This is a genomic window from Mesorhizobium sp. M0751 (genome assembly GCF_040320265.1).
In the GTDB taxonomy this organism is placed as follows: domain Bacteria; phylum Pseudomonadota; class Alphaproteobacteria; order Rhizobiales; family Rhizobiaceae; genus Mesorhizobium.
In genome coordinates, this window is the sequence record NZ_JAMYPH010000001.1 from 114150 (window position 1) to 229492 (window position 115343).

The window sequence follows — 115343 nt, forward strand, 5'->3', positions numbered from 1 at the left end:
CTCTCGACACGGTTTCTGTGTCGATCCGCGAGAACGAGTTCTTCACGCTGCTGGGGCCGTCGGGCTGCGGAAAGACGACGCTGCTGCGGCTGATCGCCGGCTTCGATTTCCCCAGCGGAGGCGAAATCCTGCTGCACGGCCAGGACATCGCGACGCTGCCGCCGTTCAAGCGGCCGGTCAACACCGTCTTCCAGTCCTATGCGCTGTTCCCGCACATGACGGTGGCCGAGAATATCGGCTTCGGCTTGGAGATGCTGGGCAAGCCGAAGAGCGAAATCAAGGCGCGCGTCGCCGAGATGCTGAAGCTGGTCAAGATGGAGGCGCTGAGTGCCCGCCGCACCAGCCAGATCTCCGGCGGCCAGCAGCAGCGCGTCGCACTGGCGCGCGCGCTGGCGCCGCAGCCGAAAGTGCTGTTGCTCGACGAGCCGCTGTCGGCGCTCGACTACAAGCTGCGCAAGGAGATGCAGATCGAACTGAAACGGCTGCAGCACCAGACCGGCATCACCTTCATCTTCGTCACCCATGACCAGGAGGAGGCGCTGACCATGTCCGACCGCATCGCCGTGATGTCGGCCGGCAAGATCCTGCAGGTCGGCACGCCCTGGGACATCTATGACAAGCCGGCCGAGCGCTTCGTCGCCGACTTCATCGGCGAAACCAATTTCCTGACCGCGGCCATCACCGGCATCGGCAATGGCAAGGCGCGCGCGACACTCAAATCCGGCGCGACGATCGACGCGACGGTGGCTGAGGGCTTCCAGCCGAAGGCGAATGCCACCCTGGTGGTCAGGCCGGAACACGCAAAGCTGACCGGCGGCAAGGGCGATCTTTCCGGAACCGTCGAAAACATCGTCTATTTCGGCACCGACACGCATATTCATGTCCAACTGGACAGCGGCGAAGCCTTCACCGTGCGCCAGCAGAACACGCGCAGCGCAGGCTGCGGTTTCGAGCGCGGCGACAAGGTCGGCGTCTCGATCGGCAACGACGCCGCGCAAGTGCTGAGGGATTGATGGCGAGCGCGGAAGAAGTCGCCAAGGCGGCCGAACGGCGCGACATCCGCGACCGCTGGCTGCTGTCGGCGCCGGCCCTGCTGATCATTTTCCTGGCTGCGACCGGCCCATTGCTGATCGTGCTGGTCTATTCGTTCTTGGCGCCCGGCGCTTACGGCGACGTGAAGTGGCAATTCTCGCCGGAGGCGTGGATTTCGGTGTTCATGGAACGCGACATCTTCGACGACACGCTTTCGCTCGCCGCGGCCCATGTCACCATTTTCTGGCGCTCGATCAAGCTGGCCATCGTGACCACGCTCGCCACCCTGGCGCTTGGTTTTCCGACCGCCTATTTCATGGCAACGCGCAGCGAGAAGACGCGCGACCTCTGGCTGTTCCTGATCACCATACCGTTCTGGACCAACCTGCTGATCCGCACCTTTGCCGTGCTGCAGATCATCCGCAACGAGGGTCTGATCAACACGGTCCTGCTCAAGCTCGGCATCATCTCCGCGCCGATCCAGATACTCTTCACCGACACGGCGATCCTTATCGGCATGGCCTATGTCTATCTGCCGCTAATGGTGCTGCCGATCTATGCCAGCATGGAGAAGCTCGATTTCCGGCTGGTCGAAGCCGGCTACGATCTTTATGCGACACGCTTTCAGGTGCTCCGGCGCATCATTTTCCCGCTGGTCAAGCCCGGCGTGATCGCTGGCTCGATCCTCGTCTTCATCCCAGCGCTCGGCGCCTATGTGACGCCCATCTTGCTCGGCGGCGGCAAGACCATGATGCTCTCAAACCTGATCGAGATGCAGTTCGGGCAAGGCCGCAACTGGCCGCTCGGCTCGGCGCTGTCGATCGCCGTCATGATCATCGTCATGGTGGCGCTGCTTGCCTATGTGCGCAATGCCGGTCGGTCGGAGGTGCGCCATGGCTAAAAGCTTCGCAATCAAGCATCAGCCAGGATTCACCGCGATCGCCGCGACCTGCTTCGTCGTGCTCTACCTGCCCATCGTCATACTCGTCGTCTATGCCTTCAATGCCGCGACTTCGACCTCCGAATGGGGCGGTTTCTCACTCAAATGGTTCCAGTCGGCATGGCAGAATACGCAGGTGATCGACGCCACGCTGCGTTCCTTCCAGATCGGCGCCATCGCGGCAACCCTTGCGACCATCGCGGCGACCATGGCAGCGCTCGCGACAACGCGCACGGCAGCCTATCCGGGCCTGACTTTCAAATATGCGGCGATCAACCAGCCGCTGATGGTGCCGGAGATCGTCACCGGCGTGGCGCTGCTGATCTTCTTTTCGCGCATAAAGATATTCACCGGCTATTCGGGCCTTGGCTATCTGATCGCCGCGCATACAGCGTTCTGCATTCCTTTTGCCTATCTGCCGATCCGGGCGCGGCTGGAGAATATGGACCTGACGCTGGAGCGCGCTGCCGCCGATCTCTACGCCACGCCGTGGCGGACGTTCAGGCGCATCACGTTGCCGCTGCTGTGGCCCGGCATCCTGGCCGGACTGATGCTGGCCTTCGTCATCTCGCTCGACGATGTCGTCATCACCGAGTTCGTCAAGTCGGGCGGCCAGGACACCTTGCCGACCTACATGCTCGGCCAGATACGCCGAGGCATAACGCCTGAAATCAACGCGATTTCGACCGTGTTCCTGCTCTTGTCGGTCGCCATCGTGACGTTGTTTTTCTTCATCAGCAGGAAACGGGACTAGGCATGAAAATGGGAGTTAGAACATGAACTGGAAGACAACAGGGACCGCCATCGGGTTTGCGTTGCTCGCCTCGACAAGCGGCGCTTTCGCCGAGGGCGTTTTGAACATTTACAATTGGGGTAATTACACCAGCCCCGACGTGATCAAGAAGTTCGAGCAAAAATACAACGTCAAGGTGACCATCACCGACTACGATTCGAATGATACCGCGCTCGCCAAAGTGCGCCAGGGCGGCACCGGCTTTGACATCGCGGTACCGTCACAAACCTTCGTGCCGATCTGGATCAAGGAAGGCCTCGTTCAGGAAACCGATCCGGGCAAGATGGAGAACTTCAAGAACGTGGCGTCGGAATGGGCCAATCCCGATTTCGATCCCGGCCGCAAATATTCGGTGCCATGGGCCTGGGGCACTGTAGGCATCGTGGTGAATACCGATGTCTACAATGGGCCGTCGGACAGTTGGGGCATCATCTTCAATACGCCCGACGAGCTGAAGGGCAAGGTCAACGTCGTGCCGGAAATGAACGACGTCATGTTCGCTGCGACCAAATATGTCGGCGGCGCGCAATGCGCCAGCGACAAGGAAACGCTGAAGAAGGTGCGTGACACGCTGGTTGCCGCGAAGCCAAACTGGATCGCGATGGAATACAACACCATCGAGAAAATGGGCGCCGGCGATTTCAAGGCGACGAGCGACTGGAACGGATCGGCCCTGCGTCAGCGGCTGGCGAACCCCAAGATCCACTATTTCTATCCCAAGGAAGGTTTTGGTCTCTGGAGCGACAATGTCATGGTCCTGAAGGAAGCCAAGAACGTCGAGAATGCCAAGCTGTTCCAGAACTTCATCATGGATCCGGAAAACGCCGCCGGCCTGTCTGCTTTCCACCGCTATGCCAACGGCATTGCCGGCTCGGACAAGTACATGCCGGCCGATATGAAGGACGCACCGGAGGTCATTATCCCGGAAGCCGTCAAAGCGCACGGCGAGCTGCAGACACTGTGTTCCCCGGAGGTGCAGGACATCTACAGCAAGATCTGGACCGAACTGCAGAAGTAAACCGGCCCAACCCGGCGGCATTGCCGCCGGGTTTTTCCGGCGATCGGCCGTGCACGCCATCGCCGCGGCGCTCGCCTAAAACATAAAAAGAATTTGGAAGGAAGCGCCATGGCCGGCAAGACCGCGTTCGAGACCCGATACGGCTTTGCCCGAAACCAGGTGCTGCTCGGCAATTGGCGGGAAAGCCCGTTCAGCCGGTGGTCGTTCCAGAATGCCGGCGAGCTGGTGCCGAGCGCTGCCGTGGCTGCAGAGCCGGGCAGCAGCGAGGCGCCGGCGCAGGATTTCGGCGGGCTACTTGGTGAAAAGGTTGCTCTTGCAGGCGGCGCGGAGACTGTCGCGGCTTTTCTCAGGCGCTCCGAAACCGACGCGCTGACGATCATTAAGGGCGGCAAATTCGTCGGCGACTGGTTCGCGCCGCATATGGAGTTCGGTTCGCGCCACATCGTCTTTTCGATCAGCAAGTCGCTGACTGCCATTGTTGCCGGCATATTGGAAGGCGAGGGGATCTTCGATCCGCAGGCTCCGGTGACCCGCTATCTGCCCGAAGCCGCCGGCTCGGCCTATGGCGATGCGCGTGTGCGGCACGTGCTCGACATGAGTGTGAGCCTCGATTTCGAAGAGGCCTATCTCGATCCGGAAAGCGCCTTCGCCCGCTATCGCCGTGCCATGCTGTGGAATCCAGGCGGGGGGACCGAGAGCCTGGCCACTTTCCTCACGACGCTGCAGGGCCTGGCCGAGCCGCATGGCCGGACGTTCCGCTACCGCTCGCCCAATTCCGACCTGCTCGGCATCCTGCTCGAACGCGCGTCGGGCCGGCGCTTCGCCGATCTGATGCGCGAAAAATTATGGGCGCCGCTCGGCGCCGTCAGCGATGCCTCGGTGACGGTCGACATGGAAGGCACGGCGCGCACCGCCGGCGGCATTTCGGTGACGCCGCGCGACCTCGCCCGGGTCGGCGAGATGATGCGGCAAGGCGGCACGGCCAATGGCCGCCGTGTCGTGCCGGAAGCCTGGGTGCGCGACACGACCGAAACTGGCGGTGACGCCGAGGCCTGGCAACGCGGCACGATGGCATTCCTGTTTCCGCGCGGCCGCTATCGCAACAAATGGTACCAGACGGGCGCGGCAAGCGGCGCCTTCTGCGGCATCGGCATCCACGGCCAGTGGCTTTACATCGATCCGAAAGCCGAAATGGTAATCGCAAAGATGTCGTCGCAGCCGGTACCGGTCGACGATCCGCTCGATCTGGATATGATTTCTTTCTTCGAGGCGCTGGGCCGGATGGTCTGATCCGATCCAGACAGCCGACCTTTCCTGTGGACCTCTCGCCGGGTTGAAAACGTCGCGGTTGGCGCATCGGTGCTCTGCGCCTATGGTCGCTGCTCGTTTCGACCAGCGACAGGTACGACATGGCATCCGACATCAAGCGCATCGCAACCATCATAGCCGCCGAGATCGGCGCGCGGCCCGAACAGGCTGCGGCGGCGATCGGCTTGCTGGACGACGGCGCGACAGTGCCGTTCGTGGCGCGCTACCGCAAGGAGGTCACCGGCGGCCTCGACGACACGCAGCTGCGCGACCTTGCCGAGCGGCTCGCCTATCTGCGCGAACTCGACGCGCGCCGCGACACCATCCTTGGTTCGATCCGCGAGCAGGGCAAGATGACCGAGGAGCTCGAGGCAAAGATCGCTGCGGCCGTCACCAAGGCCGAGCTCGAAGACATCTATCTGCCTTACAAGTCGAAGCGCCGGACCAAGGCCGAGATCGCGCGCGAGCGTGGGCTGGGCCCGCTGGGGGAAGCTATTCTCGCCGACCGTACGGCCATGCCCGCCGAGCTGGCCCTGGCCTACATCAGCGAAGACGTCGTCGATACCAAGGCGGCACTCGAGGGAGCGCGCGATATCCTGTCCGAACAGTTCGCCGAGAATGCCGACCTGGTCGGCAAGTTGCGGACCTACATGAAGGAACGCGCCTTCCTGCGCTCGCGCATCGTCGACGGCAAGCAGGAGGCCGGCGCAAAATTCTCCGACTATTTCGACCATGTCGAGCGCTGGGCCAACGTGCCCAGCCATCGCGCGCTGGCCATGCTGCGCGGCCGCAACGAGGAGGTGCTGTCGCTCGAGATCGAGGTCGATGCGGACGATGTGTCACCGGTGAAGCCGGTCGAGCGGATGATTGCAGACGCCTACGCTATCGGCCGCCAGTTGCCGGGAGACCGCTGGCTGATGGAGGTCGCCGGCTGGACCTGGCGCATAAAGCTGTCGCTGCACCTGACGCTCGATCTGATGCGCGATCTGCGCGAGCGGGCCGAGGAAGAAGCAATCCACGTCTTCGCCCGCAATCTCAAGGATTTGCTGCTTGCCGCGCCCGCCGGCTCACGGCCGACGATGGGCCTCGATCCGGGCATTCGCACCGGCGTCAAGGTGGCGGTGGTGGACGGCACCGGCAAGCTGCTGGCGACGACGACGGTCTATCCGTTCCCGCCGAAGAACGATGTCCGCGGCACGCAGGCCGAACTGGCCAAGCTCATCCGGCTGCACAAGGTCGAGCTGATTTCCATCGGCAATGGCACCGGCAGCCGCGAGACCGAAAGGCTGGTCGCCGACATGCTGGCTGACATGCCTGCCGGGTCCGGGCCGAAGCCGCTCAAGGTGATCGTCAGCGAAGCCGGCGCCTCGGTCTATTCCGCCTCGGCAACGGCTGCGGCGGAATTTCCCGGCCTCGACGTGTCGCTGCGCGGGGCGGTGTCGATCGCCCGGCGCCTGCAGGATCCGCTCGCCGAACTGGTCAAGATCGAGCCCAAGTCGATCGGCGTCGGCCAGTATCAGCACGACGTCGATCAGTACCGCCTTGGCCGCTCGCTGGAAGCGGTGGTCGAGGATGCGGTTAACGCCGTCGGCGTCGACCTCAACACGGCGTCGGCGCCGCTTCTGGCGCGGGTTTCGGGCCTCGGCGCATCGCTGGCCGAGGCGATCGTTGCGCATCGCGATGCCGCCGGCCCGTTCGCCAGCCGCCGCGAACTGTTGAAGGTCTCCCGCCTTGGGCCCCGGGCGTTCGAGCAATGCGCCGGCTTCCTGCGCATTCCAAACGGCAGCGAACCGCTCGATGCCTCCGCGGTGCATCCGGAAGCCTATGGCGTGGCCAAGAAGATCGTCGCCGCCTGCGGGCGCGACGTTCGCTCTCTGATGGGCGACAGCGCCGCACTCAAGGCGCTCGATCCGCGCGTCTTCGTCGATGAACGCTTCGGCCTGCCGACGGTGCGCGACATCCTGGCGGAGCTGGAAAAGCCCGGCCGCGATCCACGCCCCGGCTTCAAGACCGCGACCTTCGCCGACGGCATCGACGACATCAAGGATCTGAAGCCCGGTATGCTGCTGGAAGGCACCGTCACCAATGTCGCGGCCTTCGGCGCCTTCGTCGATATCGGCGTACACCAGGACGGATTGGTGCACGTCTCGCAACTGGCGGATCGGTTCATCAAGGACGCGCATGAGGTGGTCAAGGCCGGCGACGTGGTCAAGGTGCGTGTCGTCGACGTCGATATCAAGCGCAAGCGCATCGGCCTGTCGATGCGCAAGGACGGCGACGGTGGCGCACCGAAGCCACGCGACAATGGCAGCAGGCCGGTGCCGCGCGCGCCCGCGCCCCAACGCCAGCCGGAGCGGCCGGCGCAGCAGGGCGCGTTCGGCGCCGCGCTGGCGGATGCGCTGAAGCGGAAGTAATTTCGCGAGCCGGGCTGCGCCAGGTCAGACGGCGGCGCTCGACATTGATGATCCATCACCAATGCTCATGGATCGGCGAAGCTATTTCGTTTGATTTTTTCAGGACGGAAGCCGATAAGCCGCGCGTTTCAAGATTTCTGTTTCGATGCATGTCGTTATCTCCAAGCTGCCGAACACCCTCGGGTCAGGCCCGCGGGCAAGCTTTGGGCGACATGCATGAGTTTGGGAGACCGAGAGCCATGGCCGCCAACAAGAACGCATTCGTCTGGGATGATCCTTTCCTGATCGAGGACCAGCTTTCAGAGGATGAGCGCATGGTGCGCGATGGCGCCGCCGCATTCGCCGCCGACAAGCTCGCTCCGAAGATCGAGGAAGCCTATCTCGAGGAGAAGACCGACGCCGGGATCTTTCGCGAAATGGGCGAGGCCGGTCTGCTCGGCATCACCATCCCCGAGGAATATGGCGGGCTCGGCGCCAACTACGTCACCTACGGGCTGGTCGCGCGGGAAGTGGAGCGGATCGACTCGGGCTATCGCTCGATGATGAGCGTGCAGTCGTCGCTGGTGATGTATCCGATCCATGCCTATGGCTCGGAAGAGCAGCGCAAGAAATACCTGCCGAAGCTGGCGTCGGGCGAATGGATCGGCTGCTTCGGCCTGACCGAACCTGATGCCGGTTCCGACCCGGGCGGCATGAAGACGCGGGCCGAAAAGACGGCGAACGGCTACAGGATCTCCGGCTCGAAGATGTGGATTTCCAACGCGCCGATCGCCGACGTGTTCGTCGTCTGGGCAAAATCGGCCGCGCATGACAACGAGATTCGCGGCTTTGTGCTGGAAAAGGGCATGAACGGGCTGTCGGCGCCGAAGATCGGCGGCAAGCTGTCGCTGCGCGCCTCGATCACCGGCGAAGTGGTGATGGAAGGCGTCGAGGTCGGCGAGGACGCGCTGCTGCCCAATGTCTCGGGCCTCAAAGGACCGTTCGGCTGCCTCAACCGAGCGCGCTACGGAATCTCCTGGGGCGCGATGGGCGCGGCGGAGGATTGCTGGCACCGCGCCCGCCAGTATGGCCTCGACCGCAAGCAGTTCGGCAAGCCGCTGGCCGGCACGCAGCTTTTCCAGAAGAAGCTCGCCGACATGCAGACCGAGATCGCGCTGGGCCTGCAGGGCAGCCTGCGCGTCGGGCGGCTGATGGATGAAGGCAGGATGGCGCCGGAGATGATCTCGCTCGTCAAGCGCAACAATTGCGGCAAGGCGCTCGACATCGCCCGCCAGGCCCGCGACATGCATGGCGGCAATGGCATCCAGATCGGCTACCACGTCATGCGCCACGCCCAGAACCTGGAAACCGTCAACACCTATGAGGGCACGCATGACGTGCATGCGCTGATCCTCGGACGGGCGCAGACCGGGTTGCAGGCGTTCTTTTAGGGTTCAGGCTCCCGCTTCCAGGATGCCTGTGCCTGGTATCTCCGCTCGCAAAGCGGGAGATCGGCAACTTTCGTCGACCATGCCACATTTTGTTCTTGCTTTGTGCCGGCAGCTATGCTACTAATTTGGGTATGGCGCTAATTGGCTCCAACGACCCGCCCGCCGAGGCGGGTTTTTCTTTTCAGCTCTTTTCGACCAAGCATCGCGTGTGCTGCCGATCATCGATATCGGCGGGAAGCGCCCGGTGCTGACCCGCCGGACTTCGGCTCTGCAGCGTTGCAACGTCTTGCCGTCACACTGCGGAATCCCGGGGTCGGCACTCCGTTTCGTGAGCTATGAAGGCTGCTTAATTTAGGTGCAGCGCAACATCTCTGCTTGGAGAATGGTCAGCATTCGTGTCAGGGTTCAGCGAACTCCTTTTGAAACGCCGACTTCAGGGGCACCATGGCAATTCTGGCAGCCGTCTATCACCTGACCCATTACAAATACGACCGGCCGGTCGTCTTAGGCCCGCAAGTCATAAGGTTGCAGCCTGCGCCGCATTCCCGCACCAAGGTGCTCAGCCATTCGCTGAAGGTCGGGCCGGCAAATCACTTCGTCAATCTGCAGCAGGACCCCTACGGCAATTTCCTGGCCCGCTTCGTCTTTCCCGAACCGGTGACGGAACTGAAGATCGAGGTCGATCTTGTTGCCGACATGACGGTCTACAATCCGTTCGATTTCTTTGTCGAACCGTCGGCCGAGACGTTTCCGTTCGAATACCCCGAAGAGATCCGGGACGACCTGACCATCTACCGAACGCCGGAACCGGCGGGGCCGCTGTTGGAGGCATTCCTGAAAACCCTCGACCGCCACCCTACCAACACCGTCAATTTTGTCGTCGATCTCAATGCGCGGCTGCAGCGCGAGATCGCCTATATCGTGCGCATGGAAACCGGCGTCTTCTCGCCCGAGGAAACGCTGGCCGCCGGCAAGGGGTCGTGCCGGGATTCGAGCTGGCTCCTGGTGCAGATACTGAGGAACCTCGGCATCGCCGCGCGCTTCGTCTCCGGCTATCTGATCCAGCTCAAGCCCGACCTCGTCGCACTTGACGGGCCGCCCGGCACGGCGACCGATTTCACCGATCTTCATGCCTGGTGCGAGGTCTATCTGCCGGGCGCCGGCTGGATCGGCTTCGACCCGACCTCCGGCCTGCTCACCGGCGAAAGCCACGTGCCGCTCGCGGCAACGCCGCATTTCCGCAATGCCGCGCCGATCTCGGGCATGGCGAGCTTCGCCAATGTCGAGTTCGGCTTCGACATGCGGGTCGACCGCATCGCCGAACATCCGCGCATCACCAAGCCGTTCTCCGACGAGAGCTGGCAGGCGCTCGATGCGCTCGGCAACCAAGTCGATGCCGCGCTCCAGGCCGGCGACGTGCGGCTGACCATGGGCGGCGAGCCGACCTTCGTCTCGATCGACGATTTCGAGGCTGCAGAGTGGAACACCGCAGCCGTCGGGCCGACCAAACGGGAAAAGGCCGATGCGCTGATCCGCCGGCTGCGCGAACGTTTCGCACCCGGCGGCTTCCTGCATTACGGCCAAGGCAAATGGTACCCCGGCGAGAGCCTGCCGCGCTGGACCTTCTCGCTCTACTGGCGCACCGACGGCGAGCCGGTGTGGAGTGACCCGTCACTGATCGCGCATGAAAAGAGCGAGGCGGATGTCGGACCGAAGCAGGCCGAGAGCCTGCTGACCGCGATTGCCGACGAACTCGGCATCGACAAGACGATGGTCAGCGAAGCCTATGAGGATCCGGCCGAATGGCTGCTCAAGGAAGGCAAGCTGCCGGACAACGTCGATCCTTCCAATTCGAAGCTGGAGGACCCGGAGGAGCGCAGCCGCATGGCTCGGGTGTTCGAACGCGGGCTGACCAAGCCGTCGGGCTATGTGCTGCCTGTCCAGCGCTGGAACAGCCAGGCGTCCGGACCGCGCTGGCGCTCGGAGAAGTGGAAGACGCGGCGCGGCAGGCTGTTCCTGGTGCCGGGAGATTCACCGGTCGGCTACCGCCTGCCGCTCGGCACGCTGCCTTATGTGCCGCCGGCGCAGTTCCCCTATATCGTGCCGGTCGATCCATCGCTGCCGCGCGGACCATTGCCGGCGCATGAGGCGATCTTGCCCGGTTCTGCTTCTCCGCCCGCTCCGGCCGAACTGGAAGGCGCCGACGAGATGGCGCGACGCCAGCAGGCGGTATCCTTCACGGCCGTTACCGGCCAGCAAGACCGCGTCGAACAGGAGATCACCGAGATCGGCGGCGCCGTGCGCACCGCACTTTCGGTCGAGCCGCGCGACGGACGGCTTTGTGTGTTCATGCCGCCAGTCGAGGCGCTGGAGGACTATCTCGAACTGGTCGCGGCGGCGGAGAACGCGGCAAGGGCGATCGGACTGCCGGTGCACATCGAGGGCTACGGCCCGCCGCACGATCCACGCCTCAACGTCATTCGTGTCGCACCCGATCCCGGCGTCATCGAGGTCAATATCCACCCCGCCGCGAATTGGCAGGATTGCGTGGCGACGACCACGGCGATCTACGAAGAGGCGCGGCAGACGCGGCTTGGCGCCGACAAGTTCATGATCGACGGCCGCCACACCGGCACCGGCGGCGGCAACCATGTCGTCGTCGGCGGCGCCACGCCCAATGACAGTCCGTTCCTGCGCCGCCCCGACCTGTTGAAGAGCCTGGTGCTGCAATGGCAGCGGCATCCGTCGCTGTCCTATCTGTTCTCCGGCCTGTTCATCGGCCCGACCAGCCAGGCGCCGCGCTTCGACGAGGCACGCCATGATTCGCTCTACGAACTCGAAATCGCGATGGCGCAGGTGCCGCATCCCGACAAGGGCGCGGCGCCCCTGCCGTGGCTGGTCGACCGGCTGTTCCGCAACCTTCTGACCGACGTGACCGGCAATACGCATCGTTCGGAAATCTGCATCGACAAATTGTTTTCGCCGGATGGGCCGACCGGCCGGCTCGGGCTGGTCGAATTCCGCGGCTTCGAGATGCCGCCCAACGCGCGCATGAGCCTGGCACAGCAATTGCTGGTGCGCGCCATCATCGCCCGCGCCTGGAAGAACCCGCTCGACGGCCGCTTCGTGCGCTGGGGCACCTCGCTGCACGACCGTTTCATGCTGCCGCATTATGTCTGGGCGGATTTTCTCGATGTGCTGGACGACCTCAAGCTGAACGGCTTTGCGTTCCGTCCGGAATGGTTCGATGCCCAGCTCGAATTCCGCTTCCCGTTCTGCGGCGAGGTCCAGCATGCCGGCATCAAGCTGGAGCTCAGGCAGGCGCTCGAGCCGTGGCATGTGATGGGCGAGCAAGGCGCGATCGGCGGCACCGTGCGCTTTGTCGATTCCTCCGTCGAACGGCTGCAGGTGAAGACCGAGGGGCTCAACCCGGAGCGTCACGCCGTCGTCTGCAACGGCCGCGTCGTGCCGATGAAGGTGACCGACAACCGCGAGATCGCGGTGGCCGGCGTGCGCTTCAAGGCCTGGCAGCCGGCGTCTGGCCTGCATCCGGCGCTGCCGGTCAACACGCCGCTGGTCTTCGACGTCTATGACCGCTGGTCGGGCCGCGCGGTCGGCGGCTGCGTCTATCATGTCGCACATCCCGGCGGGCGCAGCTACGACACGTTCCCGGTCAATGGCAACGAAGCGGAGGCGCGGCGGCTCGCCCGCTTCGAGCCACGTGGCCATACGCCGTCCAGCTATGTGCTGCGCAACGAAGAAGCCTCTGAAGATTTCCCGATGACCCTTGACCTTCGGCGGCCGCAAAGACTCTGATCAGCCATGGCGAAGGGGAATCACAGAAAGCTGCGAAGCAAGCCGCAGACCCACAGTCTGCTGGAGCACTACCAGCCGATCGACGGCGTCGTCGACGAGATGGTCGATGCGTCGGGCAATCCGCGGCCAGCCTGGCGCCACTTCATCGAGGCGCTGGAGGACCTGGGTCCGGAAAAGCTTGCCCAGCGTTTTGCCCGCGCCGACCAGTACCTGCGCGATGCCGGCGTCTATTACCGCGTCTACGACAAGGCCGGCGCCAATGAGCGGGAATGGCCGCTGGCGCATGTGCCGCTGCTGATCGAGGAGCAGGAATGGGCTGCCATCAGCGCCGGCCTGGTCCAGCGCGCCGATCTGTTCGAGGAGACCATCGCCGACATTTACGGGCCGAACCGGCTGGTCGAGAAAGGCATTCTGCCGGCCGGATTGATCGCGGCCAGCCCCGAATATTTGCGGCCGGTCGTCGGCACCAGGCCGGCCAGCGGCCATTTCCTGCATTTCTGCGCCTTCGAGCTCGGTCGTGGCCCGGATGGCCGCTGGTGGGTGCTTGGCGACCGCACACAGGCGCCGTCGGGCGCCGGCTTCGCACTGGAAAACCGCGTCGCCACCACAAGGGCGCTGTCCGACATCTACGGCGAAATGCATGTGCACCGCCTGGCAGGCTTCTTCCGTCGCTTCCGCGATGCGCTGATCGGCATGGCCAAGCAGGCCGGTGGCCGTGTCGCCATCCTGACCCCGGGACCGCTGAACGAAACCTACTACGAACATGCCTATATCGCCCGCTATCTCGGCATCATGCTGCTCGAGGGCGAGGACCTGACCGTCTCGGGCGGCAGGCTGATGGTGCGCACGGTTTCGGGGCTGATGCCGGTGAGCGTCTTGTGGCGGCGGCTCGACGCCGCCTTCGCCGATCCGCTCGAATTGCGGCCGGACTCGCAGATCGGCACGCCGGGGCTAGTCGAAGCGGTTCGGCAAGGGGCGGTTTCGGCCGTCAATGCACTGGGCTCCGGCCTGATGGAGACACGCGCGCTGCTCGCCTTCCTGCCGAAGATTTCGCGCGCCCTGCGCAACGAGGAACTGCTGCTGCCGACCGTCGCGACATGGTGGTGCGGGCAGGAGGCGGAGCGCGAGCATGTGCTCGCCAATATCGACAGCATGGTGATCGGCCCCGCGCTGTCGACGCGGCTTGCCTTCGAGGACGACGGCTCGACCAAGCTCGGGTCGGCGCTGTCGGTCGAGGAACGGGCCGAACTGGTCGCCAGGATCGAACGGGACGGCGGCGACTTCGTCGGACAGGAAGCGGTGACGCTGTCGACAACGCCTGTCTATGTCGGCGGCTGGCTGGAGCCGCGGCCGGCAAGCCTGCGCGTCTATCTGGCGCGGACGCCGGAAGGCTGGACGGTGATGCCGGGCGGCTTTGCCCGTGTCGGCTTTTCGCTCGACCCGACGGCCATCGCCATGCAGCGCGGCGGCCAGGCGGCGGATGTGTGGGTGGTCAGCGACAGGCCGGTGGAGCGCGAGACGCTGCTGCCGCAGGAGCACGACAGCTTCACCCGAACCTTGCCGGGCAGCCTGCCCAGCCGCGCGGCTGAGAACCTGACATGGCTCGGCCGCTATATCGAGCGGTCGGAAGACACGGTGCGCATCCTGCGCGCCTACCATGTGCGGCTGGCCGAGACATCCGATCCCGAGATGCCGCTGCTCGCCGATATCAGCGACTATCTCGCGCCGTTCGGCATCGACGTCGAGACGGCAATCCCGTTAGGGCTCATCGGCACGCTGGACAGCGCCGTCTACAGCGCCGGGCAGATCCGCGACCGCTTCTCGCCCGATGGCTGGCTGGCATTGAAGGATCTGTCGAAGACCATCCATCAATTTGCCGCGACAGTGGCGCCGGGCGACGACGCGACAAGGGCGATGACGGTCATCCTGCGCAAGCTGGCCGGGTTTTCCGGCCTGCTGCACGAAAACATGTACCGCTTTGCCGGCTGGCGTTTCTTGGAAATCGGCCGCAGGCTCGAACGCGGCATCCAGATCGCCCGCACGCTCGCCCGGCTGACCAGAGCCGAGGCGCCGGAAGGTGCGCTCGACATGATGCTGGAGATCGGCGACAGCGTCATGACGCACCGTCGGCAATATCCGGTGCAGGCGGGACGGCGCACGGTGGTCGATCTTCTGGCACTCGATCCGCTCAACCCGCGCTCAATCCTTTTCCAGCTCGAACGGCTGAGGGCCGAAATCGCGCTGCTGCCCGCTGTCGGCGCTGAAGGCCATATGTCGCCGGCGGCCAAGGAGATTCTGCAACTCAACACGTCGATCGCCATCAAGGAGCCCTCGGACATGACGGCCAAGGCCCTCGGCGATCTCGCCAATGAAATCGGCGGGCTCTACAACAGCCTCGCCAAAGCCTATTTCGGATAGAGACGGCATGCTCTACGACATCAGGCTTCACCTGCGTTACGATTATGATGCGGCGGCTGGCGGCGGCCGCCATCAGGTGCGCGTGCTGCCGCCGACCATCCCTGGCGTACAACGCGTCATCGCCGCTTCACTGTCTTTTGTGCCGGCGCCCAGCGAACGTTCCGACTTTTCCGATTTTTTCGGCAACAGTGTCACCTCGATCGCCTTTCGTGACGCGCATGATGCGCTCGACATCAGGATGAGCGCGCGCGTGTCGGTATCTCGGCCGGAGCCCGGGCTCGACGTATCGCCGGACATACGCCGGCTGCGGGAAGAACTCGGCGCAGTGCACTCGCTGGCGCCGGCTTCGCCGCATCACTTTCTGGCCGCCAGCGATCATGCCGGCATCGACGCGGCAATCACCGCCTATGCGAAAGGCAGTGCCGGCAGTTCGACGGTCGGCACGGCCATGGCCCTGTGCAACCGCATTCACCGCGATTTCACCTATGACGGCGAGGCGACCACCGTGCAGACGCGGGCCAGCGACGCCTTCGGCCTGAAGCGCGGCGTCTGCCAGGATTTTTCCCACATCATGATCGCCGGCCTGCGCGGCCTCGGCATTCCCGCCGGTTATGTCAGCGGATTCCTGCGCACCATTCCGCCGCGCGGGAAGCCGCGGCTCGAAGGCGCCGACGCCATGCACGCCTGGGTCAAGGTGTGGTGCGGGCGCGATGCCGGCTGGCAGGAATTCGATCCAACCAATGGCATGCGGGCAAGCAACGACCATATCACGGTTGGCTATGGCCGCGACTACTCCGACGTGGCGCCGATCGTCGGCGTGCTGAAAACCACTGGTGGACAGGTCGGCGAGCAAGCGGTCGACGTCATTCCGGTCGTGATCGAAAAGGCGTGACGACGCACGTCTTCGTTGCACGGCGACGTCGATAGGCTGTTCTGGAACCAAGAGATCAAGAGGCGGTGGAACCCGCAGCCGGCAAGCGGCTTATCTACGGAAATTCCCGTGGAGAGGACATGCTGGACAAATCCGGGTCGTCGTCTGGCCAATCGGCTGTGAGGAAAGCTGCACCAAAGAACGGGGTGCCGCAGAACGGAGCGCTAGCCTCGGCCGTTCGGGCCTCGCTCAACTATGTCACCGACACTGAACCCGGTATTCGCCGGCTGCGTTCGGGCAAGGGGTTCTCGTACAAAGGACCCGACGGGCGGATTGTCGACGGGGAGGCGCTGGCACGCATCAAGGCGCTTGCCATTCCACCGGCCTGGAAGGATGTCTGGATCTCGCCGGATGCCGACGGTCACATCCAGGCGACCGGTCGGGACCAGCGCGGGCGCAAACAATACCGCTATCATCAGCACTGGGCGGAGGAGCGTGACGGTGTCAAATATTCTAGCCTGATCGCCTTCGCCGAAAGTCTGCCCGAACTGCGGCGGCAGATCGACGTCGATTTGCGCCGTCACGGACTGCCGCTGGAACGCGTCGTGGCGGCTATCGTCTGGCTGCTCGACAACACGATGATCCGCGTCGGCAATGCCGCCTACGCCCGCGATAACAAGAGTTTTGGGCTGACCACGCTGCGCGACCGCCATGTGGATATCAAGGGCTCGAGCCTGCGCTTCGCCTTCATCGGCAAATCCGGCAAGGAATGGAGATTGAAGCTTGTCGATCGCCGGATTGCCAAGGTCGTGCGTGGAGCGCAGGACCTGCCGGGCCAAAAACTGTTCCAGTATCTCGACGAGGATGGAAACAGGCGTCCGGTGCGCTCAGACGACGTCAACCGCTATATCAGGGAGAACGCCGGAGCGGAGTTCAGCTCCAAGCACTTCAGAACCTGGGGCGGCACCATCCATGCGGCGTCGCTGTTTGCCCAAACCGAACGTCCCGAAAGCAAGGCGCAGCAAAAGAGGGCAATGAACAGCATCATCGACAAGGTTGCCGAGCGGCTTGGCAACACACGCGCGGTTTGTCGCCAATGCTACATCCATCCAGAAGTGTTCCGTGCCTGGTCCGAAGGACGGCTGCTCGACGAAATGGCGGATGCCAACAAAGGCCAGCGCTCGATCGCCGGGCTCGACGACGAGGAGGCCCTGGTCTTGAGATGGCTGAAGGCGAGGGAATGACGCCGGACCGGAGGCGTATTTTTTTGTCGACGCCATGTCGGCATCGGTCCTAGTGTTTCGTCCTTTGATAAAGAAAAGGACGACCCATGCTCTACGCGATCCTCTGCTATGCCTCTGAAGACGTCGTCTGCTCCTGGAGCAAGGAGCAGGACGATGCAGTCATGGAAAAGCTTATCGGTGTGCAGGAAAAATATGCCCAGGCGGGCCGGCTTGGCCCGGTGGCGCGGCTCCTGCCGACGACCGCGGCGACGACGCTGAGGAAGGTCAAGGGCGAATCGATCGTCATCGACGGCCCGTTTGCCGAAACCAAGGAACAGTTCCTCGGCTTCTACACGCTCGAATGCGCCGACCTCGATGAGGCCGTCGACTTTGCGCGCGAGCTTTCCGAGGTCAACCCGAGCGGCGGCTCCTATGAAATCCGGCCGGTCTCGCTCTTCAATCCCGCCAAGGTTTCCGCATGACCGAACTCGCCTGGATCAGCACGGCAATCAGCACCGCTCGCCCGCAGGTGATGGGGGCATTGCTGCGCTACTTCCGCGACCTCGACGCGGCGGAGGAAGCATTCCAGGACGCCTGCCTGAGGGCACTGAACAACTGGCCGAAAAACGGTCCGCCGCGCGATCCGGCAGCCTGGCTGATCTTCGTCGGCCGCAACAGCGGCATCGATGCGGTGCGCAAGCGCGCCAAGCAGGCGCCGCTGCCGGAGGAAGACCAGATCTCCGATCTGGAAGATGCCGAGAGCGACGTCGCCGAGCGGCTGGACGGGGCGCATTACCGCGACGATATTTTGCGGCTGCTGTTTATCTGCTGCCATCCCGACCTGCCGGCCACACAGCAGATCGCGGTGGCGTTGCGCATCGTCTCCGGCCTGACGGTCAAGCAGATCGCCCGCGCCTTCCTCGTCGGTGAAAGCGCCATGGAGCAGCGTATCACGCGCGCCAAGGCGCGTATCGCCGACGCCGGGGTGCCATTCGAGACGCCGGGAGCGGTCGAGCGCTCCGAACGGCTCGCCGCCGTCGCCGCCATGGTCTACCTGATCTTCAACGAAGGCTATTCCAGCAACAGCGGCGAGGCTGCGGCGCGTGCGCCGCTTTGCGAAGAGGCGATCCGGCTGGCCCGCCTGCTGCTCAGGCTATTCCAGACCGAGCCGGAGATCATGGGGCTGACGGCGCTGTTGCTGCTGCAGCATGCACGCTCGCCTGCCCGCTTCGACGAGAACGGCGAGATCGTGCTGCTCGAAGACCAGGACCGCAGCCTGTGGAGCCGCAAGATGATCGATGAAGGCCTGGCGCTGGTCGACAAGGCGTTGCGCCATCGCAAGCCCGGTCCCTACCAGGTGCAAGCGGCGATCGCCGCACTGCATGCGCGGGCGGAAAAGCCCGAGGATACGGACTGGAACGAGATCGACCTGCTATACGGCCTGCTCGAGCAGATGCAGCCGTCGCCGGTGGTGACGCTCAACCGCGCCGTCGCGGTCTCCAAGGTGCGTGGACCGGAAGCCGCACTCGCCATGATCGAGCCGCTGGAGGGAAGGCTTTCCGGCTATTTCCATTTCTTCGGCCTCAAGGGCGGACTGCTGATGCAGCTTGGCCGCGGCGAGGAGGCGCGCGTCGCTTTCGACCGCGCCATCGCGCTTGCCAATACGGCCGCCGAGGCAGCCCATATCCGCATGCATATCGACCGGCTGATGAAAGACAGCGCCGTGCGGGAAACCGCCAAGACGGCACACTAAATTAGTCCTACCGCGTCATGATTTTGGCCGGACAGAACCAATTTTTACTGTTGGCGCTGCCCCTCACTGTCCTGCCGGACATCTCTCCCCGTATAGTGACGGGGAGAGAGTGGCTGGCCGCGACGCCGGCGTTCTTCCCCCAACGCCGATGATTGGCGAAATCGTCGATGAGAGTGTCCCTCTCCCCGTCACTATACGGGGAGAGGATGCCGGCAGGCAGGTGAGGGGCAGCGCCGAGGGGCGACAATTATGAATATTGGATATGACTCAGTAGGATTAATTCGCTCTATCTGGCTGGTTCAACAGTCGGACGCCGGCTTGGACCATGCCGGGGTGGCGATTTTTCCCTGAAACGCGTAATGCCACGCCATGACAGGGCCTGGTGTGCCAACCGGCAGGGAGCGAGTATGGCGAAAAGCTTGGACCGACGCCATATGAGCGACGGGATCTGAAAGGGATAAAAATGACGATTGCGAAGGAAACGGCCGGGCTTCTGGCGAAACTGGGCGTTGCCGAGGCCGCGCTTACGGGCGGCGACCTCATCGTGCGCAGCCCGGTGACCGGCGAGCAGATCGCCGCGCTGAAGACCATATCGCCGGCCGACGCGACGACGACCATCGACAATGCCCACAAGGCTTTCCTGGCCTGGCGGCAGGTGCCAGCTCCCAAGCGTGGAGAGCTGGTGCGGCTGCTCGGCGAGGAATTGCGCACGCACAAGGCCGAGCTTGGCCGGTTGGTATCGATCGAAGTCGGCAAGATCCCGTCCGAGGGTCTTGGCGAGGTGCAGGAGATGATCGACATCTGCGATTTCGCCGTCGGTCTTTCCCGGCAATTGTACGGCCTGACCATCGCTACCGAGCGTCCCGGCCATCGCATGATGGAAACCTGGCATCCGCTCGGCGTCATCGGCGTGATCTCGGCCTTCAACTTTCCGGTGGCGGTATGGTCGTGGAACGCAGCACTGGCGCTGGTCTGCGGCGACGCTGTGGTGTGGAAGCCGTCCGAGAAGACACCGCTGACGGCGCTCGCCTGCGAAGCGATCTTCAAGCGTGCAGCAGAACGTTTCGGCGATGCGCCGAAGGGGCTGGCGCCGGTGCTGATCGGCGATCGCGCCGTCGGCGAAATCCTGGTCGATCATCCCAAGGTGCCGCTGGTCTCGGCCACCGGCTCGACGCGCATGGGCAGGGACGTCGGCCCACGGCTGGCGAAGCGCTTTGCCCGTGCGGTGCTGGAGCTCGGCGGCAACAATGCCGGCATCGTCTGCCCGACGGCCGATCTCGACATGGCGCTCCGCGCCATCGCCTTCGGCGCCATGGGCACGGCCGGCCAGCGCTGCACGACGCTCAGGCGCCTATTCGTGCATGAGAGTGTCTACGATGCCTTGCTGCCGCGATTGAAGAAGGCTTATGAGAGCGTCTCGGTCGGCAATCCGCTGGAGACAAGCGCTCTGGTTGGCCCGCTGATCGACAAAGCTGCCTACGAGAACATGCAGAAGGCGCTGGAGGAGGCGGCTTCGCATGGCGGTAAGATAACCGGCGGAATGCGGGTCGAGAACGGTCACCCCGAAGCCTACTATGTGCGTCCGGCGCTGGTCGAAATGCCGCGGCAGGTTTCGCCGGTGACGGAGGAGACGTTTGCGCCCATCCTCTATGTGATGAAATATACGGACTTCGACGCCGTGCTAGAAGAACACAATGCGGTGGGAGCGGGGCTGTCATCCTCGATCTTTACCCGCGACCTCCAGGAATCCGAGCGCTTTCTTAGCGTCGACGGATCGGACTGCGGTATCGCCAACGTCAATATCGGCACGTCCGGGGCCGAGATCGGTGGCGCCTTCGGTGGCGAGAAGGAAACCGGCGGCGGCCGCGAGAGCGGCTCCGATGCCTGGAAGGCCTATATGCGGCGCGCCACCAATACGGTGAATTATTCCAAGGCGCTGCCGCTTGCGCAGGGCGTGTCCTTCGACATTGATTGAAATACCGGACCTTCGTCGCGGTGGCGCCAACACCGCGACGAAGGCGTTCGACTCGCTGTTCAGCTGGCTTCGGAAGTTACAACACAATCGTCGAAGGCTGCATCGATGATGGCGAGCTTGACCGCTTGGGCGGTCATGTATTCCTGATAGAACTCGCTCGACACCCACATGACCGAATGACCGCGCTGGCCCAGCCAGCCGATGCTGCCGAGTTCCTCGGCATCGCGCAATTTGCGCGACAGGTGAGTCCGGGAAAGCTTGAGCCAGTTCGCGAAATCCCCGATTGAGACGACACCGGTCGGAATTCGGTCCAGGTCGGCATGATCGGGATCGACGCCGGACATCAGCCAATCCATGACGATGCCGCCATTGTCGAGCCAGGTGAACAAGGAAAAAGTCTGTCTTGGCTCGCGCACGGCATGCGACGAAAGCAGGCCGTCGGCCACCAATGGCTGCAATTTGGCGAGCACGTCCGGTTGTGCGACGAATGCAGCCAGTCGAGATCCACCGTCCAGGCTGTCCAGCGTTTTCAGATGGGCCATGACCCAGCCGGCAACCGTCTCCAGAGTGCCCGCGGCCGGCTCAAACGGGCGGATGCGCCCGTATTTAATCGGCAGATGCCGGATGAAGCCGTAATGCAGCATCTCCTTCAGGAAGGCGTCGGCGGTGTTGCGGCTGGCCACCGAATGCCGGCAGATATCGTCCATGAACCGTGCGGACGTAAGTCCCTTGCGATGATCGTCCGGCTCTCGATCGAAATACAAGGCAAGGCCGATATGGGCCATCAGCCAGCGTTGTTGGGTGGCGAATACGGAGGCCAGGCGCGGGTTCGCTTCATAGGTCTGGAGCAGTGTCCGCGACTGAGCCTGGACGTGCCGACGCAATGCCGGATAGCTGGCAATGTCTTCAGAAACCAGCGCCATTCCCGCCGAGCCCAACCAAATTTGCAACTGGAAATACCGGTTACAATTTCAGCCTTCGCGGACCGTGTCCAGAGCCGGCGCATCAGGATACCAGCTGAATCCCGCCGGTTAGCAGCTGAATTCCGCGACTGGGTCGCCGAGGACCTGATCTCGCGAGGCGCTGATCTTGCCGCATGAGACTAGCCTGCTCGAACCTATAATGGTGGCTTCGCCTGGCCAGCCGGCGTTCCCCCACGGCGACGCGGAACCAACACCAGTTTTGCTCGTTGAAGAACGCTGATTGGACCGAGACAGTGAGGAACTACAGAATGGAGAATGGCCCTTTTGCCACGCCGCCCGCAGCTTTCCGGCAAACAGCGTCGGTCTGGCCGCGTGCGCTCAAGTGGCTGTTGCGCCGGGTGCGCAGCGCCTCCGACAGCTCGGGAACCATGTTGAAGCCAATCCTTTCGGAACCCGAGGATGATAGCGGGCCCACTCCGCCTCGACGCGCCTGAGGGTGACCGCGCTGCGATCTTGACGTCAAAAATGACCGCTCACATGTCTTTTTGGCGCTGCCGCCGCAGCCGACGGACATGAGCTCTTGGAAGGCCTGCCACGGCGGCGCGTCCACCTGATGCGGAAGGCAAGAGCGGCAGTGGCGCGCAACGGCGGAACCATCGGGCATGCTTGGCTATTAGATACAGGCGGCTGCTGGTCTGCCGGGCCAGGAGCCTTTGCTTATGATCATCAATCCCCCACCGGAAAGCGCTATCCCGGCATCTGTCCCGTCGGTCGATCCAAAGGCCGCCCCGACGCTTCGCAATGCCGAAGCGGAGGTCTTTTATATCGAAGCGATCCGCGAGCTGGTCGCGACCGGCATCCCCTTTCTCGTCGCCGGCACCTATGCCGTAAGCGCCTATACCGGGATCACCCGCCCGACCAAGGATCTCGACATTTTCTGCAAGGCCGGCGACTGCCCGCGCATCCTCGCCCATTTCAAGCGGATCGGTTACGTCGTCGTCGTCGAGGACGACCGGTGGCTTGGCAAAGTGTTCAAGGGGACGCATTTTTTCGACGTTATTTTCGCCTCGATGAACGGCACAATGCCGGTCGACGACCAGTGGCTGGAGCACGCCCGTCAGGGCGAATTGCTGGGCAGCCAGGTGCGGATCATCGGTCCCACCGAGCTTGTCTGGTCCAAATGTTTCATCCAGGACCGCGGCCGCCACGATGGCGCCGACGTTTCGCACACCATCCTCAAGACGCACGACCAGATCGACTGGCAAAGGCTGCTTTCCTACATGGAAGTTCATTGGGAAGTTCTGCTGATGCATCTCTTGAACTTCCGATGGATCTATCCGTCGGAGCGGGGCCGCGTACCCGCCTGGCTGCTCGACGAGCTGCTTGACCGGCTGGCCAAGCAGCGCGAATTGCCACCTTCCCGGATGAAAATCTGCCGTGGGCGCATGCTTTCACGAACCGACTATGAGATCGACGTCAAGGACTGGGGCTTTGCCGACGTCGGCGGTGAAGGAGAACATAGCAATGGCTGACGAGCTCGAAACTGCTTCGGCAAAGGCGGAAAATGGCGGCACGCTCAAGATCGCCGCCATCGGCGATCTGCATGTCGGCAAGGAGGACCAGGCCTCGTACCGCGATCTGTTCGGCGAAATGTCGCGTGAAGCCCAGGTTCTCGTGCTGACGGGCGACCTTACCAATCTCGGCAAGCCTCGGGAGGCCGAAATCCTTGCCGAGGAACTGCGTGCCTGCACGATCCCGGTCGTCGCCGTACTTGGCAACCACGACTATGAGTCAGGCGCCGTCGAGCAGGTCACCGACATCCTGCGCCAGGCGGGCGTTCACCTGCTCGACGGCGAGGCGACAGAGATTCACGAGGTCGGGTTCGTTGGGGTCAAGGGTTTCGTTGGCGGTTTTGGCTCGCGCATGCTCGGCTCCTTCGGCGAACCAGCGATCAAGTCAATGGTGGCGGAAAGCGTGAACGAAGCGATGCGGCTTGAAAACGCGATGCGGCAGGTCCGCGCCAAACGCACGCTTGTCGTTCTGCACTACGCGCCTGTCGTCGAGACGGTCGAAGGCGAGCCGCTGGAGATATTCCCGTTTCTCGGTTCGTCCCGCCTGGCCGAGACAATAGACCGGTTCCAGGTCAGCGCGGTGGTGCATGGTCATGCGCATCGCGGCGCCTATGAGGGCCGCACGCCGGGGGGGGCGCCGGTCTATAACGTTGCCATGCATGTCGCCAAGCCGACCGGCCGTCCCTACGCCATGCTCGAAATCTGACAGGCGGCGCCACTGGCACAAGCAATCGGCCGACACGCTGCAGAGCGATCAAGGTAACTGCCGGCTGAAAGACATTCGCTTCGGCGGAATATCGTTTTCATCCGGATTGGGAACGGGATCCTCGTCGGGAAGCCTGTCGGGGTCCGGCTCACGCACGGGCTTGGGATCGGGGATGGGAGGCGGTGGCACCGGGGTCGGTGTTGGCTCGGGTGTGGGAATAGTGGCCATCGTAGTCATCTCCTCTTGGCGCAGAACAACGCAACGGGTCAGCTGGTTCCCGGCTTCCTCGTTCTTGGAACCACAACGTCGCACTTGCCGGTCAGCCCATTTCGGGATTCGGCTGGCTGCCGCGCGACTTGCTTGACCGCAGCAGCAGCGCCAGCGGAACCAGCAGGGCGGTTGCCACCGCGCAGTAGCGGAAGACATCGACATAGGCGAGCAGCGTGGCCTGGCGGGCGATCAACTGACCAAGCCAGCCGATCGCCTGCTGCTTCGCCTCGACCATCGGCGAACCCTGGGCGAGGAAATGATCGGTCGCCTGCCGAAGCGCCTGCTGATAGGCGGGCGACGATTGCACGGTGTGGCCGACCAGGTTCGATTGATGGATCTGGGAGCTTTGCGCAATGACGGTGTTGGACAGCGAGACGCCGATGCTGCCGCCGATATTGCGTGCAACGTTGATCAGCGCCGATGCCTGGTTGGTCTTCTGCGGGGGCAGGCCAACATAGGCCGCGGTCGAGATGGGAATGAACAGGAACGGCAGTCCGACCATCAGGAAAACACGGGCAAAGGCAAAGAAGCGGAAGTTGGCGTCCGGGGTAAGCGAGGTCATATGCCAAAGGGCCACTGCGACCACCGACATGCCCATCATGATCAGGTATTTAGGCTGCACGATGCTGCCTACAAATCCGGACACCGGCATCAAGATCAGCATGGCGATGCCGCCCGGCATCATCGAAAGGCCCGAGAGCGTCGCGGTGTAGGCAAATGTCGTCTGCTGCAGCTGCGGCACGATCTGGGTGGTGCTGAACAGGATTGCACCGACCGCCATCATGACCAGGAAGGCCGTGCCGAACTGGCGCGTGAACAATAGGCGCATGTCGACGACCGGATCGCTGCGACTGAGTTCCCATGGGATAAGCAGCAGGAACGCGATCGCGGAAATCACTGCGAAAGTGGTGATGAAATCCGAGGCGAACCAATCGTAGCGCTGGCCCCGATCGAGAAATATCTCCAGGCACCCCAAGGCTATCGCCACCAGGACGAAGCCGACCCCGTCGATCTTCAGGCCGCCTTTCAGCCGTTCCTTGCGTTCGCGTTCGAGGACGTCCGGTTCGACCACCAGCCATTGCACCAGGGCCAGCGACAGGATGCCGAACGGCACGTTGATGAAGAAGATCCAGTGCCAGGAGAAATGGTCTGTCAGCCAGCCGCCGATCGTCGGCCCGACCGTCGGTGCGACGATGACGGCAATGCCGTAAAGTGCGAAGGCTTGCGAGCGCTTTTCAGGCGGAAAGGTGTCGGCAAGGATCGATTGCTCGCTTGGCGCCATACCGCCGCCGCCGAGGCCCTGAAGGACCCTGAACAGGATGAGCAGTTCCAGGTTGGGCGCCAGTCCGCATAGCAGCGACGCGACGGTGAAGGTCGCCACGCAGAGCATGTAGTAGCGCTTGCGGCCGATGACGCTTGCCAGCCAGCCGCTGACTGGGATGATCACCGAGTTGGCAACGAGATAGGTGGTAATCACCCAGGTGCTTTCATCAATTCCGGCCGCCAGGCTGCCGGCGATGTTGCGCAGGGCGACATTGGCGATCGAGGTGTCCAGCACCAGCATGAAAGTCGCGATGGAGACGACGATGGCGATAAGCCAGGGATTGCGTGTCCCGGCGGCGGATCGGCTTTCGCCCTGATTTCTGGCGGCTTCGCCGTTCATCGCACCTTGACCGTCGGCACCACCGACAGGCCTGGCCCGAGAAGCACATCCGGTGGCTTGTCGAAGACGATCTTGACCGGCACGCGCTGCACCACCTTGACGTAGTTGCCGGTGGCATTTTCAGCCGGCAGGAGGCTGAAGGCGGTGCCGCTGCCGGCTTGGATGCTGTCGACGCGGCCATGGAAGGACTTGTCCGGGTAGGCGTCGATGTCGATGTCGACCGGCTGTCCCTGCCGCATCAGGTCGAGCTGCGTCTCCTTGAAATTGGCCTTCACCCAGACCTCGTCGGGAACGAACATCATCAATACCTGGCCGGGTTGGGCGTAGGCGCCGTTCGCGGCCGAAATGCTCGTTGCCCGCCCGGCTGCGGGTGCTGTGATGGTCGTGCGTGACAACGTCGTGCGGGCTTGCTCCTGGCTGGCCTTGGCCTGATCGAGCTTCGCCTCGGCGCTCCTGGCCTGTGCCTGCAAGACCGAAACCTGGCTTTTTGCCGAGGTGACGTTAGCCTCGGCGCTGTCCAGCGCAGCCTGGTCCTGACGCAACGTCGATGCCGCCTGCTGCGCCTGCTGCTGCGTTGCCGTGCCCCTGGCCAGGAGTTCGCGGTTGCGTTGATCCTCGGCCTTGGCGAAATCAAGCGCTGCCTTGGCCTGTGCAACCTGTTTCTGGGCAGCGTTCACCTTTGCGTTTTGAGCCTCGATCTGGGCGCTGACATTGACGATTTCGGCCTCGGCCGCGGCGACGCCGGCGTCGGCCTGCTTCAGGTTTGCCTGATAGTCGCTGTCGTCGATACGCAGGAGGACATCGCCCGCCTGTACATGCTGATTGTCGGTAACCGCCAGCTCGGTAATGCGGCCGGCTATTTGAGCGCCGATCGTCACCGTGCGCGCGTCAATGAAGGCGTCGTCGGTCGATTCGTACTGGCGGGCGTTCAGCCACCAGATCGCGACGCCTGCCGCAACGAGCAACAGTGCAAGCGCGATGGCTGCGGCCGCATAGGGATGGCGCCTGGGAAAGCCGAGCAGACCGGCCTTTCGTTGCGAGGCATCCCCGTCGGGCTTTTCCTGCCGGGGCTCTGCCGATCGCTCACGAGATTCTCTAACCGGAGCCGGTTGCTCCCGGGTTTCATTTACAGGCTCGACGTCTTGCTCGACGCGTTGAGGCTTCGTGTCCAATGGAATTGCTTTCAAGACTGATATTGCAGCCGCCGAAGCGGACGCAAAGCCAAACGGCAAGCTTCCGCAAAAGTTCCTGTCTGGAACCGGGTTCGGGTAACGCGTCGACATCGAACACAGGCGGGGGCGCGTTGGAATTCGAGCGCCGCTTCACCGGGCAGGTGATCCGTACGCCTCATGTTGCGGCGGTCCGGCCTTGTCAGCGCTCCATGGCGCGATAATTGCTCATGTAGGCGTGGGCGAATTCACCTGTCGACAGGAGCCGACCATGAAACATCAAACACTCGACCAACTGCAGGCCGTCGCGGAAGTTGAGTCCTTCGCGGCGTATCCGGCGATGAGCCGAACCCAGCGGATTGAACGTTGGGCGGAACTTCTCGAACAAAACCCGACGCGATGCCTTGGGGCGCTTCCAGGCACCGAATATATGAACAGGGAAGCGCGCGACAGATCGCGTGGCGCTGGGACGCCGCTCACTGTCGCCTTCGAGGATCCGGTTCTGCGTGCCATGGGCCTCAGCGATGATACCTATGGTGAGGCAAAGCGCTTCTTCGAACTGAGCGACCGGCAGTTGCACCAAATCGTCTGCCATTGCCATGTCGGCGCTACGATGCAAGCGAGATGGGCCGCTGCCAGGGTGCGCGGGATAGTTCGCGGCAACAGATTTGTTGCCTGGATGAAGGGCTTGATCGTGCATTGACGCGGTACGAGGAACGGCGGAACACGCGTTCTTTCCGCGCCGTGGAGAGCGCTTCCGAACTTGGAAGGGCTCGTGCCCCGTCAGGCCGCGCAGATTGTGAAACTCCTCGACGCTTGGCTGCGCCTTGTCGCGGCCATGCGTCTGTCTTTGATGCGAGAATTTGGGTTGGCCTGCCGCAATTGAGGGCCATCGCCGGACGGGCGTTCGAGCGCCGTCCAGGCCTGCCTGCGCGGCTACTAACGACGAATGATCCTGCGATCGGGGAAGATCCTGCGACCTGGCTAAACTAGCGGTCGATTTCTCCGAACACGATGTCGAGCGAGCCGATGATCGCGGCAACGTCGGCGATCATATGGCCTCGGGACAGGAAATCCATCGCTTGCAGGTGGGCGAAGGAAGGTGCGCGGATCTTGCACCGGTAGGGAACATTGCCTCCGTCCGACACGAGGTAGACGCCGAACTCGCCCTTCGGCGCCTCGACGGCGGCATAGACTTCACCGCTCGGCACGCGAATGCCTTCGGTATAAAGTTTGAAGTGGTGGATCGTCGCTTCCATCGAGCGCTTCATCGTGGCGCGCGGCGGCGGCGTGATCTTGTGGTTCGGGATCGCAACCGGCCCCTGACCTTCTGGTGAGCGCAACTTTTCCAGACATTGCCGCATGATCCGGACCGACTGGCGCATTTCCTCCATGCGGACGAGATAGCGGTCGTAGCAGTCGCCATGCTTGCCGACCGGGATATCGAAATCCATCTCCGAATAGCATTCGTATGGCTGCGCCTTGCGCAGGTCCCAGGACGCGCCCGATCCGCGCACCATCACGCCGGAAAAGCCCCAGGCCCAGGCATCATCGAGGCCGATCACGCCGACATCGACATTGCGCTGCTTGAAAATGCGGTTCTCGGTCAACAGTTCGTCGAGATTGTCGCAGACCTTGAGGAACGGATCGCAGAACTTCCAGATGTCGTCGAGGAGTTCCGGCGGCAGATCCTGATGCACGCCGCCGACCCTGAAATAATTCGCGTGCATGCGGGCACCGGACGCGCGCTCATAAAAGACCATCAGCTTCTCGCGCTCGGCGAAACCCCAGAGCGGCGGCGTCAGCGCGCCGATGTCCATGGCTTGCGTGGTGACGTTGAGGAGGTGCGACAAGAGTCGGCCGATTTCGCAGAAAAGCACGCGGATGAGCTGCCCGCGTCTCGGAACCGATATTTCGAGGAGCTTCTCGGCAGCGAGACAGAATGCATGCTCCTGGTTCATCGGCGCGACGTAGTCGAGCCGGTCGAAATAGGGCAAGGCCTGCAGGTAGTTCTTGTACTCGATGAGCTTTTCGGTGCCGCGATGCAGCAGGCCGATATGGGGATCGGCGCGTTCCACGATCTCGCCGTCGAGTTCGAGCACCAGCCGCAGCACGCCGTGAGCGGAGGGATGTTGTGGCCCGAAATTGATGGTGAAGTTGCGAACTGCAGCCTCGGCCATGACAGTCCTCCGCGATCAGGCGGACTTCGGTTCCGTGCCGGAACCGGCTTGTCCGCTTTCAGCCGCTCACGTCGTCGTCTGGATGATCAGCGTGAGCGTGCCGTCGCCGTCGATATTGGCCGCCACGACCTGCGTGGAATTAAGCCCGTTCGCCGCCAGTGCCGATGCCGCCTGCGGCGATGCGTCGATCGAACTTTGCAGGATGCGCAAATCCTCGGCGCTGGTCTGGGTGACGACGGCCTCCGCCTGTGCCTTGATGTCAGGAGGCAGATCCTCCATCGCCACGATTGTCACTGCGGTGAAATTCTGGGCGGAGAAGGCTTGGTCAGGTGTAGCCTGGTCGGGTGTGGTCCCTTCGGGCGTGGCTTGCTCTGGCAGGGTTTGCGGCGCCGTCGGCGGGACAGGGGCAAGCTCTGGTCCCACGGATTGCGCATAGACCGGCGAGGCAAGGGCCAGTGCCGAAAGTGTGGCAATTGTCGTCGATAGGCGCATGGCCGTTCCTTCCGTTTGCTCAGCGGACGATCAATTCGGTGACGACAAAACCATCGTGTCGAAATATGGTTCCGTGACTGAGGTGCTGTCTTGTACTGAGTGCCGTCTGGCCGAAAGCCGTGATTGTCGCGGAAAGCAGGGCGCGAAATCCGGCGTTGGCTGTCTCAGGCAGCGGTGTGGCCGCGATCGGGCTGCGGCCAGCGCTGCAACGCCTCACGGCCCTGAGCGGTCAGTTCGTAGATCCCGCGATCGGTGCGTGCGAACCAGCGATACACATTGTGCAGCAGGATCTTGGGCGCGTTCGGCAGGTTGGGCTTCAAGTCACGCGGCCGTTTCGGGCCATCCGCGAGGGCTGCGGCGCATGCCAGTGCCTGCTGGCGATAGGCGGTCATGATCGGCGCACGCGAGCCGCCGCCGGCGACAGGATCGCCCTGCCGACGCCGATGTTCGTCAATTAGCTTCGAGCGACGCCGGGGATCGCGACGCGGAGCCAATGCCGTCGGGCTGAGCAGCACCTGAACCTCGCCGTTCGGTCGCACGCCAAGCAGGCCGAAGCCGAGGCGACGGCAGAGATTGCGGTATCTCACATCGCTCTCACGGCCCTTGCCACGCGCCGACATGCATGCCGCGAGCCAGACCTCGTCGCTCGCCGCCATACGGTCGACCCCTTGGAGGACCAGCTCAAGGTTGAACGTCAGCTTCAGCTCGCAGATGACGACGATCGGTGGAGAGTCGGCACTCAGCGCCAGCAGATCGCAGCCGCCGATCTCGCCCTTGACCATAAATCCAAGGCCTTCCAGGAAGGCCTTGACCGGGCTGTAGAGTGAAGTTTCGAGCATGGGCCTTTGTCGGCTGCGAATCATCCCGCCGGTCGGCAGTTCAGCGCGATGATCGCTCCTTGCCGTTGAACAGGAGGTAAACGACGGCCAAGAAGTGGTCAGAGCCGTGCCATGGCCGCTTGCCAATTTGGTATGCTGGTATAATGTGTACCTGAGGTAGCATGCTCCGCGTAGCTGCGCTGTGCTGGACATCCGGGCGCCCGAGACATCGTCCATGGCATCGTCATTCGAGCGGCGGCTCCCCTGCGTTTTCTAATCCGCCAACCGGCGGTAATGTGCATACAAGTCAATGGGATGACGATCGGCAGGGCCGTCGTTGGAATTCAGGAGTAACGGACACATGACAACGATTGCGCTGTTTGGTGCGGGCGGCAAAATGGGTTACCGTCTGTCGACCAATTTTCGCGGATCTCCCTATACAATACGCCATGTCGAGGTCAGCGACGCCGGCCGCGAGCGGCTGAAGTCGGGCCTCGGCATCGATGCCGTCAGCGCCGATGAGGCGCTTGATGGCGCCGATGTGGTGATCCTGGCGGTGCCGGACACGCACATCGGCAAGGTCGCGGCGAGTGTCGAGAGCAAGCTTGCATCAGGCACGATGGTCGTCGTGCTCGACGCCGCGGCACCTTTCGCCGGGCATTTGCCGGAGCGGCCGGACCTGACCTATTTCGTCACCCACCCGTGCCATCCGCCGATCTTCAACGACGAGACCGACATGGCGGCCAAGAAGGATTATTTCGGCGGCGTCAAGGCCAAGCAGCACATGGTCAGCGCCTTGATGCAGGGACCGGAGGAAGATTTCGCCAAGGGTGAGGCGATCGCCAAGATCATCTGGGCTCCGGTCATGCGCTCCCATCGCGTCACTGTCGATCAGATGGCGCTGCTCGAGCCCGGCCTTTCGGAAACGGTATGCGCCTCGCTGCTCGTCATCATGAAAGAGGCGGTCGACGAGGTGGTGGCGCGCGGGGTCGACAAGCAGGCGGCGCTCGATTTCCTGCTAGGCCATATGAACGTGCTTGGCGCCGTCATCTTCGGCGAAACCAAAGGTGTGTTCTCCGACGCCTGCAACAAGGCGATAGAGTTCGGCAAGCCGGTGCTGATGCGCGACGACTGGAAGCGGGTGTTCGAGCCGGAGGAGATTGCCGCGAGCATTCAGCGCATCACTTGAGGGCAGCGACGCGTTCACCGGAACATGTCACCTGAAATTGTCATTGACTCATTATACCAGTTGGCTTAGCTGTTCGATGGATCGGATCGTCAAGCTTCGCAGCAGGCTCAGGAGCTGGATGAGTGGAGGATAGGGGAAGCGGTCCGTCGGGGTGAAGCCGGCCAAGGCTTGTGAATCTGGGACGCGACCCGCCGCCTACGCCCGCTAACGAAATCGAATGCATATAGCCTTGCGACAAGGCACGGATTTTCAACGGGAGGAATACATGAAACTGACACGCAGAATGACGCTTGCAGCTTTTGCCGGCATGCTGGCGCTTGGCACCGCCGCACCCGCCTATGCGGCGGATTTGATCGCCATCATCACGCCCTCGCATGACAATCCGTTCTTCAAGGCGGAAGCTGTCGGCGCGGAGGCCAAGGCCAAGGAACTCGGCTACGAGGCGTTGGTGCTCGTCCATGACGACGACGCCAACAAGCAGTCGGAATTGATCGACACCGCGATCGGCCGCGGCGCCAAGGCGATCATCCTCGACAATGCCGGCGCCGACGCCACCGTCGCCGCGGTGCAGAAGGCCAAGGACGCAGGCGTTCCTTCCTTCCTGATCGATCGCGAGATCAATGCCACCGGCGTTGCCGTCGCGCAGATCGTCTCCAACAATTATCAGGGCGCCCAGCTCGGCGCGCAGGAATTCGTCAAGCTGATGGGCGAAAAGGGTAATTTCGTCGAGCTCGTCGGCAAGGAATCCGACACCAATGCCGGCATCCGCTCCAAGGGTTACCACGACGTCATCGACGACTATCCGGACCTGAAGATGGTGGCGCAGCAGTCGGCCAACTGGAGCCAGACCGAGGCCTATTCAAAGATGGAATCCATCCTCCAGGCCAATCCCGATATCAAGGGCGTGATCTCCGGCAACGACACGATGGCGATGGGCGCCTATGCGGCACTTGCCGCTGCCGGCCGCAAGGACGTCATCGTCGTCGGCTTCGACGGCTCGAACGACGTGCGCGACTCGATCACCTCCGGCGGCATCAAGGCGACAGTCCTGCAGCCGGCCTTCGCGCAGGCGCAGATGGCTGTCGAGCAGGCCAACGACTTCATCAAGAACAAAAAGACTCCCGCCGAAGAAAAACAGCTGATGGACTGCGTCCTGGTCAATGGCGACAATGCCGCCAAGCTGGAGACGTTCGCGCTCACCAACTGAGCCGGCGTAACATCAAGCAGCAAGGGACGAGCCTCCGGTTCGTCCCTTGCTTCCATTTCGCCCTTGCTTCCATTTCTCTGGGTGCTCCTGACCGCCATGCCGAACGAGCCGACATGTTCAACACGCTGACCCGGCCGATCCTTGTCGCGTCGCTCCTTGCAGCTATAGTCAGCCTGACCGCCTGCAAGATCCTGCCGACACCGTCAGCAGAAAACGGCGGCACTGGCTCCGCGTTCAATCCCGACAAGATGGTCGAGGACATCTGGGCGGCGAAAGTGGTACCCTATCTGCAGCAGAAGGCCGGGCCGTTTGCCGAGGTGCATGCCTTGGCCAAGGCCGACCCCGCCGCCGCCGGCGCCAAATACGGCAATCCGAAGAAGCAGGCGAATTCGCCATGGACCTTCGCGGTTCGGCTCATGGGCAAGGTCGTTGCAGCCAATACACAGTCACGCGCGGCGACGATGGACATCGATGCCGACGGCGACGGCAAGGCGGATGCGCGGGTGCAGATCGGACCCGCCATGCGCGGAACCGCGCTGCGCGACAGCCTCGACTTCATCCAGTTCAACGATTTCACCAACCAGATCGACTTCGCCCAGTTCGGCAAGGCTTTCAACGCCTACGCCGACAAGACCGTGCTTTCCAAGCTGCCGCGCGAGACACTCCAGGGCCGCAGCGTCGAGGTACTTGGCGCCTATACGCCGGGCACTGGCCAGGACCTTCCGCTGGTGACGCCGGCGGAGGCAGAGATCGGGCCGAAGCCATGAGCGGCGATCAAGATGTCATCCTGAAGCTGGAGGATGTCTCGAAGGTCTATTCCGGCACCGTCGCGGTCAAGCGGGCGAATTTCGAGGTGCGCAAAGGCGCGGTCAACGTGCTGGTCGGCGAAAACGGAGCCGGCAAATCGACGCTGATGAAGATCATCGCCGGTGTCGAGCAACCGACGCTCGGGCGCATCCTGCTGGACGGCGAGGAGGTTTCCTTCTCGTCATCGGGTGATGCTGTAAGCCGCGGCATCGGCATGGTGTTCCAGGAGCTGAACCTGTTCGGCAATTTGACGGTCGCCGAAAACATTTTCGCCACCCGCGAGATCACCAATCGTTTCCGCAAGATCGACCGCAAGGAGCAGGAGCGCCGCGCGGCGGAGTTCCTTGAACGCCTGGAAGCCGGCATCCGGCCCGATATGCTAGTCGAGGATCTGCGCATCGGCCAGCAGCAGCTGGTCGAGATCGCCAAGGCGGTTTCGCTCGATGCGCGCATCCTCATCATGGACGAGCCGACCTCGGCGCTCAGCGCGGCGGAAGTCGAGATCCTGTTCAAGGTGATTGCCGACCTCAAGGCGCGTGGCGTGGCAATCGTCTACATCTCGCACCGGCTCGAGGAACTGATCCGCATCGGCGACACCATCACCGTGCTGCGCGATGGGCGCATCACCGGCCAGGCGGAGATGAAAGACGTCGACACCCAGTGGATCGTGCGGCAGATGATCGGCTCGGACGCCAAGGACTTCGCCAAGGCCGACGGTCATGTGCCGGGCGAGGAAATATTCCGCGCCGAGGACATTTGCCTGCCGCGCGTCACCGGCGGGCTTGCGGTCGATCACGTCTCGCTATCGCTGCGCGCCGGCGAAATCCTCGGCATCTATGGCCTGATGGGCGCCGGACGCAGCGAGCTGTTCGATTGCATCATGGGCCGCCACGGCCATTCGACCGGCACGATATTCATTGCCGGCAAAAAAGTGCACGAGCGCGACACGACGCGGCGCATCCGGCGCGGCCTGGCGCTGATCCCCGAAGACCGCCAGCGCGAAGGGCTGGTGTCGATCCTCTCCGTCGCCAGCAATCTGACGCTGGCCAGCCTGTCACGTTTCGTGCGCCTGTTCCACATTCGTGGTGCCGCCGAAAGACAGGCGGTGACCCGGACGGTGCGCGAACTGGCGATCAAGGTCGCCGATCCGGCGCAGGAAGTCTCGTCGCTGTCGGGCGGCAACCAGCAGAAGGTGGTGATCGGCAAGGCGCTGCTCACCGGACCGAAGGTGCTGCTGATGGACGAGCCCAGCCGCGGCATCGACGTCGGCGCCAAGGCCGACGTGTTCCGGACCATGCGCAAGCTGTCGCGCGACGGCCTGGGGATCCTGTTTGCCACCTCCGATCTCGATGAGGTGATGGCGTTGTCCGACCGCATCGCAGTGATGAGCAATGGAAAATTGACCGGCATGTTCGATCGCGCAGAGGCGACGGAGGCCGCGCTCGTCGCTGCCTCGGCCCTCGGCCACGGACCGGTCTCGCACGGAGAGCAAGGCGCATGACTGACATCCCAGCCAAGGCGGCGGTCACCTCGAAGTCGAGCGGCTCGGTCCTGCTGATGCTGATGAAGGCGAGGACGTTCATCGCGCTGATCGCCGTGCTGTTATTCTTCTCGATAGCTGCCCCCAATTTCCTATCGGCCGCCAATCTTATCCTGATGTCGAAGCACGTGGCGCTGAACGCATTCCTTGCAATGGGCATGACCTTCGTCATCATCACCGGCGGCATCGACCTGTCGGTCGGCTCGATCGTCGGCCTGTGCGGCATGGTGGCCGGCTATCTCGTGCTCAACGGCATCGACCTGCAGGTCGGCTACACCATCTATTTCAACGTCTTCGAGATCGCACTGATCACGCTTGCCGTCGGCATATTGATCGGCGCCGTCAACGGCTTGCTGATCACCAGGCTTAACGTTGCGCCGTTCATCGCCACGCTCGGCGTGCTCTATGTCGCGCGCGGCCTGGCGCTGCTGTCGTCGGACGGCCGTACCTTCCCCAATCTCGTCGGCAAGCCGGAGCTTGGTACCACCGGGTTCGGCTTCCTCGGCGCCGGCCGGTTGCTCGGCCTGCCGGTCGCGCTGTGGATTTTGCTCGTCGTTGCGCTAGGGGCGGCCTATCTCGCCAAATATACCCCGCTCGGCCGCCACATCTTCGCCGTGGGCGGCAATGAGCGGGCGGCACGGATTTCAGGCGTCCGCGTCAACATGGTGAAGATGTTCGTCTACATGTTCTCCGGCTTCTGCGCGGCGATCGTCGGGCTGATCATCTCGTCCGAACTGATGGCCTCGCATCCCGCGACTGGAGAGAGCTTCGAGTTGAATGCCATTGCCGCGGCAGTGCTTGGCGGCACCTCGATGTCGGGCGGACGTGGTACGATCGGCGGTACCATTGTCGGCGCCTTCGTCATCGGCATCCTTTCGGACGGGCTGGTGATGATGGGGGTGAGCTCGTTCTGGCAGATGGTGATCAAGGGCCTCGTCATCATCGTCGCCGTCGTCGTCGACCAGGCACAGCGCCGATTGCAGAGCCGGGTGACGCTGATGCAGATGGCAAAGGCCGGCTGATATGGCGGAGCTGCGTGGAGCGCTGATCGGCTGCGGCTTCTTTGCCGTCAACCAGATGCATGCCTGGCGTGACGTCGAGGGTGCCTCGATCGCCGCCATCTGCGACCGCGATCCGGAGCGGCTGCGGATCGTCGGCGACCAGTTTGGGATTGCGCGGCGCTATACGGACGCGTCAGCGCTGTTTGCCGGCGAAAGGCTGGATTTCGTCGACATCGCCACCGCCGCACCAAGCCACAGAATGCTCGTCGAGATGGCGGCGCAGCACGGCGTTCCGGCAATCTGCCAAAAACCGTTTGCACCGACGCTTGCCGACGCCCAGGCGATGGTAAAGGCCTGCGCCGACGCCGGCGTGCCGCTGATGGTGCATGAGAATTTTCGCTGGCAGTCGCCGATCCAGGCAGTGCGTACCGTGCTGGACAGCGGCGAAATCGGCGCTCCCTTCTTCGGCCGGATCTCGTTCCGATCTGCCTATGACGTGTTCTCCGGCCAGCCTTATCTGGCGACGGGCAAGCGCTTCATCATCGAGGATCTCGGCATCCACAGCCTCGACATTGCCCGCTTCCTGCTGGGCGACGTCTCGACGGTCACCGCGCGAACGGCGCGCATCAACCCTGGCATTGCCGGCGAGGACGTTGCGACGATGCTGATGGACCATACGAGCGGCGCCACTTCCGTGGTCGACTGCAGCTACGCCAGCAAGCTCGCTACCGAGCCGTTCCCCGAGACGCTGATCGAGATCGACGGCAGCGACGGCACGATCCGGCTGGCGCAGGGCTACCGCCTCACTGTCACCGGCCGGAGCGGGACAGTCGTGAGCGACGTCTCGCCACCGCTGCTGGCCTGGGCATCGCGGCCGTGGCATAACATCCAGGAAAGCGTCGTCGCCATTCAAAAGCACTGGGTCGATTGCCTGACCAACGGAACCGAGCCCGCGACCTCGGGCGCGGACAACCTCAAGACATTGGCGCTGGTCGAGGCAGCGTACGCCGGCGCCGCAAGCCGGGAGCCGGTGCAACTCGACACCTTGCTGAAATGACAGCCGACGCCTTCCTCCTCTATGGCACACGTGCTGTTGAAGCCGAACCGATCAGGCTGCGCGCCGGCGCGCTGACGGCGGACTTCGTCAACGGCAATCTGCGCACCATCCGGCACGGCGACACCGAAGTCCTGCGCGCCATCGCCTACATCGTCAGGGATCGCGACTGGGGCACCTACGAGCCGACGCTCACCGATTTGGAAATCGACCAGGGCGATGACGCTTTCTCCGTCAGCTATTCGGCAGGTTGTTTCGGGCCAGAGGGAAGCCGGCTCGACTTCCGTGCGACCATCAAGGGCGCCGCCGATGGCCGACTGCTCTTCGACGTGAGCGCTCTTCCCGACGACGATTTCGAGACCAATCGCTGCGGTTTCTGCATCCTGCATCCGATCGCCGGCCTAGCCGGCAGCCCGGTCACGGTCGAGCATACCGATGGCAGCGTGGTCGCGACCAGGCTTCCAGAGCTGATCGATCCCTGGCAGCCGTTCAAGGATCTGCGGGCGATCACCCACGAGGTCCGGCCCGGCGTCACCGCTGAATGCCGGATGGAAGGCGATACCTTCGAGATGGAGGACCAGCGCAACTGGTCGGATGCCTCCTACAAGACCTATGTCCGGCCGCTCGCGCTGCCATGGCCATACGTGCTGCCGGCCGGCGAGACCTTCCGCCAAACCGTCAGCTTGCGGGTAGAGGGTCGCGGGAAAGTGCCGGCCGCCGTGGCAAGCGCCGAACCGATTCGTGTCAGGCTCGGCCAAGCTGGACCGGTGCTGCCGGATATCGGCGTTATCATCTACCCTGATGAGGTCGAGGCGGCGCTGGGCAAGCTGTCGGTGCTGTCCGAGCTTGGCCCGCAGCAGTTGATGTTCCACTATGACCCGACGCGCGGCCACGGGCTCGCCGCCTTGCGGTCCTATGCCCGGCTCGCTGCCGCCTATCCGGTCCGGACAACCCTCGAATGTGTCATTGCCGGCGACGGCGATCTCGACGCCGAGCTTTCAGGCGTCGCCGACAGGGTGCGCCAGGCCGGGCTCAAGCTTTCGGCCATTGCCGTCTCGCCCTCGATCGACCGGCAGTCGACGCCACCGGGCAGCGCGTGGCCGCAATGCCCGGCGCTCGAAGACGTCTATTCTGCCGCCCGCCGCGCCTTCCCCGATATCCGCCTCGGCGGCGGCATGTTCAGCTATTTCACTGAGTTGAACCGCAAGCGCGTCCCCGCCGATCCGCTCGATTTCGTCACGCATTGCACTTGCCCGATCGTGCATTCCGCCGACGATCTCAGCGTCTTGCAATCGCTGGAGACACTGCCTTTCATCACGGCGTCAGTTAGGACGATCTTCGGAACAAAACCTTACCGGATCGGGCCGTCGACCATTGCAATGCGCCAGAACCCTTATGGCGGTGCGACCAAGCCCAATCCCGACCGTCAGCGCATCGCCATGGCCGACCGCGACCCTCGCCATGTGGGGCTGTTCGGGGCCGCATGGACGATCGGCTATGCCGCGCGCGTTGCACCGGCCGGGCTCGAAATGCTCACGCTCTGCAACTTCACCGGACCATTCGGCGTACTGGCCTCGTCGGGCGAGCCTGTCGAAGAAGGTGCACCCCGGCCGATTTTCCACGCGGTGAAAGGACTTTGCGATCTGGCCGGCCATGCGCATGTGGCGGCGACAACGACTGATGAGACGCGGGTGCTGGCACTGGCCGGCCGCTCCCAGACCGGCAAGATCATCGTCTGGCTGGCGAACCTTACCCCGGACGATTTTCCGGTCGACGTTTCAGGGCTCGGCTCCGATCGGGGTCCTCTGAAGATCTGGGATGGACGAATGTCGCGCCAGATCCAGCGAAACGCGCCTGGCCGAGACCATCTTGTGATGACGCCCTATGCAATCGTCCGGATCGGCTGAACTCATTTGCCGAGGCTCATGGATAGCCGCAGCACTTCCGTTGCCGACTTGTCACCGGATTTGCTTTCGAAACTCGCCTGGCGCCATTCCAGTTGTCTTGGAAAAAAGACGACTGAACGAGGCGACGTCCTGATATCCCACCCGATAGCAAATTTCTGACACGCTCAATTTCGTTTCCTCAAGCATGGATTTTGCCAACTCCAGCCGCCTTTCCTGGATCCATTTTCCCGGCGTTGTCTGGAGTTCGTCGAAAAATCGGCGAGACAGGGTTCGCGAAGACATGCCCAATTCGGTTGCGAGAAATTTCAGATCGATTTTTGCCATCTTGTCTTTCGAGAGCTCGCGCAGCTTGTTCTCGAATGGGCTGGCCTCGTTCGAAATTTCGTCGAGAGGAAATTCATAGGGACTCTGGAATGTGCGCGGTGGAGGAAGAACCAGAAGTTTTCGAATGATCCGCTCCTCCTTCGAGAAGCCCAGATCGATCAGTAAAGCCCTGGCGAGTTCGAGTCCGGAAAACCCGCCTCCGCATGTATAAAGACGATCCTGGCGAATGAGCAGGCGGGACGCGTCCCATCGCACTTGCGGAAACCGGCGGCTTGCCTCGGCTTGCAGCCACCAGGATATCGTCGCGCGTTTACCGTCCAATAGTCCCGAATTGGCGAGCAGATAACACGCGCCGCAATGTGCTGCGATGATTGCGTCCTGCTGCTGCGCGAGCGCGATCAGCGGTTTTGAATGCTCACTCTCGTCGTCCAGTGAGCGCAGAAGCTCCGAGATCTCGACACCCGGCATCGCAATGAGAATCAGGACACCCATTTTCCGGGATGGCTGAGCCTTTGTCGGGAAGGAAATTCCTGTGCTTGATGTCGACGGCGCGCCCCTTGAAACGAACTCACAGGAGAGAACCTGCGCACGGCAGACGTCATTCACAAGCTGAAACATTTCCACGAGCGTCGAGACGACGGCCGAATAGAAATTCGACGGCAGCCAGATCACAACGTGGAGGCTCCTGTCAGCCATTGCGGTTCCCCCGGTGTCGTTCTCGCGAGTGGCAAGTCTAGCATAGTCTTTGCAGGAATTGCCAATTCCGAACAAGCGCGGCGCCTCCAGGATGGCCGCGTGCCGACGAAGCGGCCCGCGGAAATCAATGGCTGGGAAGATGTAAATGCTCGTTGAGTGAAAACACGCGGCACATACATCGGATCAGACGGCAACAGAAAACTGCGCCGGTCCGGGCTCAGGTCTGTGGTTAGTCAGTAGGCCGCGAACACGGTCCCGGCCGGTACGCCGGTCCGGCCTCTACTCCAGTTCAGCTGCCGGAGTTCATCACGTAAAGCGCACGCGAGCGTTCGAGGTGCTTGATCATCGCCTTCTCGGCGCCATCCGCATCCTTGGCTTCGATGCGTCCGATGATCTCTTCGTGCTCGGTCAACGTGAACTTTTCCTTGCCGGTCCAGATCAGCATTTCAGTGTGGTATTCCTTTAGCCAGCCAAGCATTGCCTCGCTGACGGCGACATAGATCGGGTTTCCGGAAATTGCCGCGATCTGGGTGTGGAATTTCATGTCGGCGGAAATGAAGGCTTCCGAGTTGCCACGATGGCTGCGCTGTTCTGCGACCGTTGCCCGCAACCGCTGCACGTCCTCGGCAGTTGCCTTCTCCGCGGCTTCCCTGACCATGCCGCGTTCGAAGAAGATGCGCGCGTTCTTGAGGTGCTCGAGCGTGTCCTTCGATGACGACAGGATGATCTTGGCTGCGCCATCGACCTGCTTGATGATCGACTTGGCGGTCAGCTGCAGCACCTTGGCACGCTCACCATGCGAGATCGCGACCAGGCCCATATTGCTCAACGCCTGCATCGCCTCGCGGATCGCCGGCCTGCCGACCTCGAAGCGCTCCATCAATTCGCGCTCCGATGGCATGTCATCACCCGGCAGCAATTCGCCGCTGGTGATCAGGCGCTTCAGTCTCAAGAATACTTCGTCGGAAAGCTTGCGCCGGACGATCGGCTCCGAACGGTTCATCGTCGCGAATCACTCCTTTGACCGGCCCCTATCTAGCATTTCCGCTGTGAATTCCGGAACGCCTGTAGCCGGCTCGCCCTTACCTGCCAAGCCGGATAGGGCTTGCAATGCTTATGTACTCATTATACCAGATTTCGAGGGCCAAGGAACCTTTTTCGAACCACCCCGGCAGGCCGCGCGAATATGATTGTTCTCACCTATCGCATCGAAACGCCGGGCAATATCGAGGCGCTGGCGGCCAAGATCGCAAGCGACCAGTCGACCGGAACATTCGTCGCGCTGGCCGGCGAGACCGAAGAGCTCAAGGCCAGGGTCGCGGCGCGCGTCCTGGCGATACGGCATCTGCCGGATGCGGATCGGCCGTCTCTTCCGGAACCCGGCCCCGAAGCAAACAATGGCCCGGTCAAGCGCGCCGACGTCGACATCGCCTTTCCGCTGGACGCCATCGGCACCGACCTGTCGGCGCTGATGACCATCGCCATCGGCGGCACCTTTTCGATAAAGGGCCTGTCCGGCATCCGGGTTGTCGACATGAAGCTACCCGAGGAATACCGGGGCGCGCATCCGGGCCCGCAATTCGGCGTCACCGGCAGCCGCAGACTGACCGGTGTCGCGGATCGTCCGATCATCGGGACCATCGTCAAGCCGGCGCTGGGGCTCCGTCCGCACGAGACGGCCGCGATGGTGCAAGAGCTGATTGCCGCCGGCGTCGATTTCATCAAGGACGACGAGAAGCTGATGAGCCCGGCCTATTCACCGCTGTCGGAGCGGGTGAGGGCAATCATGCCGCTGATCCTCGACCACGAGCAGAAGACCGGCAAGAAGGTCATGTATGCCTTCGGCATTTCACATGCCGATCCCGACGAGATGATGCGAAACCACGACCTGGTGGCAAAGGCCGGCGGCAATTGCGCCGTGGTCAACATCAATTCGATCGGTTTCGGCGGCATGGCTTACCTCCGAAAACGCTCCAGCCTGGTGCTCCATGCCCACCGCAATGGCTGGGATATTCTCACCCGCCATCCCGGCCTCGGCATGGATTTCAAGGTCTGGCAGCAGTTCTGGCGCCTGCTCGGCGTCGACCAGTTCCAGATCAACGGCATCGCTTCGAAATACTGGGAACCCGACTGGTCCTTCGTCGAATCCTTCAAGGCGGTGACCACGCCGATCTTTTCGCCGGCCGATTGCGCATTGCCGGTCGCCGGCTCCGGCCAGTGGGGCGGGCAGGCGCCTGAAACCTTCCAGCGAACCGGCCGGACGGTCGATCTTCTCTATCTCTGCGGCGGTGGCATCGTCAGCCACCCGGACGGGCCGGGCGCCGGCGTCCGCGCTGTGCAGCAAGCCTGGCAGGCGGCGGTCCAGGACATTCCGTTGGCGGATTATGCCTTGGGCCATGTCGAGCTGGCGCGGTCGATCGAGAAGTTCGGCGGCGGCGAGGCGGCCTGACGCCATGCAAAACCTGCTTCTGAGTTACTATGGCGACGACCTGACCGGCTCCACCGACGTCATGGAGGCGCTCGAGCTCGGCGGCGTGCCGACCGTGCTGTTCATGCGCCGGCCGGACGAGGCGCTGCTTTCACAATTCGCGCATTGCCGCGCCCTCGGGCTTGCCGGCACCAGCCGCAGTGAGACACCGCTGTGGATGGACACGTATCTGCGAGATGCCTTCGCCTGGCTGAAGACCGTCGACGCCGAGATCTGCCACTACAAGGTCTGCTCGACCTTCGATTCCAGCCCGGCGATCGGCAGCATCGGCCGGGCGATCGAGATCGGCCGCTCGGTTTTCCGGCAAGACAGCGTGCCGCTGGTGGTCGGCGCACCGCAGCTGAAGCGCTACACCGCCTTCGGTCATCTGTTCGCGGCCTATCTCGAAAAATATTTCCGCATAGACCGCCATCCGGTGATGAGCCGCCATCCGACCACGCCTATGGACGAATCCGACCTGCTGATCCATCTGTCGCGCCAGACCGACCTCAGCTCGGGCCTGGTCGACCTGGCGACGCTGCAGTCTGCGTTGCGGTCGGAAGCATTCGACCGGCTTGTAGAGAATGGCACAGGTATCGTGCTTGTCGATGTCGACAGCCTGGAAACCCAGGCGCTGGCCGGCAAGGAGATCTGGCGCGCTCGCAAGCCGGGCGGTTATTTCGTCGTCGGCTCTTCGGGCATCGAATATGCCTTGCTGGTCGAATGGGCATCGAACCGGATCGTGGATGCCAAACCTGCCTTTTCGCCGCCGGGCGCTGCCGACAGGATCGCCGTGGTCTCGGGGAGCTGCTCGCCGATGACGGAACGACAGATCCGGCATGCTCTGGCCGATGGCTTCGACGGGATCGAGCTCGACCCGGTCGAACTGGTTTCCGAGACGTCGAACGACGCTATTGCGCGCGCGGTTGCAACCGGGCGATCCAGCCTACAGGCTGGGCGCAGCGTCATCCTCTACACCGCGCTCGGACCTGCGGCCGACCGCGGTGCTGAAATCGATCTCCGGGAAGGCGCCCGCCATAAGCTCGGCCGTGGCCTTGGCGAGGTTCTCCGCGAACTGACGCTTCAAGAGAAGCTGCTGCGCGTGGTCATCGCCGGCGGCGACACGTCGAGCCATGCACTTGGCCAGATGGGCGTCGACGCGCTGACTGTGCGAATGCCGCTGCCCGCATCGCCGGGCTCGCCGCTTTGTGTGGCGCATTCAAGCATTAAGGCGATCGATGGGCTGGAAATTGCCCTCAAGGGCGGGCAGGTCGGAACCGACCGATATTTCTCCGCTATTCGCGATGGCGTCGGCGGTTGAGAGCGGGGAATATCGGGTCAAATCGGTGATGCTCAATCGAGATCTAAGGTAATAATTAGCCGGCAAACCAGAAACTTCAGGCGTTCAGGTCGGCGGCGATGCCACTCATCCCGCTATCTGCCCATTGCCCTGCTTGGACGATACCGACGGGCATAGGCGACACAGGCGTCTACCGTGCTGACACAGAGCGCATCGCGGTTGTTCGGCAGGTTGTTGTCGCCGGCGTAGGCAACCTCGGCAACATGACCGTCAACCATTCGAATTTGTGTGTTGCAATAGCCGCCGGGGGCGACGTTGACGGAACCTCCGAGCGCCGGGACGGGGCCAATGGCCACCGTCGGAACGGCAATGTTGAGATTGCCGCGTTGAACGACGCGCTGATAGGTCCAGATCTGACCGGATTTGCCGACATCGGCAGTGGCGGTCGGAAAGCCGGCGCACATTCGAACGTCCGCCTCGCTAAGGCCGACCATCTCCCTGCGGGCTGCCGCCGCCGTGGCGTCCTCCTTTGCAGTGCTCGACGTGTCGTCAGGCATGACGCAGGATGACAGGATGGCGGCGCTTGCCGATAGAAGGAGAAGGGCAAGCTTTCGGGTGTGGAAAGATGTCATACCAACTTCGGATTGCGCGGGAGCCCCGAATGCCAACCTAGGAAGTGGGCCAATCGAGTCAACCGGCAGAAAATTCACGAAGTCGTTTGGTCCGCCATTCCGCCGCCGCATCTGCTGCAAGAGGTTGAGGCTGCCGCCGTGACCGTCGCGCCCTATCTTCCGCCTGGGCATCGGATTTCCAAACCCGACCCCTTCTTGTCAGATGTACTGGCGCACGGTGCTGTGACTTTGGTTCGGCCGACGGTGTGCTAGTTTCCAGCCATTGCTCCGGAGACGTCATGCCTATCAAGCTGCAAGAAATCGCCCTCGCTCTTCTGCTGTTGGTTGCCGAAGCTGGGGTCGGTAATGCAGAGACGGCCCAGCGGCCGCCGCCCACAGGCGGGGTTCTCTCGCTCTTGCCATCGCCGCAGACTTCCGATCATTCGATCGTCATTGCCGGACGCACGCTCGATTACGAGGCCAAGGCCGGCACGCTGTCATTACCGTCCGGCAAAGGCGATATCACCGCCGAGATTTTCTATGTCGCCTATGCACTGCATTCCGGGAAAGAAACGGGACCGGATCCGCGCCGCCCGATCACCTTCGTGTTCAATGGCGGTCCGGGAGCAGCTTCCGCCTATCTTCATCTCGGCGCGCTCGGTCCGCGGGTCCTGGCGACGGCGGCCGATGGAAGTTTCCTGCCGCCGCCGCAGAGGCTGTTCGATAACCCCGACACCTGGCTCGACATGACCGACTTGGTCTTTGTGGACCCTGTCGGAACCGGCTACAGCCGTGAAGCGCCCGGCACGGAAGCACACAGCTTCTGGGGCGTCAGCCAGGACGCCGCGTCGATAGGCGCGTTTATCCGGCTCTATCTGGCGCAGACCAACCGTACGGCATCGCCCGTCTTCCTTGCTGGCGAAAGCTATGGCGGCTTTCGAGCAGCATTGCTCGCCAGGAAGCTTCAGGAAGACATCGGCATCAGCCCGAGTGGCGTCGTGCTGATCTCGCCGGCGCTCGAATTCACGCTGGTGCGCCCGGACGAGTTCCAGCCGCTCCACTGGGCGCTGGAACTGCCGTCGCTGGCGGCAGTGCGCCTGCACAGCGAAGGCGTTTCCGGCCCGGCCCTGCAGGAGCGGCTGGCGGAAGTCGAACGCTATGCGCTCGGCGATTATCTGGCCGCGCTGGCCGGTGGGCTGGAGCAGGGTGGACGCCTGGCGAGCCAGCGTGTGGCCGCAATCACCGGTCTGCCGCTCGATCTCGTCCAGCGGCACTTTGCACGCATTCCCATAGGGCTCTTCGCCAAGGAGTTTGCACGGGCAAAGGGCAATGTTCTGAGCGCCTATGACGGCAATATCGCGACAGCGGACGTGGCGCCAGAGAGCCTGGGAGTCGAGGGTCCCGATCCGGTGCTCGATCGAAGCGTGCCGGCGCTCACCTCCGCTTTCGTCGGCTATGTGCGTGATGAATTGAACTTCCGCACGGATATCAGCTATCGGCTTCTCAACCACGAAGTCAGCGGCAATTGGGACTATGGAACGAGCCCGACCCGTCAGGGCTATGCGGGTGTCATGGACGACCTTCAGCAGGCGCGCGTGCTGAACCCCAGCCTCGGCGTGCTGATCGTCAACGGCTACAGCGACCTGGTGACACCGTACATGGGCTCGCGCTACCTGCTTGGTCAAATTCCTTCGCTTGCCGGCGCAAAGCCCATTCGCACCGAGGTGCTGGAGGGCGGGCACATGATGTATCTGAGGCCGGATGGACGGGCGGCACTGAAGCAGGCTGCGTCCGAGCTTTACCGAACGACGCAATGAGGCGGTTTGCGCAAAAAAGCGCCGGATGCGCTGTTCGCCCTCTCATCAGGCCCTAGTTCCATCGCGATTGATCGGTTACACAGCTAGGATGGCGTCTTTCAGCGACGTTCGACAGCGGATTAGCCGGCTCTCCAGAATCGCGCCACTGGTGCGGCGTGCTGCCGAGCGGGCTATTCGGAATACCAGGCCACACAGGCTGACAAGCCTCGTCGACCGCTGGAATGCGCTGTCGCTGGCTACGCAGTTCCTGCTCGCGGGCGGTCTATTCTCCCTGTCGGCGATGGTGGTGGTGGGGATTTCCGTCACGAACCATATAGAAACCGTGGTCACGCAGAATTCGGCTTCCGCTACGGCTCTTTACGTGGATAGCGTTATCGCGCCGCTGCTTCCGGATATGCGCAAGAGCGAAGTCCTCGACGAGAGCGTCGCCCATGCGCTCGATGAAACGCTGGGACAGGGGGCACTCGGCACAAGGCTCGAATCCTTCAAGCTCTGGCGTCGCGACGGAACCATCCTGTATTCGACCGACAAGACATTGATCGGCAAGCGCTTTGAACCCGGCGACAATCTCCGGGCGGCATTCGCAGGCCAAATGGTTTCGGAGTTCGACAAGCTCGACGATCCGGACAGCGAGGCCGAAAGAGCCAGCGGCTTGCATCTCCTCGAGATCTACAATCCGGTGCTGCAGCCATGGTCGGGGGAAGTGGTGGCCGTTTCCGAATTCTACGAGGTCGCCACTGATTTTGAAAGAAACCTGCATCAGGCACTCATTCGAACCTGGCTGGACGTTGCCGCCGTCACAGCGGCCTTCTTTCTCGGGCTGTCGGCAATCGTGTTCCGTGGCAGCCGCACGATCAGCTCACAGAGCCGCTCGTTGAAGCAGCGCATTGCCGAGCTTTCCGATCTGCTTGCGCAAAACAGACTGTTGAGGCTGCGGGTGCAGCGTGCCTCGCAGCGTGCCACCGCACTTAACGAACGCTATCTCAGGCGCATCGGTGCGGACTTGCACGATGGCCCCGCGCAACTGGTCGCTCTCGCGGCGCTGGGGATCGACAGCCCCGTCATTGCCGATCCCGCTACGCCGCAATCGAAGCGTGCACAGGAATTGCTGGCCATCAAAGCACATCTGGACGATGCCATGCGCGAGATCAGGAGCATCAGCAAGGGCCTTGTCCTGCCGCATATCGAGCATGCCGAACTGGGTGAAATTCTCCAGCTTGCCGTACAGGCGCACGAAGAACGAACCGGCGTCAAAGTGAGATTGTCGATGACCGGCGGCCATACGCCGTTGTCGCCGGCCGCCAAGATCTGCATCTTCCGCTTCGTCCAGGAGGCGCTGAACAATGGATTCCGTCATGCCGGAGGTGAAGGTCAGTCGGTCGAGAAACATTTCGACGGCGAGCGCGTTTGTATCGAAGTGGCCGACGCCGGCGCGGGTTTTGACCCGCGAATCGTGCGTCCCGAGAGACTGGGACTCGTTGGGCTGCGCGAGCGGGTGGAAAGCCTCGGGGGCCAGTTTACCGTGACTTCCTCACAGAGTGGCACAGTCGTAAGAATGGCCCTTAACATCGTTGAAATGGGGCAGACATGACAGTAGCCATCAAGCTCGCCATCGTCGACGACCACCCGCTGTTCAGGGAAGGCGTTGTGCGCACGCTCGATCAGATCGGCGGGTTCGAGATCGTCGGTGAAGGAAGCAGCAGAGACGATGCCCTGCGGATAATCGAAGACCAGCGGCCGGACATTCTGCTGATGGACATCTCGGTTCCTGGAGGTGGCCTTGGCGTGATCGGACCGGCCCTTGAGCGGCATCCGGCACTGAAAATTGTGATGCTGACCGTTTCGGAAGAAAACCAGCACGTGATGACCGCGTTGCAGAGCGGGGCAAGGGGCTATGTACTGAAGGGGGTCGGGTCGAGGACGTTGGCTGCGATCCTGCGCACGGTAGCGTCGGGCGAACGATATGTCTGTCCACAATTGTCGGCGCGTCTGTTGGCCGATCTGTCGGCTCAATCAAAAGAGCCGGCGAAAGCTGACGGACTTGCCGAACTCACCAGCCGCGAAAGGGAGATCCTGACGCTGGTTGCCGCGGGACTGAGCAACAAACGGATCGGGCTTCGGCTGAACCTGCATGAGAAAACGATAAAGCACCACATGACGCGAATCCTGGCCAAGCTCAACGTAAGCAACAGGACCGAAGCCGCGATGACCTTGCGTGATGCGACTGAGCGCCAGCATCCGACTGTTCGCGATCATGCTTGAGCCGAAATTGCCGCACGGCGCGGCGATGTGTGCTGAGCCTCAGTTGATCATTTCAAGCAATCTGTCCCGATCGGAACGCGTCGCCAGGCGCCGAATGATGGTGCGACCCTTGGCATCCCGCATTTCATATTGGCCGCTATCAATGCGCTCGCTGAGGCCGTTCGAATGCACCACGCCAATGCTCGGCCCACTTACCTCGACCCGGTCTCCCGTGGTTGCATTGATAAAGAGTCTTGGCCTGCTGTCCGGGTTTACCGCAGGGGCGGGATCAGGGAGATTGTCGTCCTGCGACTTTGCTTTGCCCTTGCCGGCACCGGCGTTCGAGTTCGAATTGCCGGAGTTTCCACCCGAATTGCCCGAATTGCCGTTCCCATTCCCGTTCCCGTTCCCGCCCCCGTTCCCGCCATTGCCGTTGCCGTTTCCGCCGTCTTTGGCCCAGGCAGCCTGCGGGCCGAGCGGCTGCGACGGTCCATCGAATACGACGCGATAGGGATTCACGACGAGAACGAAGGTCAAGACGACTACAGAAATGCCGACACGACGTCCTCGTGAAGATCCGGTCCTTCGTCTCCGGGTCGTCATCAATGAACTTGCCAGTCGCATGTCGGAAATCCCTTTAATCATACGGACCTGTCGTGCTGCCTCCTGTTCGAGTTCGTTTGATGCTTAAAACAATGGTTTGTATCCGGTAAGGTCAAGACCCACCAGTCCCACGATGGTAACTGGTGGGTCTCGCTAGCGCAGGAAGGGACTATTTACTGCGCAAGTCTTTTGCCTTCCCTTGGTAGCGTCTCTCCGCGGTAGCGCCGACTTCCACCGTCAGCCAACAATAAATCCAATGGCCGCGACCCCGAAACACAGGCCAAATAATGGAAAAAGCAGCCAACGTGCCTGGTGAATGCTCGGGTCCATGGCGGCCTCCTGCAACAGTCGGCATCGCAACGGGGCTCCTCGGAACTCAGTTCCTGAAACTCTCGCATTTCGGGCTTTTGCGATAGCAGCCTCGGACCAAAGTTTGGCTGTGCGGGTCCTTGGTCGATAGGCCTACAGACTGAAGTCCCTATGCCAGGAGCCGCCCTGCATTCGGCGACCTTTGTGTCCAACTGGCAGTTGCGATCCACCGCCCCCTTCGAATGCTTTGCGTTTCTGGCTCTATGGCAGCAACGCCGTTGGTCTACTGCCGCATCGTTGAAACGCCACCAATACAGACCCATATGCGAATTGCGTCGGATGTCTCCTCCCATTGCGTCCGGCGCGTTCCCCTCTGGAGGTTATAGACCTTCACACCTGGCCGGGCCTAACAGTCCGGCCTTTTTCTTTTGGCATTCGTGCAATCCGCCTGACGGCCTAATTTGCGAGACATCGGTAAAAATCGATTTGCAAATGCATTCACATGCTCATAACCTATCAAACCATGAGCACGATTTCCAAAGTTGCTACGCGAGCGGGCGTGTCGCGCACGACCGTGTCGCATGTCATCAACCATGCCGACCGGGTGTCGAAATCGCTGCGTGAACGCGTACAAGCGGCGATCGACGAACTCGGCTACACGCCGAACCCGCAGGCGCAAAGTCTGCGCACCGGCCGCACCAACATCATCGCGATGCTGATCCCGGACATCCGCAACCCGTTCTATCCGGAGCTGGTGAAAACGGCGCAGTCGAGGCTCGAACTGGTCGGCCTCGACATGCTGATCTTCAACACCGACGTGCCGGGCGGACATTCACAGGACCACGGCCGCGAATATTTGCGCCAGATCGGGCGCAAGCGGGTCGACGGCGTCATCGTTGCCGACTTCGCGCTGCACGGCATGCACAGCGAACTGCTCAGCCTCGATCTGCCCGCCGTCTTCATCGGCCATCTGCCGAACCATGCTGTCGACAGCGTCCAGCTGGACGATTTCGGCGGCGGCTATCTGATGGGCGAGTATCTGGCGAAGAGGGGCCATCGCCGCGTCGCCCATGTCACCGGGCCATCCTTTTTCAAGGAGGCGATGGCGCGTGCCGCCGGCTTCGAAAAAGGGCTCGCCGACAATGGCGTGCCAATCTCCGCCGATCTGCGGTTCGAGGGAAGCTATCTTGCCCCGTCAGGGCGGGAAGCGGTCACCTGGCTCAAGGAGAAGCACGGCGGAAACCTGCCGTCGGCGATGTTCTTCGCCAACTATCTGATGGCCTCCGGTGCGCTGACCGAATTCTACGACCATGGGACCAATATCCCTCAGGATATCGCCATCGCAGTCTTCGATGACCTGCCTCAACTGGAATATGTCAGGCCGAAGCTGACCCGTGTCGGCAACAGTCCGACAATGCTTGCCAAGCGCGCCACGGAAATGCTGCTCGAACGGCTGGGTGGCAAAGTCGAGGGCGCGCCGCGCACCGAAGTGATCCCATGCGCGCTGAGCCCATTCGACAGCGCGTGACGCCAGATGCCGGCAAAGGGAACGGAGGTCCCTTCGCCAACGTTCGAACAACACCCAAGGGAGGAATTGATGACTGACAAAACGACCCGCGACCGGCCATCGGCCAGCCTGAACCGCCGTCGGCTGATCCAGGGCGGCGCCACTTTCGCTGCCGCCGGCCTCACAGGCTTCCCCTTCATCAACAGGATGGCCGTGCGCGCTCAGGAAGCGCCGCTGAAATTCTGGCAGTTCTATGCGCCTGGCGGAGACGTGAAGCCGCAGGTCCGGTGGTTCGAAAAGTTGGTGGCCGACTGGAACGACGGGCACGACCAGAAGGTCGAGCTCGAATATGTCGTCAACAGCGAATACATCTCCGGTTCCAAGCTGGCTACGGCCTTCGCGTCGGGCGAGGGCCCTGACATCTTCCTCATCAGCCCCGGCGATTTCCTGCGTTATTACAATGGCGGCGTGCTTGCCGACCTGACGCCGCATATCGAGGATGCCGCCAAAGCCGATTTCCCGGAAAGCGTCATCGCCAACCGCATGGTGGACGGCAAGATCTACGGTGTGCCGATGGAAGTCGAGCCGATGGCCTTCTACTATTCCGTCAAAGCGTTCGAGGATGCAAAGCTCAACGAGAACGACGTGCCGAAGACCTGGGACGAGCTGTTGGCGGTCGCCAAAAAGCTGACGACGCCCAGCCGCTACGGCGTGCTGTTCGAAACGACTCCCGGCTATTACCAGAACTTCACCTGGTATCCGTTCCTGTGGCAGGGCGGCGGCGAATTCCAGGGCAAGGACGGCAAGAGCGCCTTCGATTCGCCGGCCACCGTCCAGGCGCTGAAACTCTGGCAGGACGCCACCAATACCGGCGTGGCGCCGCGTCAGGTGGTCGGCGGCGGCTTCGACATCGTCGCCAATCTCGGGGCGGGGCTGTGCGCCATGCAGAACTGCGGCATCTGGGGCATTTCGGCGATGGACAACAACGCCAAGGACGTGCCCTACGGCATCTTCAAATTGCCGACGCCGGCCAATGGCAAATACGTCACCGTCGGCGGCGGCTGGGCCTTCGTCGCCAATGCCGGAGGCAAGAACCCGGATGCCTCCGCCCAGTTCTGCGCCTGGGCGCTGGCCTCGATGGACCAGGCCTCGATCGACCGGGTCGTCAACTGGTGCACGGTCGCAAAGAGCGACATGCCGCCGCGCAACAGCGCCCTGAAGGCCGGCGCCGATGTCTTCAGCACGGGTAAGTTCGGCACCTTCGCCAAGGAGATCCATCCGGGGACGCGCGCCGAGCCGCGGGTTCCGCCGGAAGCCTACAAGATCATCTCCGACGCCATCCAGTCGGCACAGCTTGGCGGGGTTGATGCCCAGCAGGCGGCGACGACGGCCAGTCAGCAACTAGACGCGTTCCTCGCCTCCTATTCCGGCGCGCCGATCCTTTAGGCGCTTTCCAACATGCATGTGGACCAGATGAAACCGCCAGCCGCGAGCACCAAATCCGCTCGCGGCCTTACCGCCAAGCAAAAGGAACTCTGCGCCGCATGGCTGTTCGTCCTGCCCGATGCGCTCGGCCTGCTGGTGTTCGTCGGCGTGCCGATGCTGCTTTCGCTCGCCGTCGGGTTCTTCGAAGTCAACGGCTTCGGCGGCTATAGATTCGTCGGGCTCGGCAATTATCGGCGCATGTGGGGCGACCCGCTGTTCTGGTCGTCCGTGAAGGTGACCGTGGCCTATGCCGTCATGCTGGTGCCGGCGCTCTACGTCGCCGGACTGGGACTGGCGCTTCTGGTGCAGAAGACCAACCGCTTCAACGCGGTCATGCGCTCGATGTTCTTTGCGCCGCAGATGGTCAGTCTGGTCGTGGTGGCGCTCGTGTGGCAGCTCATGCTGGTCGAAAAAGTCGGCATCGTCAGCCGGCTGGCACCGCTCGTCGGCCTCGGCGGAATCTCGCTGCTCGGCGACCCAAACCTCGCGCTGTTCACGCTGGTGCTGGTCAGCGTCTGGTTCCTGATGGGCTTCTACATGCTGATCTTCCTCGGCGGGCTCCAGGACATCCCAGCGGAGTATTACGAAGCCGCGAAGATCGACGGCGCCGGGCCGGCGACCAGCTTCTGGTACATTACCTTGCCCCTACTCAAGCCGACCAGCTTCTTCGTCCTCCTGGTCTCGCTGGTCGCTTCTGTCGCCGGCGGCCAGGTCTTCGACCTGATCTATGTGATGACCAAGGGCGGTCCGGTCAATTCGACCTCGGTACTGATCATCTACATCTACAAGCAGGCATTCCAGTTCGGCGCCTTCGGCTATGGTCGGCGATGGCATCGCTGCTGGTGCTGGCGCTGATGCTGGTCACGGTCTTCTTCTTCGTGCTGACGCGCGGCGGGCGCTTCGAGCATGACTGACGGCCGAACTCCTTCCGGCCTTTCGCAGATACGGGCGGCGAGACTTGCCTGGATGCTGGCAACCGCCGCACTTGGCCTGATGACGGTATTCCCGCTTGTCTGGATGCTGGTCATCTCGCTGAAGCCAGCGAGCGACGTCTTCACGCCGAGCCTCATGCCGGAACGGCCGACGCTCGGCAATTTCCTCTATGTGCTGACCGAGGTGCCGTTCCTGCGCTATCTCTTAAATTCGTTCTTCGTGTCGGCGACGGTGACGGTCGCTGCGCTGTTCTTCCATTCGATGGCCGGCTATTCGCTCGCACGGCTGCGTTTTCCGGGCCGCGACACCCTGTTCCTCGCCATGTTCTCGACCTTCCTGGTGTCGCTTCCGGTCATCATCGTGCCGCTGTTCATCCTGACGCGGATGCTGCACATGCTGGACAGCTATGCCGGGCTGATCGTTCCGGCGATCTTCAACGCATTCGGCATCTTTCTACTCAGGCAATATTACCTGTCGCTGCCCAGGGAACTGGAAGAAGCCGCGATCATGGACGGCGCCGGCTACTGGCGCATCTATTGGAGCATCATCCTGCCGCTCAGCCGGCCGATCCTGTCGGCGCTGGCGATCTTGTTCTTCCTCGCCAACTGGAACGCTTTCCTGTGGCCGCTGACGATCACTTCCGACCTCGATCTCTGGGTGGTGCAGGTTGCGATCGCAAATTTCAAGAGCCAGTACGCCGCCGCCTGGAATTACGTCATGGCCGCCTCGACCATCGTCGCCGTGCCGATGCTGGTTCTTTTCGTGATCTTCCAACGCCAGATCATGGAATCCATCAAGACAAGCGGCCTGAAATAACCGCTGAAGCAAGAGGAGAAACACATGGACAATGCCGGCCTGTCGCCGCTTCGCGGGCTCGCCAAATTGCGCGACGCCAAAACCCGCCGGTTTTCAAGCTACGACCGCACCGGCGGCAATGACGACCGGCTGCACATAGAACCCGGCCAGACGGTGGTGATTGCCGAGCACGACGGTGCCGGCATCGTCACGCATATCTGGGCGACGCTCGCCTGCAAGAGCGAGGCATTCCTGCGCAAGATCGTGCTGCGCGCGTACTGGGATGGCGAGGAACATCCGAGCATCGAAACGCCGATCGGCGATTTCTTCGGCATGGGGCATGCTCGCACCCGCAATTTTGCCAGCCTGCCGGTGCAGGCAAGTCCAGAGGATGGCAAGGCCTTCAACTGCTATTTTCCGATGCCGTTTGCCAGCCACATGCGCTTCACCGTCACCAATGAGGCCGAGGACGACCTGCTTTTCTATTACTATGTCGATCTCGAACTGCATGAGGAACTCGAGGAAGGCCTGGGCCGCTTCCACGCCCAATACAGGCAGCAACGACCTGATGGCATAGACGAGACGGGGCTGGCCAACGAGCAGGTCCTGTTTGGCGGGGAAAACACCGACGGGAACGGCAACTACACCATCCTGGAGGCTGAAGGTCACGGCCACTATGTCGGCGTGCTCTATTCCGTCTATTCGCGCCGGCGTTCCGCACTATGGGACTGGTACGGCGAGGGCGACGACATGATCTTCGTTGACGGCGAGCCGGGCATTTCCGTGCCGGATACGGTGCGCAAGCCCGATCCGCGTATCGGACCGAAGGCCGAACCGATCGGCGATCGCGGCGAGACCAGCCCCGGCGCCAACGATGCCTGGCCGCCGACCCTGCACGGCACCGGCACCGAGGATTATTTCAACACGGCATGGTGCCCGACACAGGACTACAGCGCGCCCTATCACGGCATCATCGCTGCCGGCGGGCCGAACTGGACCGAGCCGGTTACGCTCTATCGCTGGCACATAGAGGACCCGGTCATCTTCCACAAACGCATCCGGGTAACCATCGAGCACGGTCACGCCAATCGCCGCTCGGACGACATCTCGTCGGTCGCCTTCTGGTATCAGGCCGAACCGCACAAGCCGTTCGAAGCGCTTGCCGATGTCGAGGACCGCATCCCAACCTTTCGCGCGCCTTATCACAATTGGAATGCCGCCTTCGACGAGAAGTGGCGTTAGGCCGGCATGCGTTCGAATTGAGCCATGCATCCCGCGCTATCTGCGTCGGGATCACCCTGCCGTAGCGCCGCCTCAGCTGCGAGGTGGAAATTGCTGGACAGACCAGGTGTTGCCGTCGGGGTCCTCAAAGAAGACAAATCTGCCCCAGGGAAAATCGTTGATATCGCTGACCTCGATGCCTTGAGCGGCCAAGTACCGGTGCGCCTCGTCGATGTCGGGCACGACCAGTTGCAGGCCCCTTAAGGATCCCGGGGGACTGTCGACGAGGCCCTTGCCCATGGCAATCGAACAGGCCGAACCGGGCGGCGTCAACTGCACGAAACGTATCTCGTCGCTTACGGTGTGGTCGTGATCGAGATGAAAGCCGACCTTGCCAACATAAAAGCCGATTGCTCTATCGACGTCCGATACGGGGACCGGGACTAGTTCCAGCTTCCAATCCATGACAGCCCTTTCGCAGCTTGATCGCCAAGTGGTGCCGAACACCGTGGGCGAAATCCCGCCATCTTCCCAATGCCATTGTCGGCGCGGGCCGCTCAGTCAGTCAAGAGATGTCCGGCAAGAGATATCCGGGTTCGGGCAACGTGAGGACTGGTCTCATTGCTGACGGCGTTCGGAACCGATGAGCGCCGGCAGGCTCTCCGACCGAACCGGCCTCTGCCGCTTTGCCAGGCGATTTTCACAGGACCACGAAACAATTATCTCCGGTCGCCGTTTTGCCCGCAGAACCTTTCGAGGAGGCGACGATGAGCGCAACCGGCTTGGACGTTTTTGACAAAACGCTGCAAATAACAAACATCTGGCTTGACGAGATCATGGTGGATCTTGGTCCGGATCGACACGTCGCCTGGCATGCATTGGGCGCCGTTCTGCGAACTCTTCGGGACAGGCTACAGATCGGACTGGCGGCTAAATTGGGAGCGGAACTGCCGCTGCTCGTGCGGGGCGCCTACTACGATCGCTATCGGCCCGCCGACATGCCCGACAAGACACGCTCGCTCGAGAAGTTCCTGCAACACATCGCCGATGAATTGAAATCGACCCGTCCTGTCGATCCCGAGGATGCGGCACGCTCAGTGCTGCGTGTGCTTGCACGGCATATCGACCTTGGCCAGTCGGCAAAGGTACGGGATGCGCTGCCGAGGGAAATCCAGGTCCTCTGGCCTGAAAGCGTGGGCGTCAAATAGCGGTGATCCCGCTCATGCGGACCCGCGACGGACCACTGCCACGAAACGCTGACGTTTAGAAACCTGCCGACGGTGTCCAGGTCGTCACGAATGCCGCACGATGTGTTCCACAAGGCGATGTGCCTCCTCGGCGATCGCCAATATTATGCCTGATTTGCGCGTGGAGGCGAAATCCAACCCGGCAAAGTAGATGCCTGGCAGGGCGGCCACGCCATCCTCGTGAACAGGCTGTCCTTCCGGGTCGAGCAGACCGGAAAGCCTCACCCAACTAAAGTCACCCCTGAAGCCGGTGCACCACACGACGGTCGTGATGCCGGACTCGGCAGCATCAAGAGAACGGACAGCCGGATTCGGCAGCTGCGCTGCGACAGTCTCCGCTGGGTCGGGTTCCGAAACGGGGGCATCGATTCCGGAGCGGCTGATGTATTCGTCGATATAGCGTTTAACGTTGGCGGAGGCCTCATCCGCAAAACGAATATGCTCTTCGAGATCGTCGGCGAATGATAGACGGCCGTCATCTTCGACGCCTGCGAACCGCCCCAGCAGCACGACACCTTGGGCGCCGAGCCCTTGCAGGCTTATCGTGTGTTCTACCCCAAGCAGACCACGAGGTGGAATGCGCCCCGCAAGTCGAATGATCTCGTCTCGACGTACGTCGAGAAATCCGCTTTCGACGAGCCAGAGCATGATATCGCGACCTCGGTAGCGCCGCGAGAGCCGCCCGACACGGCTGGTGGCAAGGAAGACCCTTCGGCCTGCTTCCGCCAGTTCTTCCGCGATCTGGGCACCGGATTGGCCGCTTCCGACCACCAGCACCGCTCCAGCCGGGAGATCAGCGGCGCTGCGATAATCAGAAGCATCGATCTGGCGCAGGCCCGGCGGCAACGCAGCAACTGGGCGCACCGGACAATTCAAGTTACCGCTGGCGATCACCACGTTGCGTGCCAAAAGTGTTCCGCGCGAGGTGGTCAGCCGATAGCCGCCATTCTAGTGCCCGCAGGCGAGCTCGGTCACCACAGTGTCAGGTTCAACCGGGAGTTCGTTTCGCCTGGCGAAGTCCTCAAGCAGGGCAACGAACTGGTCGCGCGTCAGGGCACCGAACGGATCTGAACCGTCATAGAAGTCGCCTGGCATGACGGTCTGAACGTTTGGGGTATTCATCCGGAAAGAATCCCACCGCTGAGTGCGCCAGGTCTCTCCGATGCGGCCTCGCTCCAATACGGCATGGTGCAAGCCTTGCCGTGCCAGCGAATAGCTGACGCCCAGGCCGGCCCAACCGGCCCCGACCACCACCGCATCAAGGATGTTGGCGTCATCCGTCATTTGCCGCGGATCCGGGTGCTAGCGCCGGAGCAGCACTTCGAGGCGGCACCAACGCCATCAGCGTAACGCCTTGGCCGGCAAACAACCGCCAAACAGCAGCCGATGCTGCCTGAACCCATCCCCGCGATCTGCATGGCTTCGCCCCCGACGCGAGGGCACGATAACAGCTTTATCGGGTCACGGCACAACCAAATACTCATCCGAAACCGGCAATGGTCGCGGCTTAACCTGGAAAGATCGTGAAACCGCCATCGACTCGGATTACCTGCCCGTTGATGAAGCGCGCGCGCGGACCGGCGAGGAAGGCCACCGCTTCGGCGATCTCTTCAGGCTCCGCATACCGGTTCAGCGATTTCTTGCTCGAATCCATGCGCTGCGGATCGACCACGCGGCTCGCCTGGAACCGTGCCGTCTTGGTGGCGCCAGGGCTCACCGCATTGACGCGTACGCCCTCGTCGATCAGTTCCTTGGCGAGGCAGCGCGTATAATGGACGACGGCTGCCTTGAGCGTCGAGTAGACTACTTCGGGCGAGCATCCGATATGCGCTGCCGCCGAGGCGATGTTGATCACCGAGCCCGAGCCGCGCTTGACCATGGGCGGAACAAACGCCTGGCAGACCAGCATCGTGCCGATGAGGTTGTTCTCGGTCAGAACCTTAATGTCTTCGTAGTCGATGTCGAGTGCGTTGTTGGGATTGGGCTTTACGCCCTTGGCGCCGATGTCGCCGCCGGCGCAGTTCACCAGAATGTGCACGTCGCCGAGATCCGCCTCGATCTTCCTCTTCATTTCGGCGACGGCCTGCTTGTCGCCGATGTTGCCGGTGACCGCGGTGAAGCGCGTCCCATGCTTCTCCAAGCCCCTGGCAGAGTCGCCGAGGTCCGCGAATTCGCCATATTGAGATGGCCGGGCCCAATCGAGGTCGTGGACCGCGATGTTTGCGCCAAGTTCGGCCAAGCGATCGGCCATCACGCGGCCGAGGCCGCGTCCCGAGCCGGTGACGAAGGCGGTCAGGCCGCTGAGTTCTCGCGCAGTCATGCTGGTTTCTCCATTGCAATGAAATCGAACTTCATCATGTTGGCGGCGCTGCGCCGGATCATGTCGAGCTCGTACGAAACGAGCGCACCGTCATCGTCGCGCTCCCATGGCGTGCGGTAGTCGGCGTCGTCCGCAAGGCGGTTCAGGCGCGCCGCGCTCAGGCAGGCCGCGAATTCGCGGGCGGTCTTCGGCGCATATCCGTTCCACCAGTCGTCGGTGAGACAGCGAACGTGACGGGCCTCCAACGCGCCTGGCTCAAGCACCGCCGTCAGCGTGCCGTGGTGCTCGCCAAGGATGGCTGCCAGTTCGGCGAAAGGCACGGCGCCGTCGCCGATCGCGCAGCGGACCAGGCGGTAGCCCTCATCCGTGAACTGGACGCGATAATCCTTGAGGTGAACGTGCCGGACATGGGGCGCGATCCGGCGCGTGAAGGCAAGCGGCGCCTCGCCGACAGGAAAGGTGTTGCCGGTGTCGTAGGTGATGCCAACGCCCGGCCCGCCGAGTTCGCAGAACGCAACCAGTTCGTCGCTGCCGAAGTCCTGATGGTTCTCGATGCCGAGCACCCGGCCCTCGGCCGCCGCACGCGGCCCCCATTCCGTCAAGGCAGCGCGAATCATTGCGTTGAACTCGCTCCATTTCGGACCCCACGCATTGCGGTCGCCGCACAGGACAGGCGTCAGTGCGATGCGGATCGTCGTCGCCTCGAGCAGGCGCGCAGCCCGAAAGGCGTTGTCCAGCGGACCTGCCACGAGCAATCCGCCGCTCACCACCGGGACGATATCCAGCGCGGCAAGACGCCTGCGCAGGGCGACGATTTCGGCGTCCGTCAAGTCGGTCAACCAGGGTTCGTAGATCTCGAGCGTGCGCGCGCCCAGTTCCTGCGCCAGTGCTATGAAGCCTTCCAGCCCCGCGCCGTCCGGATTGTGCCGCGGCGTGCCGCGGCCCTGCAGGCCGAGATGGTAGGTCAGTCCGTAGGGGTTGAGGCCGAGACGAAGCATCAGCTTGACGGTTCCAGTGGAGGGCGGGGAGGGGTCACTAGCGCAGACCGGCATCGACGGTGATGGACTGCTTGGTGATCATGCGGCTGTCGTCTGCTGCCAGGAAGAGCACGGTGCGTGCAATCTCCTCACCCAGCAGGACGCGGCGGATCAATTGCCGCTGCACCGTCTGGTCGACTGCCTCCTGCGTCTTGAACCACAGTTCGCGCTGCCGCTCGGTCATGACGGCGCCGGGTTCGATCGCATTGACGCGGATGTTATCCGGTCCGAACGACCGCGCCAACGCACGCGTCAGCGCCACCACGGCCCCCTTGGCTGTGGCATAGGCCACCATCTGGTCCGCTCCGAAACGCCACGCAATGGAGGAGAAGTTTATGATCGAGCCGAAGCCGAGTTCCTTCATATGCGGATGCACAGCCTGGGCGGCGAAGAAGTGATGCCTCAGATTGACGTCGAAGCTGCGGTCCCAATATTCGGCCGTTACCCCGTCGATGGGATGGCGCTGATCATTGGCAGCGTTATTCACCAGGACGGCGATCGGACCAAGCCGCATGCGCACGCCTGCTACCGACGCCTTTAGCGCGTCGACGTCGGTTACATCGCAATGGAGGTACAAGGGACCCTGCCCGGCGGCACCACCGAGCTCGCGCACCAACGCCTCAGCTGGCTCATCCTGCACATCGAGAAAGGCCACCCGGGCGCCATTCGAGGCGAAGGCGCGGACCATATCGGCGCCGATGCCGGAGGCGCCGCCGGAGATCAGCACGACCCGATCGGCCAAGCTCGGATAGGTTGCGAATTGTACGGACATCAAATTACAGAAGCGCCTTGGTTGTTGGATCGAACAGGCAGGCGCGCGACATGTCGATGCCCAGCGTTATCGTCTCGCCCATGACGGGAGCGTCGTCCGGCTCGAAACGGCCGGTGATCTCCAGGTCGCCCAGCCTGAGCACGGCAAGCGTCTCGGCCCCGGTCGGCTCGACCAGTTCGACCGGCGCCTGCATGGACGCCACAGCCGGTTTGCGCGACTTCAGGTCGGTCGTGAAACGGTAGATGTGTTCCGGCCGGATACCGAGCACGACGTCCTTTGGCGCACCGGGCATCGGCGCGGCAAGGGCGAGGCTGGCGTCGCTGCCGTCAGCGGCGCGTACCGAGATGCTGGTCGGGCCAGTAAGCCGGGCGGGAATGAAATTCATCGCCGGCGATCCCATGAAACCGGCAACGAACATGTTGGTCGGCCGGTCGTAAATCCGCTTCGGCGTGTCGAACTGCTGTACCGAGCCCTGGTTCATCACCGCAATGCGGGATGCAAGTGTCATCGCCTCGACCTGATCGTGGGTGACATACACCGTGGTCTTGCCGACGCGATGGTGAAGCTTCTTGATTTCGGTGCGCATGTCGACGCGCAGCTTGGCGTCGAGGTTGGACAGGGGCTCGTCGAACAAAAACAGCTTCGGGTCGCGGACGAGGGCACGCCCCATCGCGACGCGCTGCCGCTGGCCGCCCGAGAGCTGGCCGGGCTTGCGTTTGAGCAGCTGTTCGATCTGCAGAAGGGCGGCAACCCGCTGGACAGCTTCTGCTTGCACCGCTTTTGGCACGCCGCGGCTTTCCATGCCGAAGGTGATGTTCTGGCGCACCGTCATCGTGGGGTAGAGGGCGTATGACTGGAACACCATCGCAATGTCGCGGTCCTTAGGTTGCACCGAGTTCACCAGCCGGTCGCCGATCCAGATCTCTCCCGACGTGACGGTTTCCAGGCCGGCGATCATGGCGAGCAAGGTTGACTTGCCGCAGCCTGACGGGCCGACAAGGGCGACGAATTCTCCGGTCTTAGCCTCGAGATTGATGCCGGCAAGAATCTCGAGCGAGCCGTAGCTCTTGTGAAGGTTGCGGATCATCAACGCGGACATGGGTGACGCCTCATTTGATGGCGCCCTGGGTGAGGCCGCGCACGAAGTATTTTCCACCGAACAGATAGATCAGCAGCGGAGGCAGCGCGCCGATCAGCACGGCTGCGCTCATCACATCGTAAGCACGCGCGGTCGTGCCGCCGGCCGTGAGTGCTACCAACGCCGCCGTGATCGGCTGCTGCTGGCCCGATGTGAAGACGACGCCGAACAAATACTCGTTCCAGATGCCGGTGAACTGCCAGATGACGGTGACGATCAGAATTGGCGGCGACAGGGGCAGGATGATCTTGCGGAAGATCCGCCAGAAGCCGGCGCCGTCGATGCGTGCCGCCTTGATCAGGTCGTCCGGTATGCTGACGTAGAAATTGCGGCAGAACAGGGTGGTGAACGAGATGCCCTGGACGACGTGGATCAGCACCAGCCCATATGTGGAATTGGTCAGGCCGAGCTTGCCGAGCAGGAATGCCCACGGCATCAGCGAAATCTGGCCGGGCATGAATACGCCGAGCAGCATCAGATTGAAGATCAGTTCAGAGCCCCTGAAGCGCCATTTGGAGAGGATGTAGCCGTTCATGGCGCCGAGAATGGTCGAGATGATGGTGGCGGGGATCGTCATCGCCAGCGAGTTGAAAAAATTGCGCTTCATTCCCTCGCAGGTACCGCTGACACAGTAGGATCCCCAGGCCTGCGCCCACGCGTCGAGGCGGAAGCTGCGCGGTACGGAGATGAGGCCGTTGCGGGCAATCTCCGACTGCTCGCGCAATGAGTTGAAGATCACCACCAGCAATGGCACGAGATAGACGACCGCAAACAGCGTCAGCACCGCATAGACAAGGAAGCGGCTCCAGAAATGCCGGCGCGTGGCCGCGGCTTCTTCCGGATCAAAACGGGCATTGGGGGTAATTTCAGCCATCGCGGCCCTCCGCCCGCCGGCGCCAGACGATCCACAAGGAGTACGGCACCAGCACCACCGCGACCGCCGCGAGCATCATCATCGCCGCGGCGGCACCTTCACCGATTTGGCCGCGCTGGAACATCAGGTCGTAGACATAGATGGCGGGGAAGGTGGTGGACACACCTGGCCCGCCTCGCGTCAACGCCGCAACCAGGTCGAAGGTCTTGATAGCGAATTGTATCTGAATGACCGCCACCGCCAGGAATATGGGGGCGATGGTTGGCAGGATGACCCTCCGATAGGTCCGGAAAACCGACGCGCCGTCGATTTGCGCGGCTTTGACGAGGTCCGGATCGACGGACCGCAGACCGGCCAGGAAAAGTGCCATGGCGAAGCCGGACGACTGCCAGATACCGGTTATGATCACAGCATAGATCGCCGTGTTGCGGTTGGCCGTCAGGGCGAAGCTGAAGTCGGTCCAGCCAAGCCCTCGAACGAAGGCCTGGATACCGTCGACAGGATTATACAGCCAGCTCCACACCGTACCGGTGACGATGAAGGACACCGCCAACGGATAGAGGAAGATCGTGCGCCAAACCGCCTCGCCGCGGACGCGCTGGTCGATCGCGATCGCGAGCAGCAGGCCAACCGCCATCGAGCCAACGATATAGAAGCCGCTGAACAGGAAGAGATTGGTATAGGCGATGTTCCAGCGCCGGTTTGCCCAGAGCGAAGCGTAATTGTCCAAGCCGACGAACCCATAGGTCGGCAACAGCGACGAATTGGACAGCGAGATGTAGAGCGTCCAGAGCGTGAAGACGAAAACATAGACGAAACTTGCCGCTATCGACGGCGCCAGCACCAGAATGGGCACCATCGTGCCCAGGCGCTCGCGCCACGGTCGGGCCGCGGCAGCTGCGGCGGGTACAATCAGATCATGGGTGGACATCGGGCTGCTCCGGCGAGGTCTGGCCGGGCGCTTCGCCCCCGGCCATCATCGGCAGCGTCACTTCTGCGCTTCGGCCGCATCCGCCATCGCATTGGCCGCGTCCTGCGCACTCATATCCGGCGTTGCTACAAACTCCGTGATGCTATCCATTATTGCGCCGCGGACCTTTTGCGGAACCGTCATGTTGTGTGCCATCGAACGCACGAGCGTGCCGGCGGCGATCGAGGCTTGCAGATCCTTTTGCGAGAGTTGCTGGCAGGGATTGAAGCCGTTCGAAAGATCGACGTCGAGGCGGGCCGGAATGGACCCTTTGGTCTGATTGAAAATGGTCTGGAATTCGGGCGACAGGATGATGCTGGCAAGCAGCTTCTGTCCCTCGATATAGTCCGGGTCCTTCTGCTTGAAGAACACGACCGAGTCTGAATTCAAGATGAAACCCGGCTTGCCCCAATCGGTCGGCGCCTGGGCGCAGACATAGTCGGTGCCCTCCTTGAAGCCGCCGGCCGTCAGCAGGCCGAGCGTCCAGTCGCCCATGATGTGGAAGGCGGCCTCGCCGCGGCCGACGAGATGCGACATGGTATCCCAGTCACGCCCGTTCATGCCGGGGTCCATGTACTTCGAGGTCATGGTGCGGAACTGCTCGAAGGCCTTGACCATGCCATCGCTGCGCATGGCATCGACGTCGCCCTCGACGAAAGCTTTCCTGTAGAGATCGAGGTCCTGACCGTACACGACCACTTCGAAGACGGTCGAGTCGGTCCAGTCGGCGGTCGAGTGCGAAATGCAGATTTTGCCGCTGGCCACGATCTTGTCGCAGGCGGCGTTGAATTCCGCCCATGTCTTCGGCATCTCGGTGACGCCCGCGTCCTTCATGACCTTCGGCGATGCCCACAGCCAGTTGATGCGGTGGATGTTCATCGGCGCGGCCACCCAATTCCCGGTCGGCTTCATCACCGGCAGCAATTCGGGAGCGACGACCTTCTCCCAATTTTCCGCCTTCGCCAGGTCGTCGAGATTGGCTGTCATGCCCGTCTCGTTCCATTCGGCGATCTCGGGGCCTTTGAGCTGCACAGCGGGAGGTGCGTTGCCGGCGATCACATCGGCACGCAGTTTGGCCAGGGTATTGGCCGTATGGCCTGCGATGGAGGTCTGCTGCCAGGTGCCACCCTTGGCTGTAAACATCTCGCCGAGCTTGGCGATGGCCTGGGCGTCCGATCCGGTGGCCCACTGATGCAAGAGGTTGGTCTTCGGCTCCGCGAGCGCTGTTCCGGTAATCAAGGTGAAGGCGGTAGCGGCCGCAAAGGCCGTCCTCAGGTATTTCATCGTTTCACTCCCATATGTGATGCACGGTTCGTATCGACCGCTTGTGGCCCGCGATTTGAGATCGTGGCCGGCGAGATGCAGTAATCTCCGTTCTTTCCAAGATGACATATTTGAGCTATCAGTCAACGTGCTTTGTGCTCATCATGAACAAACCTTCGCTTAGAAATTGGCTGATCGACAGGCCGTCCGCGTCGCCGGAGAGCCTGATCGTCCGATGCCTGCGCGAGCGCGGCGTGCTTTCTGCGTCGCAAATTACCCGCATTACCGGTTTGGCGCGGTCGACGGTGTCAACCGCGCTCAACGGCTTGAGAAAGTCTGGGATGGTGATCGAATCCTCGGCCCATCATGACGCGGCCAGGGGTATTGGCAGGCCTGCCACGACATTGACGCTCAATCCCGCCGCGGGCACCTGCGTCGGCATCCATCTGGGCCTCGACGAGATGCGGTGTGTCGTCGCCGACGTCTCGCATTCTTTCGTTGCCGAACAAACTATCCCCATGGGTCTGGACTACCAGCCGCAACAGGCGGCCCAGCTCGCCAAGTCAGTAATTGCCCGATGCTACGAAGAGAACGGTCTGCCGATGGCGGGGCTCCTGGGGGTTGGGGTCTCCGTCTCGGGCCCAGTCAGCCGCGAAGGAGTGGTGCTGCGCGCGAGTATCGTTCCGACCTGGGCCGGGGTCAACATCCGCGATGTGTTTGGGCCGGTCCTCGAACAGCCGATCTTCGCCGACAATGAGAGCAACTGCTCGGCCATTGCCGAGCTGATGTGGGGTGCGGCCGTCGGCCACGACGATTTCGTCCTGTTCAAGGTCGATCTGGGCGTCGGCGGGGCCATTGTCCAGCACGGCCGGCTGGTGAGCGGCATCGCCGGCGGCGCCGGCGAATTCGGGCACATCAGCATCGATCCCGGCGGCGACCTTTGCCGGTGCGGCAATCGCGGATGCCTGGAACTCTATGCCAGCTTTGCCCGGCCGCTCGAGCAGATTTCGCGCATCGTGCGGCGGCCGGTCTCGATGGACGACGTGATCATGATGGCCGAGCAGGGCGACGTGAGGGCGCTGCGAATGATCGAGGACACCGCCGAGTTCGCCGGTCGTGGCCTTGGCTTGATCGGTTCGGTGCTCAATCCGCCGCTCATCATCATCGGCGGCCGCATGGCCTTGGCGGGCGACATTCTCCTGGCGCCGCTGATCGCGTCATATGAACGCCACACGCTCATCAAGTCCCGCGATGTGGCACCCGCGCTGCGCACACGGATAATCGTTGGCAAGCACACGGAGAACGATGCATTGCTCGGCGCGGTCGGCCTCGTGCTGCGCCACAACAGCCGACTGCGATGATACGGCTCCGCTTCGAGCGGTGCCCTGATTTTGCGAGCTGCTCGCCGCTCCGGCGGAGCTGAGGTTCACTACGCGACACGCACCGTGCGCTGCCTCGGCTTGATCGCGGTGGCGAGCAGCAGGCCGGCGACGATGAAGGCGGCGCCGGCGAGATCGTAGTCGTGCAAGCTTTCGCCAAGCACCAGATAAGCGAGAACGGCGACGAAGGCGGTCTGGAGATAGAGCAGCATGCTGGCGCGCCCGGCACCAAGCGTCTCGACGCTACGGTTGTAGAGATAGTACATCAGAGCGCCGCCCGGGCCAGCAACATAGGCGAGAGCCAGAAGGCCGTTCGCATGCAGCGCCGAACGATCCCCGGAAAACAGTTCCCAGAGATAGAAGGGCAGTGCGGCCAGCGCGCCGGCTCCCAGCAGCAGGACCACCATCGGCAGAAGCTCGATAGCGAATTTGGCGCGACGCAGCAGCACGGTGTAGAGGCCCCAGCAAAACGCGCTGCCGACGATCCACAACTCGCCGGGATTGAACTGCAGCTGCATCAGCGCAGCAAGGTCGCCGCGCGCCACGATCACCACCATCCCGGCCAGAGCGACCAGCGCTCCAAGCGCTTTCCAGACACCGAGGGACTCGCCGAGCACGAAGCGGGCAAGCACCATGGTCATGATCGGCGACAGCGCCATGATGATGCCGGCGGTTGTCGCGTTGGTGTAGTTGAGGCCCGTGTAGATCATGCCCTGACACAAGGTCAGCCCGATGGCACCGATGACCAGCACCTCGATCACCCGGGATTGGATCAGCACGAGCATAGCCCCGTGATGACGATGGACGATAGGCAGCAGGATCGCGCAGGCAAGCGTCAGCCGCCAGAAGCAGAGCGCCCAGGGCGGCATCTCGGGGGCAACCCACTTGGCGGCGATATAGACGCCGGCCGACAGGAGCCAGCAGAGCGTCGCGAGGGAATAGGCGAGCGGAAGTGATGCGCCGGGTGTCGCCTTCGCTACACTTGGATGTACTATCGGCAGCGATTGGATGTCCGTCTCCTCCCACCGCAGACTTTAGCAGATTTGCAGCGTCTTGCTAAGCAGCAACAACAGCTGTTTGACCAACTGGTGCAATCGGTGGGTCATTGTGGGTCCCGCCGTTCATGGTCTCGTTCCATTCGAACGCCTGTTGGCCCATGAGCAACTCGATACCGAAAAGCGCAAGCCGTATCGATTTCGCGCGATACGAATCTGAGATTCATATCGCGCCACAGATATTCGCGCGGTTGCCACAATCTCCTCGCGCCATATTTCTATCGAGAGCAGATCTGTCCCGAATTCCTGGCCCTCGGATCACGAGCGCCGCTGTTTCGAAGCAATTGGAAGAATAAGCCACTGACTTGCGTTTGCACAAAGAGCGCGACACAAATCCATGCGGAGGACGTCCGATGCATGCCGGCTTCCGAGGAAGCGTACTCGTAGCGGTATTGGGCGCCGTCGTGGCAAGCTGCGCTGGCATTCCGGCGCAAAAAACCGGGCCGGCGCAAAAAACCGGGCCGGCGCAAAAAACCGGGGCAATAACCGGCTATGGCCCCAACCCCACCTTGCCGAAACCAAGACCGACGCTGATCCCGACTGTTAACATAGCCGAGGCGAAAGGCTGGCAGAAAGGCGGTATGCCGACCCCGGCGAAGGGGCTGACAGTGAACGCCTTCGCCACCGGCCTCGACCATCCGCGCTGGTTGCATGTGCTTCCGAACGGCGACGTTCTGGTTGCTGAAACCAATGCCCCTGCCAAGCATGACGAAGGCTTCAGTCTTAGAAAGGTCTTCATGGATCTGGCTATGAAGCGGGCCGGCGCGGCGACCAAAAGCGCCAACCGCATCACGCTTCTGCGCGACACCGATGGCGATGGCATTGCGGATGTGCGCACGACGTTCGCGGAAGGCCTCAATTCGCCCTTCGGCATGACGCTGTCCAAAGGCAAGCTCTTTGTCGCGAATACCGACGCGCTCGTCGCTTTCCCCTACTCCAATGGCCAGACTCGAGTCAGCACGTCGCCGGAAAAGATCATCGACTTGCCGGCCGGGGACCTCAACCATCATTGGACCAAGGACGTGATCGCAACTCCGGATGGACGCAAGCTCTATGTCACCGTTGGTTCCAACAGCAACGTTGGAGAAAACGGCATAGCCGCGGAGAAGAACCGCGCCGCTGTCCTTGAAGTGGATCGGTCGACCCGCCGCACTCGGGTCTTCGCCTCGGGCCTGCGCAACCCGAACGGGCTCTCCTGGAATCCTGAAACTGGCGAGCTTTGGGTCGCCGTGAACGAGCGTGACGAGATCGGCGACGACCTTGTGCCGGATTACATGACCTCGGTTCGTGACGGCGCCTTCTATGGCTGGCCCTACAGCTACTACGGACAGAACGTCGACGAACGTGCCAAGCCGCAGCGCCCCGATCTCGTGGCGACGGCGATCAAACCCGATTACGCCCTGGGCTCTCATACCGCCTCGCTGGGACTGACCTTCTCCAAAGGCGCCCGGCTCGGTCCGGCCTACGGTAACGGCGCCTTCGTCGGCCAGCACGGCTCGTGGAATAGAAGCGTGCACAGCGGCTACAAGGTGATCTTCGTGCCGTTCCATGGTGGCAAACCGAGCGGTCCTCCGAAAGATGTGGTCACTGGCTTCATCGGGCGTAATGGCGAGGCGATGGGCCGTCCGGTCGGCGTTGCTATCGATCGGACCGGCGCACTGCTCGTCGCCGATGACGTCGGTAACGTCATCTGGCGGGTCCGCCGGGCGAATGGCCGTTGAGCGCAGGTGCCTTTCCGACTCCGGCTACAACGCCACGCCCGATATGGCTCCATTCGGCTACGGTTTCGATGCATATGCCAGGTATTCGGAGACGGATATCCTAAACAATTAGCTGGCAGCACGCCTGAAGATAGTCGTGTCAAACATGCTTGCGCCCGCCTGCCTCGCGGAACCAGCTGTCAGGATAGGGATACCACCAGCCCTGAATCTCCGGTCTGTGGTCGATGATGACCATCTTCGAGCGGCGGAATGCATCCAGACCCTGGCGGCCGAGCTCGCGGCCGAGGCCCGAAGCCTTCCAGCCCCCGAACGGCAATGCGTCATTGTCGATCAGCGGATTGTTGACCCAGACCATACCGGCCTCGAGCCGCTCCGCGGCCTCATGCGCTTCGGCAAGGTCGGTGGTGAAGACCGAGGCGCCGAGACCGAAGGGGCTGTCGTTGGCAAGCTCTATCGCCTCGTTGAAATCCTTGACCCGGCAGATCGCGGCGACCGGCCCGAAACACTCTTCGCGCACGATTGCCATGTCGGGGGTGACGCCGGTCAGGATGGTCGGCTCGTAGAACCAGCCCACATTATGTGCCGGCGGAATGCGTCCGCCGGTGATCGCTTTGGCACCGCAGCGGATCGCATCGTCGACCAGCCGGATGACCTTCGCGCGCGCGGCCTCGCTGACCAGCGGTCCGATCTCGGTTTTGTCGAGGCCGTTGCCGATACGCAGCGCTCGTGTCTTCTTGGCAAACAGATCGACGAAGCGGTCGTGAACGGCATCAACCACGAAGAACCGTTCGGCCGAAGTGCAGACCTGGCCCGTAAGATGGAACGCGGCAGTGACGCTGCCGGCAGCCGCCACGTCTAGTGGGGCGTGCTGACTGATGATCAGGGGATCGCTGCCGCCGGCCTTGATGACGCAAGGCTTCATGCGCTCTGCACATGCGACGGCGACAGCCTTGCCGGCGGAGACCGAACCGGTGAAAGCAACCGCATGCGTGCGGTCCGAGGCGATCAGCGCCTGCGCCGTTGCTGCTCCGCCTGGCATGCAGGAAACCAGGCCCTCCGGCAGGGAGCGGAACACGGTCATGTAATCCAGCGTCGACAATGTTGTCGCTTCAGCGGGCTTGATCACGCAGGCATTGCCGGCGGCAAGCGAGGCGGCGACGGTCCAGCACATCAACAGGATCGGAAAATTGTAAGGCATGATGTGCACCGACGTGCCGTAGGGCTCATATCGGGCATATTGGAACGAACCGGCCTGCGTCGTGCCGGCGATCTTGCCGGCATCATCACGGGCCATCTCGGCGTAGTAGCGGAAGATCGGCGCGCAATTTGGCGATCTCGCCGATCGCCTCCGGATAGGGCTTGCCCATCTCGCGCACCATCAGCTCGGCACAGCGCATGAAGTCAGCCGCTTCGATGGCGTTGGCGACAGCGTGCAGATGCCTGGCGCGGCTCTTGGCGTCGAGCCTTTTCCAGGCCGTTTGCGCCTTGGTCGCTGCGGTGAGCACGGCGTCGATTTCAGTGTCGCCGGCGGCGGCTATTACGCCGACGGTCTCCAGTGTCGCCGGATCGATTACCGGTTTTTTCGTGCCAGTCATCGGCCGATAATCCGGATTGACGAAAAAGGCCGGCCGGTCAGCGGAAAAATCCATGGTCGTCCTTTCAAGCCCGCTCAGCGGATCATGTAGACCTTCTTGATCGTCTCATGGACGGTGCAGACGCCTTTCCAGTCCTGCGGAAAGAACGCCGCGGTGTCCGGCTCGATCTCGATCACCTCGCCGGATTCGTGGACATAGGTGCAGCGTCCCTCGAGGAAGTGGCAGAATTCGTCCCGGGTGACATGGCAGTGCCATTTGCCGGGGGTGCAGACCCATAGCCCGCATTCGGAGCGGCCTTCCGGCCCCTTGTGCAGCAGTGTGCCCGAGGTGCGGGATTCACCCTCGATCATTGTCGGAATGACACCCCAGTCGACAAGGTCGGTGATGGCGAGCGGCGATTTCATGATCGGTGTCGGCATGTCGGGAGCTCCAGTGGCCGCCTTTAGGCCAGCATGTAAACGTTGCGGATGGTCTCGTGGACGGTGCATTCGCCGGTCCAACCGGCCGGGAACATGACAACCGTGGCGGCGGATACCTCGATCACCTCGCCGTCGTCCGATCTGTAGGTCGCGCGGCCGGCAACGAAATGGCACAATTCGTCGCGCGGAATCGCGAGCCGCCAGCAACCGGGCGTGCAGACCCAGATGCCGGATTCCGGCTGGTTGTTCGGCCCCTTGTGCACCAGCCTGCCGGTGGAGTGCGAAGCGCCTTCCAGCGCATCGGGCTGGGTGCCCCAGTCGACGAGGTCGGTGCGGGTAGAGGCCTGGTGGAGGTGTGGGGCTGAGGTCACAGCAATTTCTCCAGCAAAGCAGCCGCTTTCTCCGGGCCGTTCTGCGACTGCATCTGGGCCGACGTCTTCGCCAGCTTGGCCTTGATTGCCGGGTCGGTCAGGCAGGTTTCGATCCTGGCGATGAGCTCGGCGTCGCTCCAGTCATAGCGTGGCATGCCGAAGCCGTGGCCGGTTTCCTCGACCCGCATCGCATTGTCGTGGCCGTCCCAGACGTAGGGCATGATGATCGCCGGCTTGCCGAAATACAGGCACTCGGTGAACGAGTTGTTGCCGCCATGATGGATCACCGCATCGACCTGCGGGATGACCGAGGGCTGCGGGAACCAGCTGTCGAGGCTGACGTTTTCGGGCACTTGCGCGTACTGGTCCTTGTAGCCGCCGACATTGACCAGCGCCCGGTAGCGCGTCTTGCCCAAGGTTGCGACGATGCGCTTCAGCAGGTCGACATCGCCGGCGCCAAGGCTGCCGAAAGAGACGTAGAGCAGCGGCCCGTCGTTATTTTTAACTAATGTCGGCACGGAGTAGGGCTTCTCCTGCCGCACGCAGCCTTCCAGATATCGGAATTTTGCCGGGTCGAGCGGATAGCGGCGCTTGAACTTCGCCGCTTCGGGATAAAGCAGCAGATTGAGGTAGGGCGAGGCCTCGAAGAACTGGCCGATCGGATACGGCGCTTCGTTGTTCGCTTTCAAAAACGCATTGAAGTCGTCATGGATCGGCTTGATGACGGCGTTGAAATGGTCGCGGTAACGCTGATGGCAGGCGTGGTCGTTCTCGCCGCAGCCGGACAGATGTGGCGGGATGTCCTCGTCCTCGATCTCGTTTTCCGAGCAGGAGATGACGCGCACCCAGGGCTTGCCATACTGCTTGATCGCCGGGAACAGGATGACGTTGTCGACGCAGATGACATCAGGCTTGATCGTCGCAAGCACGCCAGGCAGATCCTTCTCAGCCCATTTGGCGCTGTCGACGATCGCCGTCCAGCAATCCTTCACGTAATTGTCGACCTGGTCGTAGGGCGATTTGCGGAAGTTCGGGATGTGGCCGTTGATGAAGTCTTCCCAGAACTTGGCCATCTGTTCCGGCGGCATCGGCTCGGACAGGTTTACCGGATGAGCCTCGAAGCCGTAGCCCTTGTAGACGTCGACGAAGCCCGGGTCAGACAGGAACACCGCTCTGTGGCCGCGCGCCTCGATCGCCTGGGCTATGCCGACGGAGTTGAGCGCGGGGCCATAAGCGGCCTCCGGAAAGAACGCGATCGTCTTCTGCGCCATGAGAGGTTCTCCTTCGATCAATCTGCGAAAATTCTGACGTCAGCCGCATCCCAGCCGAGCTCGACTGTATCGCCCGACGAGACCGGGCGGCGGTCGGCGGCGTCGGCGGTGATGCGTACCAGGAACGGCTTTGGCGACAGGGCGGTGCGGACATGCAGTTGCAGATCGAGTCCCTGATAGGCCAGCGCCTCGACCGCGCCGAAGATACGGTTGGCCGTTTCTGCCGACGGGAACAGCCGGATGCGTTCGGGCCGGACTGAAGCTACCGCCGCAGCGCCGGGCGAAAGTGTTGCGGGAACATCGCCGGCGATCCGCACGCCGTTGCTTGCCAGCACGCCGTCGCCGGCGGCTTTGCCCGGCACGAAATTCATGACGCCGATGAAGTCGGCGACGAAACGGTCCCCCGGATGCTCGTAGACCGCATGGGGTGTATCGCATTGCAGCAGCTTGCCGTCCCTGAGCACCGCCATGCGGTCGGCCATGACGAGCGATTCCTCCTGATCGTGGGTGACGATGACGAAGGTGATGCCGACTTCATGCTGCAGGCGCTTCAACTCCAGTTGCATGGCGCCGCGCAGCTTCTTGTCGAGCGCGCCGAGCGGTTCGTCGAGCAGAAGCAGCCGTGGTCGCTTGACCAGCGCTCGGGCAAGTGCGACGCGCTGTTTCTGCCCGCCGGACAATTGCTCCGGCTTGCGGTCGGCGAAGGCAACGAGTTCGGTCGTCGCCAAAATGGCGTCGACACGGGAGCGGATTTCCTTTGCAGGCAAGCGTTCCATTTCGAGGCCGTAGGAAACATTGGCCCTGACGCTCATATGCGGAAACAGCGCATAGGACTGGAACATCAGATTGACCGGCCGCTTATTGGGCGGGGTCCTGGCGATGTCGCGGCCGTCGAGCAGGATGCGCCCGTCACTGGGCGTCTCAAAGCCGGCCAGTATGCGCAGCAGCGTTGTCTTGCCGCAGCCCGAGGGTCCAAGCAAGGCGAAGAACTCGTTCTCGCGGATATCCAGTGAAATGCCGTCGACCGCCGTCACCCGGCCGAACTTCTTCGACACGTTGTCGATCGCCAGCAGCGTGCGGGGCTCGTTCATTGGCCGATCACCCCACGGTTGAGCCGCTGCGACAGGGTCAGCGCGGTGATCGAGACCGCCATGACGATAGTCGCCAAGGCATTGATCTCCGGCGTGATGCCGAAGCGGATCATCGAATAGATCTGCATCGGCAGCGTGGTCGAGGCGCGGCCGGCGCCGGCGGTGAAGAAGGCGATGATGAATTCGTCGACCGAAAGGGTGAAGGCGAGCAGCGCGCCGGCGACGACGGCAGGCAGGATCACCGGCAACGTCACCCGCCGAAATGTTGTGAGCGCGGAAGCGCCGAGATCGGCAGAGGCCTCGACGATCGACCAGTCGAAGCTTTTCAGCCGCGCGCGCACCACGGAGCAGACGAAGGCGAGATTGAAGACGACATGGGCGAGGATGATGGTGTGCAGGCCCAAGGTGAGATCAAGCATCGAGAAGAAGCTGAGCAGCGCGATCGCCAGCACGATGTCGGGAATGATCATCGGCGCAAAGATCAGCGCCTCGAGACCTTTGCCGTATTGCCGACGTATTTCGACGCCGATCGCCAGCAGTGTGCCGAGCAGCGTGGCGATGGCGGTCGAGACAAGCGCCACGATCAGTGTGTTGAGGGCGGCAGAAAGGATTGCGGCGTTTCCGATTAGCGAGACATACCATTTCAGCGAAAAGCCCGACCAGACGGTCGGCAGCCCGCCTTGGTTGAACGACAGCGCCACCAGCACGGCGATCGGGATGTAGAGGAAGGCCAGGACCAGTGAAAGCACGAGCCAGAGCGCGCGCCTCGTGGCGAGGGAGCGCTCAGCCATCGGCGCCTCCTCTCGCTTCGGCGGTACGGCCCGAGGCGCGATCAGCGGCCAGGGCCTGCGCCGTCAGCACCAGCAGCATGATGGCGATCAATACCATTGCCAGTGCCGCACCGAAGGGCCAGTCATTGGCAGTCAGGAACTGCTCGTAGACGACATTGCCGATCATCTGGAAACGCCCGCCGCCGAGCAGAGCAGGGGTCACGAAATTGCCGATCGACAGCACGAAGACGAAAACAGCACCGGCGGCGATGCCCGGGACGGTCAATGGCAGGATGACCCGGCGAAATGTGGTCACGGCCGACGCGCCGAGATCGCGCGAGGCCTCTGCGAGCTCCGGATTGAGCCGCGACAGCGGCGCGTAGCAGGCCAGGATGACGAAAGGCAGATAGTTGTAGACCAGACCGGCGATGACGGCGCCTTCGGTATAAAGCATCGACGGCGGCTCGCCGGTGTAGCCGAACCAGCGCAACAGTTGTGTGATCAGCCCTTCGCGGTTGAGCAGCACGATCCAGGCATAGGTACGGATCAGGTAATTGGACCAGAAGGGCAAGACGGCAAAGAACAGAAACACCGGCTGCAGCCGGCGGGGTACTGCCGCGATCGCATAGGCGGCGGCATAGCCGATCACCACCGCGACCAGGGTTGCCGTGCCAGCAATGCGCGCCGAATTGAGGAAGATGCCGGCATAGAGCGGGTCGAACACCAGCCCGAAATTCTCCAGCGTGAAAGTGTAATCGATGCCGCCATAGATGCCGCGCCGGAAGAAGGCGAGCGCCAGCACCAGCGCGCATGGCACGACCATCAAGGCGGTGAGCCAGGCCAGCGCCGGCGTCATCAGCAAGGATGAGCGAAGTCTGGTTTGGGACAAGATCGGGTACCGCATTCAACGGTCGGCGGCGAAAACCCCGCCGTCGACCGGGATCTCTGATTTTGATGTCGGTTATTGCGCGGCCTTGATTTCGCTGACGATCTTCGAGTAGTCGCGTTGGGCATCGCCGACATCGCGCAACTGCTCGAACTTGACCAACTCTGCCACCGGCATGCTCATATTGGGAAATTTGGCGAGAAAATCGGCCGGCAGGCTTTCCATAGCCGGCTTGTTCGGTACCTTGTAGTCGATGTTCTGGGCCGCCCAGGCGTGGTTCTTGGCGTCCAGCATGAAGTTGATGAACTGGAAGGCGGCGTCCTTGTTGGCCGATGCCTTCATCACGACCATTGTATCGACCCAGAGATCCGAGCCTTCTTTCGGTATGGTGTATTTAATTTGTGAATTCTCGGCGATCCCGTAATTGCACCAGCCATCCCATGCCTGAACCATCAGCGCCTCGCCCGAGACCAGCTTTGAATAAAATGTCGTGTCGTCATAGGCCAGCAAGGTCTTCTTGGCCGAGATCAGCAGGTCCCTGACTTCGCTGAGCTTTGCCGGATCGGTCTCGTTCACCGAATAGCCCTTGGCGAGTTGGCCGGCAGCAAGCAGCCAGCGGTCGGTCGCCAGCATCGTCGTCTTGCCCTTGAGCGCGTCGGTCGGGGCGAGAAGGTCGTTCCAGCTCACCGGCTCCGCCTTCACCAGATCCGAACGGTAGCAAAGGCCGGTGGTGCCCCAAGTGTAGGGCACGGAAAAATTGTTCCCGGCGTCGTGCGGCAGCTTCGCCGCCTCGGGATAGAGATTGGCGAGGTTAGGGATCTTGGCATGGTCGATCGCCTCGATCAGGCCGAGCTTGTTCAGCACTTCGGCAAAGGGCGAGGAGACGAAGACCACGTCATAGCCCTTGCCGCCGGACGCGACGAGCTTGCCCATGATCTCCTCGTTGGTGGCGTGAACCACGACTTCGCCGGAGACACCGGTCGCCGCCTTGAACGCTTTCATGGCATCCGGCGCCATGTAGCCGTCCCAGTTGGAGATAACGAGGTCGGAGGCAGCCGCCGGCGCTGACAGCGCCAGGCCAAGGCCAAGTGCGATCAAGGATTTCCTTAACGGACGGTGCCGCAGGGTGGTGGTGGTCATGACAGACTCCCATTCTGGTTGATCATCGAACTTAGTCGTCGGACCAGCGCTTGCAGCCGTAGGGCCGCTTCGATCCTGTTCCCCGGTCTTTTTATTGCCGATTGATCTCACAGTACTATTGCAGAAAAAAGTACGTCAATCCATAATTTGTCAAAGCACGGGGGAATCCCGGCCGACCGCATCCGCAAGGGCAATCGGCCAAACCTCAGCCGCCAAGTCCTTCCTGAGAATTGCCATGCAAGTTGCAGCCCGACGTCCCCGCACCAACCATCTCGACCTTGCACAGCGCATTCTCGATGTGGCCCGGCAACGCGGCTTTGAACCCGGCGCTCATCTCCCGGAGCAGCAGATCGCTTCGCTCTGCAACGTATCCCGAACTCCGGTGCGGGCCGCGTTGCGTCTGCTCACTGAAAAAGGCGTAGTTCAATGGGAGGCTGAGTCCGGCTATCGCTTGGCCTTAGACCTCACGAGCCAGGCGACCGTCGCCGCCGACCTGCCGAGCGCCGAGGAGGATGAACTTGCCGACATGATCCTGCGAGACCGCTCGGCGCGCCGGTTGGACCAGACGGTCACCGTCGGCGCGCTGATGCGACGGTATAGTGCCGAGCGCAGGACAGTACTAAAATCGCTGAAGAAACTGGCCGAGGAAAATCTTCTGGACCGCGCGCCGGGGCAGTCCTGGCTTTTCAGGAGAGTGCCGGACGATCCTGGCGCACAAGGGGAGAGCTATGAATTCCGGCTGTTGCTGGAACCCGCCGCCCTTCTGGCGCCTGGGTTCCGGCTGGATGGGACGCGCGCGGCAGCCTTGCGACAGGGCATGGAAATGCTGCTGGCTCTGCCCGACGCGGCATTCGATTCCAGAGAGTTCCAACGGCTGGACATCGATTTTCACGGGATGATCGCCGGTGGTTCCGCCAACCGCTTCGTCGCCGAGGCGTTGGCCGATCATCTCAGGCTGCGCCGGCTGCCGGGAACGTATGCCGGCGTCAATGTCTTCCGACTGAAGCAATCATTGCGCGAGCATCTGACCATACTCGACCATCTGGAGAGCCAGCAGTACGAGGTTGCAGCCGATCTGCTTCGGGTCCATCTGCGGCTTTCCCGCAGCCAGCGACCGCAGGCGGCCAGTCGCGGGGCGCCCGCGCTGTTCGGCATGATCAGCCGGCCGGAATAACGAGGATCATGCGCAAAGGCAGCCCGACCATCGCACTGTTTCCGGAAGCGAGCTTCGGCGCTGCGCTGAATTGCGTTGGCATAGCGCAGGCCCTGCGCGCTCGTGGCGCCCGTCCGGTGTTCATCTGCCATGCCGGCTTTTCTGGCGTGTTCGCCGACTATGGGTTTCAGGAATACCAGTTGCCGACTGACGATCCGTTGACCGACAGCGAACGCCAGAGCTACTGGCAGGCCTTCGTGCGCCGTCATCTGCCGCATTTCAGGCTGAGCCCCATCGATCAGCTCGAAACCTATGTCGCCCCGACCTGGCAAGCAATCGTAGACACTGCCGTCAATGCCGAGGCGCCGCTGCGCCAATTGCTGGCGCGGCTGAAGCCGGACGCCGTGGTGCTCGACAACGTCGTCATGTTCCCGGCATTGGCGACAGCCGGCTGCCCGTGGGTGCGCGTCGTGTCCTGCGCCGAAACTGAGCTTCCCGATGCCAATGTGCCACCCTATCTGTCCGGTCTCGCCGCCGACGACCCGAGCCGCGCGGCGTTCGAGGCGCGCTACCTGGCAGCGGTCGCTCCGGCGCACGACCGGTTCAACCGGCTTCGGACGGATGCCGGTCTTGCGCCCTTGCCAAAGGGGCTGTTCCTCGAAGCCTCGCCCGACCTCAACCTGCTGCTGACCCCAACGATTGTGCGAAGGCAGCGCGCCGAGCCGCTCGACCCGGCCAGCTTCGTCTATCTCGAAGGCTGCGTCCGCTCGGAAGGGCCGTTCGACGTACCGGTCTTTCCGCGCAATGGCGGACCGCTGGTTTATGTCAGTTTCGGTAGTCTTGGCGCCATGGATGTCGGCCTGATCCAGCGCATGCTCGCCGTTTTCGACAGGCTGCCGGCCCGCTTCATTGTCAATGCCGGAGGTCTGCGCGACAGCTATCGCGCGGTACCGGACAATGTCTATCTCGACGCCTGGTTTCCACAGCCTTCGGTCGTGGCGAAATGCGACCTCTTCATTCATCATGGCGGCAACAACAGCTTTTGCGAAGCATTGCGTTTCGGCGTGCCGTCGCTGGTCATGCCCTATTGCTGGGACGGGCATGACAATGCGCAACGTGCCGAGGAAACCGGCGTCGGGCGCCACATCAGCCGCGATGGCTGGACGGAAGACGAATTGGAGCGAAGCATTCTCGGCCTGATGGCCGATGCTGCAATGCGCGCACGCCTCCGGGAGAATGCAGTGCATATGGCGCTGACACCCGGAACGGACGTGGCTGCCGAAGCCATTCTCGCTCTCGTAAGGACCCGACCTGATGCTTGACACCACAACAATGGATGCCTCGACCATGAACGGCACCAACGACCCGAAAGACTGGTTGGCCGCTCACGCTGTCAGCGAGGTCGAGTGCCTGGTGCCCGACATGAACGGCGTGCTGCGCGGCAAGGCCCTGCCAGCAGCCAAGTTCCTCAAGGCGCTCGAGGACCGAGCACTCTATCTGCCGAGCAGCGCGTTCCTGGTCAGCATCGACGGCCGCTATTCCGGTTCCGTCGACGAGGGGTTCGCTTACCAGGACCCCGACATGCGGATGGTGCCGGATGTCGCGACACTCTGTCTGGCGCCCGGTGGCGGACCAGGCAAGGCCTATGTGTTGGCCGATGCGTTCCACATGGACGACCGGCCGTGGATGGCTTCGCCGCGGCACGTGTTGCGGGCCGTGCTCGATCTCTATCGCCAGCGCGGCTGGCGGGCGGTGGTGGCGCCGGAGCTTGAATTTTATCTCACCGCGCCCAATCCCGACCCCGATCGGCCGGTGACGGCGCCGGTCGGGCGCAATAGCCGCTCCGAAAGCGTGCAGCATCCCTATGACATGGCGGCACTGGAGCAATTCGAGCCGGTGATCCGGCGCCTCTATGACTATGCTGCGGCAGCCGGACTGCCGCTCGACACGCTGATCCATGAATCGGGCACGGCCCAACTGGAGATCAATTTCCTGCATGGCGACGCGCTGCCGCTGGCAGACAAGGTGTTGCTGTTCAAGCGAATGACGCGCCAGGCCGCGCAGGAAGGTGACATGCAGGCGACCTTCATGGCCAAGCCGATAGCCGCGCAAGCCGGCAGCTCAATGCATCTCCATATGTCAGTCGTCGACGAGGCCGGCAACACGCTGTTTGCCGGGCGTGACGGCGCCGACACCGAGATGTTCGGGCATTTCATCGGCGGCCTGCAGAAATACATTCCCGAGGTGATGCCGCTGTTTGCGCCGAACGTGAATTCGTTCCGCCGCGTCCGGCCGAACCACAGTGCACCCGCCAACATCGAGTGGTCGCACGACAACCGCTCCTGCGGCCTGCGTGTGCCGGCCGGCGGGCGCACCGCGCGGCGCGTGGAAAATCGGCTGCCCGGCGCCGATGCCAATCCCTATCTGGCGATAGCCGGCTCGCTGCTTTGCGGTTATCTCGGCGTCGAGGAGAAGATCGCTCGTTCGACGGAAGCGTCGGGCAATGCCTATCGCAGCAGGAGCACGCTGCCCAAAACCATGGAAGAAGCGCTCGACCGTTTCGCTGCGTGCGATCCGGTTCGGGCGGTGCTCGGCGAGGATTTCTTCCAGACCTATTTGCGCGTCAAGAGCGTTGAGCTCGACCTGTTCCAGAGCGTCGTCACCTCTTGGGAACGCGACCATCTGCTGCTCAAGGTGTGATGATGGGCTTCAATTCTGGGGGCTTCAACTCCGGCCTGGATATCGGCAAATCCTACTATGTCGCGACGGCCAATCCGGCTCCGGACCATCCGGCGCTGCAGGGCGACGTCGACGCCGATCTGGTGGTGGTCGGCGGCGGTTGTACCGGCCTCTCCGCGGCCTTTCATGCAGCCGAACGCGGCCTGAAGGTGGTGCTGCTCGAAGGCGGCAAGATCGGCTGGGGGGCGTCGGGGCGCAATGGCGGCCAGATGATCCCCGGCCTGCGCAAGGGCGCCAAGGGGCTGGTCAAGCTATATGGGCCGGAACGGGGGAGGGCGCTGTTCGATCTCGCCTTCGAGGCGCGGGCCCTGGTGCTCGGTCTGATCGAGCGCCATGCCATCGATTGCGACCTCAGGCTCACCGGCCATCTGGCCGGTGCGGTCAACGGTTCCGACCTGCGCGACCTCGAAGAAGAGGCCGAGTGCCTTTCTACGATGATGAACTTTCATGATGTCGAGATGCTGTCGGCAGCGCAGGCGCGCGGAATGGTGAACACACCTTATCACGGCGCGATGTACGAGAAGCTCGGTGGCCATATGCATCCGCTGAACTACACGCTCGGTCTTGCTCGCGCCGCGGCTGCGGCGGGCGTCACCATCCACGAGAATTCGGTGGCGCTGCGGCTGGAGCGGGAACCTTCCCCCCGGGTTTCGACGGCCAAAGGCTCGGTCCGGGCCAGGCATGTCGTACTGGCCGGCGATGCGCTGCTCCACGGGCTTGAGCCGCGCGTCAACAGCCGCATCATGCCGGTCGGCAACTACATTATCGCCACCGAGCCGCTGGGCGACACGAGCGACGCCATCCCAACCAATGTGGCCGTCTCCGACACACGCTTCGTCGTCAATTACTACCGGCTGTCGGCGGATGGACGCCTGCTGTTCGGCGGCGGCGAGCGCTATACGCCGTCGCCGCCCGCGGACATTGCCGGCTTCGTGCGGCCGCACATGGAAAAGACCTTTCCGCAATTGCGCGGCCGCCGCATCGATCACGCCTGGGGCGGGCTGGTCTCGGTGACGACATCGCGCCTGCCGCATGTCGGTCGCTATGGCGAGATCTATTTTGCGCATGGCTATTCGGGCAAGGGAGTGATCCTGTCGACGCTGTCGGGCAAGCTGCTCGCTGAGGCGATCACCGGTGATGCTTCGCGGTTCGATCTGTTTTCGACCCTAAGCCCGCTTCCGTTCCCCGGCGGCACGGCGCTGCGCGGCCCGCTCTATGTGCTCGGCATGCTTTGGTATGCAATGCGTGACCGCATCAAACATTGAGCGCAGGCAGTGGCAATTTCCGACCCGCAGGATCAAGCCTGCGCAATGAGGCCGCGCGCCGCCACCAAGCGATGCTTGAATGTGGTACGCAGGTAATGGCCGCGAGTCGGTCCTTGCCCTGCTCCCGAAGCCTGAGCTCCGATATACCTGCTGCTGTTTCCTCAGCTAATAGATCGTTATGATTGCAGGATTAACCGTTTCATAGCCCAGGCGCGGCTCCGATTTGTCTTTCGAAATCGCGCTGGAGACAGTTCCGGTTGAACTGCAACCCAATTTTGTTTCCCTGTTTTTCTTGATCGTGCTGCCCGACAGGTCGGCGCAGGCCGACGTTACTTCTGTACTGACCACCCTCTTTTTCTCGTGCGCAATGGCGGCGGTGGATACGGCAATCAAAATTGCCGCGCAAACAATCGTCAATCTCATCGATTTCCCTCTTAGTGCACCGCAAAAGTGTGGTCGACTGCTTTGAGTCGCCGGCGAAGACGGTACTCACGCCTGCCCGGCCAATGCAGCTTCCGACGGCACAAGATTGTAACTACATTAGCTGCAGCGCAAGTAACCATTTCGGACTAGGGAACGGGTTCACCCTTCGACGGAATGGGGCTGAGCCGCCGTCGAAAAAGCAGGCGCTTTAGCCGTTCCCGCCGCCGAGCGCCTTCCAATTTTGGGACACAGGTTGGCTGATGCCCTTAAACTCACGGCTACGCATTGGTTGGATCTATGCAGCGACAAGGCCAACCTTGGCAAAGCCTCTGCATAGTCACCTTCGGGCAGCACCAGTCTTGGAATTCACGCCCTCAAGCAAGGCGAGCAGGCCTTTCAGAATTTCGATTGGCGGCGGCGGACAACCTGGAATGTGCAGATCGACAGGCAAGGCCTCGGACACTCCGCGCACCACGGCATAGCTGCCGGCGAAACAGCCGCCATTACCTGCGCAATCTCCGAGTGCGACCACCCATTTTGGGTTGGGTGTTGCGTCGTAGGTCCGCTTCAATGCCTCGCGCATGTTTTTTGTGACCGGCCCGGTGACGAGCAGTACATCGGCATGGCGGGGTGATGCGACGAACCGGATCCCAAAACGCTCGATGTCATAGAAGGCATTGTTCAGCGCGTGCATCTCAAGTTCGCAGCCGTTGCAGGAACCGGCATCGATCGCCCGGATCGACAGGCTTCGCCCCAATCGTTTGTGAGCAGCCCCGTCGAGCGCGCGTGCGAGTTCGTCGACCGCCGTGCTGCTTGCCAACGGCGGACGCTCGGTGAGAGGGGGGCGTATCAGGCTTTCAAAAAGAAGCTTGCGCATGACAGCGTGCCTTCAGAGATCATGGCCCGAATAAGAGCAGTTGAACGATTTGTTGCACAGCGGAAAGTCGGCAACGATGTTTCCTTCGATCGCCGCTTCAAGGAGCGGCCATTGAAACCAAGACGGATCACGGAGGTGACAGCGCTCGACCAAGCCGCCCTTGCCAATGCGCAGCCATGCCAGAATGTCGCCGCGGAAACCTTCGACTAGCGCCATGCCTTCATGCGGTTGGTCTGTCTGCGCGAAATCGACACGGATCGGTCCGTCTGGCAGTTGTCGCAGAACTTGTTCGATCAGGGACAGGCTCTGTTCGACCTCGCGGATACGAATCCAGACACGGGCGTTCACGTCGCCTTCCTGGAGTAGAGGCACATCGAAGGCGAGTTCGCCATAGGGTGGATAAGCGAGATTGCGGCGGGCATCGAAGTCCCGACCGGAGGCCCGGCCAACATACCCTCCGGCGCGATACTGTCGGGCGAGTTCCACCTTCAGCCGGCCAGTTGCGACAGTCCGATCCTGCAGCGACGCCGTGTTATCATAGAGCTCGACCAGCGCGGGAAACCGTTGCCTGATCTCTGCGATCAGGGACCTGAGCGCTGTCGTGCCCTCATCGCTCAGGAAGCTTGCCACGCCTCCGGGCACGATGCGGTCGCGCATCAAACGATGACCGAAGGCAGCATCGCTTGCCCGCAATACGCGCTCACGCAGCACCCCACAGTGGGCATGCATGAGCGCGAAGGCGGCATCATTGCAGATAGCGCCGATGTCGCCCAGATGATTGGCCAGGCGCTCCAACTCGGCCATGAGGGCTCGCAGCCAGACCGCGCGCGGGGGAATCTCGACACCCAGCGCCGCCTCGACCGCGCGGGCGAAAGCGAGCGAGTATGCCACGGTACTGTCGCCGGAGGTTCTGCCCGCCAGTTTGGCTGCGCGGTCGATGTCGGACCCCGCCATCAGGCCTTCTATGCCCTTGTGCGTGTATCCGAGGCGCTCCTCCAGCCGGACGACCGTTTCGCCGCTCGCCGTGAACCGGAAATGGCCCGGCTCGATGATGCCAGCATGCACGGGTCCGACCGGGATCTGATGCAGGCTCTCCCCCTCGGCAGGCAGGAAACTGTAGGGGGAGGCTGTCGCAGCAGACGTCCGGACGCGGGTACTCAACGGATAGCTGACACCCCAATGGCCATGATCAAGCCACCGTCTCGTATCAGGCGCGCCTTGTGGCAGGAGCCCGAACAGGTCAGCAGCCGCACGTTCGAGCCGCAATGCGGGCGGATGCAGCCGGCCGACCGATGGGTAGCGGCCACTGGGGCATTCCAGGCTGACAACGCCGATGTCCCCGGCGCTTTCATCGAGAAGTGCCATGTGGACGGCGCCTGGCTCACCCCATAGGCCGAGCAGGCTCCAGTGGCCCTCGGCCAATTGCTCGACGGCAAAGCCCCATTTTTTCGGAGTCACCACGGCGCGCGACCACGGGAAATGATTTTCGACACGTTGGCCAGCAAGGATGAGATCGATCAGCGCGGGCATGCTCTTTCTCTCCTCTCTCACCCCAGGATACTTGCGACGTGCTGGAACCATGTGACCAGCGGTGGCGGCAGATAGATGCCGGCGGCAAACACCAACGCCAAATGGGAATACATCGGAATGTAGGACGCCTCGGCGGGTGCCGTGCTGCCGCGCGGTTCGCCGAAAGCGACGCCGGTCAGTCGAAGCAGCAGGGCGCCGAAAGCGAGCAGAATCCCGAAAACCAACGGCATCGCCAAAAGGGGGTGTCTTGCAAATGTCGAACTCACGACCAGGAATTCGCTCATGAAGATGCCGAGCGGAGGGAGGCCGGCAATGGCAACGACGCCGATGACGAGCGCCCAGCCAAGCGCAGGATGCGTCTCCGTCAGCCCCCGAATTTCGGCGATGTTCTGTGTCCCCTTGACCTGGGCAATGTGGCCGACCGTGAAAAAGATCGCCGACTTGGTCAGGCTGTGCATGACCATGTGCAGCAGGCCGGCAAAATTGGCGAGCGGGCCTCCTATGCCGAAAGCGAACACGATGATGCCCATGTGCTCGATCGAGGAGTACGCGAACAGGCGTTTGATGTCGCGGCGGCGGTAGAGCATGAAGGCCGCGAAAACAAGCGAAGTCAGTCCCATCGTGATCATCAATGGCCCAGGTGCGATCGCTTCCGGGCTTGCCGCGAGCAACAGCTTGAAGCGCAGCACGGCATAGAGCGCGACGTTTAACAGCAAGCCCGACAGCACTGCGGAAATCGGCGTTGGACCCTCAGCATGCGCGTCTGGCAGCCAGGCATGCAAGGGCGCAAGGCCGACCTTCGTCCCGTAGCCGAGCAGCAGAAAGATGAAGGCGACATTGAGCAGAGCCGGATCGAAGCGCGCGGCGTGAGCGATGAGCACCGTCCAGACCATCGCATTCGTCCCCTCGCCAACAACCGGCTGTGCAGCCATGTAGACGAGGATGGTGCCGAACAGTGCGAGCGCGATGCCGACGCTGCCCAGAATGAAATATTTCCAGGCTGCCTCCAGCGCTTCGTGCGTGCGGTAGATGCCGACCATGAGCACGGTGGTCAGCGTGGCAAGCTCCACCGCCACCCACATCAAGCCAATATTGTTCGAGACGAACGCCAGGTTCATGCCGAACATCATGACCTGGTACATTGCGTGATAAAACCGCAAGTTCGGGACTGTCAGCCGCCCGATCTCCAGTTCGTGGGCAATGTAGGAAGCGCTGAAGACGCTGGTGGTGAAGCCGACGAATGTGTTGAGCACGATAAAGACGATATTGAGATCGTCGACGAGCAGATACTGCCCGGGCTGCGGGCGGTCGGTGACAAGAAGCGACAGTGCGGCGAGCAAGGTCAGCAAGCTCGCAGCGACATTGACGCCCGCCGATAGCCGGTATTTCGGCAGCACCGCCAGGAGTGCGGCCGCGAAGACCGGTATCAGCAAAATGGCGGCCACCGCATCGAGAGAAAACGCGGTCAACGGTGTTCTCCCCTGTAGTCGTCGAGCGCGCCGACATCCACCGAGTCGAACCTCTCGCGGATGCGGAACAGGAAGACTCCGATGACGATGAAGGCAATAAGGATCGAGAAGGCGACACTGATCTCGACGACCAGGGGCATGCCCTTGGCCCCAGTGGCGGCGAGGACCAGACCGTTCTCGAGCGACATGAATCCGACAACTTGGCTGACGGCGTTGCGGCGGGTGACCATCACCAGCAGCCCCAGCAAAATGATGGACAACGCGAAAGCCAGGTCCTCGCGGGCGAGGGGATCAGCCTCGGGAGTGACGCGCAGCATGAGGACCATGGACAGGGCCACCAGGCCTATCCCCGCAAGCATGGTCGTACCGATGCCGACGGCGGTCTCGACGTCACGATGGATGCCGAGCCGCTGAATGATGCGATGAAGCCCGACAGGAATGACGATCGCCTTGAAGACGAGGGCGATCGCCGCCGTGACGTAGAGATGATGCGCGTCCTGAATGTATGCCTGCCAAGCTACGGACAGGGCCAGCACGATTGCATGAAGCGCAAAAACGTTGATCAGCGCAAAGAGGCGATCCTGATACAGCATCATGAAACTGACCAGCACCAGGCCGCCGGCAAGCAGGTGAGCGATGTCGAAGGTGAGGCCGTTCATCAGAGGCTCCGTGAGACGAACAGCAGGAGCGTGCCGAGCAGGGCCAGCATCAGCGCTGCCCCGAGGAAATCCGGGACGCGGAAGACGCGCATCTTGGCGATGGCGGTCTCAAAAACAGCGAGGAGAACGCCACAGACGGCAAGCTTGCCGACATAGGCGACGACACCCGGAGCAAGTGATTCCAGTCCTGCCCCGGCGCTCGCCAGTCCCCAAGGTAGGAAGACGCAGGAAATCAGCGACACATAGAGCAGAAGCTTGAGGAAGGCGGCAAACTCGATCATCGCCAGATGGCGACCGGAATATTCCAGCACCATCGCCTCATGAACCATGGTGAGTTCCAGATGGGTCGATGGGTTGTCCACGGGTATGCGGGCGTTTTCGGCGATCGCCACCATCACGAGGGCGATAAGCGACATCCCGAGCGACACCCGCAAGCCAACCTCCGGTGACCCCATGAAGGCGGCGACCGTTGAGAGTTGCGTAGCACCCGCGACGAGCGCCAGGCTGAACACGATGAGCAGCATGGCGGGTTCGGCCAGCGAAGCGATCATCACCTCGCGGCTCGAGCCGATGCCGCCAAAGCTCGTGCCGACGTCCATGCCTGCCAGCGCCAGGAAGAACCGGGCGCTTCCCAGCAGTGCGACAATGGCTATGAGATCGGCGGTCCAACTGAATGTGAGGCCGGCGGCGAATGTCGGGATGAGCGCCGCGCCGACCCAGGTGGTGGCAAAGATCAGATAAGGCGTCACGCGAAACAGCCAGGATGCGTTGTCCGCCAGAACGACTTCCTTGCGCATCAGCCGCAAGAGATCGCGGTAAGGTTGGATCAGGGAAGGACCCTGGCGGCGCAAGAGCCGTGCCTTCACCTTGCGCACGAATCCGGTCAGGAGCGGCGCCAGCAAAAGCACCAGCGCCATCTGCGCGCCTTGAACGGCCAACTCGAGAGTCACGGCCATAGTGCGAGCACCAGGAGCAGGACAATGAGAAAGAGAAAGACGAGGGTCAGGTAGCGCCTGATCGTCAGGAACTGCAGATGGTTGAGGTGGTCGGTCGCAAAGTCGAGGGCCCGGCCGATAGGCAGGTACAGCGTCTCCCAGATCACATCATGCATTTCGACATTCAGACGAGCCGGACCGGTCTCGCCAGGTGCCGGCATTTCGACGGTTTCCCTTGCACGGAATACAAACGTGCCGAAGACGCGGCGGATAGGCTGCGCGAAGCTGACGGCCGTGTACTGCGAGCTTGGGACCACATCCGGGAAGCCACAACCCCAGGCGGGACCCCGACGGAGTGCATGTGATGCAAAGCGATGGATCACATATGCCGCAGCGGATGCGGAAAAGGCGATGAACAGGAACACCAACAGGCCGTTGTAGGAACTGCGGCTCGCTGCAATCGGCACGATAGACAGCCAGGGCTGCGCCATCTGCACAGGCATTCGGCTGCCGATCAGTGGCAGTGTCACCGATGATAGGCCGTCTATCACAAGACCGGGCAGAATGCCGGCCAGGAGACAAAGGGCAGCGAGAACGAACATTGCCGCCAGCGAGTGGCGGTCGACCTCATGCGCCAGTTCCACCGCGGCCGAGCGTGGCCGGCCGAGGAATGTAATCCCGAACGCCTTTACAAAGCAGGCCGCGGCCAGTGCCGCTGACAGCGCCAGCAGACCGCCAACGGCGGGCACCATGACCTTCAGTCCCCATTGTGGCAGATCGGGGCTCTGCAATATGGCCTGAAAAGCCAGCCATTCGGAGACGAAGCCGTTAAAGGGTGGAAGTGCCGAGATCGCGACGCAACCGACGAGAAAGGCAAAACTTGTAAAGGGCATGCGATGGATGAGACCGCCCAGCTTCTCCATATCCCGCTCTCCGGTTGCCGTCAGCACGGCGCCCGCGCCGAAAAACAGCAGGCTCTTGAAAAAGGAATGATTGAGGACGTGGAACAGCGCGGCGGTGAGCGCCAGCGCTGCAGCCGATGGCATGGCGTTCGCCTTGAATGCGAGCGCGAGACCAAGGCTTACGAAGATGACGCCGATGTTTTCAATGGTGCTATAGGCGAGCAGTCGCTTCAGGTCCTTTTCCATCAGCGCGTAGAGGATGCCGAGAACCGCCGTCAGGCCGCCAAGAAAAAGCACGGCAACGCCCGACCACCATGCCCGCTCACCGAGCAGATCGAAAATAACGCGTATGAAGCCATAGACTGCGACCTTGGTCATCACGCCGCTCATGAGAGCCGAGACGTGGCTTGGCGCAGCCGGATGAGCGAGTGGTAGCCAAACGTGCAGCGGGACGAGTCCAGCCTTGGAGCCGGCACCCAGCAGCATGAGAACCAAGACGAAAGCAGCGGCGAACGGCGTGGGGCCGGCAGCTCGCATCGCGTCGAATGTATAGGTTCCATCGGATCCGGCGAGCAGGCCGAACGCAAGCAGCAGCGCGAGTGTGCCGAAGCTCGCCATCACCAGATAGATGTAGCCCGCCCGCGCATTGTCCTGCTCGCGATGGTGCGCCATGACGAGCGCCCAGGAGGCGAGCGACATGAATTCCCAGGAAAGCAGGAAAGTGAAGGCGTCGTCGGCCACCACGACAAGGTTCATTCCGGCTAGGAAAGCCGGGAAGAACGGCAGCACCCGATGCGGCGCAGACTCATGCCTGCCGTAGCCGAGGCCATAAAAACTGGCCATGGAGCCGCCGAAGTTGACGACGATGAGGAAGAAAGTCGAGAGCGCATCCAAACGGAAATGAGCGCCAATCCATGGCAATCCAAGAGGCAACACCACAGTCGACGGGGTGACGGGATTGTCGGCGATGCGGCTCGCCAGAACCATGAGCACAGCCGCCGATATACCTAGCGTCAAGCCGTAGATCAGGCGTGTTCCCGAGTCCGATCTGCGGCTTTCCGCAATCGCAAGCACCGCAGTCCCCAGGAGCGCAGCAACGCCCCACAGGAGGACCGCGGCCCCCGAAATCACGCCACGCTCCTCACGGGGAGTTTGGCATCCGTATCGACCCCGCCCAGAATCTTGGCGGGGTCAAAATCCGCTTTCAGTCGCACGCCGCGCCCGCCGATTTGGCTGGAGGCGCCTTCAGCGATCAATTCCACGCCGGCGAGGTCAAGTGCCCCGATCAGCTTCATGAGAGAATCGACGTTACCCCGAATAATCGACTCGCTGGCTTCCATGCGTTGAATTGTCGGCACGGAAAGACCGGACAATTCGGCAAGCCTGCGCTGGTCGATGCCAAGGAGTGCCCTCGCGGCACGCAACTGTGGAGCAGTTATCACGGTCGCATCCCCCTTTTTGATCAGCTTTGAGATATTATCTCTACGCCTTGCAGCATATATTAAAATGCGGCGTATTCAATTAATGATGCGTGACGCATCTGTCTTGAAGTTGTAGAAAACCGGGCGATACGTCCTGCGCCTCGAACCAAAGCATGCGACCATTCCCGTCACGGCCAGTGTTGTCGCCAGCCATCTCGGATTGCGCGTGATGGGGCTGGAAATGGGCCTTATCTCGGCCGGCTCTTGCCGTTGGGGCCGGTCTCATCGTGCTTCAGGATCAGCCCAACGGAATAGCTGCCGAAATCTAGGAACCGCGCCTTCGCGAATGTGCTGCCAAATCTGGCATGCGGCAAAGCTCTGTAGCGCTACTGCCAAAGCCGCCTCATGCGAACGGAGACGTCCTCCAGGACTGGCATGGAGGCCAGCACGAGGAGAATGGCCGCGAGAAACAATGTCGCCGCGAAACCGACATGCTTGAAACCCACAGCGCCGATGACGCCGCCGAGAAAGAACAATGCCACAAGCGACGCCAGCAGCCTCAGCTTTCTTCGATCTGCCTTCACGAACAGTTCGTCCGAGTCACTCCCCGAGATGTTCCAATAAAGCAGCTTGCCGAGCTCGATGCCCATGTCAGTCACCAGGCCAGTGACATGCGTTGTCCGGATTCTGGCTTCCGACAGCTTGGTGATGATGGCGTTCTGCAAGCCCATGATGAAGCAAAGCAGCATCACCGTCATCGGCACAAACAGGGCTTCATGACGCGCAAGATGGCTGCCGAGCAGACCGAAGCAGATCAGCAGAACCGCTTCCAGGACAAGCGGGAACGCGTACTCGCCCTGCAGACCCTGCCGCCTTCCCCAGTTGACCAGCACCGCTGAGCAGGCGGCGCCTGCGACAAACGACAACAAGGCGCCCAATCCGGAAAGCGCCAGTCCGACATTGCCGAGTGCCAGGTGATCAGCCATCGACGAAACGATGCCTGACATGTGGGAAGTGTACTGTTGGACCGCCAGAAAGCCGCCAGCATTGGCGGCTCCTGCGATGAGCGTCAGAAAGCGAGCGAGGTGCCGGTCGGCTCTTTCGCTACGCTCTTTGCCGGTTAGCCGGCGCAGGTACAGAATCATGAGCGAACCTTGCCTTTCCATGCGGAAAAGCGGGACCGCAAGCTGACATGCCGGGAGAGGCTCATTGGGTGTTTCGAGAAGAAAAGGAAGACGAAGGACGGTGAATGCGTGGCGCCGAGAGCGTGCTTTGCATGATCTAGTTTGGCGTGCCCAACAGCGTATCTGGATGCCGGAACCTGACGCCACGGCCGCCATCGTCGCTACGCATATGTTCGCTGAGAAGGTCGACACCGCCGCGGTTCAGCGCGTTGATCACTTTCACCAAACTATCGACAACGCCTCGCACATTGCCTTGGCTGGCTTCCATTCGTTGGATCGTCGGCAGCGAGAGGCCTGCCATTTCCGCCAGGGTTTTCTGGTCGATGTTGAGAAGGCCGCGGGCGGTACGAAGCTGGGAAGCAGTGATCATCGAGGCGTCGGTGTCTGAATATGAGAAATGATATTCACAATAGTATCATTGACGTATCAAACATCAATACTAGGCGAAAAATAATGATCTGCCCTTGGTGGAGAGAACCTTGGCGATTATCGTGCCCGCATGACTCAACGCTACAGACCTTTTCAGGATCTGAGGCTTGTCCGGGAGTGCAATCTAGAGCACCGAAACGTCATAGCTTGGCATCGAGGCCTCGCCGCAGCCGACAGGTTGCTGCGGCATGTCGGGGGTCGCGACGCCGGAGAGGGCAGCGCCGCGGACTCAACGAGCGCTACTGTTATGACGGCAGGAACGAAGAAGCGGTCCTCATGGACCGATGCATGCCATGCATTGCTTCGATCACGCCCAGCACGTGCGGACATGGGCGAACTCCGGCGAAGAGTTTGACAGCGGAGATCAGCGCAAGATGTCCGATAGGCTCTCGGGCTTCTTCTGGCCAAGCGACAGATCAAGGCCCGACAGAAGGTCGATGAGATGACTTTGCATCAGGTCGGACGCGTTTTTTGCGTCGTGCTTTTCGATGGAATCAACGAGGGCGTGATGGGCGTGGCTTTCGCAGGTGGTTTCGCGGCGGCGCCAGTAGAGCGCGATGATCAGCGACGACCGCGACAACAGGTCCTTGACGAACCCGGTCAGGATCGAATGGCCGGCGATTTCAGCGATGCCGACATGGAATTTTGCCGACAGCATTATGGCGTCGCTGTCGCGGCCGGCATGCAGGGCCTCGTGCTCTTTTTCGAGATGAAGCCGCAGTTGCGCGATCTCGGCCGGCTTTGCCACTTCGGCGGCAAGCGCCGCGACCTTGGGCTCGATCAGCGCCCGCGCTTCGAACACCTCGCGCGCTTCCTGCTTGGTCGGCTGAGCGACGAACGCGCCGCGGTTCGGCTCGAGCCGAGCCAAGCGGTCATGCGACAGCGCCTGCAGCGCCGCGCGTATCACCGCGCGGCTCACCGAATAGATCGAGGCGAGCTCGTCCTCGGGCAGCTTTGTGCCCGGTGCGAGGCGGTGGCTGACGATGGCGTCGCGCAGGCCGGCATAGACCGGAAACCAGCGCATCGTCGGCTTGTCGCCATCCCGTGTCTTTGGTCCAAGCAGGTCCATCGTCTCATTGTCCCGGCGGCCGGATCGCATAGCGGCGCGAACACCGCGTTTCCGGCCGGACATCGAACATCCTGTGTGGGAGTGTCAACAATTTTGCACGCATCAGGATACACGGCCGGAGGGCGAAAAGGGCGCAAAGATTCCGGCGAAGGATTTTTCGAGTGGAACCTGGTAGCCGCCGCGCTTCGAGGTCGACAGGCCAAGGCTGACGAGGCTCTCGCAGAGTTGTACGGCGCAGGCGACGCCGTCGAGCACAGGAAGGCCATGTTCGCGGCTGAGCGCGGCGGCGAGGTCGGCCATGCCGGCGCATCCCAGCACAATCGCTTCGGCCCGGTCGTCGCGGATGGCGCGCTCGATCTCCTCCGAAATTCGATGGCGGGCGTTGGAGCCGGGCACTTCGAGCTCCAGAACGGGAACGTCGCTTGCCCGCACCCTGGCGCAGCGGCTGGCGAGGCCGTAGCGCACCAGATTGTGCTCGATCGCCGGCACCGAACGCGACAGCGTCGTCACCACGCTGAACTTGCCGGCAATTAGGCTCGCCATGTGAAACGCCGCTTCGCCGATGCCGACCACCGGCATCTCGCCGACGCAGCGTACTGCGTCGAGGCCGGTGTCGTCGAAGCAGGCGATAACGCAGGCGCTCGCCGCCGGATGTCTCTGGATCTCGCCGATCATTCCCGGGATGGCGAAGACCTCGTCGAAATAGCCTTCGACGCTGGGCGGCCCGTCCTTCGGATTGACGGCGATGATCCTGGTGCCGGCCGAAGCCGCGCCGCGCGCCGCCTCGCCGATCTTTTCGGTCATGGACGCAGTGGTGTTGGGATTGACGACGAGTATGTCCATTTGCGCTTTCATATTTCCCCGCCGAGATAGAGTTTCTTGACCCGGTCGTCGCCAAGCAGCTCGGCCGAATGTCCGGCCAGCGCGATCTTTCCGGTCGTCAGTGCGTAGGCGCGCTGCGAGATGCGCAGCGCCATGCGCGAATTCTGCTCGACCAAGAGAACGCTGACCTTTTCGTCGCGATTGATCGCCACGATGGAGCGGGCGATGTCCTGGACGAGCTTCGGCGCGACGCCGAGCGAGGGTTCATCGAGCAGCAGAAGCTTCGGTTTGGCCATCAGCGCCCGCCCGATCACCAGCATCTGCTGTTCGCCGCCGCTCATCGTGCCCGCCGTCTGGGAATAGCGTTCCTTCAGGCGCGGAAAGCGCGTGAGCACCATGTCCAGCGTCCTGGCGATTTCGGCCTTGTCGGTGCGGGTGAAGGCGCCCATCATCAGATTGTCGCGCACCGTCATGTAGGAAAAGACGCGCCGACCCTCCGGCACCATGGCGATGCCCATCCTGACCAGCTCGTCCGGGCGCGTTCCGTCGATGCGGTGGCCCCGGAAATGAATCTCGCCGCTGCGCACTTTCTTCAGGCCGGTGATGGCGCGCAGGATCGAGGATTTGCCCGCGCCGTTCGCGCCGATCAGCGCGACGGTCTCGCCCTCGTTGACGTTGAGCGACACGCCCTTCAGTGCATAGACATGGTCGTAGTAGAGTTCGACGTCGGAGACTTTCAGCAGTTCGCTCATGGCTAAAATCCGATCGCCTCATCTTCGGCGCCGAGATAGGCCTCGATGACCTTTTCGTTCTCCTGGATTTCCTTCGGCGTTCCCTCGGCGATTTTCACACCGAAGTTCAGGACGACGATGCGGTCGGAAATGTTCATGACGGCGGGCATATCGTGCTCGACCAGCAGGACAGTCACGCCGCGCTTCCGCACGTCGCGCACCATCTCCACCGCGCGCACGGTTTCGTCATGGTTCATGCCGGCGAAGGGCTCGTCGAGCAGAAGCACGGTCGGGTTGGTAGCGAGCCCGATGGCAATCCCGAGCGCGCGCAGATGGCCGTGCGGCAGCGTGCTGGCGATCTCATGCCGTTGCGCGCCGAGATCGAGGAAGTCGATGATCTCGTCGGCCGAGCGGCCGAATTCATCCTCGTCGCGCCGTGCGGTGTTCGTGCCGAGATAGAAGCCGGCAAGGCTGGCGTTGGAACGCAGGTGATGCGCGATGATGACATTGTCGCGCACCGTCATGCCCTTGAAGATCGTCGTCTCCTGGAACGTGCGCACCACGCCCTTCCGGGCGACGATATGCGGCGCCAGGCCTGAAATCCGCTCTCCCCGGAATAGCACTTCGCCCGAGGTCGGATTGAGGAAAGAGGAAATCAACTTGAACAGCGTCGACTTGCCGGCGCCGTTGGGGCCGATGACCGAGAGGATTTCGCGTTCGCGGACCGCGAAGGAAACATTGTTGACCGCGACCAGCCCGCCGAAGCGTTTGGTCACGGCCTTGATCTGGAGAAGCTCAGTCATGGTCCTAGCCCTGCTTCTTGCCGAACAGCCTGAGGCTGAGCAGGCCGTTGGGAAGGAACAGCATCAGCGCGATCAGCACCGAAGAGAAGATCAGCAACTGGAACTCGCCGGTCTCGAACAGGAAATCCCAGCCGAAATAGAGCACGAAGGTGCCGATCATCGGCCCGAAGACGTGGCCGAGCCCGCCGAGGAAGCAGTTCAGCATGAAGTTCACCGAGTCGGTGACGGTGAAGCTCGACGGATAGATCGACTGCGAGATGGCGACGAACATCGCACCGCCGAGACCGCCGAGGAATGAGGAGAAGGCGTAGGCGATAACGCGCAGATAGGCGATGTTGACGCCGATCGAGGAGGCCAGTTCCTCGTTCTGCTGCAACGACTGGCAGAGTTTGCCAATGCGCGAATGGACTAGGCGGTAGAGCGCCGCAAAGCACAGCACCATCAGCACAACCGACACCAGATAGAAGGCGGGACGCGGGTTGGCGAGCGTCGCGAAATCTGGAAGGATGGTCAGCCCGAAGATCGAGATGCCGCCGGGGAGCGGAATGCTGACCATGCCCTTGGCGCCGTTGGTGATCGGCAGCGCCAGCGCGAGCAGCCGCGCCACTTCGGTTAAAACCAGCGTGACCATGGCGAAATAGACGCCGCGAAGCCTGAGGATGGGCAGTCCGATCAGCACGCTTGCAGCGGCGCAGAATAGCCCAGCCAGCGGCAGTGTCAGCCAGAACGACACACCATACTGGACGACAAGAATGGCCGAAACATAGCCGCCCATAAGCGCGAAGGCCCCCTGGCCGATATTGATGCGGCCGATGTAGAAAGTCACCCACACCCCGGCGCTGGCGATGCTGAGCAGCGCGACCGAGGTCAGCGTGTAGTAGAGGTCGAGCCGACCGGTCGCCTCGATCAGCCAGGGCACGCCGACGAGTACGACCAGCAGGAAGACAGCGACGGCGAGGATGTTGCGTGTACGCTTCATGTCCATCATCCCCACGGCTTGCCCATGAGCCCGTTCGGGCGGATGCTCAGGAACACCATCAGCGCGGCGAAGATGACGAGATAAGTGACGTCGCCATATTGGCGTAGGACCGTCAGGCCGACCGATTCCATCATGCCGAGGATGAAGCCGCCGGCGATCGCTCCGCTGACCACGCCGGCCCCGCCGATCATCACCATCAAGAACGCCTTGATCGAGATCGGCCCACCGATGCCCGAATTGACGCCGGTGATGGCGACCAGCAGCCCCCCGACTATGCCGGCAAGCATGGCGCCGAGCGCAAAGCCGATCATCGAATAGCGGTCGACCTCGACGCCCATCAGCTGCGCCGCGACCCGGTCCTGCGCCAGCGCCCGCATGGCGCGTCCCGGCTTGCTGTACTGCATGAAAAGCACGAAGGAGGCGATGAACAGTATGGCGAGTGCGCCGACCAGCAGCCGGTCGTAAGGCATTATGAGGCTGTCGGAGACGAAGACGCCTTTGACGATCTTCGGCACGCCGCGCTGCTTTTCGCCGAACAGGAGGAGGATCACGGCGTCGAGGAAGAATGCGACCGCCGCCGCGAGAAGCATCGTACTTTCCTCCCGCACGCTTCGCTTAATCACCGTCCTGAAAAGGAATTTCTCGACAAGCGCTCCAATGACCAGCAGCGTGATCCCGGACGCGACGAGCGCGACGACGAAAGGCATGCCGAGCTGGCTATAGACGGTGTAGGTGACGAAGCCGCCGAGAACGTACATCTGCCCATGGGCAAAGTTAAGCACGTTCATCAGCGCGAAGATCAGGGTCAGACCGAGCGCGATCAAGGCGTATTGCGCGCCAAGATAAAGCCCGTTGGCGATGACTTGTTCCATCAGGATGGTTCCGGCCGTTCAGAGGCTGAAGACGAATGCTCGAGCCTCTGCGGCAATCCGCTTCGGTGCAGTTGCGTCAATCGACTTGAGCGACGAAGAGCGTCTCGAACTTGCCGTCGCGGTATTCCGTGACCACCATCGGGACCGAAAGCTGGCGCTTCTGGCCAAACGACGTCATTCCGACATAGGTCAGCTTGGCATCGCCCTTCAGATAGGGATTGGGCGCCGAGAAAGTGTCGATCGTCTTCTTGAACTCCTCGACATTGTCGATCGCGGCCGGGTTCGCCTTCAGCGTCTCGATGATGTATTCGAGCGCGTAGACCTTGGTGTTGGACTCGTCATTGTATTCGCCGAACATTTTCGTATAGCGTTCGACGAACTCCTTCATCGTGTCGGACGCGATTTCGGGCGTCGATGCGCCGCCGACCGAGATGAAGCCGTTGGCCAACTCGCCCGCGCCCTCTTCCAGCACCTTGGCATCCTGCGCCGTTTCGGTGGAGATCAGGCCTTCGTAGCCGAGCTCGCGCGCGGCGCGGATCAGCAGCGGCGCATTGCCCGGCGCGACGCCCGAAAGCACCAGCAGGTCCGGTTTTTGCAAAACGATCGGCGTCAGTACCGGCGTGAAATCGCGGGTATCGTTTTGGTAGACATCCGTGGCAGCCACAACCTCGAGCCCGAGCGCCTTTGCCGCGGCAACACCGCCATCCCGCTGGCTCAGCGGATCGGATTCGTTGGCGGCGACAAAGGCAACTTTTTTCACGCCCCTGTTTTCCATGAGATATTTGTAGATCGCCGGAGCCGACTGGTAGTTGGCGATCATGCCGAGCACGGCGTTGGACGCCGGCGGGGTGTAGAGTTCCTTCGGGAATGCGTAGGGAAAATAGATGATGCCCTTGGATTCTGCCACGGGACGCACCGCCGCCGCGCCGTCGTCGACATTCGGACCGACGACATAGTGGATGCCCTCCTGGGCCATCTTCTCCATGCCGGCGATCGCCCGCTTCGGGTCCTTCTGGTCGTCGAAGGTAACGATTTTGATGTCATAGGTCTCGTCACCAATCTTCACACCGCCGGTTTCGTTGATCCAGGCGGCGCGCGTCTGCATCGAGCGGACGTTGGATGTGCCCCACGCAGCGGCCGCGCCACTCGTCACGCCGACAAAGCCGATCTTGAGTTCCTTGTTGGCGGCGTGCACCGCGATTGTGCCGCCGGCCATGATTGCCAGCGCGGAGACGGCGCCGCGCGCCGCGGATGTGATTATTGAACGCCTGTTGATCATTGTTCTTTCCCCTTTGGAGGCCGCGCATTGTTGCGACAGAACTCGATCGATACGCGGACTTTTGTGAGTGAAGGCTCAAATCAATCACCTGTCAACAAAACTTTCTCAGATTGTTGACAATCTTGTGAGCGGCCGTAGACGAAGAACGTAGGACCGATCGCGGTTCGGTGCTTTGCTCGAGAGGTTCGTGGTGTCGGAATTCCTGAAGCTCGCATGGTGGTCCGGGCGACGGGTGTCTTTCTCACACTACCAGACCAAGGATCAGGACGAGGTCGGCGTCGTGAACGAGGATCGACGCGGTCGGGTCGTCGGTATCGAGGTGAAGGCCTCCGCAACGGTTCCGCAGGACTTTTGGGGGATTGCGCCAGTTGCAGGAAGGAGTCCGCGATCGTTTTGTGCGCGGGCTGGTGCTGCACGACCGTCACCGTGTGTCGCCGTTCGGCGAAAAAATTGCAAGCTGCACCGCTGTCGGTTCTGTGTTCGATGTAAAGTTGCATAAAATGCGGTCTGGAACTTGGGTCGCGAGGTGGTCTAAATAATCCCAGATCGATACGAGCCGAGCCTTCATTGGTCGCGGTGATTTCTGGCAACTTCGCCACCCCCGTAAGCCATCTTGCATCGAACCAGCGGTCCGCCGGCCCGTCACAGGGCAGCCGCGTGACATCCCAGTAGCTGACGAAGCGCGCGTAGGCGTCCCAGACCGGTGGAACGCCGCCGATGAAGACGACACGGCCGGCAAAGCGCTTGAGCGTGTCCTCGGGATCCATACTGGAGCGAACGACGACAAGTTCCCGATCCGCGCGAGCAAAATCCGGAACGCTTGCGATCGTCTTGGGACCGGCGAGCAAGACGTGTCCTCTCGTGACGTCGAAAAACCGTGCAACATCGGCTACGAACTCCGGCGAGCCGAAGCGATATTGGCAAACTGAAACGTCAGAGCGGCATCGCGCAGATGCCCGCCACCAAGGATACGGATGCACGCAAGGGACCGAAGAAGCGCCGGCGACCCCCCACCGCTCGAAGAACAGGAGAGGGGCCAATAGTGCGAAACCCGCTTTCCAAGCCGTTTGCCGATCCAGAAGGACAGCCAGTCTCCCAGTGCCGCGCCAATGGCGGCGGCAAGCCATCACGAAATTCCGGTTCTTCTCAGCAGCGCCACGCGGGCTAACGCTGATTATCGTATGGCCGGCATGCAGCGCGAATAGCGCTGCTGGCTCGCCCAGGTTCGGTCATCGTCAATCGCCAGATCACGCACGATCAGCGCGGGATGGAGCCGGTGAGCGACAGCGCAGGGTTCGGCGTCGTTTTGGCCTTCGGCCTATTGGTGCTGAACTGGCTGGCGATCCGCTATATCGAAGTTGTCGCCTCGCTGGCGAGCTTCTGATGCGCACGCCGTTCCACCCCGGTGCGAGGAAAGGGAGAGCACCAAGGAACGGCGACGAAATAGCAGGGCGGTACAACCCGCCCCAACCGAAGCCGCGTTCTCGACGACATGGTTACTGTGACAAGACGAACAGGGTATAAGGCTATCAGGCAGCAGACTGGTTGAGGAGCGCCCCACCGTCATGAAGCCGATGAACGAAGAGCACCTTGCGGTTCTACGCAGGCACATGGTCGAGATGATTGCAATTCACACCGATCTTGCAAGCGAAGAACTTGGCAAGGTGGCGCTCGATGAGCGGGTATTGGCGGCGATGAGGCGGATACCGCGGCACCTCTTCGTGCCAGCATCAGTTGCGCCTTATGCCTACCAAGACATGCCGCTGCCGATCGGCTTTGATAAAACCGTCTCGCAGCCCTTCATCGTTGCTCTCATGACCGATCTCCTTGCGCCGCAACCGCACGAGGTAGTGCTCGAGATCGGCACCGGCCTAGGCTACCAAACCGCAATCCTCGCGGACCTTGCCGGGCAAGTTTGGAGCGTCGAAATCATCGAGGAATTCGCAAGCCATGCCGAGGCTCTCCTGCGGGGTCTCGGCTTCTCCAATGTCGGCATTCGTGTCGGAGACGGGTCTCGCGGCTGGCCTGAGCACGCCCCATTCGACAAGATCCTGGTCACCGCGGCCGCTGAGCGGACACCGCCGGCTTTGCTTGAGCAGCTCAAACCCGGGGGACGCCTGGTCCTGCCCGTGGGACCTGGAGAAGCGCAGTTGCTGACGGTCATCGACAAGGATGCGGCAGCGCAACTGAAGACTCGCAAACTCATCCCGGTTCGGTTCAGCCGTCTCGAAACGGTCTAATGAGGGGTGCGGCTGCGCGGAGCCGTGCTGGAAGATCAGGATAACGCGCGCCGCATCGATCACACAGGCGCTGGATGGCATCGCCGATCTTTTGACATCCATGCCGCAACGCTACTCGTCGAGCACGCCTGCAGCCGCCGGTCGCAGCCGCTGGCGATCATGCCGGCGCGGTCGTATCGCGCGCTTCTCAAAGACCCCTTATCCAGCCTACTGTGTGCCTGCCAGACGGCAAATGGGTCGCTCATGCGGCCAAAGGCTCAAGGAATTCGCCCAGTGGCCAACATGTAGCGGGCAGGAGGTAACGATGGATCCCAAGGACAGGCGCCTCTGGTACGGCGTGGTCGTGATTGCGTATGCGGCTAGTTGGTTTGGCGGCACACCGATACCAGCGCCGCAGCAGTGAGAGCGATCGTCATCTCCAGCACAGACTCTGCCCGTCGATCACCTCGATCGGCACGGACTCCAGACCGACATCGTCGAACAGCCGCGCATTTGACCGCGTTCGCCAAATTAATGGCCGGATCTTTGCGAAGCCTCCGCATTTTCGTGGGGGGAAGCCCTCCCAGCATCATCGTGATTGGACTTCACGATCGGTCGGAGTCACGCTGGCCGCAGGTATAAGAAGGATATGGGTGGGCCAACTATCGTCCGAATAGGAGGCTAAAATGAAGCACCAGACGCTTGAGCAACTGCAGATCGTCGCCGAGATCGATCAGGACTACCTGCGCCAGGCCATGTCGCGCAGCAAACGTCTTGAACGCTGGGCGGAGCTCCTTGAACGGAACCCTGACCGGCGACTCTCGACGCTACACCAGACCGAGTATCAGCCGGTTAGATCACGCGGGGCCATGCGCGGCGACGGCTCGCCGATCTCAGTCGCTTTCGAGGATCCTGTCCTCCGCGCCGCCGGGTTGGAAAACGACAACTACGGCGAAGCGAAGCGGTTCTTCGAACTGACCGACAGGCAATTGCATGAGATCATCTGCTATTGTCATTTCGGCGCGACGGTGAGCGCCGCAACGGCCGCCCGTCACATCCGTGCGGCGATTGCCGGGAGACAGCCCGGCATGTTCGCTCGGATGCGTGAGGCGTTCGTCGGATAAAGCCGGAGCCGTTTCGCAGCATCATTTTTGAAGCGGCTCGCATGGAAAGCCGCCGCCGTAGTGCAGGCAAGCGCTCCCCACGCGGGGGAGGCTGCGTTGCATGAGGGGGTGCGGCTTTCCGCAGGAGCACGCCGACCTGCATCTTTTCCATCCGAACCGGAAAGATCCCAATGCTGCCAGTACATCCGTGGTCAGCGCGGTGGTTCAAAGGCTCGAACAGAGCGACATGCGCGCCGGATATGCACTGTCGTCCGCAGCACCATGACAATGATGTCTGCATGCTTGGCTCACCCATTCGGCGTCGGCTATTTGCGCGGAACCTCCCACGCATGGTGAATGGCGGGCGCGCTCCAGCAGCACGATCTTATCCGCTGATCCAAGGTTTCCGGGAAGCTGCGCGCATCGCTGATCAATGGTGCGGTTTCCATTCCGACGCGCTCTCGGCAGGGAGCGGACGAGGCGAGCGCCCTCCATTCGCCGGTTTTGGCGCACGGGCGACATCCGGAATGACGTTGCAATGCGTAGCGACCGTGACGCGAATGTTGCGGCAGAGGCAGTGTTCGCGGCGATTCATTCGCCCAACAGTTGGTCGCCGACGAACGTTGCCGTAGTTGACTTAACTGCGGTCGAGCCTCGGCCCGATAGCTTGTGTGTCCGGCTGCGAGACCCGCCGCAGATAGCCTGTTTGTCCAGTGCCGGCACCCCAGCGATCTTCGGTGCGAAGCCCATATTTTCGGCCACGCTCATACGCGGATAGGGCGCATAGGACTGGAACACCATGGCCAACCCGCGCGCGGACGGGTCGATGCCATTGGCGCGCACGCCGTCGATCATGAGGTCGCCTGCGCTGATCCTCTCCAGCCCGGCGATCATGCGCGGCAGCGTGGACTTGCCACTGCCGGACGGACCGACGAAGACGATGAATTCGCGGTCCTCGACGTCGAGGTCGATGCCCTTGATGATCTCGGCGGCTCCATAGAATTTGCGCGCACCGCGCAGCTTGAGCTCAGCCTTGGCTTACCTCCCTGGCCCCGTTTTTCGGCTCGTCGTCCTGCACCATCGCCAGCGCCGTGCCAGGTTCGCCCTCCCACAAGATCAGGCTCGCCGCGCCGACCAGGCCCGCCCGATCGCCGAGCTCGGCCGGCACGATTGGCACGTCGCGATAGGCTTGCATTGCGCGCTCCTCGACGGTCGCCCGGATCGTCGGCGCCAGGAGATCGAAGCCGTTGGAAAGGCCGCCGCCCATCACGATCAGGTCGGGCGAATAGAGATGCAGGAGGTTGGTGAAGCCGATGCCGAGCCACTTGGCTTCCGCCTCGACCAGTTGGCGAGCCGCCACATCACCCGTCCGCGCGGCATCCACGACATGCCGCGCCGAGACATCGCCATTGTTCGAAAGGCGCCTGAGCAGCGAGCCGTCGCTCGGCGCGGTCAGTTGTGTCGCCCGCCGTCCAAGCGCGGTGCCGGAGGCGACCGCCTCGAAGCAGCCGACGGTACCGCAGAAGCAGCGGTCCCCTTCGCCGGTGATGGTCATGTGGCCGATCTCGGCCGCCAGCCCGCGCCTGCCGTGATAGATGTGACCGTCAGCGACGACGCCGCCGCCAATGCCGGTCGACACGGTGACGAACACCAGCGATCCGGTGCCGCGGCCGGCTCCGAAGCGCCATTCGCCGAGGGCTGCCGCATTGGCGTCGTTCTCCAGTCGCACCGGCAGGCCGAACTGCCGGCTGAGGATGTCGATCAGCGGCACATTGTGCCAGCCGGCCAGGGTCGGCGGCCCGATGACGATGCCCGCCTTGGGATCGAGCGGCCCCGGCGCGCACATGCCGATGCCGACCACCTTTGCCCGCGGATACTCCGCCAGCAGGGTGCCTGCCAGCGCAATGATCTGGCCGATCACCGCCTCCGATCCAGCGCCTGCCATCGTCGGTGCCGAAACCCGGGCGATGACATCACCGCTGCATTCGACGAGCGCGCCGCGCAGCTCCGTGCCGCCGAGATCGAAGGCAAGCGCAAGCGTGCTCATCAGGCGGCGACCTTCAGTCCGTGCAGCCAGGCCATGCGCTGCGCGAGGTCGGGATCGCCGAAGGCAAGCGAGCCCAGCACAACCGTCTCGGCGCCGGCGGCGCGCAGCAGCGGCACTGTCTCGTGGCGGATGCCGCCATCGGCGGCAAGCACGATGTCGGCCTCACGGCCGGCCTTCCGCATCAGCGCGCGGGCCTCGATCAGGCGCGGACAGGCCTGGTCGGACAGGCGCTGCCCTTTGACGCCGATGGAGGTGCCGAGCAACGTCACGAACGCCACTTCAGGCAGGAAAGGCGTGACGACGCTGAGAGGCGTTTCCAGCCTGAGCACCACGCCGGCTTCGGCGCCAAGCTCATGCGCCAGCCGCACGGCGCGAAGCCCCGCTTCACCATTCTCGGCATGCACGCTGATCAGGTCAGCGCCGGCCGCGATGAACTGCCGCGTCTGCTCCTCGACGATCTCTGCCTCGACCATCAGATGCACATGGATAGGCTTCGTCGTCAGCTTGGCGATGCGAGCCACCAGGTCGGGGAAGAACAGGAAGCCCGGCGTGAAGCGGGCATCGGCAACGTCGATATGGTGGAGGTCGACATGAGCGTCGATGCGCTTCAGGTCGCGCTCCATATTGGCGAGGTCGGCCGACCACAGCGAGAACTCGCCGATCAGCCGGTTGCGAGGCAAGGCGGCTATTGCCGAGGGGCCGGACAGGGGTTTGGTGGTCATGACGGAATGAGGCTCCGGAAGTTGGCATGGGCGTGAAGGAAGGCCGTGACCTGCGCGTGCAGCTCGGCGAAATGCCTGGAGCTGTCGAGCGCTTTGGGCGCGATATCGGCAAAGGCGGCGCTGGGAATGGCGGCCGCCAGCGTATAGGCGGAGGACAGCGGATGCACGGCATCCATGGCGTTGCCGATGACCAAAGTCGGAATATCGAGAGACTCGGCATCCCTTGCCGAGACGCCCGGTCCGTCGGCGGCGATGTCAGCGAGCACTTGCGCGAACGTCATGGCGTCCGGCCGGTCGAAATAGCCCAGCAGCGAAGCGAGATTGTCGGGCGCCTCGCGATAGAGGCGTACGGCGGTCTCGGACTGCGCGAAAAGCGCCCGCGCTTTGTCCGGGCCGTGATCCAGCATGAGGCCGGCGACTTCCGCGATCGGCCGCATGTTCGCCGGTGCCTTGCCAAACGTCCAGGCCGGGCGCACCAGCACGAGGCCGGCGACGCGATCGCGATGGCGGCAGGCGAGGCGCAGCGCGATTCCCGCGCCCATCGACACGCCGCCGGCAACGAAGCGCTCGAGGCCGGCCTGGTCGGCGGCGGCGAGCACATCGTCGGCGAACATCTGGAAGGAGAACGGCCGATGCTTGCCGAGTGCCGAGCCGCCATGCCCGCGGCATTCGAGCGTGACGCGCCGCAAGCCGGTGCCGGCCGGGAAGGACTGGGCGACCTGCGCCTCGCCGCCGCCAAGACCATGCTGGAAGACGACCGTCAGCCCGTCGCCCGCGTCGGAAACCCGTAGCGTGCCACCATCGCGGAGCAAGGTCGTCGGGCGCTTCGTCACAGGAGCCCTTTCAGAAAGCGGGCGACGCCGGGCGCCTCTTCGGCCGAAAGCCCATGCGTCACCAACGGACCGTCGAAGCCTGTCGCCTTGAGCCGTGCGATGAAATCGGCGAAGTCGACCACGCCTTGCCCGGCGGTGGCGAAGCAGCCGTGGGCAAAACGGTCCTTGGCGTGCGCCATGGCGACATGGCCGGCCGTGGTTTCGATGGCGGCGGCGACGATGGCGCGGGCCTGCGAGGCATCCGCCTGCTCGAACAGGTTCGCCGGATCGAGGACGATGCGCAGCCGCTTCGAACCCATTTCGGCGATCAACTGCATCGCGTCCTGCGCCGACGTCACGATGTTGGCCTGTTCCGGCTCGATGCCGAGATCGACGCCGTGGCGATCGGCGAGTTGCAATGCCTTTTCCATTTCGCTCGCCATGTCGGCCCAGGCCGAGGGATCGGCATTGTCGGGATGATGCGCCCACTGGTCATCGCGGTTGCGCGTTCCCGTGCACAGCGTGACGAGCGGCATGGAAAGCTTGGCGGCGGCCTCGATCACCACCTTCAGCCGGCGCAAGCCATCGTCGCGCACGGCGTTGTGCGGATGCGCCATGTTGTAGGTGCCTGACAGTGCCACCAGCGCGACACCGGAGGCATCAGACGCGGCTGCAATGGCACGGATGACATCGTCCGGGACCGCGTCCGGCGTCGACGGCAGCCCGGCGCAGGCGAGGTTGAACTGGGTGACGGCAAATCCCGCGTCGCGCACCGCGGCCAGCACGCCGGCTGGCTCGCTGCCAGGAAAAGTCTTGGCGAACACCCCGATCTGCATCAGACCGCTCCCGCCACAGTGGCGATCTCGACGCGTTCGCCGTTTTCGACCGAGCGGGCGATCGCCACCATGGCGCGGATCGAGGCAAGGCCGTCATCGACGTTGGCGCCGCGCATCGGTTCGCCGTCGAGCACCGTCTCGGCGAGGCCCTCGAGCTGGCGCCGGAAGAAATGGCCGTCGGCGCCAAGCGGCTTGCGCGACGTCGCATCCTTCTCGTGGAAGATGTCGACCTCGCTGGCGCGGAAATACCAGGGATTGAAGGTCTTCGCGATCACCGAGCCGTTTTCGCCGTAGAGCTGGAAACCCTCGTGCCAGTCCATGCGCACGGCAACCGTGAGGTCGAGATGGCCGAGCGCGCCATTGGCGAACTCGGTCTCGACGAACCAGCAATAGGCGCCGAATTTTTCGTTGAGGCGGGCACGCACAGCGGTGATCTCGCCGCACAGGAAGCGCGCCGTGTCGACGAGATGCGAGCCATGCGCCAGCATGAAATACTGCCTGAGATCGGCCTTCGGATTTCCGGCCGGCTTCCTCGCCAGCTTGCTGGTGACGGGCAGAGGTTGGATCGCGTCGGTGTTGGTGTAGCGATGGGTGGAATCGCAATACCAGGCCTTCAGCGCCAGGATGTCGCCCATCTCGTCGCGGACGAAATCGCGCGCCGCTTCCAGCGCCGGGTCGAAGCGCTTCATGTGCCCGACCTGCAGCACCTTGCCGGAACGCCTGACCGCATCGGCAAGCTTCTGGCCTTCCTCGACCGAGACGCCGATCGGCTTTTCGCAGAGAACGTGCTTGCCAGCCTCGAGCGCCTTGATCGACATCGGCACGTGATAGGCATCGGAGGTGGCGACGATCACCGCCTCGAGTTCAGGGTCGGCCAGCATTTCATCAAAGTCGCCATACATCTTCTGCGGCTCATAAGTGGCGCCCATGCGTGCCAGCAGATCGGGCGCGGCATCGCAGATCGCATAGAGATCGGCATTGCTGGCCTTCACGCAGGATTCCAGATGCGCGAATTGCGCGATCGGCCCGCAGCCAAGCACACCGACACGAAGACGACGGTCTTTCTTGCGGATCATTGTCTCAGGCCCCGTAGCCGCGCATGGTCTGGCGGTTGGTCTTGACCGCTCCGGCCGGATCGGCGGCGGCGGTTTCGGATTCCTCCTCCAGCACCAGCCAGCCGTTGAAGTTGGGCGCCGCGCTAGCGATCTCGATCACTTTCGCCGTGTCGCAGACACCCTTGCCGAGCATCGCCCAGGTGCCGCTCGCATCGACATCCTTCAGGTGCACGTAGCGGATGCGATCGCGATAGGTGGTCAGCGTGTCGGCCATGTCCTTGTGGCCGCGCAAAATGTGGCCGGTGTCCGGTACCCAGCCGACCAGCGAGGCATCGAGCAGCCCGAAGATGCGGTCGTAATCGGCGCGATCGTAGAGCAGCGTGTTGTGGTGCGAGCTCGGATGCACCGCGACCTGGACGCCGGCCTTGCTGCCGAGTTCACCAGCCTTGTTGTAGACCTCGGCCGCAATGGCGAACTTGTCGCAGCGCGGACCGTCCGACACGACGGTGGCCGAGCCCATGGAGACCAGCGCGCCCGGAAAGGCGGCGGCAAAATCGATCCAGCGCCTGGCGGTCTCGACATCGGCGCCGATCTTCTCCTTGAGTGTGAAGCCGCTATTCGAACCGAAGGCGAAGGAGACGAGCGTCAGGCCGGATGTCTTCAGCGCCGTCGCGAACTGCGCCGGTTTGCCGGCATAGCGGCCGATCATCGTGTCGGTGATCTCGATGCCGGCATAGCCGCCATCGGCGATCGCTTTGAGCAGGTCGTCGGGGCCGCCGGCAAAACAGTCTCCGAGCATTTCCCAGGTGAAGGTCTGGCAGCCGACTTTGAGGTCTTTCACGTTCATCCTTTCATTCCTTGATTCCACCTGCGTAGGCCCTTTCGATGATGTGGCGCCGGAAGAACGGCACCAGCACGATCAGCGACGCTACGACGCCTGAGGCCGCGGCGATATCACCTGCCAGCAGAGAAGGTCCAATCCATCGATTGCGGTGCGCGGCCTACTCCATCAGTTCTCCGTGGGAGGGACATCCTACTTGACCGAGCCCGCGGTCATACCGGCGAGAAAGAACCTCTGGGCAACGAGGTAGATGAGCAAGAGCGGTAGCGAGCCGAGCACGCTCATCGCCATCATCTGGTTCCATTCGAAGGCGTGCTGCCCCATCAACAGCTGGATACCGATCGGGACGGTGCGCATGGACGTTGACTTCGTCAGCGTCAGCGCAAAGAGAAATTCGTTCCAGCACAACAGAAAGGTGTAGACCGACGTCGCCACGATACCAGGCAGTGAAATCGGGACGATCACCCGCCAGAGTGCGGTCCAGCTGGTGCCGCCGTCGACAGCCACCGCTTCATCGAGATCGCGGGGCAAGGTGTTCAGATATCCCGTCATCAGCAGGATCGCGTAGGGCAGCGTAAACACCAGGTAAGTCAGGATCAGTGCGACGTAGGTGTCGAAGATGCCATACGAGACGACAAGCCCGAAGAAGGGGATCAAAAGCGTGATCGGCGGGATCGTCTGCGTGCTGATGATGAGTGTGTTGAGGCTGCCCTTACCGCGGAAATTGAAACGGCTGAACCCATAGGCCGCCAGCAAGGCGATCAGCACCGTCAGCACCGTCACCGCTCCGGCCACGAAGTAGCTGTTGAAGAAGAAGCGCAGCTTTACCGGGTCGCCAAGGATGGCCGCATACGCTTCCAGCGTGAAGGCCTTCGGCAGGACGGTTGGTGGCAGGGCAAAGATTTCGGTATTCGACTTGAACGAGCTGCTCAGCATCCAGTAGATCGGGAAGGCCGCGAAAAAGAGCCCTGCGGCAAGCGCGACATGGAGCGCGACGGTGATCAGCCTGTCTTTCGGCGTGTGCCTTTTCCTCATGGTGACTACCGAGCCTTTTGATAGCGGATGTAGAACAGCGTCAGGCCGAGAGAGATCAGCAGGATGACCACGGCGCTTGCCGACGCCTGCGACAGGTTGTAGCTCGAAAACGCCAGCTTGTACGTGTAGGTGCTGAGGACCTCGGTCGAGTAGATCGGACCGCCGCCCGTCGTTATCCAGATCAATGGAAAGACCTGCATGGTCCAGATGAAGTCGAGCAGCGAGATGCTGATGATGATCGGCATCAGCTGCGGGATCGTGATGAAGATCAGCTTCTGGTAGGCCTTCGCCCCGTCGATATCGGCGGCCTCGTAGAAATCCTTGGGAATGCCCTGCAAGCCTGCGAGCAGGCTGACCATGAAAAGCGGGTAGCCCGCCCAGATATTGGCGAAGGTGACGGCGTGCAGCGCGGTCTCGGGCGAGGAAAACCACTCGACCTTGGAACCGATGATGCCCATCTGCATGAGAACGCTGTTCACGACACCGTTCGGCTCGAGCAAGAGGCGCCAGATCACGGCGATAATCACCGCGGTGAACAGCCAAGGCAGTATGTAGAGCACGCGCAGGATATTGCGCAGCGTCGGATTGATGCGGTCGCTGTTCAGCATGAGCGCGAAGATCATGCCGATGGTCATGTGGAAGACGACACTCATACATGTGAAGTAGAGTGTGTGCCACAGCGAAGCCCAGAACACTGGATCGTTAAAGATCGCCTGGTAGTGTTTCAGTCCGGCAAAGGATGGGTCGCGACGCAGCACTGCGCTGTTCTGGAACGAATAGCCAATCACCGTCACCATCGGCAGCAGCATCAGCAGGCCGATTATGAGGAGCGAGGGCGACAGGTAGAGATAGGGTGCGACCGCTCGTTTCAGTCTATGGTGGCGGGAGCGCTTCTGCCGGGTCATACGCCAACCTTGGGATACGCCTTCAAGAGAAGGGGCTTCGGAAACAGGTCCGTCTCACATTGCCGATCCGTTGTTGCCGGAGGCCTGCCCGAAGTCAGGCCCCCAGTCGAAGATCGAAAACGAAGAAACAGGCCGATCAGAATTTCGCCGTCCAGCCCTTTTGAGCGTTGGCTGCGGCTTGTTCCGGAGACTGCTCGCCGGCGAGCATCTTCTGGGCTTCCACGTCGAACTGGGTCATCAGGTCTTCCGCCACCGGCAGGCCCGTGAACTCATTGGCAAGATAACCGGTCTTGAAGATTTCGAAAGCCTTGCCGAAAGCTTTGTCGGAGGTCACGAAATCGGGCTTGGCGTTGACGTTGCCCGGGAAGGCGTTGGCCAGCGACACCAGTTTGGCGTTCACCTTTTCACTCATCAGATATTGGACGAGCTTCCAGGCTTCCTCCTGATGTTTGGAGGCCGCAGAGATGCCGATGCCCCAGGACGCGTAGGGAAGGCCGCGCTTGCCGTTGTAGTTCTCCACGACCGGGACCGGGATGAGATCGAAGTTCAGTTTGGGATTGCGTTTGCGGATGAGGTTCACATGCGCAAGCGAGTCGATCATCATTCCGACCCGATCGTTGACGAATTCCTCGACCTTTTCCTGCTCGGTCTTGGTGGCAATGCCGGGCGAGATGACGCCGGCGTCGTTCAGCGATTTGACGAAGGTGAGCATATCCACCACCGGCTTGCCCTCGAGAGCCGGCTTGCCGTCAGCCATCATCGATTGACCCGATGCCCAGACCCACGACATCATGTCGTTCTGGACACCGGACGGCGTTTGCAGCGACAGGGGTAGCACCCAGCCATACTGGTTCTTGTCGGCATGCGTCATCTTCTTGGCGGCTTCGAGAAACTCCGCGCGGGTCGACGGCAGCTTGGTCACGCCTGCCTGGGCGGCGAGGTCCAAATTCACGAAGACCGGATAGACGAACGAAGCCACGGGAAACATCACCGCCTTGCCGTCCACCTTGATGATATCCGCGACCTGGCTCTTGTCGAAGCCGCTCGCATCCATCATCGGGTTCATGTCGGCCAGCGCATTCTGCGCGTTCAAATTGTTCACCCAGGCGCCGTCGAGACCAACGACGTCGCTAAGCGTTCCGGTTGCAGCACCAACCGAGATCTGGTCTCGCGTGGTCGCATAGGGGCCGCTGACCAGCGTCACCTTGATTCCGGGGTTTGCAGCCTCGAAGTCATTCATGATCGCCCTGAGCGAGCCGGCCGGCAATTCGGGCTCCCACCATTGGGTGAATTCCAGCGTCGTATCCGCCATGGCGCCGGTTGCGCCAAGCAACCATGCGGCCGCGGCTATTTTCAGCATCGCGGGTTGTATCCGAAACATCACTTTCTCCTCCTTCTTCAAAATCGACCGCACAATGCGGCCGATCGTCTGGTTTATTTAGAAGTCTTCTTGCGAGTATCTTTCGCAGGCGCCTCACTCTCGCCTGCGGTCTGCTGCAGATATTCAGATCGCCAGATGCGTCTCGGGATCGAAGAAATGGAACTTGGCATCATCCACGGCCAACCCGATTTCCGAGCCGGAGTGCACGGCGCTGATCGGCTCGAATCTCGCCACCGCGTTCGATGCCAGGCCAAAATCGTCCACCGCGTCCGGATCGCCGGAATCCACCCGGACCGCGTCGATGTTCAGGTGAACGATATGTTCAGAGCCGAGTTCTTCGATCGAAGTCACCTTTGCGGGTATCGTCTGATACTTGCGACCGGATTCGAGGCTGCTGTCATAAAGATCCTCCGGTCGTATGCCGAACACGACCTTGCGCCCCGCATACGACCTCAAGCCCGGCCTGCGCACGAAGGCTGCATCCTGCAGCCGGATGGCGAAGGTGCCGGACATCAGTTCGTCGCCGGTCAGGGTCGCCTCGAAAAGGTTCATCGAAGGAGAGCCGATGAAGCCGGCAACGAAGGCGTTCACCGGCGATTCATAGAGCCTCTTGGGTGTGTCGACCTGCTGCAGCACGCCGCCTTTCAACACCGCGACCCTGTCCCCCATCGTCATCGCTTCGGTCTGGTCGTGGGTCACGTATATGGTCGTGACGCCGAGTTGCTTTTGCAGACGGGTGATTTCGGCGCGCATTTGCACGCGCAGTTTCGCGTCCAGATTGGAAAGGGGTTCGTCCATGAGAAAGGCGGCCGGCTCGCGCACCATAGCGCGGCCCATGGCAACCCGTTGACGCTGTCCGCCCGAAAGGTTCGCGGGTTTGCTGTCCAGCAAAGACGTCAGCTGAAGGGTTTTGGCGATCTCGTCCACGCGCTTCTTGCGCTCGGCCTTCGGCTTGCCTGCCAGCCGCATCGAAAAGGCGATGTTTTCGAACACCGTCATATGTGGGTAGAGCGCGTAGCTCTGGAAGACCATCGCTATGTCGCGGTCCTTGGGCGGCATGTCGACGACGTCGACTCCGCCGATCCGAAGACTGCCGCTGGTGATGTCCTCCAATCCCGCGATCATTCGCAATGCGGTGGATTTGCCGCAGCCGGACGGCCCGACGAGAATCAAGAACTCGCCGTTCTCGACCGATAGGTTCAATTGGTCGATCGCGCGAAAATTGTTCCCGTAGGTTTTGCAGATACTCTCAAGAATGACTTCTGCCATCTTCCTCCCTCCACAAGTATAAGCCGCTGATTTTATAATTGTTCTCGGCTTATGTTCACCTCCGAAATATTTCCTCCGACAGCTTCAGGCTATGTTCCAGTATCGACATGCGCACTTTTCAGTTCGACTGCTGACGGCGCGTTGGTCGATGCCAGGAGTTCCGTGACCTGGTCGTCAGTCGGAAGCGCCTCGCGCCCGCCACGCCCGGTTATCGAAAGGGCCGCCGCCGCGGCCGCGAATGCCACCCGGCCTGCGGCGTCGGCTCCGCGCGTCAACGCAAGGGCATAGGCGCCATGAAAGCAGTCACCCGCGCCGGTCGAGTCGACGACCACAACCCGGTGCGGGGGCAAGTGCCAGAGACCTGTCTCTTCACGCCCGCGATAGTACACGCCCCTCCCACCATCGGTCAGAACCACGGCGGATCGCGACGGCAACCATAATGCCTCGAGCATCTCGGCGGGCGATCGGCACCCCGTGGCAGTCCGCGCAAAGCCGAGTGGAAGAATGAGATGGTCGCAGAGCGCGATCAGCCGCTCCGTGGCGGGGCCGCCGCTCCATTCGATATCGCCGAGGATCGCAAGGCCGAGATCGCGAGCCCGAGCCACGACATCCAGCGACCGGATCGCGTAGCTATCGACGATCAAGACGGTCGCGCGGCTGAGGATATCGTCCGGAAAGTCGGGAGCGGTGCCCAGCATCGCATCGTCGTCATACGCGATGAACCGTTCCCCGTCCGAGCCGACGGTGATCCGTGAGCGCACCGGGCGCGCGTCGGGATGGCGCGGCGCGAATGCGGTTTCAACACCGCTCGCAACGAGATCGCGCAGCACGGCGTCGTCCGCGGCACTGCCCAGCCATCCGACGAACCCGGCGGTTCCGCCGAGCCGCACGACTGCGGCCAGCGCCGTCGCGATATTTCCCCCAAAAGCGCGGGCATTTTGCAGGACCTTCCCCTTGCCCGCCGACAACGGCTGATCGACATAGACGATGTCGTCGATCGCAATAGCGCCGAAGCCGAGGATCGAGGGGACGGCGGGCATCGTTCAGGCACCCGCCTTCGCCAGGGCGTCTTGCGCCGAAAGGCCGTCATGGATGACGCCGCGAAAGGCAAGCGCTGCCTTCTCCGGATCGCCATGCCCCCAGAGATTGCGGCCCACCACGGCACCGCGTGCGCCGGCACGGATGGCGTCCGCCGTCTGCTGAAGCGCGCCGAGCAGCGTATCGGTCTTCGGACCACCCGCGATCACAACCGGCACCGGGCAAGTCCGGACGGTCTCTCGGAACGACTCGAAATCGCCCGTGTAGCCGATCTTGATCACGTCGACGCCGGACTCGTAGCCGATGCGCGCCGCATAGGCGATCTCGTCGGGGGTGAAGACGATTTTTGCTCCGTCAGTGAAATCGCGTGGGTAGATATGCGCCACCACAGGCATGCCGTAGCGCGCCGCCGCATTTACCGAATCGGTGAGCCAGCGTATGTATTTGCCCTCGGTCGCGCCGCGCACCGGAATGGCCACGGCCAACGCATCGGCCCCGGCGCGCACCGCATCCTCGGGCGTTGCGATCAATTCGCTGATGCGATCGTCCGGAGTGAAGCAGCCCGCCTGAATCACCAGGGAAGCCTTGCCCGCATATTGCGGCCACAGATGGCGCGCGGTGCCAGGCTGGATGCTGACGTAGTCGGGTCTGCCCGCCATGACGCGTGCAAGCGCACCCGGCAGGTCGGCAAGGCCGCCTTTGCGCACGTCGCCATAGCCGACGAAGTGGTCGACCGCGCCGCCAAAAAGCTTCCCCGATGGATGCGAGAAGAGGCGCGCAAGACGCACCTTGGTTCCTAGGCTCATGAGTGCAAAATTCCCCAATCGTTTGATTTCAAAATCCTGGATCCAGTGTTTCCGAAAGAAACAAGAAAAACAATCTTTCGAAAGCTTTCGAATTCGCGTATTTTTGGTAAGGTGAGCCGCGGCCAGAGCGGTTGCTTGACGCAGGGAGGCAAGGGCAGGGCAATGTTGTCGGAGCAGAGACGCCAATCGATCTTGGGCGAGGTGCAACGCAGCGGACAGGTTCGCACGAAGGACCTGTCAGACGGGTTCGGCGTGTCGGAAGTCACGGTGCGCTCCGACCTCGAGATACTGGACCGAAAGGGACTACTGACCAAGACCCGTGGAGGGGCGGTGACCCGTACCACCGATTCGACTACGGCCGCGTTCGCCCGGCGGATGCAAACGAACCTCGACGCAAAGAAGCGCATCGCCCGGGCGGCGGTAGACCTGTTCGAGGACAACCAATCGGTCATCTTCGACGGCGGCTCGACATTGATGCAGCTTGCCATGCAGTTACCGCCGCTCAGCAATGTCGTGGTCGCGGCCACGGCCATGAATATCGTGCAGCATCTTATGCATCGTCCCGGGCTCGACGTTCATATGATCGGCGGCCGGGTCTATCCCGACACGGTGAGCAC

At 62.4% G+C, this 115343-nt stretch carries 100 protein-coding genes and 4 pseudogenes (2 of these 104 cut by a window edge); 44 read left to right on the plus strand and 60 right to left on the minus strand.

Annotated elements, in window-relative coordinates; genetic code table 11:
- The 14 genes from NKI19_RS00515 to amaB all read left to right on the plus strand — a co-directional run.
- Positions 1–1013, plus strand: the 3' portion of a protein-coding gene (locus NKI19_RS00515) for an ABC transporter ATP-binding protein (RefSeq protein ID WP_352488792.1). It extends 82 nt beyond the left edge of the window; the window shows 1013 of its 1095 coding nt (coding positions 83–1095); the start codon falls outside the window, past its left edge; it ends in the stop codon at positions 1011–1013.
- Positions 1013–1933, plus strand: a complete 921-nt coding sequence (locus NKI19_RS00520) for an ABC transporter permease (protein ID WP_352488794.1) — start codon at positions 1013–1015, stop codon at positions 1931–1933. Before NKI19_RS00515 ends, NKI19_RS00520 begins: the two co-directional genes overlap by 1 nt.
- Positions 1926–2726 (plus strand): ABC transporter permease, encoded by an 801-nt coding sequence (locus NKI19_RS00525; protein ID WP_352488796.1) that lies wholly within the window; start codon positions 1926–1928, stop codon positions 2724–2726. Before NKI19_RS00520 ends, NKI19_RS00525 begins: the two co-directional genes overlap by 8 nt.
- Before the next feature lie 22 nt (positions 2727–2748).
- Positions 2749–3783, plus strand: a complete 1035-nt coding sequence (locus NKI19_RS00530; protein WP_352488797.1) for an ABC transporter substrate-binding protein — start codon at positions 2749–2751, stop codon at positions 3781–3783.
- Positions 3784–3891: 108 nt separating this feature from the next.
- Positions 3892–5073 (plus strand): serine hydrolase domain-containing protein, encoded by a 1182-nt coding sequence (locus NKI19_RS00535; protein WP_352488799.1) that lies wholly within the window; start codon positions 3892–3894, stop codon positions 5071–5073.
- Between the two features lie 119 nt (positions 5074–5192).
- The gene (locus tag NKI19_RS00540) at positions 5193–7505 is read left to right on the plus strand and encodes a Tex family protein (protein WP_352488800.1); all 2313 of its coding nucleotides are present in this window, start codon (positions 5193–5195) and stop codon (positions 7503–7505) included.
- Between the two features lie 239 nt (positions 7506–7744).
- Complete coding sequence (locus tag NKI19_RS00545) at positions 7745–8935, plus strand: acyl-CoA dehydrogenase (protein WP_352488801.1); 1191 nt, start codon at positions 7745–7747, stop codon at positions 8933–8935.
- A 444-nt stretch (positions 8936–9379) separates the two neighbouring features.
- Positions 9380–12751: a transglutaminase family protein gene (locus tag NKI19_RS00550; protein ID WP_352488802.1), complete on the plus strand. Its 3372-nt coding sequence runs from the start codon at positions 9380–9382 to the stop codon at positions 12749–12751.
- Positions 12752–12757: 6 nt separating this feature from the next.
- A complete protein-coding gene (locus tag NKI19_RS00555; protein WP_352488803.1) occupies positions 12758–15169 on the plus strand; it encodes a circularly permuted type 2 ATP-grasp protein in 2412 nt (803 codons plus the stop codon).
- 7 nt (positions 15170–15176) lie between these two features.
- Positions 15177–16061 carry a transglutaminase family protein gene (locus NKI19_RS00560; RefSeq protein ID WP_352488804.1) on the plus strand — a complete coding sequence of 295 codons (885 nt, stop codon included), beginning with the start codon at positions 15177–15179 and terminating at the stop codon, positions 16059–16061.
- A gap of 119 nt (positions 16062–16180) precedes the next feature.
- Positions 16181–17284, plus strand: coding sequence for a DNA topoisomerase IB (locus NKI19_RS00565; RefSeq protein WP_352488805.1), 1104 nt, complete (start codon positions 16181–16183; stop codon positions 17282–17284).
- 86 nt (positions 17285–17370) lie between these two features.
- Positions 17371–17745 (plus strand): YciI family protein, encoded by a 375-nt coding sequence (locus NKI19_RS00570; protein ID WP_292663532.1) that lies wholly within the window; start codon positions 17371–17373, stop codon positions 17743–17745.
- The gene (locus NKI19_RS00575; RefSeq protein ID WP_352564934.1) at positions 17742–19016 is read left to right on the plus strand and encodes an RNA polymerase sigma factor; all 1275 of its coding nucleotides are present in this window, start codon (positions 17742–17744) and stop codon (positions 19014–19016) included. Before NKI19_RS00570 ends, NKI19_RS00575 begins: the two co-directional genes overlap by 4 nt.
- A 463-nt stretch (positions 19017–19479) precedes the next feature.
- A complete protein-coding gene (amaB, locus tag NKI19_RS00580; RefSeq protein ID WP_352564936.1) occupies positions 19480–20991 on the plus strand; it encodes an L-piperidine-6-carboxylate dehydrogenase in 1512 nt (503 codons plus the stop codon).
- Positions 20992–21050: 59 nt separating this feature from the next.
- Here amaB and NKI19_RS00585 read toward each other — a convergent pair whose 3' ends face one another.
- The gene (locus tag NKI19_RS00585; protein WP_352564938.1) at positions 21051–21914 is read right to left on the minus strand and encodes a hypothetical protein; all 864 of its coding nucleotides are present in this window, start codon (positions 21912–21914) and stop codon (positions 21051–21053) included.
- Positions 21915–22633: 719 nt separating this feature from the next.
- On the opposite strand from NKI19_RS00585, the gene NKI19_RS00590 reads away from it, so the two are divergent.
- A complete protein-coding gene (locus NKI19_RS00590; RefSeq protein ID WP_352564940.1) occupies positions 22634–23446 on the plus strand; it encodes a nucleotidyltransferase family protein in 813 nt (270 codons plus the stop codon).
- Complete coding sequence (locus tag NKI19_RS00595) at positions 23439–24191, plus strand: metallophosphoesterase family protein (protein WP_352564941.1); 753 nt, start codon at positions 23439–23441, stop codon at positions 24189–24191. The genes NKI19_RS00590 and NKI19_RS00595 overlap by 8 nt, the downstream gene beginning before the upstream one ends.
- Positions 24192–24510: 319 nt before the next feature.
- Here NKI19_RS00595 and NKI19_RS00600 read toward each other — a convergent pair whose 3' ends face one another.
- Both NKI19_RS00600 and NKI19_RS00605 read right to left on the minus strand, forming a co-directional pair.
- Entirely contained in the window at positions 24511–26124 is a 1614-nt protein-coding gene (locus tag NKI19_RS00600) for a DHA2 family efflux MFS transporter permease subunit (protein ID WP_352564943.1), read from the minus strand.
- Positions 26121–27296 (minus strand): HlyD family secretion protein, encoded by a 1176-nt coding sequence (locus tag NKI19_RS00605; RefSeq protein ID WP_352564945.1) that lies wholly within the window; start codon positions 27294–27296, stop codon positions 26121–26123. Before NKI19_RS00605 ends, NKI19_RS00600 begins: the two co-directional genes overlap by 4 nt.
- A 268-nt stretch (positions 27297–27564) precedes the next feature.
- On the opposite strand from NKI19_RS00605, the gene NKI19_RS00610 reads away from it, so the two are divergent.
- Complete coding sequence (locus NKI19_RS00610) at positions 27565–27996, plus strand: hypothetical protein (protein ID WP_352565160.1); 432 nt, start codon at positions 27565–27567, stop codon at positions 27994–27996.
- A gap of 286 nt (positions 27997–28282) precedes the next feature.
- On the opposite strand, the gene NKI19_RS00615 is transcribed toward NKI19_RS00610, so the two are convergent.
- The 3 genes from NKI19_RS00615 to NKI19_RS00625 all read right to left on the minus strand — a co-directional run bounded on the left by NKI19_RS00615 (position 28283) and on the right by NKI19_RS00625 (position 30804).
- Entirely contained in the window at positions 28283–29473 is a 1191-nt protein-coding gene (locus NKI19_RS00615) for an NADH-quinone oxidoreductase subunit D (RefSeq protein ID WP_352564946.1), read from the minus strand.
- Between the two features lie 66 nt (positions 29474–29539).
- Positions 29540–29965, minus strand: coding sequence for a hypothetical protein (locus NKI19_RS00620; RefSeq protein WP_352448156.1), 426 nt, complete (start codon positions 29963–29965; stop codon positions 29540–29542).
- A 164-nt stretch (positions 29966–30129) separates the two neighbouring features.
- A complete protein-coding gene (locus tag NKI19_RS00625; protein WP_352565162.1) occupies positions 30130–30804 on the minus strand; it encodes a DUF2161 domain-containing phosphodiesterase in 675 nt (224 codons plus the stop codon).
- A 340-nt stretch (positions 30805–31144) separates the two neighbouring features.
- Here NKI19_RS00625 and NKI19_RS00630 point away from each other — a divergent pair, with 340 nt between their 5' ends.
- From NKI19_RS00630 to apnL, 7 genes are all read left to right on the plus strand, one after another.
- Positions 31145–31972 carry a phosphogluconate dehydrogenase C-terminal domain-containing protein gene (locus tag NKI19_RS00630; protein WP_352564948.1) on the plus strand — a complete coding sequence of 276 codons (828 nt, stop codon included), beginning with the start codon at positions 31145–31147 and terminating at the stop codon, positions 31970–31972.
- A gap of 265 nt (positions 31973–32237) precedes the next feature.
- Entirely contained in the window at positions 32238–33179 is a 942-nt protein-coding gene (locus tag NKI19_RS00635; RefSeq protein WP_352488816.1) for a D-ribose ABC transporter substrate-binding protein, read from the plus strand.
- A 113-nt stretch (positions 33180–33292) separates the two neighbouring features.
- Positions 33293–33946, plus strand: a complete 654-nt coding sequence (locus NKI19_RS00640; RefSeq protein WP_352564949.1) for a DUF2291 family protein — start codon at positions 33293–33295, stop codon at positions 33944–33946.
- The gene (locus tag NKI19_RS00645) at positions 33943–35487 is read left to right on the plus strand and encodes a sugar ABC transporter ATP-binding protein (RefSeq protein ID WP_352488818.1); all 1545 of its coding nucleotides are present in this window, start codon (positions 33943–33945) and stop codon (positions 35485–35487) included. The genes NKI19_RS00640 and NKI19_RS00645 overlap by 4 nt, the downstream gene beginning before the upstream one ends.
- A complete protein-coding gene (locus NKI19_RS00650; protein ID WP_352488819.1) occupies positions 35484–36548 on the plus strand; it encodes an ABC transporter permease in 1065 nt (354 codons plus the stop codon). The genes NKI19_RS00645 and NKI19_RS00650 overlap by 4 nt, the downstream gene beginning before the upstream one ends.
- Position 36549: 1 nt before the next feature.
- Entirely contained in the window at positions 36550–37584 is a 1035-nt protein-coding gene (locus tag NKI19_RS00655; RefSeq protein ID WP_352488820.1) for a Gfo/Idh/MocA family protein, read from the plus strand.
- A complete protein-coding gene (gene apnL / locus NKI19_RS00660; RefSeq protein WP_352488822.1) occupies positions 37581–39488 on the plus strand; it encodes a D-apionate lactonase in 1908 nt (635 codons plus the stop codon). The genes NKI19_RS00655 and apnL overlap by 4 nt, the downstream gene beginning before the upstream one ends.
- Before the next feature lie 51 nt (positions 39489–39539).
- On the opposite strand, the gene NKI19_RS00665 is transcribed toward apnL, so the two are convergent.
- Together NKI19_RS00665 and NKI19_RS00670 are read right to left on the minus strand one after the other, a co-directional pair.
- On the minus strand, positions 39540–40508 hold the full coding sequence (locus NKI19_RS00665; RefSeq protein WP_352564951.1) for a GlxA family transcriptional regulator: 969 nt from the start codon (positions 40506–40508) through the stop codon (positions 39540–39542).
- 289 nt (positions 40509–40797) lie between these two features.
- Positions 40798–41511: a transcriptional regulator NanR gene (locus tag NKI19_RS00670; RefSeq protein WP_352488825.1), complete on the minus strand. Its 714-nt coding sequence runs from the start codon at positions 41509–41511 to the stop codon at positions 40798–40800.
- A 183-nt stretch (positions 41512–41694) separates the two neighbouring features.
- On the opposite strand from NKI19_RS00670, the gene oiaX reads away from it, so the two are divergent.
- On the plus strand, positions 41695–42957 hold the full coding sequence (oiaX, locus tag NKI19_RS00675) for a 3-oxo-isoapionate-4-phosphate decarboxylase OiaX (protein WP_352488826.1): 1263 nt from the start codon (positions 41695–41697) through the stop codon (positions 42955–42957).
- 4 nt (positions 42958–42961) lie between these two features.
- Positions 42962–44296 carry a four-carbon acid sugar kinase family protein gene (locus tag NKI19_RS00680; protein WP_352488828.1) on the plus strand — a complete coding sequence of 445 codons (1335 nt, stop codon included), beginning with the start codon at positions 42962–42964 and terminating at the stop codon, positions 44294–44296.
- Positions 44297–44409: 113 nt separating this feature from the next.
- On the opposite strand, the gene NKI19_RS00685 is transcribed toward NKI19_RS00680, so the two are convergent.
- Positions 44410–44907, minus strand: coding sequence for a hypothetical protein (locus NKI19_RS00685; protein WP_352488829.1), 498 nt, complete (start codon positions 44905–44907; stop codon positions 44410–44412).
- A 278-nt stretch (positions 44908–45185) separates the two neighbouring features.
- Between NKI19_RS00685 and NKI19_RS00690 the strand changes: the two genes are divergently transcribed.
- The 3 genes from NKI19_RS00690 to NKI19_RS00700 are packed head-to-tail and all read left to right on the plus strand — an operon-like array spanning position 45186 to position 48965.
- Entirely contained in the window at positions 45186–46703 is a 1518-nt protein-coding gene (locus tag NKI19_RS00690; protein ID WP_352488830.1) for a S10 family peptidase, read from the plus strand.
- Positions 46704–46728: 25 nt separating this feature from the next.
- Positions 46729–48294, plus strand: a complete 1566-nt coding sequence (locus NKI19_RS00695; protein ID WP_352488832.1) for a sensor histidine kinase — start codon at positions 46729–46731, stop codon at positions 48292–48294.
- Positions 48291–48965 carry a LuxR C-terminal-related transcriptional regulator gene (locus NKI19_RS00700; RefSeq protein ID WP_352488833.1) on the plus strand — a complete coding sequence of 225 codons (675 nt, stop codon included), beginning with the start codon at positions 48291–48293 and terminating at the stop codon, positions 48963–48965. The genes NKI19_RS00695 and NKI19_RS00700 overlap by 4 nt, the downstream gene beginning before the upstream one ends.
- A gap of 39 nt (positions 48966–49004) precedes the next feature.
- Here NKI19_RS00700 and NKI19_RS00705 read toward each other — a convergent pair whose 3' ends face one another.
- A complete protein-coding gene (locus tag NKI19_RS00705) occupies positions 49005–49481 on the minus strand; it encodes a hypothetical protein (RefSeq protein ID WP_352564953.1) in 477 nt (158 codons plus the stop codon).
- An 898-nt stretch (positions 49482–50379) separates the two neighbouring features.
- Here NKI19_RS00705 and NKI19_RS00710 point away from each other — a divergent pair.
- The 5 genes from NKI19_RS00710 (at position 50380) to NKI19_RS00730 (ending at position 55818) form a co-directional block, all read left to right on the plus strand.
- A complete protein-coding gene (locus NKI19_RS00710) occupies positions 50380–51384 on the plus strand; it encodes a LacI family DNA-binding transcriptional regulator (protein WP_352564955.1) in 1005 nt (334 codons plus the stop codon).
- A 69-nt stretch (positions 51385–51453) separates the two neighbouring features.
- Complete coding sequence (locus tag NKI19_RS00715; RefSeq protein ID WP_352488836.1) at positions 51454–52809, plus strand: ABC transporter substrate-binding protein; 1356 nt, start codon at positions 51454–51456, stop codon at positions 52807–52809.
- A 27-nt stretch (positions 52810–52836) separates the two neighbouring features.
- Positions 52837–53703, plus strand: a complete 867-nt coding sequence (locus NKI19_RS00720; protein WP_352564956.1) for a carbohydrate ABC transporter permease — start codon at positions 52837–52839, stop codon at positions 53701–53703.
- A gap of 51 nt (positions 53704–53754) precedes the next feature.
- Positions 53755–54597 carry a carbohydrate ABC transporter permease gene (locus tag NKI19_RS00725; protein WP_352488839.1) on the plus strand — a complete coding sequence of 281 codons (843 nt, stop codon included), beginning with the start codon at positions 53755–53757 and terminating at the stop codon, positions 54595–54597.
- A gap of 24 nt (positions 54598–54621) precedes the next feature.
- A complete protein-coding gene (locus NKI19_RS00730; protein WP_352488840.1) occupies positions 54622–55818 on the plus strand; it encodes a glycoside hydrolase family 172 protein in 1197 nt (398 codons plus the stop codon).
- Positions 55819–55890: 72 nt separating this feature from the next.
- On the opposite strand, the gene NKI19_RS00735 is transcribed toward NKI19_RS00730, so the two are convergent.
- Entirely contained in the window at positions 55891–56262 is a 372-nt protein-coding gene (locus NKI19_RS00735; RefSeq protein ID WP_352564958.1) for a VOC family protein, read from the minus strand.
- A 302-nt stretch (positions 56263–56564) separates the two neighbouring features.
- On the opposite strand from NKI19_RS00735, the gene NKI19_RS00740 reads away from it, so the two are divergent.
- Complete coding sequence (locus NKI19_RS00740; RefSeq protein WP_352488843.1) at positions 56565–57005, plus strand: DUF2267 domain-containing protein; 441 nt, start codon at positions 56565–56567, stop codon at positions 57003–57005.
- Positions 57006–57089: 84 nt separating this feature from the next.
- On the opposite strand, the gene NKI19_RS00745 is transcribed toward NKI19_RS00740, so the two are convergent.
- The 9 genes from NKI19_RS00745 to NKI19_RS00785 all read right to left on the minus strand — a co-directional run bounded on the left by NKI19_RS00745 (position 57090) and on the right by NKI19_RS00785 (position 65439).
- Positions 57090–57977, minus strand: coding sequence for an NAD(P)-binding domain-containing protein (locus tag NKI19_RS00745; protein ID WP_352565164.1), 888 nt, complete (start codon positions 57975–57977; stop codon positions 57090–57092).
- Positions 57978–57992: 15 nt separating this feature from the next.
- A complete protein-coding gene (locus NKI19_RS00750; protein WP_352488844.1) occupies positions 57993–58328 on the minus strand; it encodes an FAD-dependent oxidoreductase in 336 nt (111 codons plus the stop codon).
- A 223-nt stretch (positions 58329–58551) separates the two neighbouring features.
- Entirely contained in the window at positions 58552–59364 is an 813-nt protein-coding gene (locus NKI19_RS00755) for an SDR family NAD(P)-dependent oxidoreductase (protein ID WP_352488846.1), read from the minus strand.
- Positions 59361–60362, minus strand: a complete 1002-nt coding sequence (locus tag NKI19_RS00760; RefSeq protein ID WP_352488847.1) for a sugar phosphate isomerase/epimerase family protein — start codon at positions 60360–60362, stop codon at positions 59361–59363. The genes NKI19_RS00755 and NKI19_RS00760 overlap by 4 nt, the downstream gene beginning before the upstream one ends.
- A gap of 37 nt (positions 60363–60399) precedes the next feature.
- On the minus strand, positions 60400–61173 hold the full coding sequence (locus NKI19_RS00765; RefSeq protein ID WP_352488848.1) for an SDR family NAD(P)-dependent oxidoreductase: 774 nt from the start codon (positions 61171–61173) through the stop codon (positions 60400–60402).
- A gap of 4 nt (positions 61174–61177) precedes the next feature.
- Complete coding sequence (locus NKI19_RS00770; protein WP_352488850.1) at positions 61178–62272, minus strand: ABC transporter ATP-binding protein; 1095 nt, start codon at positions 62270–62272, stop codon at positions 61178–61180.
- A 10-nt stretch (positions 62273–62282) separates the two neighbouring features.
- Positions 62283–63185, minus strand: a complete 903-nt coding sequence (locus NKI19_RS00775; RefSeq protein WP_352488851.1) for a carbohydrate ABC transporter permease — start codon at positions 63183–63185, stop codon at positions 62283–62285.
- On the minus strand, positions 63178–64116 hold the full coding sequence (locus tag NKI19_RS00780; protein WP_352488853.1) for a carbohydrate ABC transporter permease: 939 nt from the start codon (positions 64114–64116) through the stop codon (positions 63178–63180). The genes NKI19_RS00775 and NKI19_RS00780 overlap by 8 nt, the downstream gene beginning before the upstream one ends.
- A 57-nt stretch (positions 64117–64173) precedes the next feature.
- Positions 64174–65439, minus strand: a complete 1266-nt coding sequence (locus tag NKI19_RS00785; RefSeq protein WP_352488855.1) for an ABC transporter substrate-binding protein — start codon at positions 65437–65439, stop codon at positions 64174–64176.
- Between the two features lie 143 nt (positions 65440–65582).
- Between NKI19_RS00785 and NKI19_RS00790 the strand changes: the two genes are divergently transcribed.
- Positions 65583–66779, plus strand: a complete 1197-nt coding sequence (locus tag NKI19_RS00790) for an ROK family transcriptional regulator (protein ID WP_352488856.1) — start codon at positions 65583–65585, stop codon at positions 66777–66779.
- Between the two features lie 68 nt (positions 66780–66847).
- Here NKI19_RS00790 and NKI19_RS00795 read toward each other — a convergent pair whose 3' ends face one another.
- Complete coding sequence (locus NKI19_RS00795; protein ID WP_352489118.1) at positions 66848–67807, minus strand: DMT family transporter; 960 nt, start codon at positions 67805–67807, stop codon at positions 66848–66850.
- Between the two features lie 398 nt (positions 67808–68205).
- On the opposite strand from NKI19_RS00795, the gene NKI19_RS00800 reads away from it, so the two are divergent.
- Positions 68206–69573 carry a PQQ-dependent sugar dehydrogenase gene (locus NKI19_RS00800; RefSeq protein WP_352564961.1) on the plus strand — a complete coding sequence of 456 codons (1368 nt, stop codon included), beginning with the start codon at positions 68206–68208 and terminating at the stop codon, positions 69571–69573.
- 139 nt (positions 69574–69712) lie between these two features.
- Here the strand turns inward: NKI19_RS00800 and NKI19_RS00805 are convergent.
- From NKI19_RS00805 to NKI19_RS00840, 8 genes and pseudogenes are all read right to left on the minus strand, one after another.
- Positions 69713–71222 (minus strand): annotated as a pseudogene (locus NKI19_RS00805) (aldehyde dehydrogenase family protein).
- A gap of 20 nt (positions 71223–71242) precedes the next feature.
- Positions 71243–71587 (minus strand): cupin domain-containing protein, encoded by a 345-nt coding sequence (locus NKI19_RS00810; protein ID WP_352488858.1) that lies wholly within the window; start codon positions 71585–71587, stop codon positions 71243–71245.
- Positions 71588–71610: 23 nt separating this feature from the next.
- On the minus strand, positions 71611–71958 hold the full coding sequence (locus NKI19_RS00815) for a cupin domain-containing protein (protein WP_352488859.1): 348 nt from the start codon (positions 71956–71958) through the stop codon (positions 71611–71613).
- Positions 71955–73229, minus strand: a complete 1275-nt coding sequence (locus NKI19_RS00820; protein ID WP_352488862.1) for a glycosyltransferase — start codon at positions 73227–73229, stop codon at positions 71955–71957. Before NKI19_RS00820 ends, NKI19_RS00815 begins: the two co-directional genes overlap by 4 nt.
- Before the next feature lie 17 nt (positions 73230–73246).
- Positions 73247–74320, minus strand: coding sequence for an ABC transporter ATP-binding protein (locus tag NKI19_RS00825; RefSeq protein WP_352488864.1), 1074 nt, complete (start codon positions 74318–74320; stop codon positions 73247–73249).
- Positions 74317–75111, minus strand: a complete 795-nt coding sequence (locus tag NKI19_RS00830) for an ABC transporter permease (RefSeq protein WP_352454154.1) — start codon at positions 75109–75111, stop codon at positions 74317–74319. The genes NKI19_RS00825 and NKI19_RS00830 overlap by 4 nt, the downstream gene beginning before the upstream one ends.
- A complete protein-coding gene (locus tag NKI19_RS00835; protein WP_352489119.1) occupies positions 75104–75946 on the minus strand; it encodes an ABC transporter permease in 843 nt (280 codons plus the stop codon). The genes NKI19_RS00830 and NKI19_RS00835 overlap by 8 nt, the downstream gene beginning before the upstream one ends.
- A 105-nt stretch (positions 75947–76051) precedes the next feature.
- Positions 76052–77116, minus strand: coding sequence for a polyamine ABC transporter substrate-binding protein (locus NKI19_RS00840; RefSeq protein ID WP_352488865.1), 1065 nt, complete (start codon positions 77114–77116; stop codon positions 76052–76054).
- 94 nt (positions 77117–77210) lie between these two features.
- On the opposite strand from NKI19_RS00840, the gene NKI19_RS00845 reads away from it, so the two are divergent.
- Genes NKI19_RS00845 through NKI19_RS00860 form a run of 4 tightly spaced genes read left to right on the plus strand, consistent with a single transcriptional unit; the run spans position 77211 to position 82273 of the window.
- On the plus strand, positions 77211–78290 hold the full coding sequence (locus NKI19_RS00845) for a GntR family transcriptional regulator (RefSeq protein ID WP_352488866.1): 1080 nt from the start codon (positions 77211–77213) through the stop codon (positions 78288–78290).
- Between the two features lie 5 nt (positions 78291–78295).
- Positions 78296–79591 carry a nucleotide disphospho-sugar-binding domain-containing protein gene (locus NKI19_RS00850; RefSeq protein WP_352489120.1) on the plus strand — a complete coding sequence of 432 codons (1296 nt, stop codon included), beginning with the start codon at positions 78296–78298 and terminating at the stop codon, positions 79589–79591.
- Positions 79584–80969, plus strand: a complete 1386-nt coding sequence (locus NKI19_RS00855) for a glutamine synthetase family protein (protein ID WP_352564963.1) — start codon at positions 79584–79586, stop codon at positions 80967–80969. The genes NKI19_RS00850 and NKI19_RS00855 overlap by 8 nt, the downstream gene beginning before the upstream one ends.
- Positions 80969–82273, plus strand: a complete 1305-nt coding sequence (locus tag NKI19_RS00860) for an NAD(P)/FAD-dependent oxidoreductase (RefSeq protein WP_352488870.1) — start codon at positions 80969–80971, stop codon at positions 82271–82273. Before NKI19_RS00855 ends, NKI19_RS00860 begins: the two co-directional genes overlap by 1 nt.
- 165 nt (positions 82274–82438) lie before the next feature.
- Here NKI19_RS00860 and NKI19_RS00865 read toward each other — a convergent pair whose 3' ends face one another.
- From NKI19_RS00865 to NKI19_RS00955, 18 genes and pseudogenes are all read right to left on the minus strand, one after another.
- On the minus strand, positions 82439–82696 hold the full coding sequence (locus NKI19_RS00865; RefSeq protein ID WP_352488871.1) for a hypothetical protein: 258 nt from the start codon (positions 82694–82696) through the stop codon (positions 82439–82441).
- A 337-nt stretch (positions 82697–83033) separates the two neighbouring features.
- Positions 83034–83573 (minus strand): NADH-quinone oxidoreductase subunit B family protein, encoded by a 540-nt coding sequence (locus NKI19_RS00870; RefSeq protein WP_352488872.1) that lies wholly within the window; start codon positions 83571–83573, stop codon positions 83034–83036.
- 12 nt (positions 83574–83585) lie between these two features.
- Complete coding sequence (locus NKI19_RS00875; RefSeq protein WP_352488874.1) at positions 83586–85103, minus strand: hydrogenase large subunit; 1518 nt, start codon at positions 85101–85103, stop codon at positions 83586–83588.
- Positions 85104–85120: 17 nt separating this feature from the next.
- Positions 85121–86572, minus strand: a complete 1452-nt coding sequence (locus NKI19_RS00880) for a hydrogenase 4 subunit F (protein ID WP_352488876.1) — start codon at positions 86570–86572, stop codon at positions 85121–85123.
- Positions 86569–87231, minus strand: a complete 663-nt coding sequence (locus NKI19_RS00885; protein WP_352488877.1) for a hydrogenase-4 component E — start codon at positions 87229–87231, stop codon at positions 86569–86571. Before NKI19_RS00885 ends, NKI19_RS00880 begins: the two co-directional genes overlap by 4 nt.
- The gene (locus tag NKI19_RS00890) at positions 87231–88187 is read right to left on the minus strand and encodes a respiratory chain complex I subunit 1 family protein (RefSeq protein WP_352488879.1); all 957 of its coding nucleotides are present in this window, start codon (positions 88185–88187) and stop codon (positions 87231–87233) included. Before NKI19_RS00890 ends, NKI19_RS00885 begins: the two co-directional genes overlap by 1 nt.
- The gene (gene hyfB, locus NKI19_RS00895; protein ID WP_502899218.1) at positions 88178–90199 is read right to left on the minus strand and encodes a hydrogenase 4 subunit B; all 2022 of its coding nucleotides are present in this window, start codon (positions 90197–90199) and stop codon (positions 88178–88180) included. The genes NKI19_RS00890 and hyfB overlap by 10 nt, the downstream gene beginning before the upstream one ends.
- Positions 90196–90510 carry a helix-turn-helix domain-containing protein gene (locus NKI19_RS00900; protein WP_023675522.1) on the minus strand — a complete coding sequence of 105 codons (315 nt, stop codon included), beginning with the start codon at positions 90508–90510 and terminating at the stop codon, positions 90196–90198. The genes hyfB and NKI19_RS00900 overlap by 4 nt, the downstream gene beginning before the upstream one ends.
- A 377-nt stretch (positions 90511–90887) precedes the next feature.
- Positions 90888–91655 (minus strand): annotated as a pseudogene (locus NKI19_RS00905) (YoaK family protein); the annotation flags it as partial.
- Positions 91656–91770: 115 nt separating this feature from the next.
- A complete protein-coding gene (locus tag NKI19_RS00910; protein ID WP_352488880.1) occupies positions 91771–92043 on the minus strand; it encodes a helix-turn-helix domain-containing protein in 273 nt (90 codons plus the stop codon).
- Positions 92044–92466: 423 nt separating this feature from the next.
- Positions 92467–93171, minus strand: coding sequence for a GntR family transcriptional regulator (locus tag NKI19_RS00915; RefSeq protein WP_352489124.1), 705 nt, complete (start codon positions 93169–93171; stop codon positions 92467–92469).
- A gap of 102 nt (positions 93172–93273) precedes the next feature.
- Positions 93274–94014, minus strand: a complete 741-nt coding sequence (locus tag NKI19_RS00920; protein WP_023722329.1) for an aspartate/glutamate racemase family protein — start codon at positions 94012–94014, stop codon at positions 93274–93276.
- 8 nt (positions 94015–94022) lie between these two features.
- Entirely contained in the window at positions 94023–94745 is a 723-nt protein-coding gene (locus NKI19_RS00925; protein ID WP_352466752.1) for an ABC transporter ATP-binding protein, read from the minus strand.
- Positions 94746–94747: 2 nt separating this feature from the next.
- Positions 94748–95527 (minus strand): ABC transporter ATP-binding protein, encoded by a 780-nt coding sequence (locus NKI19_RS00930; RefSeq protein ID WP_352488882.1) that lies wholly within the window; start codon positions 95525–95527, stop codon positions 94748–94750.
- Between the two features lie 4 nt (positions 95528–95531).
- Positions 95532–96506 carry a branched-chain amino acid ABC transporter permease gene (locus NKI19_RS00935; protein WP_292659991.1) on the minus strand — a complete coding sequence of 325 codons (975 nt, stop codon included), beginning with the start codon at positions 96504–96506 and terminating at the stop codon, positions 95532–95534.
- Between the two features lie 5 nt (positions 96507–96511).
- Entirely contained in the window at positions 96512–97378 is an 867-nt protein-coding gene (locus NKI19_RS00940) for a branched-chain amino acid ABC transporter permease (RefSeq protein WP_352488883.1), read from the minus strand.
- 76 nt (positions 97379–97454) lie between these two features.
- Positions 97455–98657 carry an ABC transporter substrate-binding protein gene (locus NKI19_RS00945; RefSeq protein WP_352466755.1) on the minus strand — a complete coding sequence of 401 codons (1203 nt, stop codon included), beginning with the start codon at positions 98655–98657 and terminating at the stop codon, positions 97455–97457.
- Positions 98658–99259: 602 nt separating this feature from the next.
- A pseudogene (locus tag NKI19_RS00955) lies at positions 99260–99559 on the minus strand (diacylglycerol kinase); the annotation flags it as partial.
- A gap of 663 nt (positions 99560–100222) precedes the next feature.
- On the opposite strand from NKI19_RS00955, the gene NKI19_RS00960 reads away from it, so the two are divergent.
- Both NKI19_RS00960 and NKI19_RS00965 read left to right on the plus strand, forming a co-directional pair.
- Positions 100223–100897: a protein-L-isoaspartate(D-aspartate) O-methyltransferase gene (locus NKI19_RS00960; protein ID WP_352488884.1), complete on the plus strand. Its 675-nt coding sequence runs from the start codon at positions 100223–100225 to the stop codon at positions 100895–100897.
- Between the two features lie 665 nt (positions 100898–101562).
- Positions 101563–102000: a hypothetical protein gene (locus NKI19_RS00965; protein WP_352488885.1), complete on the plus strand. Its 438-nt coding sequence runs from the start codon at positions 101563–101565 to the stop codon at positions 101998–102000.
- Positions 102001–102681: 681 nt separating this feature from the next.
- Here NKI19_RS00965 and NKI19_RS00970 read toward each other — a convergent pair.
- From NKI19_RS00970 to NKI19_RS01030, 13 genes and pseudogenes are all read right to left on the minus strand, one after another.
- Positions 102682–102999, minus strand: a pseudogene (locus NKI19_RS00970) (ATP-binding cassette domain-containing protein); the annotation flags it as partial.
- A gap of 7 nt (positions 103000–103006) precedes the next feature.
- A complete protein-coding gene (locus NKI19_RS00975; protein ID WP_352488886.1) occupies positions 103007–104026 on the minus strand; it encodes an ROK family protein in 1020 nt (339 codons plus the stop codon).
- On the minus strand, positions 104026–104748 hold the full coding sequence (locus NKI19_RS00980) for a ribulose-phosphate 3-epimerase (RefSeq protein WP_352488887.1): 723 nt from the start codon (positions 104746–104748) through the stop codon (positions 104026–104028). The genes NKI19_RS00975 and NKI19_RS00980 overlap by 1 nt, the downstream gene beginning before the upstream one ends.
- A complete protein-coding gene (locus NKI19_RS00985) occupies positions 104745–105581 on the minus strand; it encodes an alpha/beta hydrolase (RefSeq protein WP_352488888.1) in 837 nt (278 codons plus the stop codon). The genes NKI19_RS00980 and NKI19_RS00985 overlap by 4 nt, the downstream gene beginning before the upstream one ends.
- On the minus strand, positions 105578–106396 hold the full coding sequence (locus NKI19_RS00990) for a sugar phosphate isomerase/epimerase family protein (RefSeq protein ID WP_352488889.1): 819 nt from the start codon (positions 106394–106396) through the stop codon (positions 105578–105580). Before NKI19_RS00990 ends, NKI19_RS00985 begins: the two co-directional genes overlap by 4 nt.
- On the minus strand, positions 106396–107472 hold the full coding sequence (locus NKI19_RS00995) for a Gfo/Idh/MocA family protein (RefSeq protein WP_352488890.1): 1077 nt from the start codon (positions 107470–107472) through the stop codon (positions 106396–106398). The genes NKI19_RS00990 and NKI19_RS00995 overlap by 1 nt, the downstream gene beginning before the upstream one ends.
- 4 nt (positions 107473–107476) lie before the next feature.
- Entirely contained in the window at positions 107477–108298 is an 822-nt protein-coding gene (locus NKI19_RS01000; protein WP_352488891.1) for a sugar phosphate isomerase/epimerase family protein, read from the minus strand.
- A 186-nt stretch (positions 108299–108484) separates the two neighbouring features.
- Positions 108485–109327 carry a carbohydrate ABC transporter permease gene (locus NKI19_RS01005; protein ID WP_023797144.1) on the minus strand — a complete coding sequence of 281 codons (843 nt, stop codon included), beginning with the start codon at positions 109325–109327 and terminating at the stop codon, positions 108485–108487.
- Positions 109328–109332: 5 nt separating this feature from the next.
- Entirely contained in the window at positions 109333–110232 is a 900-nt protein-coding gene (locus NKI19_RS01010) for a carbohydrate ABC transporter permease (protein WP_352488892.1), read from the minus strand.
- A gap of 136 nt (positions 110233–110368) precedes the next feature.
- The gene (locus tag NKI19_RS01015; protein ID WP_352488893.1) at positions 110369–111613 is read right to left on the minus strand and encodes an ABC transporter substrate-binding protein; all 1245 of its coding nucleotides are present in this window, start codon (positions 111611–111613) and stop codon (positions 110369–110371) included.
- A gap of 123 nt (positions 111614–111736) precedes the next feature.
- Positions 111737–112882, minus strand: a complete 1146-nt coding sequence (locus NKI19_RS01020) for an ABC transporter ATP-binding protein (RefSeq protein ID WP_352564967.1) — start codon at positions 112880–112882, stop codon at positions 111737–111739.
- Positions 112883–112971: 89 nt separating this feature from the next.
- Positions 112972–113922 carry a PfkB family carbohydrate kinase gene (locus tag NKI19_RS01025; protein ID WP_352564969.1) on the minus strand — a complete coding sequence of 317 codons (951 nt, stop codon included), beginning with the start codon at positions 113920–113922 and terminating at the stop codon, positions 112972–112974.
- Between the two features lie 3 nt (positions 113923–113925).
- Positions 113926–114726: a beta/alpha barrel domain-containing protein gene (locus NKI19_RS01030; RefSeq protein WP_352488896.1), complete on the minus strand. Its 801-nt coding sequence runs from the start codon at positions 114724–114726 to the stop codon at positions 113926–113928.
- 162 nt (positions 114727–114888) lie between these two features.
- Here NKI19_RS01030 and NKI19_RS01035 point away from each other — a divergent pair, with 162 nt between their 5' ends.
- Positions 114889–115343, plus strand: partial view of a DeoR/GlpR family DNA-binding transcription regulator gene (locus NKI19_RS01035; RefSeq protein ID WP_352565166.1) — the 5' portion only. Its footprint extends 307 nt past the window's final position; 455 of the gene's 762 nt are visible here — the first part of the coding sequence; it begins with the start codon at positions 114889–114891; its stop codon lies beyond the right edge, outside the window.

What these genes read in the sequence shown, in the direction of transcription:
- NKI19_RS00520 (WP_352488794.1), top strand. Translation starts at nt 1,013, where the DNA reads ATGGCGAGCGCGGAAGAAGTCGCCAAGGCGGCCGAACGGCGCGACATC.
- NKI19_RS00525 (WP_352488796.1), top strand. Translation starts at nt 1,926, where the DNA reads ATGGCTAAAAGCTTCGCAATCAAGCATCAGCCAGGATTCACCGCGATC.
- NKI19_RS00530 (WP_352488797.1), top strand. Translation starts at nt 2,749, where the DNA reads ATGAACTGGAAGACAACAGGGACCGCCATCGGGTTTGCGTTGCTCGCC.
- NKI19_RS00535 (WP_352488799.1), top strand. Translation starts at nt 3,892, where the DNA reads ATGGCCGGCAAGACCGCGTTCGAGACCCGATACGGCTTTGCCCGAAAC.
- NKI19_RS00540 (WP_352488800.1), top strand. Translation starts at nt 5,193, where the DNA reads ATGGCATCCGACATCAAGCGCATCGCAACCATCATAGCCGCCGAGATC.
- NKI19_RS00545 (WP_352488801.1), top strand. Translation starts at nt 7,745, where the DNA reads ATGGCCGCCAACAAGAACGCATTCGTCTGGGATGATCCTTTCCTGATC.
- NKI19_RS00550 (WP_352488802.1), top strand. Translation starts at nt 9,380, where the DNA reads ATGGCAATTCTGGCAGCCGTCTATCACCTGACCCATTACAAATACGAC.
- NKI19_RS00555 (WP_352488803.1), top strand. Translation starts at nt 12,758, where the DNA reads ATGGCGAAGGGGAATCACAGAAAGCTGCGAAGCAAGCCGCAGACCCAC.
- NKI19_RS00560 (WP_352488804.1), top strand. Translation starts at nt 15,177, where the DNA reads ATGCTCTACGACATCAGGCTTCACCTGCGTTACGATTATGATGCGGCG.
- NKI19_RS00565 (WP_352488805.1), top strand. Translation starts at nt 16,181, where the DNA reads ATGCTGGACAAATCCGGGTCGTCGTCTGGCCAATCGGCTGTGAGGAAA.
- NKI19_RS00570 (WP_292663532.1), top strand. Translation starts at nt 17,371, where the DNA reads ATGCTCTACGCGATCCTCTGCTATGCCTCTGAAGACGTCGTCTGCTCC.
- NKI19_RS00575 (WP_352564934.1), top strand. Translation starts at nt 17,742, where the DNA reads ATGACCGAACTCGCCTGGATCAGCACGGCAATCAGCACCGCTCGCCCG.
- amaB (WP_352564936.1), top strand. Translation starts at nt 19,480, where the DNA reads ATGACGATTGCGAAGGAAACGGCCGGGCTTCTGGCGAAACTGGGCGTT.
- NKI19_RS00585 (WP_352564938.1), bottom strand. Translation starts at nt 21,914, where the DNA reads ATGGCGCTGGTTTCTGAAGACATTGCCAGCTATCCGGCATTGCGTCGG.
- NKI19_RS00590 (WP_352564940.1), top strand. Translation starts at nt 22,634, where the DNA reads ATGATCATCAATCCCCCACCGGAAAGCGCTATCCCGGCATCTGTCCCG.
- NKI19_RS00595 (WP_352564941.1), top strand. Translation starts at nt 23,439, where the DNA reads ATGGCTGACGAGCTCGAAACTGCTTCGGCAAAGGCGGAAAATGGCGGC.
- NKI19_RS00600 (WP_352564943.1), bottom strand. Translation starts at nt 26,124, where the DNA reads ATGAACGGCGAAGCCGCCAGAAATCAGGGCGAAAGCCGATCCGCCGCC.
- NKI19_RS00610 (WP_352565160.1), top strand. Translation starts at nt 27,565, where the DNA reads ATGAAACATCAAACACTCGACCAACTGCAGGCCGTCGCGGAAGTTGAG.
- NKI19_RS00615 (WP_352564946.1), bottom strand. Translation starts at nt 29,473, where the DNA reads ATGGCCGAGGCTGCAGTTCGCAACTTCACCATCAATTTCGGGCCACAA.
- NKI19_RS00620 (WP_352448156.1), bottom strand. Translation starts at nt 29,965, where the DNA reads ATGCGCCTATCGACGACAATTGCCACACTTTCGGCACTGGCCCTTGCC.
- NKI19_RS00625 (WP_352565162.1), bottom strand. Translation starts at nt 30,804, where the DNA reads ATGCTCGAAACTTCACTCTACAGCCCGGTCAAGGCCTTCCTGGAAGGC.
- NKI19_RS00630 (WP_352564948.1), top strand. Translation starts at nt 31,145, where the DNA reads ATGACAACGATTGCGCTGTTTGGTGCGGGCGGCAAAATGGGTTACCGT.
- NKI19_RS00635 (WP_352488816.1), top strand. Translation starts at nt 32,238, where the DNA reads ATGAAACTGACACGCAGAATGACGCTTGCAGCTTTTGCCGGCATGCTG.
- NKI19_RS00640 (WP_352564949.1), top strand. Translation starts at nt 33,293, where the DNA reads ATGTTCAACACGCTGACCCGGCCGATCCTTGTCGCGTCGCTCCTTGCA.
- NKI19_RS00645 (WP_352488818.1), top strand. Translation starts at nt 33,943, where the DNA reads ATGAGCGGCGATCAAGATGTCATCCTGAAGCTGGAGGATGTCTCGAAG.
- NKI19_RS00650 (WP_352488819.1), top strand. Translation starts at nt 35,484, where the DNA reads ATGACTGACATCCCAGCCAAGGCGGCGGTCACCTCGAAGTCGAGCGGC.
- NKI19_RS00655 (WP_352488820.1), top strand. Translation starts at nt 36,550, where the DNA reads ATGGCGGAGCTGCGTGGAGCGCTGATCGGCTGCGGCTTCTTTGCCGTC.
- apnL (WP_352488822.1), top strand. Translation starts at nt 37,581, where the DNA reads ATGACAGCCGACGCCTTCCTCCTCTATGGCACACGTGCTGTTGAAGCC.
- NKI19_RS00665 (WP_352564951.1), bottom strand. Translation starts at nt 40,508, where the DNA reads ATGGCTGACAGGAGCCTCCACGTTGTGATCTGGCTGCCGTCGAATTTC.
- NKI19_RS00670 (WP_352488825.1), bottom strand. Translation starts at nt 41,511, where the DNA reads ATGAACCGTTCGGAGCCGATCGTCCGGCGCAAGCTTTCCGACGAAGTA.
- oiaX (WP_352488826.1), top strand. Translation starts at nt 41,695, where the DNA reads ATGATTGTTCTCACCTATCGCATCGAAACGCCGGGCAATATCGAGGCG.
- NKI19_RS00680 (WP_352488828.1), top strand. Translation starts at nt 42,962, where the DNA reads ATGCAAAACCTGCTTCTGAGTTACTATGGCGACGACCTGACCGGCTCC.
- NKI19_RS00685 (WP_352488829.1), bottom strand. Translation starts at nt 44,907, where the DNA reads ATGACATCTTTCCACACCCGAAAGCTTGCCCTTCTCCTTCTATCGGCA.
- NKI19_RS00690 (WP_352488830.1), top strand. Translation starts at nt 45,186, where the DNA reads ATGCCTATCAAGCTGCAAGAAATCGCCCTCGCTCTTCTGCTGTTGGTT.
- NKI19_RS00695 (WP_352488832.1), top strand. Translation starts at nt 46,729, where the DNA reads ATGCGCTGTTCGCCCTCTCATCAGGCCCTAGTTCCATCGCGATTGATC.
- NKI19_RS00700 (WP_352488833.1), top strand. Translation starts at nt 48,291, where the DNA reads ATGACAGTAGCCATCAAGCTCGCCATCGTCGACGACCACCCGCTGTTC.
- NKI19_RS00710 (WP_352564955.1), top strand. Translation starts at nt 50,380, where the DNA reads ATGAGCACGATTTCCAAAGTTGCTACGCGAGCGGGCGTGTCGCGCACG.
- NKI19_RS00715 (WP_352488836.1), top strand. Translation starts at nt 51,454, where the DNA reads ATGACTGACAAAACGACCCGCGACCGGCCATCGGCCAGCCTGAACCGC.
- NKI19_RS00720 (WP_352564956.1), top strand. Translation starts at nt 52,837, where the DNA reads ATGAAACCGCCAGCCGCGAGCACCAAATCCGCTCGCGGCCTTACCGCC.
- NKI19_RS00725 (WP_352488839.1), top strand. Translation starts at nt 53,755, where the DNA reads ATGACTGACGGCCGAACTCCTTCCGGCCTTTCGCAGATACGGGCGGCG.
- NKI19_RS00730 (WP_352488840.1), top strand. Translation starts at nt 54,622, where the DNA reads ATGGACAATGCCGGCCTGTCGCCGCTTCGCGGGCTCGCCAAATTGCGC.
- NKI19_RS00735 (WP_352564958.1), bottom strand. Translation starts at nt 56,262, where the DNA reads ATGGATTGGAAGCTGGAACTAGTCCCGGTCCCCGTATCGGACGTCGAT.
- NKI19_RS00740 (WP_352488843.1), top strand. Translation starts at nt 56,565, where the DNA reads ATGAGCGCAACCGGCTTGGACGTTTTTGACAAAACGCTGCAAATAACA.
- NKI19_RS00750 (WP_352488844.1), bottom strand. Translation starts at nt 58,328, where the DNA reads ATGACGGATGACGCCAACATCCTTGATGCGGTGGTGGTCGGGGCCGGT.
- NKI19_RS00755 (WP_352488846.1), bottom strand. Translation starts at nt 59,364, where the DNA reads ATGACTGCGCGAGAACTCAGCGGCCTGACCGCCTTCGTCACCGGCTCG.
- NKI19_RS00760 (WP_352488847.1), bottom strand. Translation starts at nt 60,362, where the DNA reads ATGCTTCGTCTCGGCCTCAACCCCTACGGACTGACCTACCATCTCGGC.
- NKI19_RS00765 (WP_352488848.1), bottom strand. Translation starts at nt 61,173, where the DNA reads ATGTCCGTACAATTCGCAACCTATCCGAGCTTGGCCGATCGGGTCGTG.
- NKI19_RS00770 (WP_352488850.1), bottom strand. Translation starts at nt 62,272, where the DNA reads ATGTCCGCGTTGATGATCCGCAACCTTCACAAGAGCTACGGCTCGCTC.
- NKI19_RS00775 (WP_352488851.1), bottom strand. Translation starts at nt 63,185, where the DNA reads ATGGCTGAAATTACCCCCAATGCCCGTTTTGATCCGGAAGAAGCCGCG.
- NKI19_RS00780 (WP_352488853.1), bottom strand. Translation starts at nt 64,116, where the DNA reads ATGTCCACCCATGATCTGATTGTACCCGCCGCAGCTGCCGCGGCCCGA.
- NKI19_RS00785 (WP_352488855.1), bottom strand. Translation starts at nt 65,439, where the DNA reads ATGAAATACCTGAGGACGGCCTTTGCGGCCGCTACCGCCTTCACCTTG.
- NKI19_RS00790 (WP_352488856.1), top strand. Translation starts at nt 65,583, where the DNA reads ATGAACAAACCTTCGCTTAGAAATTGGCTGATCGACAGGCCGTCCGCG.
- NKI19_RS00800 (WP_352564961.1), top strand. Translation starts at nt 68,206, where the DNA reads ATGCATGCCGGCTTCCGAGGAAGCGTACTCGTAGCGGTATTGGGCGCC.
- NKI19_RS00810 (WP_352488858.1), bottom strand. Translation starts at nt 71,587, where the DNA reads ATGCCGACACCGATCATGAAATCGCCGCTCGCCATCACCGACCTTGTC.
- NKI19_RS00820 (WP_352488862.1), bottom strand. Translation starts at nt 73,229, where the DNA reads ATGGCGCAGAAGACGATCGCGTTCTTTCCGGAGGCCGCTTATGGCCCC.
- NKI19_RS00825 (WP_352488864.1), bottom strand. Translation starts at nt 74,320, where the DNA reads ATGAACGAGCCCCGCACGCTGCTGGCGATCGACAACGTGTCGAAGAAG.
- NKI19_RS00830 (WP_352454154.1), bottom strand. Translation starts at nt 75,111, where the DNA reads ATGGCTGAGCGCTCCCTCGCCACGAGGCGCGCGCTCTGGCTCGTGCTT.
- NKI19_RS00835 (WP_352489119.1), bottom strand. Translation starts at nt 75,946, where the DNA reads ATGACGCCGGCGCTGGCCTGGCTCACCGCCTTGATGGTCGTGCCATGC.
- NKI19_RS00840 (WP_352488865.1), bottom strand. Translation starts at nt 77,116, where the DNA reads ATGACCACCACCACCCTGCGGCACCGTCCGTTAAGGAAATCCTTGATC.
- NKI19_RS00855 (WP_352564963.1), top strand. Translation starts at nt 79,584, where the DNA reads ATGCTTGACACCACAACAATGGATGCCTCGACCATGAACGGCACCAAC.
- NKI19_RS00860 (WP_352488870.1), top strand. Translation starts at nt 80,969, where the DNA reads ATGATGGGCTTCAATTCTGGGGGCTTCAACTCCGGCCTGGATATCGGC.
- NKI19_RS00865 (WP_352488871.1), bottom strand. Translation starts at nt 82,696, where the DNA reads ATGAGATTGACGATTGTTTGCGCGGCAATTTTGATTGCCGTATCCACC.
- NKI19_RS00870 (WP_352488872.1), bottom strand. Translation starts at nt 83,573, where the DNA reads ATGCGCAAGCTTCTTTTTGAAAGCCTGATACGCCCCCCTCTCACCGAG.
- NKI19_RS00875 (WP_352488874.1), bottom strand. Translation starts at nt 85,103, where the DNA reads ATGCCCGCGCTGATCGATCTCATCCTTGCTGGCCAACGTGTCGAAAAT.
- NKI19_RS00885 (WP_352488877.1), bottom strand. Translation starts at nt 87,231, where the DNA reads ATGAACGGCCTCACCTTCGACATCGCTCACCTGCTTGCCGGCGGCCTG.
- NKI19_RS00890 (WP_352488879.1), bottom strand. Translation starts at nt 88,187, where the DNA reads ATGGCCGTGACTCTCGAGTTGGCCGTTCAAGGCGCGCAGATGGCGCTG.
- NKI19_RS00910 (WP_352488880.1), bottom strand. Translation starts at nt 92,043, where the DNA reads ATGATCACTGCTTCCCAGCTTCGTACCGCCCGCGGCCTTCTCAACATC.
- NKI19_RS00915 (WP_352489124.1), bottom strand. Translation starts at nt 93,171, where the DNA reads ATGGACCTGCTTGGACCAAAGACACGGGATGGCGACAAGCCGACGATG.
- NKI19_RS00920 (WP_023722329.1), bottom strand. Translation starts at nt 94,014, where the DNA reads ATGGACATACTCGTCGTCAATCCCAACACCACTGCGTCCATGACCGAA.
- NKI19_RS00925 (WP_352466752.1), bottom strand. Translation starts at nt 94,745, where the DNA reads ATGAGCGAACTGCTGAAAGTCTCCGACGTCGAACTCTACTACGACCAT.
- NKI19_RS00930 (WP_352488882.1), bottom strand. Translation starts at nt 95,527, where the DNA reads ATGACTGAGCTTCTCCAGATCAAGGCCGTGACCAAACGCTTCGGCGGG.
- NKI19_RS00935 (WP_292659991.1), bottom strand. Translation starts at nt 96,506, where the DNA reads ATGAAGCGTACACGCAACATCCTCGCCGTCGCTGTCTTCCTGCTGGTC.
- NKI19_RS00940 (WP_352488883.1), bottom strand. Translation starts at nt 97,378, where the DNA reads ATGGAACAAGTCATCGCCAACGGGCTTTATCTTGGCGCGCAATACGCC.
- NKI19_RS00945 (WP_352466755.1), bottom strand. Translation starts at nt 98,657, where the DNA reads ATGATCAACAGGCGTTCAATAATCACATCCGCGGCGCGCGGCGCCGTC.
- NKI19_RS00960 (WP_352488884.1), top strand. Translation starts at nt 100,223, where the DNA reads ATGAAGCCGATGAACGAAGAGCACCTTGCGGTTCTACGCAGGCACATG.
- NKI19_RS00965 (WP_352488885.1), top strand. Translation starts at nt 101,563, where the DNA reads ATGAAGCACCAGACGCTTGAGCAACTGCAGATCGTCGCCGAGATCGAT.
- NKI19_RS00975 (WP_352488886.1), bottom strand. Translation starts at nt 104,026, where the DNA reads ATGAGCACGCTTGCGCTTGCCTTCGATCTCGGCGGCACGGAGCTGCGC.
- NKI19_RS00980 (WP_352488887.1), bottom strand. Translation starts at nt 104,748, where the DNA reads ATGACCACCAAACCCCTGTCCGGCCCCTCGGCAATAGCCGCCTTGCCT.
- NKI19_RS00990 (WP_352488889.1), bottom strand. Translation starts at nt 106,396, where the DNA reads ATGCAGATCGGGGTGTTCGCCAAGACTTTTCCTGGCAGCGAGCCAGCC.
- NKI19_RS00995 (WP_352488890.1), bottom strand. Translation starts at nt 107,472, where the DNA reads ATGATCCGCAAGAAAGACCGTCGTCTTCGTGTCGGTGTGCTTGGCTGC.
- NKI19_RS01000 (WP_352488891.1), bottom strand. Translation starts at nt 108,298, where the DNA reads ATGAACGTGAAAGACCTCAAAGTCGGCTGCCAGACCTTCACCTGGGAA.
- NKI19_RS01005 (WP_023797144.1), bottom strand. Translation starts at nt 109,327, where the DNA reads ATGAGGAAAAGGCACACGCCGAAAGACAGGCTGATCACCGTCGCGCTC.
- NKI19_RS01010 (WP_352488892.1), bottom strand. Translation starts at nt 110,232, where the DNA reads ATGACCCGGCAGAAGCGCTCCCGCCACCATAGACTGAAACGAGCGGTC.
- NKI19_RS01015 (WP_352488893.1), bottom strand. Translation starts at nt 111,613, where the DNA reads ATGTTTCGGATACAACCCGCGATGCTGAAAATAGCCGCGGCCGCATGG.
- NKI19_RS01020 (WP_352564967.1), bottom strand. Translation starts at nt 112,882, where the DNA reads ATGGCAGAAGTCATTCTTGAGAGTATCTGCAAAACCTACGGGAACAAT.
- NKI19_RS01025 (WP_352564969.1), bottom strand. Translation starts at nt 113,922, where the DNA reads ATGCCCGCCGTCCCCTCGATCCTCGGCTTCGGCGCTATTGCGATCGAC.
- NKI19_RS01030 (WP_352488896.1), bottom strand. Translation starts at nt 114,726, where the DNA reads ATGAGCCTAGGAACCAAGGTGCGTCTTGCGCGCCTCTTCTCGCATCCA.